At 64.6% G+C, this 112,971-nt stretch carries 103 protein-coding genes and 1 riboswitch (2 of these 104 cut by a window edge); of the genes, 40 read left to right on the forward strand and 63 right to left on the reverse strand.

From position 1 onward, the window contains the following. Positions 1–134: the final stretch of a PEP-CTERM sorting domain-containing protein gene (locus LK540_RS15000; protein ID WP_229438108.1), read on the forward strand. 451 nt of this gene lie to the left of the window's left edge; only the last 134 of its 585 coding nucleotides appear in the window; its start codon lies off the left edge, out of view; the stop codon is at positions 132–134. Positions 135–288: 154 nt separating this feature from the next. Here LK540_RS15000 and polA read toward each other — a convergent pair whose 3' ends face one another. After that, positions 289–3,036, reverse strand: a complete 2,748-nt coding sequence (gene polA / locus LK540_RS15005; RefSeq protein WP_229438109.1) for a DNA polymerase I — start codon at positions 3,034–3,036, stop codon at positions 289–291. A gap of 189 nt (positions 3,037–3,225) precedes the next feature. On the opposite strand from polA, the gene LK540_RS15010 reads away from it, so the two are divergent. The 4 genes from LK540_RS15010 to LK540_RS15025 all read left to right on the forward strand — a co-directional run bounded on the left by LK540_RS15010 (position 3,226) and on the right by LK540_RS15025 (position 5,820). Continuing rightward, the gene (locus tag LK540_RS15010) at positions 3,226–3,756 is read left to right on the forward strand and encodes a hypothetical protein (RefSeq protein WP_229438110.1); all 531 of its coding nucleotides are present in this window, start codon (positions 3,226–3,228) and stop codon (positions 3,754–3,756) included. A 66-nt stretch (positions 3,757–3,822) separates the two neighbouring features. Continuing rightward, positions 3,823–4,782 (forward strand): homoserine kinase, encoded by a 960-nt coding sequence (locus LK540_RS15015; RefSeq protein WP_229438111.1) that lies wholly within the window; start codon positions 3,823–3,825, stop codon positions 4,780–4,782. Between the two features lie 12 nt (positions 4,783–4,794). Beyond that, positions 4,795–5,568, forward strand: a complete 774-nt coding sequence (locus LK540_RS15020) for a BPSS1780 family membrane protein (protein ID WP_229438112.1) — start codon at positions 4,795–4,797, stop codon at positions 5,566–5,568. Positions 5,569–5,610: 42 nt separating this feature from the next. After that, on the forward strand, positions 5,611–5,820 hold the full coding sequence (locus tag LK540_RS15025; RefSeq protein WP_229438113.1) for a hypothetical protein: 210 nt from the start codon (positions 5,611–5,613) through the stop codon (positions 5,818–5,820). A 100-nt stretch (positions 5,821–5,920) separates the two neighbouring features. Here LK540_RS15025 and LK540_RS15030 read toward each other — a convergent pair whose 3' ends face one another. After that, the gene (locus LK540_RS15030; protein WP_229438114.1) at positions 5,921–8,233 is read right to left on the reverse strand and encodes a UvrD-helicase domain-containing protein; all 2,313 of its coding nucleotides are present in this window, start codon (positions 8,231–8,233) and stop codon (positions 5,921–5,923) included. Positions 8,234–8,449: 216 nt separating this feature from the next. Here LK540_RS15030 and LK540_RS15035 point away from each other — a divergent pair, with 216 nt between their 5' ends. Both LK540_RS15035 and LK540_RS15040 read left to right on the forward strand, forming a co-directional pair. After that, positions 8,450–9,058 (forward strand): PEP-CTERM sorting domain-containing protein, encoded by a 609-nt coding sequence (locus LK540_RS15035; RefSeq protein WP_229438115.1) that lies wholly within the window; start codon positions 8,450–8,452, stop codon positions 9,056–9,058. A 197-nt stretch (positions 9,059–9,255) separates the two neighbouring features. Continuing rightward, positions 9,256–9,801: an SRPBCC family protein gene (locus LK540_RS15040; RefSeq protein ID WP_229438116.1), complete on the forward strand. Its 546-nt coding sequence runs from the start codon at positions 9,256–9,258 to the stop codon at positions 9,799–9,801. Positions 9,802–10,101: 300 nt separating this feature from the next. Here LK540_RS15040 and LK540_RS15045 read toward each other — a convergent pair whose 3' ends face one another. Next, a complete protein-coding gene (locus LK540_RS15045; RefSeq protein WP_229438117.1) occupies positions 10,102–12,180 on the reverse strand; it encodes a M13 family metallopeptidase in 2,079 nt (692 codons plus the stop codon). Between the two features lie 177 nt (positions 12,181–12,357). Next, positions 12,358–13,512 carry a UDP-galactopyranose mutase gene (gene glf, locus LK540_RS15050; protein WP_229438118.1) on the reverse strand — a complete coding sequence of 385 codons (1,155 nt, stop codon included), beginning with the start codon at positions 13,510–13,512 and terminating at the stop codon, positions 12,358–12,360. A gap of 351 nt (positions 13,513–13,863) precedes the next feature. Here glf and LK540_RS15055 point away from each other — a divergent pair, with 351 nt between their 5' ends. After that, positions 13,864–15,642, forward strand: coding sequence for a DUF885 domain-containing protein (locus LK540_RS15055; protein ID WP_229438119.1), 1,779 nt, complete (start codon positions 13,864–13,866; stop codon positions 15,640–15,642). A gap of 422 nt (positions 15,643–16,064) precedes the next feature. Here LK540_RS15055 and LK540_RS15060 read toward each other — a convergent pair whose 3' ends face one another. The 13 genes from LK540_RS15060 to thiC all read right to left on the reverse strand — a co-directional run bounded on the left by LK540_RS15060 (position 16,065) and on the right by thiC (position 27,716). Continuing rightward, complete coding sequence (locus tag LK540_RS15060; RefSeq protein WP_229438120.1) at positions 16,065–16,706, reverse strand: hypothetical protein; 642 nt, start codon at positions 16,704–16,706, stop codon at positions 16,065–16,067. Between the two features lie 117 nt (positions 16,707–16,823). Then, positions 16,824–17,930, reverse strand: coding sequence for an S-(hydroxymethyl)glutathione dehydrogenase/class III alcohol dehydrogenase (locus tag LK540_RS15065; protein WP_229438121.1), 1,107 nt, complete (start codon positions 17,928–17,930; stop codon positions 16,824–16,826). Positions 17,931–18,001: 71 nt separating this feature from the next. Beyond that, positions 18,002–18,655 carry an ion channel gene (locus LK540_RS15070; RefSeq protein ID WP_229438122.1) on the reverse strand — a complete coding sequence of 218 codons (654 nt, stop codon included), beginning with the start codon at positions 18,653–18,655 and terminating at the stop codon, positions 18,002–18,004. Between the two features lie 145 nt (positions 18,656–18,800). Continuing rightward, a complete protein-coding gene (locus LK540_RS25350) occupies positions 18,801–20,495 on the reverse strand; it encodes a methyl-accepting chemotaxis protein (protein WP_307729182.1) in 1,695 nt (564 codons plus the stop codon). A 19-nt stretch (positions 20,496–20,514) separates the two neighbouring features. Further along, positions 20,515–20,991 (reverse strand): chemotaxis protein CheW, encoded by a 477-nt coding sequence (locus tag LK540_RS15085; RefSeq protein ID WP_229438123.1) that lies wholly within the window; start codon positions 20,989–20,991, stop codon positions 20,515–20,517. A 123-nt stretch (positions 20,992–21,114) separates the two neighbouring features. Beyond that, positions 21,115–21,582 carry a nuclear transport factor 2 family protein gene (locus LK540_RS15090; RefSeq protein ID WP_229438124.1) on the reverse strand — a complete coding sequence of 156 codons (468 nt, stop codon included), beginning with the start codon at positions 21,580–21,582 and terminating at the stop codon, positions 21,115–21,117. Between the two features lie 108 nt (positions 21,583–21,690). Beyond that, entirely contained in the window at positions 21,691–22,785 is a 1,095-nt protein-coding gene (locus LK540_RS15095; protein ID WP_229438125.1) for a biotin carboxylase, read from the reverse strand. Continuing rightward, on the reverse strand, positions 22,737–23,303 hold the full coding sequence (locus LK540_RS15100; RefSeq protein WP_229438126.1) for a hypothetical protein: 567 nt from the start codon (positions 23,301–23,303) through the stop codon (positions 22,737–22,739). The genes LK540_RS15095 and LK540_RS15100 overlap by 49 nt, the downstream gene beginning before the upstream one ends. Positions 23,304–23,418: 115 nt before the next feature. After that, positions 23,419–24,039 (reverse strand): thiamine phosphate synthase, encoded by a 621-nt coding sequence (gene thiE, locus LK540_RS15105; protein ID WP_229438127.1) that lies wholly within the window; start codon positions 24,037–24,039, stop codon positions 23,419–23,421. An 11-nt stretch (positions 24,040–24,050) separates the two neighbouring features. Further along, positions 24,051–24,809 carry a hydroxymethylpyrimidine/phosphomethylpyrimidine kinase gene (locus LK540_RS15110; RefSeq protein WP_229438128.1) on the reverse strand — a complete coding sequence of 253 codons (759 nt, stop codon included), beginning with the start codon at positions 24,807–24,809 and terminating at the stop codon, positions 24,051–24,053. Continuing rightward, positions 24,806–25,588: a thiazole synthase gene (locus LK540_RS15115; RefSeq protein WP_229438129.1), complete on the reverse strand. Its 783-nt coding sequence runs from the start codon at positions 25,586–25,588 to the stop codon at positions 24,806–24,808. Before LK540_RS15115 ends, LK540_RS15110 begins: the two co-directional genes overlap by 4 nt. A 10-nt stretch (positions 25,589–25,598) precedes the next feature. Beyond that, positions 25,599–25,802 (reverse strand): sulfur carrier protein ThiS, encoded by a 204-nt coding sequence (gene thiS, locus LK540_RS15120; RefSeq protein WP_229438130.1) that lies wholly within the window; start codon positions 25,800–25,802, stop codon positions 25,599–25,601. Continuing rightward, positions 25,803–27,716: a phosphomethylpyrimidine synthase ThiC gene (gene thiC / locus LK540_RS15125; protein ID WP_229438131.1), complete on the reverse strand. Its 1,914-nt coding sequence runs from the start codon at positions 27,714–27,716 to the stop codon at positions 25,803–25,805. 62 nt (positions 27,717–27,778) lie between these two features. Continuing rightward, a riboswitch (TPP riboswitch) is annotated at positions 27,779–27,880 on the reverse strand. A gap of 437 nt (positions 27,881–28,317) precedes the next feature. Here thiC and LK540_RS15130 point away from each other — a divergent pair. Continuing rightward, positions 28,318–31,116, forward strand: a complete 2,799-nt coding sequence (locus LK540_RS15130) for a valine--tRNA ligase (protein WP_229438132.1) — start codon at positions 28,318–28,320, stop codon at positions 31,114–31,116. A gap of 57 nt (positions 31,117–31,173) precedes the next feature. Here the strand turns inward: LK540_RS15130 and LK540_RS15135 are convergent, their stop codons facing one another. Further along, positions 31,174–31,746: a PEP-CTERM sorting domain-containing protein gene (locus LK540_RS15135; RefSeq protein WP_229438133.1), complete on the reverse strand. Its 573-nt coding sequence runs from the start codon at positions 31,744–31,746 to the stop codon at positions 31,174–31,176. 209 nt (positions 31,747–31,955) lie between these two features. On the opposite strand from LK540_RS15135, the gene LK540_RS15140 reads away from it, so the two are divergent. Both LK540_RS15140 and LK540_RS15145 read left to right on the forward strand, forming a co-directional pair. Next, complete coding sequence (locus LK540_RS15140; protein ID WP_229438134.1) at positions 31,956–32,402, forward strand: DUF2147 domain-containing protein; 447 nt, start codon at positions 31,956–31,958, stop codon at positions 32,400–32,402. Positions 32,403–32,460: 58 nt separating this feature from the next. After that, positions 32,461–32,802 carry an SMR family transporter gene (locus LK540_RS15145; RefSeq protein ID WP_229438135.1) on the forward strand — a complete coding sequence of 114 codons (342 nt, stop codon included), beginning with the start codon at positions 32,461–32,463 and terminating at the stop codon, positions 32,800–32,802. Here LK540_RS15145 and LK540_RS15150 read toward each other — a convergent pair. Then, positions 32,771–34,033: an MFS transporter gene (locus LK540_RS15150; RefSeq protein WP_229438136.1), complete on the reverse strand. Its 1,263-nt coding sequence runs from the start codon at positions 34,031–34,033 to the stop codon at positions 32,771–32,773. The genes LK540_RS15145 and LK540_RS15150 overlap by 32 nt on opposite strands. A 92-nt stretch (positions 34,034–34,125) precedes the next feature. Between LK540_RS15150 and LK540_RS15155 the strand changes: the two genes are divergently transcribed. Then, on the forward strand, positions 34,126–34,572 hold the full coding sequence (locus LK540_RS15155; protein ID WP_229438137.1) for a helix-turn-helix domain-containing protein: 447 nt from the start codon (positions 34,126–34,128) through the stop codon (positions 34,570–34,572). Between the two features lie 7 nt (positions 34,573–34,579). Here the strand turns inward: LK540_RS15155 and LK540_RS15160 are convergent, their stop codons facing one another. The 5 genes from LK540_RS15160 to LK540_RS15180 all read right to left on the reverse strand — a co-directional run bounded on the left by LK540_RS15160 (position 34,580) and on the right by LK540_RS15180 (position 39,035). Next, positions 34,580–34,786: a hypothetical protein gene (locus tag LK540_RS15160; RefSeq protein ID WP_229438138.1), complete on the reverse strand. Its 207-nt coding sequence runs from the start codon at positions 34,784–34,786 to the stop codon at positions 34,580–34,582. A gap of 65 nt (positions 34,787–34,851) precedes the next feature. Then, positions 34,852–35,361: an MgtC/SapB family protein gene (locus tag LK540_RS15165; protein ID WP_229438139.1), complete on the reverse strand. Its 510-nt coding sequence runs from the start codon at positions 35,359–35,361 to the stop codon at positions 34,852–34,854. A gap of 111 nt (positions 35,362–35,472) precedes the next feature. Continuing rightward, positions 35,473–36,078 (reverse strand): response regulator transcription factor, encoded by a 606-nt coding sequence (locus LK540_RS15170; RefSeq protein ID WP_229438140.1) that lies wholly within the window; start codon positions 36,076–36,078, stop codon positions 35,473–35,475. After that, on the reverse strand, positions 36,075–37,208 hold the full coding sequence (locus LK540_RS15175; protein ID WP_229438141.1) for a sensor histidine kinase: 1,134 nt from the start codon (positions 37,206–37,208) through the stop codon (positions 36,075–36,077). Before LK540_RS15175 ends, LK540_RS15170 begins: the two co-directional genes overlap by 4 nt. 18 nt (positions 37,209–37,226) lie before the next feature. Beyond that, positions 37,227–39,035: a CIA30 family protein gene (locus tag LK540_RS15180; RefSeq protein WP_229438142.1), complete on the reverse strand. Its 1,809-nt coding sequence runs from the start codon at positions 39,033–39,035 to the stop codon at positions 37,227–37,229. Positions 39,036–39,209: 174 nt separating this feature from the next. On the opposite strand from LK540_RS15180, the gene LK540_RS15185 reads away from it, so the two are divergent. Continuing rightward, positions 39,210–40,706 carry a S41 family peptidase gene (locus LK540_RS15185; RefSeq protein ID WP_229438143.1) on the forward strand — a complete coding sequence of 499 codons (1,497 nt, stop codon included), beginning with the start codon at positions 39,210–39,212 and terminating at the stop codon, positions 40,704–40,706. A gap of 59 nt (positions 40,707–40,765) precedes the next feature. Here LK540_RS15185 and LK540_RS15190 read toward each other — a convergent pair whose 3' ends face one another. The 4 genes from LK540_RS15190 to ruvC are packed head-to-tail and all read right to left on the reverse strand — an operon-like array spanning position 40,766 to position 43,445. Next, positions 40,766–41,224, reverse strand: a complete 459-nt coding sequence (locus tag LK540_RS15190; RefSeq protein WP_229438235.1) for a YaiI/YqxD family protein — start codon at positions 41,222–41,224, stop codon at positions 40,766–40,768. Beyond that, positions 41,224–42,285, reverse strand: a complete 1,062-nt coding sequence (gene ruvB, locus LK540_RS15195) for a Holliday junction branch migration DNA helicase RuvB (RefSeq protein ID WP_229438144.1) — start codon at positions 42,283–42,285, stop codon at positions 41,224–41,226. The genes LK540_RS15190 and ruvB overlap by 1 nt, the downstream gene beginning before the upstream one ends. 9 nt (positions 42,286–42,294) lie before the next feature. Then, a complete protein-coding gene (gene ruvA / locus LK540_RS15200; RefSeq protein ID WP_229438145.1) occupies positions 42,295–42,876 on the reverse strand; it encodes a Holliday junction branch migration protein RuvA in 582 nt (193 codons plus the stop codon). 32 nt (positions 42,877–42,908) lie between these two features. Beyond that, complete coding sequence (gene ruvC / locus LK540_RS15205; protein WP_229438146.1) at positions 42,909–43,445, reverse strand: crossover junction endodeoxyribonuclease RuvC; 537 nt, start codon at positions 43,443–43,445, stop codon at positions 42,909–42,911. Between the two features lie 209 nt (positions 43,446–43,654). Here ruvC and LK540_RS15210 point away from each other — a divergent pair, with 209 nt between their 5' ends. Further along, the gene (locus tag LK540_RS15210) at positions 43,655–47,026 is read left to right on the forward strand and encodes a TIR domain-containing protein (protein WP_229438147.1); all 3,372 of its coding nucleotides are present in this window, start codon (positions 43,655–43,657) and stop codon (positions 47,024–47,026) included. A 133-nt stretch (positions 47,027–47,159) separates the two neighbouring features. On the opposite strand, the gene purH is transcribed toward LK540_RS15210, so the two are convergent. From purH to tyrS, 7 genes are all read right to left on the reverse strand, one after another. After that, positions 47,160–48,746, reverse strand: coding sequence for a bifunctional phosphoribosylaminoimidazolecarboxamide formyltransferase/IMP cyclohydrolase (purH, locus tag LK540_RS15215; RefSeq protein WP_229438148.1), 1,587 nt, complete (start codon positions 48,744–48,746; stop codon positions 47,160–47,162). Positions 48,747–48,836: 90 nt separating this feature from the next. Continuing rightward, complete coding sequence (locus LK540_RS15220) at positions 48,837–49,070, reverse strand: helix-turn-helix domain-containing protein (RefSeq protein ID WP_056338842.1); 234 nt, start codon at positions 49,068–49,070, stop codon at positions 48,837–48,839. 84 nt (positions 49,071–49,154) lie between these two features. Next, on the reverse strand, positions 49,155–50,180 hold the full coding sequence (gene dusB, locus LK540_RS15225; RefSeq protein WP_229438149.1) for a tRNA dihydrouridine synthase DusB: 1,026 nt from the start codon (positions 50,178–50,180) through the stop codon (positions 49,155–49,157). A gap of 150 nt (positions 50,181–50,330) precedes the next feature. Further along, positions 50,331–50,999, reverse strand: coding sequence for a histidine phosphatase family protein (locus LK540_RS15230; RefSeq protein WP_229438150.1), 669 nt, complete (start codon positions 50,997–50,999; stop codon positions 50,331–50,333). A 34-nt stretch (positions 51,000–51,033) separates the two neighbouring features. Continuing rightward, a complete protein-coding gene (locus LK540_RS15235; RefSeq protein ID WP_229438151.1) occupies positions 51,034–51,699 on the reverse strand; it encodes a YbhB/YbcL family Raf kinase inhibitor-like protein in 666 nt (221 codons plus the stop codon). A 55-nt stretch (positions 51,700–51,754) separates the two neighbouring features. Then, complete coding sequence (gene dtd, locus LK540_RS15240; RefSeq protein WP_229438152.1) at positions 51,755–52,213, reverse strand: D-aminoacyl-tRNA deacylase; 459 nt, start codon at positions 52,211–52,213, stop codon at positions 51,755–51,757. Then, a complete protein-coding gene (gene tyrS / locus LK540_RS15245; RefSeq protein ID WP_229438153.1) occupies positions 52,210–53,487 on the reverse strand; it encodes a tyrosine--tRNA ligase in 1,278 nt (425 codons plus the stop codon). The genes dtd and tyrS overlap by 4 nt, the downstream gene beginning before the upstream one ends. Before the next feature lie 150 nt (positions 53,488–53,637). Between tyrS and LK540_RS15250 the strand changes: the two genes are divergently transcribed. Next, the gene (locus LK540_RS15250; RefSeq protein WP_229438154.1) at positions 53,638–55,002 is read left to right on the forward strand and encodes a peptidoglycan DD-metalloendopeptidase family protein; all 1,365 of its coding nucleotides are present in this window, start codon (positions 53,638–53,640) and stop codon (positions 55,000–55,002) included. Positions 55,003–55,087: 85 nt separating this feature from the next. Beyond that, a complete protein-coding gene (locus LK540_RS15255) occupies positions 55,088–56,185 on the forward strand; it encodes an anhydro-N-acetylmuramic acid kinase (protein ID WP_229438155.1) in 1,098 nt (365 codons plus the stop codon). 160 nt (positions 56,186–56,345) lie between these two features. Here LK540_RS15255 and erpA read toward each other — a convergent pair whose 3' ends face one another. The 6 genes from erpA to rplM form a co-directional block, all read right to left on the reverse strand. Continuing rightward, entirely contained in the window at positions 56,346–56,714 is a 369-nt protein-coding gene (gene erpA / locus LK540_RS15260) for an iron-sulfur cluster insertion protein ErpA (protein ID WP_229438156.1), read from the reverse strand. A gap of 55 nt (positions 56,715–56,769) precedes the next feature. Next, on the reverse strand, positions 56,770–57,168 hold the full coding sequence (locus tag LK540_RS15265; protein WP_229438157.1) for a polymer-forming cytoskeletal protein: 399 nt from the start codon (positions 57,166–57,168) through the stop codon (positions 56,770–56,772). Positions 57,169–57,314: 146 nt separating this feature from the next. After that, positions 57,315–58,352: an N-acetyl-gamma-glutamyl-phosphate reductase gene (gene argC / locus LK540_RS15270; RefSeq protein WP_229438158.1), complete on the reverse strand. Its 1,038-nt coding sequence runs from the start codon at positions 58,350–58,352 to the stop codon at positions 57,315–57,317. 160 nt (positions 58,353–58,512) lie between these two features. Beyond that, on the reverse strand, positions 58,513–59,553 hold the full coding sequence (locus LK540_RS15275) for a patatin-like phospholipase family protein (RefSeq protein WP_374041367.1): 1,041 nt from the start codon (positions 59,551–59,553) through the stop codon (positions 58,513–58,515). Between the two features lie 213 nt (positions 59,554–59,766). Beyond that, positions 59,767–60,159 carry a 30S ribosomal protein S9 gene (gene rpsI / locus LK540_RS15280; protein WP_027865814.1) on the reverse strand — a complete coding sequence of 131 codons (393 nt, stop codon included), beginning with the start codon at positions 60,157–60,159 and terminating at the stop codon, positions 59,767–59,769. A gap of 9 nt (positions 60,160–60,168) precedes the next feature. Continuing rightward, entirely contained in the window at positions 60,169–60,597 is a 429-nt protein-coding gene (gene rplM, locus LK540_RS15285; RefSeq protein ID WP_229438160.1) for a 50S ribosomal protein L13, read from the reverse strand. Between the two features lie 322 nt (positions 60,598–60,919). On the opposite strand from rplM, the gene LK540_RS15290 reads away from it, so the two are divergent. The 4 genes from LK540_RS15290 (at position 60,920) to LK540_RS15305 (ending at position 64,805) form a co-directional block, all read left to right on the forward strand. Then, positions 60,920–62,359, forward strand: coding sequence for an alpha/beta fold hydrolase (locus tag LK540_RS15290; RefSeq protein WP_229438161.1), 1,440 nt, complete (start codon positions 60,920–60,922; stop codon positions 62,357–62,359). 12 nt (positions 62,360–62,371) lie between these two features. Continuing rightward, positions 62,372–63,106, forward strand: a complete 735-nt coding sequence (locus tag LK540_RS15295) for an ATP-binding cassette domain-containing protein (protein ID WP_229438162.1) — start codon at positions 62,372–62,374, stop codon at positions 63,104–63,106. Then, the gene (locus LK540_RS15300) at positions 63,103–64,287 is read left to right on the forward strand and encodes an ABC transporter permease (RefSeq protein ID WP_229438163.1); all 1,185 of its coding nucleotides are present in this window, start codon (positions 63,103–63,105) and stop codon (positions 64,285–64,287) included. Before LK540_RS15295 ends, LK540_RS15300 begins: the two co-directional genes overlap by 4 nt. Before the next feature lie 92 nt (positions 64,288–64,379). After that, entirely contained in the window at positions 64,380–64,805 is a 426-nt protein-coding gene (locus LK540_RS15305) for an OsmC family protein (protein ID WP_229438164.1), read from the forward strand. Between the two features lie 173 nt (positions 64,806–64,978). On the opposite strand, the gene coq7 is transcribed toward LK540_RS15305, so the two are convergent. Beyond that, positions 64,979–65,623 (reverse strand): 2-polyprenyl-3-methyl-6-methoxy-1,4-benzoquinone monooxygenase, encoded by a 645-nt coding sequence (gene coq7 / locus LK540_RS15310; RefSeq protein WP_229438165.1) that lies wholly within the window; start codon positions 65,621–65,623, stop codon positions 64,979–64,981. 249 nt (positions 65,624–65,872) lie between these two features. Between coq7 and LK540_RS15315 the strand changes: the two genes are divergently transcribed. The 3 genes from LK540_RS15315 to LK540_RS15325 are packed head-to-tail and all read left to right on the forward strand — an operon-like array spanning position 65,873 to position 70,571. Further along, positions 65,873–66,766, forward strand: a complete 894-nt coding sequence (locus LK540_RS15315) for an ABC transporter ATP-binding protein (RefSeq protein WP_229438166.1) — start codon at positions 65,873–65,875, stop codon at positions 66,764–66,766. 3 nt (positions 66,767–66,769) lie between these two features. After that, positions 66,770–70,321: a hypothetical protein gene (locus LK540_RS15320; protein WP_229438167.1), complete on the forward strand. Its 3,552-nt coding sequence runs from the start codon at positions 66,770–66,772 to the stop codon at positions 70,319–70,321. 52 nt (positions 70,322–70,373) lie between these two features. Beyond that, positions 70,374–70,571, forward strand: a complete 198-nt coding sequence (locus tag LK540_RS15325; RefSeq protein WP_229438168.1) for an addiction module protein — start codon at positions 70,374–70,376, stop codon at positions 70,569–70,571. Between the two features lie 366 nt (positions 70,572–70,937). Here LK540_RS15325 and LK540_RS15330 read toward each other — a convergent pair whose 3' ends face one another. Further along, positions 70,938–73,571 (reverse strand): DNA topoisomerase III, encoded by a 2,634-nt coding sequence (locus tag LK540_RS15330; protein ID WP_229438169.1) that lies wholly within the window; start codon positions 73,569–73,571, stop codon positions 70,938–70,940. 346 nt (positions 73,572–73,917) lie between these two features. On the opposite strand from LK540_RS15330, the gene LK540_RS15335 reads away from it, so the two are divergent. From LK540_RS15335 to LK540_RS15345, 3 genes are all read left to right on the forward strand, one after another. Beyond that, positions 73,918–74,412: a hypothetical protein gene (locus LK540_RS15335; protein ID WP_229438170.1), complete on the forward strand. Its 495-nt coding sequence runs from the start codon at positions 73,918–73,920 to the stop codon at positions 74,410–74,412. A gap of 91 nt (positions 74,413–74,503) precedes the next feature. Next, entirely contained in the window at positions 74,504–74,965 is a 462-nt protein-coding gene (locus tag LK540_RS15340; protein WP_229438171.1) for a MarR family winged helix-turn-helix transcriptional regulator, read from the forward strand. A gap of 139 nt (positions 74,966–75,104) precedes the next feature. Continuing rightward, positions 75,105–75,530, forward strand: coding sequence for an organic hydroperoxide resistance protein (locus LK540_RS15345; RefSeq protein ID WP_229438173.1), 426 nt, complete (start codon positions 75,105–75,107; stop codon positions 75,528–75,530). A gap of 69 nt (positions 75,531–75,599) precedes the next feature. Here the strand turns inward: LK540_RS15345 and LK540_RS15350 are convergent, their stop codons facing one another. The 3 genes from LK540_RS15350 to LK540_RS15360 all read right to left on the reverse strand — a co-directional run bounded on the left by LK540_RS15350 (position 75,600) and on the right by LK540_RS15360 (position 78,484). Next, positions 75,600–76,064: a DUF494 family protein gene (locus LK540_RS15350; RefSeq protein WP_229438174.1), complete on the reverse strand. Its 465-nt coding sequence runs from the start codon at positions 76,062–76,064 to the stop codon at positions 75,600–75,602. A 172-nt stretch (positions 76,065–76,236) separates the two neighbouring features. Then, positions 76,237–77,379 (reverse strand): DNA-processing protein DprA, encoded by a 1,143-nt coding sequence (dprA, locus tag LK540_RS15355; protein ID WP_229438175.1) that lies wholly within the window; start codon positions 77,377–77,379, stop codon positions 76,237–76,239. A 7-nt stretch (positions 77,380–77,386) separates the two neighbouring features. Next, the gene (locus tag LK540_RS15360) at positions 77,387–78,484 is read right to left on the reverse strand and encodes a LysM peptidoglycan-binding domain-containing protein (protein WP_229438176.1); all 1,098 of its coding nucleotides are present in this window, start codon (positions 78,482–78,484) and stop codon (positions 77,387–77,389) included. 314 nt (positions 78,485–78,798) lie between these two features. Here LK540_RS15360 and def point away from each other — a divergent pair, with 314 nt between their 5' ends. Both def and fmt read left to right on the forward strand, forming a co-directional pair. Next, complete coding sequence (def, locus tag LK540_RS15365; protein ID WP_229438177.1) at positions 78,799–79,341, forward strand: peptide deformylase; 543 nt, start codon at positions 78,799–78,801, stop codon at positions 79,339–79,341. A 10-nt stretch (positions 79,342–79,351) separates the two neighbouring features. Beyond that, positions 79,352–80,302, forward strand: coding sequence for a methionyl-tRNA formyltransferase (gene fmt, locus LK540_RS15370; RefSeq protein ID WP_229438178.1), 951 nt, complete (start codon positions 79,352–79,354; stop codon positions 80,300–80,302). A 331-nt stretch (positions 80,303–80,633) separates the two neighbouring features. On the opposite strand, the gene LK540_RS15375 is transcribed toward fmt, so the two are convergent. Further along, complete coding sequence (locus LK540_RS15375; RefSeq protein WP_229438179.1) at positions 80,634–80,852, reverse strand: BrnA antitoxin family protein; 219 nt, start codon at positions 80,850–80,852, stop codon at positions 80,634–80,636. A 249-nt stretch (positions 80,853–81,101) separates the two neighbouring features. On the opposite strand from LK540_RS15375, the gene metH reads away from it, so the two are divergent. Together metH and LK540_RS15385 are read left to right on the forward strand one after the other, a co-directional pair. Continuing rightward, positions 81,102–84,881 carry a methionine synthase gene (gene metH / locus LK540_RS15380; protein ID WP_229438180.1) on the forward strand — a complete coding sequence of 1,260 codons (3,780 nt, stop codon included), beginning with the start codon at positions 81,102–81,104 and terminating at the stop codon, positions 84,879–84,881. Positions 84,882–85,371: 490 nt separating this feature from the next. Then, positions 85,372–85,737: an SPW repeat protein gene (locus LK540_RS15385; protein ID WP_229438181.1), complete on the forward strand. Its 366-nt coding sequence runs from the start codon at positions 85,372–85,374 to the stop codon at positions 85,735–85,737. A gap of 133 nt (positions 85,738–85,870) precedes the next feature. Here LK540_RS15385 and LK540_RS15390 read toward each other — a convergent pair whose 3' ends face one another. From LK540_RS15390 to rsmB, 8 genes are all read right to left on the reverse strand, one after another. Further along, positions 85,871–87,145, reverse strand: coding sequence for an EAL and HDOD domain-containing protein (locus LK540_RS15390; RefSeq protein WP_229438182.1), 1,275 nt, complete (start codon positions 87,143–87,145; stop codon positions 85,871–85,873). Positions 87,146–87,249: 104 nt separating this feature from the next. Beyond that, positions 87,250–88,020 (reverse strand): class II glutamine amidotransferase, encoded by a 771-nt coding sequence (locus LK540_RS15395; protein ID WP_229438183.1) that lies wholly within the window; start codon positions 88,018–88,020, stop codon positions 87,250–87,252. Positions 88,021–88,157: 137 nt separating this feature from the next. Continuing rightward, a complete protein-coding gene (locus LK540_RS15400) occupies positions 88,158–88,415 on the reverse strand; it encodes a DUF3567 domain-containing protein (RefSeq protein WP_027865841.1) in 258 nt (85 codons plus the stop codon). A gap of 97 nt (positions 88,416–88,512) precedes the next feature. After that, entirely contained in the window at positions 88,513–88,908 is a 396-nt protein-coding gene (locus tag LK540_RS15405; RefSeq protein WP_229438184.1) for a GTPase, read from the reverse strand. Continuing rightward, the gene (locus LK540_RS15410) at positions 88,905–89,630 is read right to left on the reverse strand and encodes a response regulator (RefSeq protein WP_229438185.1); all 726 of its coding nucleotides are present in this window, start codon (positions 89,628–89,630) and stop codon (positions 88,905–88,907) included. Before LK540_RS15410 ends, LK540_RS15405 begins: the two co-directional genes overlap by 4 nt. Positions 89,631–89,681: 51 nt before the next feature. Beyond that, positions 89,682–91,967 carry an ATP-binding protein gene (locus tag LK540_RS15415; RefSeq protein WP_229438186.1) on the reverse strand — a complete coding sequence of 762 codons (2,286 nt, stop codon included), beginning with the start codon at positions 91,965–91,967 and terminating at the stop codon, positions 89,682–89,684. Between the two features lie 12 nt (positions 91,968–91,979). Beyond that, positions 91,980–92,543 (reverse strand): DUF4390 domain-containing protein, encoded by a 564-nt coding sequence (locus LK540_RS15420; RefSeq protein WP_229438187.1) that lies wholly within the window; start codon positions 92,541–92,543, stop codon positions 91,980–91,982. Between the two features lie 57 nt (positions 92,544–92,600). After that, positions 92,601–94,166, reverse strand: coding sequence for a 16S rRNA (cytosine(967)-C(5))-methyltransferase RsmB (gene rsmB / locus LK540_RS15425; protein ID WP_229438188.1), 1,566 nt, complete (start codon positions 94,164–94,166; stop codon positions 92,601–92,603). Between the two features lie 176 nt (positions 94,167–94,342). Between rsmB and argS the strand changes: the two genes are divergently transcribed. Genes argS through LK540_RS15460 form a run of 7 tightly spaced genes read left to right on the forward strand, consistent with a single transcriptional unit; the run spans position 94,343 to position 100,611 of the window. Next, on the forward strand, positions 94,343–96,100 hold the full coding sequence (argS, locus tag LK540_RS15430; protein ID WP_229438189.1) for an arginine--tRNA ligase: 1,758 nt from the start codon (positions 94,343–94,345) through the stop codon (positions 96,098–96,100). An 11-nt stretch (positions 96,101–96,111) separates the two neighbouring features. Next, positions 96,112–96,807 carry an SPOR domain-containing protein gene (locus LK540_RS15435; RefSeq protein ID WP_229438190.1) on the forward strand — a complete coding sequence of 232 codons (696 nt, stop codon included), beginning with the start codon at positions 96,112–96,114 and terminating at the stop codon, positions 96,805–96,807. Positions 96,808–96,823: 16 nt separating this feature from the next. After that, complete coding sequence (locus LK540_RS15440) at positions 96,824–97,504, forward strand: thiol:disulfide interchange protein DsbA/DsbL (RefSeq protein WP_229438192.1); 681 nt, start codon at positions 96,824–96,826, stop codon at positions 97,502–97,504. A 19-nt stretch (positions 97,505–97,523) separates the two neighbouring features. Next, positions 97,524–98,315: an SDR family oxidoreductase gene (locus tag LK540_RS15445; RefSeq protein ID WP_229438193.1), complete on the forward strand. Its 792-nt coding sequence runs from the start codon at positions 97,524–97,526 to the stop codon at positions 98,313–98,315. Then, on the forward strand, positions 98,312–99,112 hold the full coding sequence (locus tag LK540_RS15450) for a biotin--[acetyl-CoA-carboxylase] ligase (protein ID WP_229438194.1): 801 nt from the start codon (positions 98,312–98,314) through the stop codon (positions 99,110–99,112). The genes LK540_RS15445 and LK540_RS15450 overlap by 4 nt, the downstream gene beginning before the upstream one ends. After that, positions 99,109–99,873: a type III pantothenate kinase gene (locus tag LK540_RS15455; protein ID WP_229438195.1), complete on the forward strand. Its 765-nt coding sequence runs from the start codon at positions 99,109–99,111 to the stop codon at positions 99,871–99,873. Before LK540_RS15450 ends, LK540_RS15455 begins: the two co-directional genes overlap by 4 nt. 6 nt (positions 99,874–99,879) lie before the next feature. Further along, entirely contained in the window at positions 99,880–100,611 is a 732-nt protein-coding gene (locus LK540_RS15460; protein WP_229438196.1) for an SPOR domain-containing protein, read from the forward strand. A 210-nt stretch (positions 100,612–100,821) separates the two neighbouring features. On the opposite strand, the gene LK540_RS15465 is transcribed toward LK540_RS15460, so the two are convergent. From LK540_RS15465 to LK540_RS15490, 6 genes are all read right to left on the reverse strand, one after another. Next, the gene (locus tag LK540_RS15465) at positions 100,822–101,865 is read right to left on the reverse strand and encodes a septal ring lytic transglycosylase RlpA family protein (RefSeq protein ID WP_229438197.1); all 1,044 of its coding nucleotides are present in this window, start codon (positions 101,863–101,865) and stop codon (positions 100,822–100,824) included. A 14-nt stretch (positions 101,866–101,879) separates the two neighbouring features. Next, positions 101,880–102,995, reverse strand: a complete 1,116-nt coding sequence (gene rodA / locus LK540_RS15470) for a rod shape-determining protein RodA (protein WP_229438198.1) — start codon at positions 102,993–102,995, stop codon at positions 101,880–101,882. Positions 102,996–102,997: 2 nt separating this feature from the next. Beyond that, on the reverse strand, positions 102,998–105,010 hold the full coding sequence (mrdA, locus tag LK540_RS15475; protein ID WP_229438199.1) for a penicillin-binding protein 2: 2,013 nt from the start codon (positions 105,008–105,010) through the stop codon (positions 102,998–103,000). A 10-nt stretch (positions 105,011–105,020) separates the two neighbouring features. Continuing rightward, positions 105,021–105,539, reverse strand: a complete 519-nt coding sequence (gene mreD, locus LK540_RS15480) for a rod shape-determining protein MreD (protein ID WP_229438200.1) — start codon at positions 105,537–105,539, stop codon at positions 105,021–105,023. Then, positions 105,540–106,841: a rod shape-determining protein MreC gene (gene mreC / locus LK540_RS15485; RefSeq protein ID WP_229438201.1), complete on the reverse strand. Its 1,302-nt coding sequence runs from the start codon at positions 106,839–106,841 to the stop codon at positions 105,540–105,542. It lies immediately after the preceding gene. 134 nt (positions 106,842–106,975) lie between these two features. Then, positions 106,976–108,019, reverse strand: coding sequence for a rod shape-determining protein (locus LK540_RS15490; RefSeq protein ID WP_229438202.1), 1,044 nt, complete (start codon positions 108,017–108,019; stop codon positions 106,976–106,978). Positions 108,020–108,340: 321 nt separating this feature from the next. Between LK540_RS15490 and gatC the strand changes: the two genes are divergently transcribed. The 3 genes from gatC (at position 108,341) to gatB (ending at position 111,743) form a co-directional block, all read left to right on the forward strand. Continuing rightward, positions 108,341–108,640, forward strand: coding sequence for an Asp-tRNA(Asn)/Glu-tRNA(Gln) amidotransferase subunit GatC (gatC, locus tag LK540_RS15495; RefSeq protein ID WP_229438203.1), 300 nt, complete (start codon positions 108,341–108,343; stop codon positions 108,638–108,640). Between the two features lie 30 nt (positions 108,641–108,670). Beyond that, positions 108,671–110,146 (forward strand): Asp-tRNA(Asn)/Glu-tRNA(Gln) amidotransferase subunit GatA, encoded by a 1,476-nt coding sequence (gene gatA / locus LK540_RS15500; protein WP_229438204.1) that lies wholly within the window; start codon positions 108,671–108,673, stop codon positions 110,144–110,146. Positions 110,147–110,282: 136 nt separating this feature from the next. Then, complete coding sequence (gene gatB / locus LK540_RS15505) at positions 110,283–111,743, forward strand: Asp-tRNA(Asn)/Glu-tRNA(Gln) amidotransferase subunit GatB (RefSeq protein WP_229438205.1); 1,461 nt, start codon at positions 110,283–110,285, stop codon at positions 111,741–111,743. Positions 111,744–111,907: 164 nt separating this feature from the next. Here the strand turns inward: gatB and LK540_RS15510 are convergent, their stop codons facing one another. Together LK540_RS15510 and pyrE are read right to left on the reverse strand one after the other, a co-directional pair. Beyond that, positions 111,908–112,597, reverse strand: a complete 690-nt coding sequence (locus LK540_RS15510; RefSeq protein ID WP_229438206.1) for a DUF6624 domain-containing protein — start codon at positions 112,595–112,597, stop codon at positions 111,908–111,910. Between the two features lie 16 nt (positions 112,598–112,613). Then, positions 112,614–112,971, reverse strand: the 3' portion of a protein-coding gene (gene pyrE, locus LK540_RS15515) for an orotate phosphoribosyltransferase (protein WP_229438207.1). Its footprint extends 305 nt past the window's final position; only the last 358 of its 663 coding nucleotides appear in the window; its start codon lies off the right edge, out of view; its stop codon occupies positions 112,614–112,616.

Consider the following 112,971-nt stretch of genomic DNA (forward strand, 5'->3'; position numbering starts at 1 on the left):
CAATGCAGGGCTGGGTCGAGATCGCCGCGTCGGGCAACGGCGTGGTGTCGGCGGTGCCGGAGCCGGCAACGTCGGTCATGCTGCTCGGCGGCGCCGCTGTCCTGATGGTCGCGGGACGGCGCCGTCGTTATTGATGCCTGCGCGGAGGCGTGGCGATGGTGGCGGTGTTAGCGGCGAGATTGCCAACACCTAGGGTGGACGGGTCTTCCGTCCACGCGTGCTACGCTCCGCCAGCAAACGGACAAAGGCCCTGGCGGCCTGACAGGCGCAAGCGCAGTGCGCGCAAGCTCAGTGAGCTTCCTCCCAGTTGCTGCCGACACCAGTCTCGGCCACCAGCGGCACCTTCAACTGCGCCACGCCCGCCATCAGCTCCGGCAGCTTCTGCTTGACCAGCTCCAGCTCGCCTTCCGGCACCTCGAGCACCAGTTCATCGTGCACCTGCATGACCATGCGCGTGCCCAATTTCTCGGCTTCCAGCCAGCCCTGCACCGCGATCATCGCCAGCTTGATGAGGTCGGCCGCCGTGCCCTGCATCGGCGCATTGATCGCCGCGCGTTCGGCGCCAGCCCGGCGCGGACCGTTCGGCGAATTAATCTCCGGCAGCCACAAACGGCGGCCGAACACGGTCTCCACGTAGCCGCGCGACTTGGCAGCCAGGCGCGTTTCGTCCATGTACTGCTTCACGCCCGAGAAGCGCGCGAAGTAGCGGTCGATGTAATTGGCCGCCGCCGAGCGCTCGATCTGCAGGTTCGCGGCCAGCCCGAAGGCGCTCATGCCGTAGATCAGGCCGAAGTTGATGACCTTGGCGTAGCGGCGCTGCTCGGACTGCACCTCTTCCGGCGGAATGCCGAAGATCTCGGCCGCCGTGGCGCGGTGGATGTCCTCGCCTTCGGCAAACGCACGCAGCATCGCTTCGTCGCCCGAAATATGGGCCATGATGCGCAGTTCGATCTGCGAATAGTCGGCCGAGACGATCACGCTGCCCGGCGGCGCGACAAACGCCTCGCGGATGCGGCGCCCCTCAGCGGTGCGCACCGGAATGTTCTGCAGATTCGGATCGTTCGAGGCCAGGCGCCCGGTAATCGCCACCGCCTGCGCATAATTCGTATGCACGCGGCCGGTGGACTGGTTGACCATCTTCGGCAGCTTGTCGGTATAGGTCGACTTCAGCTTGGCCATGCCGCGGTGTTCCAGCAGCACCTTCGGCAGCGGGTAATCCTCGGCCAGCTTTTGCAGCACCTCTTCGTCGGTCGACGGCGCGCCGGTGGCGGTCTTCTTGATGACCGGCAGCTGCAGCTTGCCAAAGAAGATTTCGCCGATCTGTTTCGGCGAGCCGAGGTTGAACGGCCCCTCGGCCAATTCATAGGCCTGCTGCTCCAGCTCCATCAGGCGGGCGCCGAGTTCGCGCGACTGTTTATCAAGCTTTTCGACGTCGATCAGCACGCCGTTGCGCTCGATCTTTTGCAGCACGATCTGGGTCGGCAGCTCGATCTTTTCGTAGATATAGGTCAGGCCAGCATTTTCCTGCACGTGCGGCAGCATGGTCTGGTGCAGGCGCAGAGTGATGTCGGAATCCTCGGCCGCGTATTCCTTGGCGCGCTCGAGTTCCACCTGGTCGAAGCAGATCATGTTGGCGCCCTTGCCGCACACGTCCACGAAGGGAATCGTGGTGTAGCCGAGGTGGCGCATCGCCATGGTGTCCATGTCGTGCGGCTTGTGCGATTCGAACACATACGACTGCAGCAGCGTGTCGTGGACGATGCCCTGCAGCGTGATCCCATGGTTATTAAAGATGTGCATGTCGTACTTCAGGTTCTGGCCCAGCTTGGGCTTGGCGGGATTTTCCAGCCAGGAGCGCATGCGTTCCAGCACCTCTTCGCGCGGCAATTGCTCGGGCACGCCGGCATAGCGGTGCGCCAGCGGGATGTAGGCGCCCTTGCCCGCTTCCACCGACAGCGAAATGCCGACCATCTGCGCCGTCATCGGTTCCAGCGAGGTAGTTTCGGTATCGACCGAAGTCAACTCGGCCGCATCCACCAGGGCCAGCCATTTATCGAGCTGCTCCCAGGTGGTGACGAGTTCGTACTCGCCCTTGATGATCGGCATGCCCGGCAGGGTGTCTTGCGCGCCTTCCGGCGAGTTCAGGCCAGGGGCGGCCGGCGCACCCACGCCGGGGCCTTGCGACAGTTCGCGCAGCATGGTCTTGAAGCCATAGCGCTGGAAGAACTCGCGCAGGGCGTCCTTGTCTTCCGGACGGCCGACCAGGCTTTCCTCGATCGACACCACGTGGTTCACCAGGTCGCAGTCGGTTTTGACGGTGATCAGTTCGCGGCCCTTGGGCAGCCATTCCAGTGCGGTGCGCAGGTTTTCGCCCACGGCGCCGCCGATGCTGTGCGCGTTCTCCATCACGCCGTCGAGCGAGCCGTGCAGGGCCAGCCATTTCAGCGCCGTCTTCGGGCCGCACTTGTTCACGCCGGGCACGTTGTCGACGGTGTCGCCGATCAGGGTCAGGTAGTCGATGATGCGGTTCGGCGCCACGCCGAACTTGGCGAGCACGCCGGCTTCGTCGAGCTTTTCGTTGCTCATCGTATTGATGAGCATGACCTTGTCGTTGACCAGTTGCGCCAGGTCCTTGTCGCCGGTGGAAACAATGGTGTTCATGCCCTTGGCGGCGGCCTGCACGGCCAGGGTGCCGATCACATCGTCGGCTTCCACGCCTTCGACCATCAGGATCGGCCAGCCGAGGTGGCGCACCGCTTCGTGAATGGGAGCGATCTGCTTGCCCAGGTCTTCCGGCATCGAGGCGCGCGTCGCTTTGTACTCTGGGTACATGTCGTCGCGGAAGGTCTTGCCTTTGGCATCGAACACGCAGGCAATGTAGGCGGCCGGATAGTCGGCACGCAGGCGGCGCAGCATGTTGACCATGCCGTGCATGGCGCCGGTCGGAAAACCGTCGGGGCTGCGCAGGTCGGGCAAGGCGTGGTAGGCGCGGTAGAGGTAGCTGGAACCGTCAACCAGGAGCAGGGTATTTTGCATAGGAAATTTGGTGAAGCCGGCCGGGGGCCAAAGTGGGAGCCATTATCGCAGAATCCGCCATGAAGAAAGCACAACGCTGCCGTGACTGTTCCTTCTATATGGGGACACATCCGTGGAACACACGGCACACTTTTCACAGGGAACGGTATCTGTTTGTTACAATGGTCCAAACGATACAAGGTGATCATCATGTCGCGCACAATTACCCGCTTTGCCAGTCTGTCCCTCGCCCTGCTTGCCTACACCGGCACCGCCGTGGCGCAACAGGCCGCCGCTGGTCAAACTGCGGGGCAAACGGCACAACCGCCGGTTACCGAACGCATCGAGCCGGGCAGCGATGTGCCGGCCACGACCATCGAACCGCGCCGCGGCACCCAGATTACTGAAAAGCGCGGCAACGACGGCAACGTCACCGAGATCGAAGTGCAAAGCGGCCGCAGCAATTACATCCTGCGTCCGAACACCGCGCCCGGCAATGCCCAGCCCGGCGACGCCCAGAGCAGCGGCTTCCGCGCGCCGCAATGGAAAGTCATGGAATTCGACCTCAACGCCAAGAAAAAGGCGGCTGGCGCGGAGGCTGCCGAGGCCGCCGCGAACGACGCCACCCCGGCAAAGCCGGCCAGCGGCGCACCTGCCGGCAAGGTGCCGGCAGCAACGGTGCCAATGACCAGGCCGGCCGACATTCCGCCGCCGCCACCGCTGCCTGCCAACGGCCGCTGAACCACCCACCGCGGGGCGCATGGCGCCTCGCACCCTCCGCATCGACCTTTTCTTGTTGCTCCCACGATGGCAGTTTTCACCGCGGTCACACTGGATGACCTCACCCAGTGGATCAAGCAGTTTCCCCTTGGCCAGGCTTTGGCGCTCGACGGCATCGCCTCCGGCATTGAAAACAGCAATTTCTTCCTGACGACCGAGCGCGGCGACTACGTGCTCACCGTTTTCGAGAACCTGGATTTCGACCAGCTTCCCTTCTACATCCAGCTGATGCGCCACCTGGCCGAGCGCGGCATTCCGGTGCCGGCGCCGGTGGCGAACGCCGATGGCGAACTGGTGGTGGCCCTGCACGGCAAGCCGGCCGCCATCGTCAGCAAGCTGGCCGGCAGTTCGCAGATGGACCCGCAGCCCGTGCACTGCGCGGAAGTCGGCGCCATGCTGGCGCGCATGCACCTGGCGGCGCAGGACTTTCCGCTGAGCCAGCCCAACCTGCGCGGCCTGGACTGGTGGCGCGCCACCGCGCCGGCCGTGCTGCCGCACCTGTCCGCCGACAACGCCCGTCTCTTGCGCGAAGAAATTGCCCTGCAAGAGGAACATGCCGCCAGCCCGGCCTATGCGCGCCTGCCGCGCGGCCCGGTGCATGCCGACCTGTTCCGCAACAACGTGATGTTCGTCGGCGATAAACTGACCGGCTGCTTCGATTTTTATTTTGCCGGCGTCGACACCTGGCTGTTCGACCTGGCCGTCACCGTCAACGACTGGTGCATCAACCTGGGCAGCGGCCGTCTCGACGACGCGCGCGTGCGCGCCCTGCTCGACGCCTACCGCGCCGTGCGCCCGTTCACCGAAGACGAAGCCGCCGCCTGGCCGCTGCTGCTGCGCGCCGCCGCGCTGCGCTTCTGGCTGTCGCGCCTGTACGATCTGCACGTGCCGCGCGCCGCCGAGCTGCTGACGCCGCACGACCCTACCCATTTCGAACGCATCTTGCGCGAACGTATTGCCACCCCGGCGCCGGGATTGGCAGCCTGAACAATGAATAACATGCCTGCAAATACCGGCTGGATCTGGTTCAAGGAAGGCGTCGGCCTGTTCCGAAAGCAGCCCGCCGCCCTCACCACCCTGCTCTTCGCCAACATCCTGTTCGCCGCCGTGGTCGGCGTCATTCCCGTGCTGAGCGTGGCCACGAACGTGCTGATCCCCTCGCTCTCGATGGCGGTCATGATGGCTTGCCTGATGATCGAGAACGGACAGCGCGTCACGCCCGCCGTGCTGCTGACCGGTTTCCGCCAGCCGGTGCTGCTGCGGCTGTGCAAGGTCGGCCTGATCTACGTGGCCGCCTGGCTGGTACTCGGATTGCTCGAACGCGTGCTCGTCGATCCCGCGATCTACCAGCAGATACCGCAATCGCTCGAGATGAAAGACGCCCAGCAGGCGCAGGTGCCGTTCGGGGCCATGCTGACCCTCATGTTCATCCGCACGATGTACATCGTTACGCTGATCGCCCTGGCCTTTGCCGCACCGCTGGCCTACTGGCAGCAGATGGGGCCCGGCAAGGCCGTGTTCTACAGTTTCTTCGCGGTGTTCAGGAACCTGCGCGTGTTCCTGGTGCTGCTGTTGTCCTGGTTCGGGATCATGTTCGCGGTCTTCATGACCCTGCTGATCCTGCTCGGCGGCGGCAAGGCGGCATTCGTCGCCGTGACCTGGGTGGCCTTCCTGTTCATGCTGCTGCTCCAGTGCGCGCTCTACGCCGCCTACCGCCACATCTTCGGCAAACCGGCAGACAGCGACGCCAAGCCGGTTGACCTGAGCAAATAAGCTTTTTATTCTTGTCGTGACTACTACTGCAAAGGAATGCGCATGCGTTTGCTGAGTTTGCTTCTGGCGTTAGCCCTGACCATCGGCGGCTTCTACCTCGCCATGGTGGGCGGCCACAGCGCACTCGATGCCTTCAGTGCATGGAGCGACAGCCAGCAACGCATGGCAAGCGGCGCCATGGTCGTGTTCACCGTACTCATGCTGGGCATCGGCGGCATCCTCAGGCGCCGCCAGGCTGACAGCGACGCCTGAGCGATCTCCGAGACGCAGCGAAATTAGCCCAGCTTACGAAGCTGCAACAATCGTAAGCCGGGCTAATTCAGGCCGTACATGGCATTCGGTGGCCTTTAGCCTAGCGCGACACCCGCTCCAGCTTGGCCACCGACAAGTCGAGCACCTTCACGCCGGCCGGCCCGAAGTTGATCTGGGCCCGCGCCGCCCCTGCCCCGCCTTCGATATTCACGATCACGCCTTCGCCGAACTTGGCGTGCGCCACGGTTTCGCCGATGCGCCAGCCCGAGCCGCCGCCCGACTTCTGCGTGATCTGCTGGGCGATCTTGTTGTCGCTGCCGTTCCGGAAGGCGGCGTCGTCCCAGGCGGTGGCCGCCTTCTTGTTGGCAAACCAGTGGCCCTGCACGCGCGGCGACAGCCATTTCAGCGATTCTTCCGGCAGTTCGTCGAAGAAGCGCGACTTCATGTTGAAGCGGGTCTGGCCGTGCAGCATGCGCTGCTGGGTAAAGCTCATGTACAGGCGCTTGCGCGCGCGCGTGATCGCCACGTACATCAGGCGCCGCTCTTCGTCCACGCCATCGAGCTCGCGCGAGCTGCTTTCGTGCGGGAACAGGCCTTCTTCCAGGCCGGTGATGAACACGGCGTCGAATTCCAGGCCCTTGGCCGAGTGCACGGTCATGAGTTGCAGCGCGTCCTGGCCGGCCTGGGCCTGGGCGTCGCCGGCTTCCAGCGAGGCGTGGGTGAGGAAGGCGGACAGGGGCGACATCACGGTAGGCAATGGCGCCTCGGCATCGAGCACCTCGATACCGTCCTGGCTGACGATGGCTTCGCCGGCCTGCGGCAGCGCCTGCGGGCCGAGATGGGCTGGCGCCGCCACGCCGAAACCTTCTTCCTGCACGAACTGGGTCGCCGCATTGACCATCTGCTCCAGGTTCTCGATGCGGTCGGCGCCTTCCTTTTCCTTCTTATAGAACTCGATCAGGCCGCTGCGCTCGAGCACCACGCCCACCATTTCCGGCAGCGGCAGTTGCTGGGTTTCGAAGCGCGCGCCCTCGATCAGCCGCACGAAGCCGCCGAGCGAGGTGCCGGCCTTGCCGGTCATGTAGGGCACGGCCGCGTACAGCGAAATGCCGTAGCTGTCGGCCGCCATCTGCAATTGCTCGATCGAACGGGCGCCGATGCCGCGGGTGGGGAAATTCACCACGCGCAAAAAGGCCGAATCGTTGTGCGGATTGTCCATCAGCTGCAGGTAGGCAATCGCATGCTTGACCTCGGCGCGCTGGAAGTAGCGCAGGCCGCCGTACACGGTATACGGCAAGCCGGCCGCGAACAGCGCGTGCTCGATCACCCGGCTTTGCGCGTTCGAGCGGTACAGGATCGCCACTTCCCTGCGCGGCATGCCGTCGGCCACCAGGCTCTTGGTTTCCTCGATGATCCACTGCGCTTCTTCCAGGTCGGACGAAGCTTCGTACACACGTACCTGCTCGCCCTGCCCCATGTCGGTACGCAGGTTCTTGCCCAAGCGCTTGGCATTGTTGGCAATCAGGAAGTTGGCGCTGTCGAGGATGTGGCCGTAGGAGCGGTAGTTCTGCTCCAGCTTGATCAGGTTCTGGACGCGGAAATCGCGCTCGAAGGCCTGCATGTTGCCGACATTCGCGCCGCGGAAGGCATAGATGCTCTGGTCGTCGTCGCCGACGGCAAAGATGGCGCCGCCGCCTTCTTCGGAGTGGCCGGCCAGCAGCTTCAACAGGTTGTACTGCAAATCGTTCGTATCCTGGAACTCGTCGACCAGGATGTGGCGGAAACGCATCTGGTAGTGGTGGCGCAGCGGCCCGTTGCGCGACAGCAGTTCGTAGGCGCGCAGCAGCAGCTCGGCGAAGTCGACCACGCCTTCCTTGTGGCATTGCTGGTCGTAGAGTTCGTAGAGCTCGATCATGCGCCGCTCGATCGGATCGTTCGGCTCGAGCTGGCCGGCGCGCAGGCCCTGGTCCTTGGCGTTGTTGATGTAGTACATCAGCGCCTTGGCCGGGTATTTTTCGTCGTCGACGTTGTGTGCCTTGAGCATGCGCTTGATCAACGACAGCTGGTCTTGCGAGTCGAGGATCTGGAACGACTGGGGCAGCGCCGCATCCTTGTAATGGGTGCGCAGCAGGCGGTTGCACAGGCCGTGGAAAGTGCCGATCCACATACCGCGCGTATTGATCGGCAACATGGTCGACAGACGCGTCAGCATCTCCTTCGCCGCCTTGTTCGTGAACGTCACCGCGATGATGCCGGCCGGCGATACCTGCCCGGTCTGGATCAGCCAGGCGATGCGCGTGGTCAGCACACGGGTCTTGCCCGAGCCGGCCCCCGCCAGGATCAGCGCGCTCTGCGAAGGCAGGGTCACGGCCGCGAGTTGTTCGGGATTGAGGTTGTGAAGGAGGTTCTGCATGCGGCCATTATACCGTTGGGATGTACTGTATGCCCATCCAGCTGCAGCGAAAAGCGCGCCCGGCATTATCAAAATATTACTGTCGGATAATTTTACATTCCACGAGGACCGGAGTAACCGCCAGTAAATAAACCGTTGATCGAAAAGGTAAATTTATTTGTGGCACTGATATTGCTTGCCTGACGCAGATAATTATTCCAGTACCGGATTCCTGAAATGCAGATCAAATCTTTCCTCGCAGGCGCAGCCCTTGCCCTGCTGTCCCTGAACGCCGCCCAGGCCGCCGTGATCACGATCGGAGCAGACCGGGACGCTTCCGTCGGTGACGGCGCCAGCAATGAATGGAACGTCTGGTACCGCTGGGTCGGCACCAACATGATGGGCACCTATTCCTCGCTGTTCGGTTTCGACCTGGGCAGCCTGCAGGGCAAGAAGATCAGTTCGGTCGAGTTCTCGGCCTTCCACAACTTCACCGATGCCGACGGCACCATCGGCGCCGCATTCGGCCTCGACAATACCTGGGAGTCCTCGAGCGTCGTCCGCTACACCGACATCGGTCCCGTACTGGCCAGCAATACCGCTTCGCAGGCAACGTTGAACAGCTACCAGACCTGGAAGCTGGGCAAGCCGGTCATGAGCGACGGTCGCCTGACTGTGGTGTTGAGCGGCGACGGCTGGAACGACTACGAGCCGGTCTTGCGCGGCTCCGGCCACGCCGCCTACCTGACCGTGACCTACGCCGAGGTGCCGGAGCCGGTGTCGATCGGCCTGCTGGGCCTGGGCCTGGCCGGCATGGCCGCCGCGCGGCGCCGCAAGCCGGCCTGAGCCGATTACGCTTTCCCGAAACGGCAGCCGAGGCTGCCGTTTTTATTTTCCCCAGGAAAATCAAAGGTTTCCGATAGCTCAGCCGTATCGGCATGCGCCCCTCCCGCGCGCCCCTTGTTCCGGATTTGGCTTAACTTAAGTGCAAATACGCGAAGGGATCGCGTGGACCACTACGACCCAACTTCAAGGAGGATCACATGCTGAATCGAGTTGTTACCGTTGCCGCACTGGCTGTCGGCGGGATGTTGCTGTCGAAAAAAATCAAAGGAAAACAGGATTCGAGCGGCAGTTCGGCCATTATCGAAGCCATCGAAGTGAACGTGCCGGATAGCGTTGCCTATAACCAGTTCACCCAGTTCGAAGACTTCCCGCAGTTCATGAAGAGCGTCAAGGAAATCCGCCAGCTCGACGACAAGCGCCTGCACTGGAAAGCCAACGTTGCCGGCGAAGACAAGGAATGGGATGCCGAGATCACCGAGCAAATCCCGGACAAGCGCATCGCCTGGCGCAGCATCGGCGGCGTGCGCAATGGCGGCGTGGTCACCTTCCACAAGATTTCCGACAACGTCACCCGCGTGACCCTGCAGATGGATTACGAACCGGAAGGCGTGCTCGAGCAGATTGGCGACGCACTGGGCGCCGTGCGCATGGAAGCGCGCAGCAACCTGTCGAACTTCAAGGAATTGCTGGAAAAGCGTGGCTCGGAAACGGGGGCGTGGCGTGGGAAGATCAACCAGCATTGATTTGCCAGGTTGAAAATGAAACGCCACCTGAACGGTGGCGTTTTTTATGTCGGCTTCGTCTCCCGTACGGTGGGCACCCCGTGCCCACGCGGTTACGTGCGCATCCTTGCACCGCTGGCTGCGGCATATCGCTCGAATCATCGAACGAAAACCGGAACGTGTCGCCGTTGACGTTCAATGCATATTTTTGCGAGCGATAGATTTCGGCCAACACAACAAGCACGGGCACGTAACCGCGTGGGCACAGAGTGCCCACCCTACGGTTGAGGCCACTAGCCGGAGTTCAGGCTGACGGCCCTATCACCACACCCGGCACCGCTTCACCGCCGCCATCGGCTGGCCCGGCTTGCAATTGAAGGCCTTTTCGAACTCCGGCATGTTGATCACGACACCATTCACCCGGTACTTGCCCGGCGAGTGAGGATCGGTTGCGGCCGACACGCGCAAGTTTTCCGGCCGGTCGTTTTCGCAAGCCCATTGTGCGAAGCCGACGAAGAAACGCTGCTCTGGCGACAGGCCATCGCGTGGAGGCTGGGCCTGCTGCGGCATGCTCGCCATCTGTGTCTTCCACGCCATCCAGCCTAGGATCAGGCCGCCGAGGTCGGCCACGTCTTCACCCAGGGTCAGCTTGCTGTTGATCTTGATGTCGTCGACCACCGTGTACTGGGCGTACTGGTCGACGATGCACTGGGCGCGCTCCTCGAAGGCCTTGCCGTCCTTCTTCGTCCACCAGTCCTTCAGATTCCCCTTCGAATCAAACTGGCGTCCTTCGTCGTCAAAGGCGTGGGTCAGTTCGTGGCCGATGGTGCCGCCGGTGTTGCCGTAGTTCGGCGCGTCATCCATCTTCGGGTCGAACAGCGGCGGTTGCAGCACGCCGGCCGGGAAGTTGATGTCGTTCATCTGCGGGTTGAAGTAGGCGTTCACCGTCGGCGGCGTCATCAGCCATTCGGCGCGGTCGAGCGGCTTGCCGATCTTGGCCAGCTGGCGCCGGTTCTCGAAGGTCGTGCCGCGCACCACGTTGCCGGCGAAATCATCGGCCTTGACCTCGAAGGCCGAGTAATCGCGCCAGGTGTCCGGGTAGCCGATCTTGTTGACGATGGTGTCGAGCTTTTCGCGGGCGCGCTGCTTGGTTTCCGCGCTCATCCATTCCAGCGAGTCGATGTCCTTCGCCATCGCTTCTTCTACCTGGCGCGTCATGTGCAGCGACTTCGCCTTCAGTTCCGGAGAGAACGCGCGGCTGACGAACTCCTGGCCCAGCGCTTCGCCGAGCTGGTGGTCGACCAGCTGCACACAGCGCTTCCAGCGCGGCTGCTGCTTTTCCACGCCGCGCAGGGTTTGCATGAAGAAGGCGAAATGCGGCTCGTCGAACTGCGGCGACAGGGCCGGCGCCATGTCTTGCAGCACGTGCCAGCGCAGGTAGGTCTTGATGGCGGCCAGGTCCTGGCTCTTCAATTGCTTCGCGAATTCCTTGAAGAATTTAGGTTCGGTGACATTAAAGTCGTTCACATCGGACTGGCCGACGGCAGCCAGGTAAGCCTTCCAGTCGAAGCCCGGCGTCATCGCCTGCACCTGCTTCAGGCTGGCCTTGTGAAAGAGATTGTAGGGATCGCGCTGCTCGACGCGGGTCAGCGATGCTTTCGCCAGCGCGGTTTCGATGCGCATCACGGTGGCGGCCGAGCGTTTCGCCGCTGCCTCGCTCTCGCCGGCCAGGCCGAACATGGTGGCGATGTGGGCTTCGTACTTGCTGCGCAGGGTTTTGGAGTGGGCGTCGGTCTTCACGTAGTAGTCGCGGTCCGGCAGGCCCAGGCCGCCGGCGCCGGCAAAGGCGATCACGCGGGTCGAGTCGCCGAAGTCCTGGTTCGAGCTGAAGCCGAAGAAGAAGTCGTCGCTCGACAGGCCCAGGTGCAGCGCGGCCAGCACCTGCGACAAGTCGCGCGTCGACTTCATGGCGTCGATGCGTTCCATCCAGGGCGCCAGTGGCGCGGCGCCGCGCTTGGCGATCGCGGCTTCGTCCATGCAGGCGCCGAAGTAGTCGCCGATCTTTTGCTGGGTGACGCTGCGGCCTTCCTTCTGTTTCGCCAGGCCGTCGAGGATGCCCCACAGGTAGCGCTGGTTGTCCTGCGCCAGCTTGCTGTACACCGACCAGCGCGCCTGGTCGCTCGGGACCGGATTGTTCTTCATCCAGCCGCCGCAGGCGTACTGGTAGAAGTCGACGCAGGGGTCGGCGCTCTTGTCCATCGAGCGCACGTCGAGGCCGGGCGTGTAGGGGAAGGTGGTGGCCGGCTGCTCAGCCTGGGTGGGTTGGGAGGTTTGGGCGGAGGCGAACGCGGCGGAGCCGGCGAGCGAGATGCCCAGGGCGATACGAGTGAGGTGACGCATGGGAAGGTTTTCCGAAAAATTGACTACGCATGCTGACACATAAATATTGCCTAAGCAATATCAAACACGGGGCTGACCTCGCGTTTTGCCGGCGCCCATGAAAAAAGCCGCTGCCCATGCAGGCAGCGGCTTCATCGATGCGTTTCCAGCCGGCGACAAGGCCGGCTGTTACTCTTATCAGGCCAGCGGATCGATCACGAAGGCCGGCATCTTGCCGTTGCCGTTCGCCGTTTCCAGGAACTTGTCGGACGTAATCAGCGCTTCGTTGATGGTGACGTCCATGTCGAGGTAGCGGTAGGTGCCCAGGCGGCCGACGAAGGTGACGTTCGGCTCGTTCTGCGCCAGCTTGACGTAGCGTTCGAGCTGTTCCTTGTCGCGCGCCATGCGGATCGGATAGTAGGGAATGTCGTCTTCGCCGCACTGGCGGCTGAATTCCTTGTACAGGACCGTGCCTTCGTGCTGTTCCCACGGCGAGAAGTGCTTGTGCTCGGTGATGCGGGTGTAAGGCTGTTCGTCGTCGCAGTAGTTGACGACGGCATTGCCCTGGTAGTCGCCGGTGTCGCGGAACATTTCGAAGTCCAGGGTGCGGTAAGGCAGGCGGCCTTCCACGTGGCCGAACCAGGCGTCGATCGGGCCGCTGTAGAACACGTGGTCGTATTCCGATTTCTGGGCCGGGTCGAAGCGGGTGTTCAGGTGCACGGTGACGTTATCGACCTTCAGGATGTTTTCCACCAGTGCGGTGTAGCCTTCGGCCGGCATGCCCTGGTACTTGTGGTTGAAGTAGTTGTCGTCGTAGTTGAAACGCACCGGCAGGCGCTTCAGGATGCTGGCCGGGAGTTCCGACGGCTGCAGGCCCCATTGCTTGACGGTATAGGTCTTGAAGAAGGCTTCGTACAGCTCGCGGCCGACGAAGCGCAGGGCCTGGTCTTCGAAGGTTTGCGGGTCTTCAATGGTCTTGTCGCCCAGCTCGGCCAGGAATTCCTGGGCTTCCTTCGGACGCAAGGTCTTGCCGAAGAACTGGTTGATGGTCAGCAGGTTGATCGGCAGGGTGAACACCTGCTTGTTGGTGATGGCCTTGACGCGGTTCACGTAGGGCTTGAACTCGGCGTAGCGGTTCACGAATTCCCAGGCGCGTTCGTTATCGGTATGGAAGATGTGGGGGCCGTACACGTGCACCATGACGCCGGTTTCGGCATCGCGTTCCGAGTGGCAGTTGCCCGCGATATGGGGACGCGATTCGAAGATGGTGACCTTGTGACCGGCTGCAGCGAGCTGGTTGGCGATGACAGCTCCGGAGAACCCAGCGCCGACAATGGCGATATTCTTTGTCATTTGATTTCCTAAATGTTTATGTGCCATCTCTTACGGCGGTATTGACCCGGCGTCCGCATGTTGTTATTTGCCTGGCTTGCCGCTCGACAAGGAAAACTAGCGGCCCCAGCTGTTGGACGCGGCTGCCAGCGGCAGGCCGTGATCAGGACGATTATACGGAGTTGTGCATTTTTGCTATGTTCGATTGAGCACACGACGTATTTGTGCAACAGACAACATTTTGTTTTTTTGCACATGCATATGAGCAATGAAATGGTGTATGCAGGCATACTGGCGGGCATGGCATGCGCATGCCGCCGCCTGGTGCACTGTGCAATGCATTTCGAGTCAAACCGTCAAAAGGAGTGAACGTTGTCTACCCGCCCACTGGTCCGTACCGTCCTGAGCAGCCTGGTCGCTGCCGCCCTCGCCTTCCCTGCCGCCGCCTTCGCTGCGGAACCGGCATGGGTTACCAAGAGCAACGACAACGCCAAGGTCTTGTTGAACGTGCTGGCCAAGTATTCGCCGGAAGGCGCCAGCAACCTGGGCGTGGAAGGCTACGATGAACAGATCACCGACATGTCGCGCGACCAGTTCGAGGCCACCAACAAGGACCTGCGTGCCGCGATTGCCGAATACCAGAAGCGCCTGAAAGCCGAGTCCGATCCGAAGGTGAAGCAGGACCTGGAAATCCTGATCGGCAAGGCCAACGACCAGATCCGCACCGCCGCCCTCGACCGCAAGTACTTCATGCCCTTCATCGACCTGACCGGCATGATGTTCGGCGTGATGCGCGCCACGCTCGACCCGCGCATCCCGAAAGACCGCCAGCAGACCCTGCTCGTGCGCCTGGAGAAGTACGCCGGCCTGGCCAAGGGTTACCGCCCGGTTACCGACCTGGCGCACGAGCGCCTGCAGGAGCGCCTGAAGGCCAACAAGAATCTGCTCGGCCCGTACAAAGGCGAAATCGAGCAATCGCTGAACGACGCCCCGACCCTGATCAAGGGCATGCGCGACCTGCTGGCCAAGAGCGGCCTGCAAGGCTGGGAAAAGAGCTTCGGTACGCTGGAACAACAGCTCACCGCTTATAACGCGCGCCTGAAGGCCGAGCTGCTGCCGCGCGCGCGTACGGATCACCGCCTGCCGGCCGAGGTGTACGCGAACAACCTGCGCGAGTTCGGCGTCGACATCAGCCCGCAGGAACTGATCGCCAAGTCGCTGACCTCGTTCGCCGAGATCCGCAACCAGATGCAGATCACCGCCGGCCTGATCGCCAAGGAACGCGGCTTCAAGGATGCCGACTACCGCGCCGTGATGCTGCAGTTGAAGAAAGACCAGATTCCGCTGGATAAAGTGATGCCGATCTATGCCCAGCGCCTGGCATCGCTGGAAGCCGCCGCGCGCGAGCAGCACATCGTCACCCTGCCCCAGCGCAAGGCCGTGATCCGCCTGGCCACTGCCGCCGAGAACGCCCAGCAGCCGGCGCCGCACATGAGCCCGCCTCGCCTGATCGGCAACACCGGCGAATACGGCGAATTCGTGCTGACCACGGGCATGCCGCCGGATGCTTCCGGCAAGACGATGGTGTTCGACGACTTCACCCACGAAGCCGGCACCTGGTCGATCACGGCGCACGAAGCGCGCCCGGGCCATGAACTGCAATTTGCCAAGATGATCGAGACCGGCGTCTCGACGGCGCGCGCGGTGTTCGCCTTCAACAGCGTCAACGTGGAGGGCTGGGCCTTGTATGCGGAAGCGGAAATGCAGCCTTACGAACCGCTCGACGGCCAGCTGTTCGCCCTGCAAGCCCGCGCCATGCGCGCCGCCCGCGCCTTCCTCGATCCGATGGTGAACCTGGGTGAAATCACGCCTGAGGGCGTGAAGGCCTTCCTGATGTCGGATGTCGGCTTGTCGGAGGGTATGGCCACCCAGGAAATGCAGCGCTACACCTTCCGCGCGCCGGGGCAGGCGACGTCTTACTTCTACGGCTACCAGCGTTTGATGGAAACGCGCCAGGCGGCCGAAGTGACGCTGGGCAACAAGTTCGACCGCCAGAAATTCAACGACTTCGTGCTGGCCCAGGGGCTGGTGCCGCCTGCGCTGCTGCGCAAGGCGGTGATGGAGGAATTTGTGCCGGCGATGCGCAAGTAAGCGGCATCGATGCAAGAGAATGGCCGGGGTGCTCGCGCATCCCGGCCATTGTTATTTGCGGCGGCATTGACCGTACGGTGGGGTGTTTGAGGCTGGGGGCCTCAAACACGAAGTGCCCACGCGGTTACGTGCGCGTGATTACACCCATGGCCGTAAATTCTCGCTCGCGAATTCAGCCACGGACGGCACGACATGCATGCGTTTCGTCCGTCTCATGTTTCGCGAGCGAGTCGGAGCCGCCGGCGGTGCAAGGAAATGCACGTAACCGCGTGGGCACGGGGTGCCCACCGTACGGTTGAAGCTGCAAGCCAAAAAAATGATCGGCATGCGCAAGCATCCACGAACACATCGAACGAAGCCGCAGGCCGAAAAAAATGGCCGGCAATGCGCAAGCATCCCGGCCTTTTCATTCAGCAGACAAATCAGCCGCGCGTCGTTACCGGCTTCGCCGTCCCATTACGCAGCGACTCGGCAATCACGCCACGCGCCGTGCGTTCGGCCTCCTTCTGCACCCCTTCCATCTTCTTCCCGACCGCTTCCATCTTCTTGCCGGTCGCTTCCATCGGCTTGCCCGCGTCTTCCATCTGCTTGCCGATCGCTTCCATCTTGTCGGCATTGAAGGTCACTGCAGCCAGCGCCATCTTCGCGCCGAGCGAACCCATCGAACCGCCCTGGCGGCCCATCTCGGCGCCATGCTGGCCCATCTGGGCGCCCAGTTCCTTCATCGGCGCCCATGCCGCGTCCATGCGCTGCAGGGCGGCTGGGTCCTGCACGATGTATTCCTTGCCGCCGTCGCGGAACCAGAGGAAGTCGCCCTTCACGCTGCGCTTCAGTTCCTTAACGCGTTTCTGGTCGGCGTCATTGCCCGTGATGACGTTGCCGCCGTCGCGTACCAGCGCGAACGGTTCGCCGCCGTCGCGGACGGTCATGGTGCGGCTGATCGTCACGTCGTTGTCGCCGCCCAGCGCATGGGCCGGCAGCAGGGGCAGCGCGCAAGCGCCGGCCAGCACGGCCAGCAGCAGTGGACGGGTCAGGGAACGGGAAGCGAAACGAGAGGTGGGCATGTCTTTCTCCATGAATGGATTGTCGATGGAGAAAGAGTAGAACAGGCGGCTGGCGCCTGCCCGCATTCTGCGACGAACGGTCGCTTTCGCGGAACAGGCGACAGATTGACAGCGGAATCAGTACACCACGACCGAGCGGATCGACTCGCCCGACTTCATCAAATCGAAGCCTTCGTTGATGCGGTCCAGCGGCAGGTGGTGGGTGATCAAATCGTCGATGTTGATCTTGTTTTCCATGTACCAGTCGACGATCTTCGGCACGTCGGTACGGCCGCGGGCGCCGCCGAAGGCCGAACCCTTCCATTCGCGGCCGGTCACCAGCTGGAATGGACGGGTCGAGATCTCGGCGCCGGCTTCGGCCACGCCGATGATGATCGACTGGCCCCAGCCCTTGTGGCAGCACTCCAGCGCCTGGCGCATGGTGTTGACGTTACCGATGCATTCAAAACTGTAATCCGCGCCGCCGTCGGTCAGCTGGACGATGGCGTCGACCACGTTCTCCACCTGGGTCGGGTTGATGAAGTGGGTCATGCCGAACTTGCGCGCCATCTCTTCGCGCGCCGGGTTCAAATCGACACCGATGATCTTGTCCGCGCCCACCATCTTGGCCGCCTGGATCACGTTCAAACCGATGCCGCCCAGGCCGAACACGACCACGTTGGCGCCCGCTTCCACTTTCGCCGTGAAGATCACGGCGCCGATGCCGGTGGTCACGCCGCAGCCGATGTAGCAGATCTTGTCGAACGGCGCGTCCGAGCGCACCTTGGCCAGCGCGATTTCCGGAACCACGATGTAGTTCGAGAAGGTCGAGGTACCCATGTAGTGGTAGATCGGCTTACCGTCGAGCGAGAAGCGCGAGGTGGCGTCGGGCATCAGGCCACGGCCTTGCGTGGAGCGGATCGCCTGGCACAGGTTGGTCTTCTGCGACAGGCAGAACTTGCACTGGCGGCATTCCGGCGTGTACAGCGGAATGACGTGATCGTCCTTCTTGACGCTGGTGACGCCCGGGCCGACGTCGACCACGACGCCCGCGCCTTCATGGCCGAGAATCGCAGGGAACAGGCCTTCCGGATCGGCGCCCGACAGCGTGTAGTAGTCGGTGTGGCAGATGCCGGTGGCCTTGACTTCGACCAGTACCTCGCCCGCGCGCGGGCCGTCGAGTTCGACTTCCTCGATCGTCAGCGGCTGACCCGCTTTCCATGCAATCGCTGCCTTGGTTTTCATGCGTGCTTCCTATGTAAGAAAAAGAATTTTGCCATCATACCAAGCCGGGGCGAAGCTTGCCGCGCCCTCTCCTATTTGGACGAAGGCTGCATCGTCAGCCCGATCAGGCGCGCGACCACCGAGGCCAGGTACATCACGCCGACGAACATTTCGATGCTCGTGATTGCGCGCGCATGCACGGTAATCGGAATCACGTCGCCGATGCCGGTGCTCGACAGCAGCGCGAAGCTCAGGTAATTCAGCTCGGTCCAGGTGCGCGGCAAATCGCCGTTCACCGCCGAGGCAAACGAGCCCGGCACCAGCGCCTGCACCACGATGTACAGGTGGGTAAAGCCCCAGGCCAGCAAGGTAAAGGTGGCCCCGGCGGCGAACAGCTCGTCGCGCGTGACCTTGCGGTCTTCCAGCATGTAGGCGATCAGGCTGCCGGCCGCGTAGAAATAGAAAAACGCTTCCAGGCCCGATGACCAGGGCTGCAGGTAGGCGAGACCGAACAGCATCTGGGCCGACAGCAGCGCGATGATCGGAACCGCGAGTGTGGCGCTGATCCAGGTGTGGCCCGGCGTGCGGCGCACCATGTTGGTGGTGAAGGTGAGGATGACGATGCCGAAGGCATTGAAGGCGAAGTGGCCGAACTGGGTGCGTTCGAGGAAGGGATACAGCGCCATGCCCAGCAGCTGCGCCATCAGCAGGATGGCGGACGGGTGGCGCCGGGTATGGGCAAGCATGCGGAGCAGGCGCATCGTTCTTGTTCGGTCAGGGTCGAAGTGCGCCTATTGTAAGCAAAGCGCGGCAAGATGCTGGCACGATCCGATGGCGATGCCCACAAAAAACCCGCCTCGCGGGCGGGTCTGGCATGTTGCACGGATGGGGTCAGAACTCTTCCCAGTCGCTGCCGCTCACTACCGGCTCCTTGCGCACAGGCGCTTGCGGCCGGGCGGCGGGTGGGCGTTTGGCTGGCGCCGGGGCCGGCAGCTTCGATACGGCCGGGCGCACCGGCACGGCAGCCACGCCTTGCCCTTCGGCCAGGCGGAACACGGCTACCAGCTCGGCCAGCCTTGCGGCCTGGTCCTGCATCGACTCGGCAGCCGCCGCCGCTTCTTCGACCAGGGCCGAATTCTGCTGGGTTACTTCGTCCATCTGGGCGATGGCGCCGTTCACCTGCTCGATGCCCTGGCTCTGCTCGGACGTGGCTGCGCTGATCTCGGACACCACGTCGCTCACGCGGCGCACGCTCTCGACCACTTCCTGCATCGTCGATCCGGCCTGCGCCACCAGCGCGCTGCCGGCGTCGACCCGCTCGACCGAGGCGCCGATGAGTTCCTTGATCTCTTTCGCGGCGCCGGCCGAACGCTGGGCCAGGTTGCGCACCTCGGAGGCCACGACCGCGAAGCCGCGTCCCTGCTCGCCGGCGCGCGCCGCTTCCACCGCCGCGTTCAGGGCCAGGATGTTGGTCTGGAAGGCGATGCTGTCGATGACGCCGATGATGTCGACCACCTTGCGCGAGGACTCGTTGATCGCGCCCATGGTCTCGACCACCTGCGCCACGACGTCGCCGCCGCGCACGGCCACGCTCGAGGCAGCGGCGCTCAGGCCGTTCGCCTGGCGCGCGTTGTCGGCGTTCTGGCGCACGGTCGAGGTCAGCTCTTCCATCGAGGACGCGGTTTCCTCGAGCGAGGACGCCTGCTGTTCGGTGCGGCTTGACAGGTCCTGGTTGCCGGCATTGATCTGGGCCGAGGCGGTGGCAATCGTCTCGGTGCTGCTGCGCACCTGGCTGACGATGCCAGCCAGGCTGTCGCGCATGGTCTTGATCGCATACAGCAGGCTCGTACGGTCCCTGGCGCCGGTGTGGATGTCGACGGCGAGATTGCCGGCCGCGATCTGGCCCGCGACCTCGGCCGCGTAGGCCGGTTCGCCGCCGAGCTGCTTCAGCAGGCGGCGCGTGATCATGGTGGCGGCCACGATGCCGGCCACCAGCGCCAGCGCGCCCAGGGCCAGCATCGCGTTGCGGCCAGTGACATAGGTCTGCTCGGCCGCGTCATAGGTGGTCTGCATGGTGCCGCCCTGGTGCTCGATCACCTCGTTCGAGGCGATGAAGACCGCGCTTTGCAGCTTGCGTGCGGGCCCCATCAGGTAGGCGGTGGCGGCATCGCGGTCGCCGCCGGCGTGCAGCTTGAGCACCTCGTCCATCGCGGCGATGTACTCGGCATAGGCGGCCTTATAGATCTGCAGGTTCTGGACGCCCTTTTCCGACTTGATCAGCGTGCCCAGCTTGCCGAACATCTCGTCGGATTCCTTGCGCGCGGTGGCCAGGGCCGTGAAGTTCTTCTTGTTCGCTTCCGGATCGTTCACCAGCAGCACGTCGCGCACGGTGCGCGCGGTGCGGTTGATGCGGTCGGCCAGGCTCTGCGCCAGCACCACCTTCGGGTACGCATCGGTTGCCATCAGCCGGGTGCCATCGTTGAGCGCGCCGAGCTTGCTGATGCCGAGGACGATCACGGCCACCAGCATGGCCAGCACCAGCGCGAAACCCAGCGCCAGGCGGGTTCCCACCTTCATCTGTTTCATCGTCTGCTCCGGCGCCGCGTCAGGACGCGATACTATCGATGACGCCCATTTCCTCGGACGACATCAGGCGGTCGATGTCGACCAGGATGATCATGCGCTCGTCGACCGTGCCCAGGCCGATCAGGTAATCGGTATTCAGTGCGCCGCCCATGTCCGGGGCCGGCTTGATCTGGTCGGCGGTCAGCGAAATCACGTCCGACACCGAATCGACCACCATGCCGACCACGCGGTCCTGGATGTTCAGGATGATGACGACGGTGAACTGGTTGTAGGTCGGCGTGCCCAAGTTGAACTTGATGCGCATGTCGACGATCGGCACGATGGTGCCGCGCAGGTTGACCACGCCCTTCACGTGCTCGGGCGCGCTGGCAATGCGGGTCACGGATTCGTAGCCGCGGATCTCCTGCACTTTCAGGATCTTGATGCCGTATTCTTCGTTGCCAAGCTTGAAAGCCAGGGCTTCGAGCACGCCATCGTTCATCAAGGTATTGTCCATTTGCGGTCCAGAGAAGTAAGAAAAGTCCGGGCCATTATATATTTTTGCTTTGCAGCAATAAACAAGGAATGCGCGGCCAGCTGTATTGCTGTCTCGCTGGTGCAACTAAGAGTGATATGAATGTTAATGGTCGTAGCTCAGCACGCGCAGCAGTTTCCACTGGCCGTCCTCGCGTTCCCACACCATGGAAAAGCGGTAGATGCTGCACTCCTCTTTCTCCGCCGGCGACGGCTGGTTGCAGAAGCGATGCTGGCCGATATGCATGGCGTGGTTCGGGCCGGCCGGGAAGACCTCGACCGTCTCAGGCATGGCGTCGCGCCGGATCCGGTTCGGCGCCCGGAAATTCTGCTCGAAGGCGGCGATGTTCTCGGCGTAGCCGGTGAGGCCGGTGCGGTCGTGATAGAACTCGAGGCGGGTGCTGAACCCGGCTTTCATCGGCGCGATGTCGCGCTGGTTCAGCCCCGCGAACAGGTGCGCATCGGCGGCCGCGATCTCGGCTTCGAGCTGACGCTGTGCCGGCGCCTTGTCGGCAGCCCATGCGCCGCTGCCGGCCGCCAGCAGGCAGGCCGCCATCATCCATGTCGTGTTCATGTCGGGTTTCCTTTCTTGAAAACCCGACAATGCCGCAGCGCTGCGCCGCTCGCATCCGCTATCCGACGAAGCGCCGGCCTGCGATGACGAATGGGGCGCCAGCCGGGATCAGCGGTTGCGCCAGGCGCCCGCCAGCATGTGTGCGAGCAGGTCGGCATACGACCAGCCGAGCGCACGCGCGGCAATGGCCGACAGGCTGTCCTGGTCGTCGCGGCCGGGCCGCCCGGCGCCGGTCATGTTCGGCTTCATGTTGACGTCGAAGATCAGGTAGTCGCCCTGTTCGTTGGCGCGGCAATCGATGCGGATCGCGGCCCGCGCGCCGATCCGGACGAAGGTGTCCGCACAGGCCTGCATCAGGCGCCGGACCGGCTGCGCCGCGCACTCATCAGGCGTCAAGGCGGCGCTGTTGGCGGTAACGGCCACCGTGCCGTTGTAGGGCGCAATGCCGTCGGCGTGGTTGAAGCGCCGCACCGGCGGCAGCACCAGCGGCTGGCCGCCCTCGCCTGCCTGTGCCGGCAATACCGTCAGGGTCAGTTCTTCGCCTGCCAGGTACTGCTCGACGATCGCGCGGTCGCCGAACAGCGCATCCTCGAACAAAGCCGCCAAGGCGTCGGCCAGCGCCGGCCAATCCGCCACACGCGACACGCCCTGGCTGCCTCGGCCGCGCACCGGCTTGACCACCAGCGGAAACGCCAGGCCTTGTTCGCCCAGGACCGCCGGCGACAGCGCGGACAGCGCGGTCGCATCGGCGCTCTCCGCTTGCGCCACCAGGAGCGAGCGCGCTACCGGCAAGCCCGCCGCGTGCAGAAGCGCATTGGTGGCGAACTTGTCGTCGACCGCCTGTTGGCGTTCGGGCGGCTGGCCGACGATGAAGTGGCTGGCCAGGAAGGCTTCGATCGGATGGCCCGCGAACAGGACGGTGTTGGCCCAGATGATATCGGCACCTGCTTCGGTGGCGGCCAGCAGGCCTTCCCGCGTGTCGGGGAAGACCCAGGCAAAGGCGTCGGCCGGATCGGGATCGGCTTGCGGCGTCACGATGTCGTAGCCGGCCTGGCGCAGGGCAAAGGCGATGTCGGCGCCGCTGTCGGAATAGCCGCCGGGTTTCGGGTCCTTGCGCAAGCCGTCGATGACGGGTGGCGGCAATGCCTGGTAAATCAACGCGATACGTTGGGAACTGTCCTGTTTGATGGCTTCAATGCGCATGCTTCCCTTCCTGCTTCGTCTGATGCGGGGATGGTAGGCTTTAATCCTTCGGCCTGGCAACGCAGTTGGAAGACGCGCAGGACCAGCGGATGCTCACCTGCCGCATCGAAGACGGCGAGGCGGCGCTTGCCGAAGCGTTTGTCAGCCAAGGCCAATGCACGGATCACCGGGTTGGCATGCCCGAACATGTCCTCGACCGCCATGCTGAGACTGGCCAGCAAGTCCTTGTTGATTTTCTCGAGGAGCATGTGGCCGCTCGCTTCCATGATCGGCCAGACCTGGTCGTACGCCGCTGCCCAACTTGCGCCACGATCGTTTGCCGCGCGCGCTGTTGTTGCCAACATGGACAAATAGGTCATGGAACCTGCGCTGAAGATTCTTTCCTTGTCAAAGCTCATCCAGAACTCGCCTTCCTGGTCGTGGGAATGGCGGTAGCGGGTCTGGTTCAAGTCGAGCCTGTTGCCCAGGCCAGGGGCAAGGCGATCCCCGAGTTGCTTTCTCAATTGTGACCATTGCATTTGGGGCGCCCTTTCCTGGCACGTACTGCGACACGATCGGCAGTTTCCTGAACAGCCAGGCCTCTTCAAACCTGGGTGACACAAGTATAGATGCTTGGTCGACCTGACAATCCGCTTATTCTGCCCTTCCTGCGAACAGCATGGAAAAGCGCCGCGCCGCGCTTTCCGGATCGGCCTCGCCGTAGACGCCCGTAATCGCCGCCACCATATCCGCCCCGCGTGCCACCAGCGGTGCTGCATTCTGTGGCGTCATGCCGCCGATGACGACGAGCGGCAGCGCCAGCTCCGCGCGCGCCTCGGTCAGCAGCGCCGGCGCGGTGACGAACGTGTATTTTTTCACCGGCGACGGATAGAAGCCGCCAAAGGCCGCATAACTGGCGCCGGCCGCCTGCGCCGCGCGCGCCAGCGCCAGCTCGCCGTAGCAGGAGGCGCCGACGATCTTGTCCGCGCCGAGCAGGCGCCGCGCATGGTCGACCGCGATGTCGGTGCCGCCTACATGCACGCCGTCGGCATCGAGGTGCATGCACAGGTCGACGTGGTCGTTGATGACCAGCGGCGTGCCATGGCGGCGGCACAGCGCCAGCAGCGCCGTCGCCTGTTCGATCCGCAGCACCGCATCGGCATCCTTGTGGCGGTACTGCACCAGCGCCGCACCGCCGCGCAAGGCCGCTTCGGTGGCGGCCAGCAGGCGGTCGGTGTCGTTCCAGTTGGGAGTAACGAGATACAGGCCTCGCATGTGGCTATCCTTTAGACGATGGGTAGAAGAAAACGGCGCGGAATGCGCTGGCCCGGGGCGATGGCGAAAGCGCGCGCGAGCGCGTCGTGGCAGTAGGCCTGGGCCGCGCCAAGGGCAGCCGCCATGGTTTCGCCATGCGCCAGGCGGCCGGCCAGGCTTGCCGCCAGCGTGCAGCCGCTGCCGTGGAATGCGCCGGGCAGGCGCGCCCAGCGCCAGCGCCGCACTAGCTGACCGTGCGTGTACCAGCGGTTCTCGACCACGCTTCCTTCGCCGTGGCCGCCGGTGAGCAGCAGGTGCGCGCAAGGGAAGTTGCCCACCGCGCATGCCTCCGGCTCATTCGGCAGCGCGATCGTGGCCAGCGGCAGCAGTTCGTTCACGATCGCGACCGGATCGTCTTCGGCCAGCGCATCGCCGTGGCCGCTGGCGAGCACCGGATCGAGCACGATTGGCAGTTGCGGATCGCGTGCCCGCAATGCGCGCAGCAGGCCGGCAATCGCGCGGGCATTCGCGCGGCTGCCCGGTATGCCGAGTTTCACGGCGTGGATTTCGACGGTGTCGATCAGCGCTTGCGCCTGGGCTAGTACGAAGCCGGCGTCGACCGCCTGCACGGCATGCACGCGGTTGTTGTCCTGCACGGTGAGCGCAGTGGCCACCGGCAGCGCGTGCGCGCCCTGCGCGGCAATCGCCAGCACGTCGGCCGCCAGGCCGGCGCCGCCGCTGGGGTCGAGCCCGGCGAAGACCAGCACGGCCGGCACGGCCCCAGGGCTCACGTGATGCGCCCTTCGCGCGGCGAGGACGGCGAGGCGGCGAAGCGCTTCGGCATGCGGCCGGCCAGGTACGCTTCGCGCCCGGCCTGCACCGCCAGCTTCATCGCACGCGCCATGCGCACCGGTTCGCGCGCGGCGGCAATCGCCGTGTTCATCAGCACGCCGTCGCAGCCGAGTTCCATGGCGATGGCCGCGTCCGATGCCGTGCCGACGCCGGCGTCGACCAGCACCGGGACCGTCGCCTGCTCGATGATCAGCGACAGGTTCCAGGGATTCAGGATGCCCATGCCCGAACCGATCAGCGACGCCAGCGGCATCACCGCCACGCAGCCGATCTCCTGCAGGATACGGGCCTGGATCGGATCGTCGCTGCAGTAGACCATCACGTCGAAACCGTCGCGCACCAGCGTCTCCGCCGCCCTCAGCGTTTCCGGCATGTGCGGGAACAGGGTCTTCTCGTCCCCCAGCACTTCGAGCTTGACCAGTTTGTGCCCGTCCAGCAGTTCGCGCGCCATCTGCAGCGTGTAGACGGCATCCTGCGCGGTGTAGCAGCCGGCCGTATTCGGCAGGATGGTGAAGTCTTTCGGCGGCAGCACGTCGAGCAGGCTGGGCGCGTTCGGGTCCTGGCCGATGTTCACGCGGCGGATCGCCACGGTCACGATCTCGGCTTCGGCCGCGAAGGTCGCTTCGCGGGTCTCGTTCAAATCGCGGTACTTGCCGCTGCCGACCAGCAGGCGCGAACGGTAGCGCTTGCCCGCGATGGTGAGGAAATCATTGTTCATGTGTGTCCTTTCAGCCGCCACCGATGGCGCGCACGATGTCTACCCGGTCCTGCTGCACGAGCAGGCGTTCGTTCCACTGCTGGCGCGGCACCACTTGCCGGTTCACGGCCAGCGCCACGGCCTGGCTGCCCACGTTCAGGGCCAGCACCAGGTCGGCCAGCGTCTGGCCAGCCGGCAGGCGGTAAGCTTCGCCATTGAGTTCGATGTCCAGCATTCAGACCTCGCGGTACAGCTTGGCGCCGCCGCGCACGAACTCGATCGCCTTTTCCTGCATGCCCTGGGCCAGCGCCTTGTCTTCATTCACACCATGGGTGGCGGCGTACTCGCGCACTTCCTGCGTGATCTTCATCGAGCAGAAATGCGGGCCGCACATTGAGCAGAAGTGGGCGACCTTGGCGGAATCCTTGGGCAGGGTCTCGTCGTGGAAGGAGCGCGCCTTGTCGGGGTCGAGGCCGAGGTTGAACTGGTCTTCCCAGCGGAATTCGAAGCGCGCCTTCGACAGCGCGTTGTCGCGGATCTGGGCGCCGGGGTGGCCCTTCGCCAAATCGGCCGCGTGCGCGGCGATCTTGTAGGTGATGATGCCGTCCTTGACGTCGTTCTTGTCGGGCAGGCCGAGGTGCTCCTTGGGCGTGACGTAGCACAGCATAGCGGTGCCGTACCAGCCGATGTGGGCCGCGCCGATGCCGGAGGTGATGTGGTCGTAGCCGGGCGCGATGTCGGTGGTCAGCGGCCCGAGCGTGTAGAACGGCGCCTCGTCGCACTGCTCCAGCTGCAGGGTCATGTTCTCGCGGATCAGGTGCAACGGTACGTGGCCAGGGCCTTCGATCATCACCTGCACGTCGTGCTTCCAGGCGATCTGCGTGAGTTCTCCGAGGGTTTTCAGTTCGGCCAGCTGGGCTTCGTCGTTGGCGTCGTAGATCGAGCCGGGGCGCAGGCCGTCGCCGAGACTGAAGGCGACGTCGTACTGTTTCATAATGGCGCAGATGTCCTCGAAGTGGGTGTACAGGAAGGACTCGCGGTGATGCGCCAGGCACCACTTGGCCATGATCGAGCCGCCGCGCGAAACGATGCCGGTCAGGCGCTTGGCCGTCATCGGCACGTAGGCCAGGCGCACGCCGGCGTGGATGGTGAAGTAGTCGACGCCCTGCTCGGCCTGTTCGATCAGGGTGTCGCGGTAGATTTCCCAGGTGAGGTCCTCGGCCTTGCCGTTCACCTTTTCCAGCGCCTGGTACAGGGGCACGGTGCCGATCGGGACCGGGCTGTTCCGGATGATCCATTCGCGCGTTTCGTGGATATGCTTTCCGGTCGAGAGGTCCATCACGTTGTCGGCGCCCCAGCGGATCGCCCAGGTCATCTTTTCCACTTCCTCGCCGATCGACGAGGTCACGGCGGAGTTGCCGATGTTCGCGTTGATCTTCACCAGGAAGTTGCGGCCGATGATCATCGGTTCGCTTTCGGGGTGGTTGATGTTGCAGGGGATGATGGCGCGGCCGCGTGCGACTTCCTCGCGCACGAATTCGGGCGTGATCTCATGCGGGATGGCGGCGCCGAAGGACTGGCCGGGGTGCTGGCGGCCCAGCAGTTCGGCGGTGCGCTTGCCCATGGGGCCACTCTCTTCCAGCGCGGCGATGTATTCCTTGCGGCGCAGGTTTTCGCGCAGGGCGATGAATTCCATTTCGGGAGTAATGATGCCGCGGCGCGCGTAATGCATTTGCGTGACGTTTGCGCCGTCTTTCGCGCGGCGCGGCTTGCGGGTCAGCTCGAAGCGCAGGGCGTCGAGATCCTTGTCGGCAAGGCGTTGCTGGCCATAGGTTGACGTTGGGCCGGGGAGTTCTTCGGTGTCGGCGCGTTCATCGATCCAGCTGCGGCGCAATGCGGGCAGACCGCGGCGGATGTCGATTTGCGCGCTGGGGTCGGTGTAGGGGCCGGAGGTATCGTAGACATAGACCGGCGGATTCGGTTCGCCGCCGAAGCTGGCGGGGGTGTCGCTTTGCGCGACGGCGCGCATCGGTACGCGGATATCGGGGCGGCTGCCTTCGATGAAGACCTTGGTCGAATTCGGGAAGGGGGCGATGGCGGCGCTGTCTACCTGGGCGGTGGCGGCGTCGAATTGCAGGCGGGCGTTCATGTGGCTCCTTTGCGTGAGGAGCCAGCAAAGGAGGCGGAAGATGGGCGCGTGCAGGCGCACGACCGGTATCTCGGAAGCTTCCCTTCGCTGGCATTATCCAGATCAGGTTCAGAGGGTATTTCTCACCCGCGCGTCATTGACGCGCAGGACCCCTAGCGGTTGCTGCCTTGTGGCAGCGGGCGGATTATAGCCCTGTGGATTGGGCGTTGGCAAAGAAATATTGAGCGGGGTGTGAAGCAACTACTCGGGGTGGGTAGGCTGGCGTTCGTGGCGCTGTTGCGTGGGGCGTTCGTGGTGGGTCGAATCCGCGTGGGCACGAGTGCCCACCCTACGGTCACCGTTATCAGCGAGTTCATACAAAACCCGGATACGTAACGTGTCGCGACGGAGCGCGCAGGTGGCATCGCGGGCTTTTACACCGATAACCTCTCCCGTAAGGTGGGCACCCCGTGCCCACGCGGATGATGAAAACCGATACAGGCACACGCAACAGCGCCACGTACCGCCGCATTCCGGTCTCGAAAATCCCCACCGCCCGCGACCGCACCGCCGCCCTCCTCCTCTATAATGACCCTTTTCGCCAAACACACCGCCACACATCATGGAATTAGCCAAGTCTTTCGAGCCCGCCGACATCGAACAATACTGGCGCGCCGAGTGGGAACAGCGCGGGTACTTCGCCGCCACCCTCGACGCCGACAAACCATCGTTCAGCATCCAGCTGCCGCCGCCGAACGTGACGGGCACGCTGCACATGGGCCATGCGTTCAACCAGACCGTGATGGATGGCCTGACGCGCTACTACCGCATGCGCGGCTATAACACCGCCTGGGTCCCGGGCACCGACCACGCCGGCATCGCCACCCAGATCGTCGTCGAGCGCCAGCTCGACGCCCAGAAGATCTCGCGCCACGACCTCGGCCGCGAGGAATTCATCAAGAAGGTCTGGGAGTGGAAGGAAAAGTCGGGCAACACCATTACCGGCCAGATGCGCCGCCTGGGCGCCTCGCCGGACTGGCAGCGCGAATACTTCACGATGGACGAGACGCGCTCGAAAGTCGTCTCCGAAGTCTTCGTGCGCCTGTACGAACAGGGCCTGATCTACCGCGGCAAGCGCCTGGTCAACTGGGACCCGGTGCTGGGCACCGCCGTCTCCGACCTGGAAGTCGATTCGGTCGAGGAAGACGGCTCGATGTGGTACATCCAGTACCCGCTGGCCGACGGTTCCGGCACGCTGACGGTGGCCACCACCCGGCCTGAAACCATGCTCGGCGACGTCGCCGTGGCGGTCGACCCGACCGACGAGCGCTACCTGCACCTGCACGGCAAGATGCTCAAATTGCCGCTGACGGACCGCGAAATCCCGATCATCGCCGACTCCTACGTCGACAAGGAATTCGGCACCGGCTGCGTGAAGATCACCCCGGCGCACGACTTCAACGACTACGCCGTCGGCCAGCGCGCGGGTCTCGCGCCGATCACGATCATGACGCTCGACGCCAAGATCAACGAGAATGCCCCGGCCCAGTACCAGGGCCTGGACCGCTTCAAGGCGCGCAAGCAGATCGTCGCCGACCTCGAAGCGCTCGGCCTGCTGGAACAAGTCAAGCCGCACAAGCTGATGGTCCCGCGCGGCGACCGCACCGGTGTCGTCATCGAGCCGATGCTGACCGACCAGTGGTTCGTGGCCATGACCAAGCCGGCGCCGGAAGGCACCTTCAATCCCGGTAAATCGATCACCGAAGTGGCGCTGGAAAAGGTCGCCAGCGGCGAAATCAAGTTCGTGCCCGAGAACTGGAGCACGACCTACAACCAGTGGCTGGGCAACATCCAGGACTGGTGCATCTCGCGCCAGCTGTGGTGGGGCCACCGCATTCCGGCCTGGTTCGACGAAGCCGGGAACATCATCGTCGCGCGCGACGAAGACGAAGCGAAAGCCAAGGCCGCCGCGCAGGGCATCACGGGCGAACTGCGCCGTGACGACGACGTGCTCGACACCTGGTTCTCGTCGGCCCTGGTGCCGTTCTCGACCATGGGCTGGCCGGAAGAAACCCCGGACATGAAGATGTTCCTGCCATCGTCGGTCCTGGTCACCGGCTTCGACATCATCTTCTTCTGGGTGGCGCGCATGGTCATGATGACCGCGCACTTCACCGGCAAGGTGCCGTTCGAGACCGTCTACGTGCACGGCCTGGTGCGCGATTCGCAGGGCCAGAAGATGTCGAAGTCGAAGGGCAACACCCTCGACCCGATCGACCTGATCGACGGCATCGACGTCGAGTCGCTGGTTGCCAAGCGTACGCAAGGCCTGATGGACCCGCGCGCCGCCGAGAAAATCGCCAAGGCCACGCGCAAGGAATTCCCGACCGGGATTCCGTCGTTCGGCACCGACGCCGTGCGCTTCACCATGGCCAGCTACGCCTCGCTGGGCCGCAACATCAACTTCGACCTCGGCCGCGCCGAAGGCTACCGCAACTTCTGCAACAAGCTGTGGAACGCGACGCGCTTCGTGATGATGAACACCGAAGGCAAGGACTGCGGCCAGCCCGATCCGGCCGATCTGTCGCAGGCCGACAAGTGGATCATCTCGCTGATGAACCGCGCTGAGCTTGAAGTGGCGAAGGGCTTCGAGGACTACCGCTTCGACAACATCGCCTCCGCCATCTACAAGTTCGTCTGGGACGAGTACTGCGACTGGTACCTGGAAGTGGCCAAGGTCACGGTCCAGCAAGGCACCGAAGCGCAACAGCGCGCCACCCGCCACACGCTGCTGCGCGTGCTGGAAGTGATCCTGCGCCTGGCGCATCCGGTGATCCCGTTCGTGACCGAAGCGCTGTGGCAGGCGATCGCGCCGCTGGCCGGCAAGACCGGCGACAGCATCATGCTGCAGCCCTACCCGATCGCCAACGAAGCGCTGATCGACGAGGCCGCCGAAGGCTGGATGGCCCAGCTGAAGGACTTGACCAATGCCACCCGCAACCTGCGTGGCGAGATGAAGCTGTCGCCGTCGGTGCGCGTGCCGCTGATCGTCGAACCGGGTAACGCGGATGACCGCGCCAACATGGCCGGCTTTGCGCCCTTCATCCAGTCGCTCGGCAAACTCGCCGAAGTGCAGATCGTCGACGCCCTGCCGGAATCGCCGGCTGCCGTGTCGATCGTCGGCACCACCAAGCTGATGCTGAAGGTCGAGATCGACGTCGCCGCCGAGCGCGAGCGCCTGTCGAAGGAGATCGGACGCCTGGAAGGCGAGATCGCTAAGGCCAGCGGCAAGCTGGCTAGCGAAAGCTTCGTCGCCCGCGCACCGGCAGCAGTCGTCGCGCAGGAAAAGGAACGCCTCGCAAACTTCTCGGCAACGGTCGAGAAGATGCGCGAACAGCTGGCCAAGCTGCAGGCAGCTTGAGAGCGTGAATGAGGGAGCGGCATGGCGCACAAGCGTCATGCCGCTTTTTTTTCGCCCTCAGGTTTTACGTGCGCGCCGCGCCGCCAGCAGCGCGGCCAATCCCAGCCCCAGCATTCCCGCATGCGCCGGTTCCGGCACCGGCGGCACCCGCGTCACGATGTTGTCGATGCGCGCCCAGTCTTCGCCATAGATATCGTCCGGATCGGGCGTGGTCATGTACCAGTTGATGTAGTTAACGTTCTGGAAGCTGGCCGGCAGCTCGACGTAGGTCAGCGGCACCTCGCCCACGATATCGAAGGTTGCTCCGTTATCGGCAACGAAGGTCGAGGTTCCGCCCAGGTACTCGAAGCCGAGCACGTCGAAGTTCAGGCCATCGTCGCGCCGGATCTGGTAGGGCGAAGACCCGTACTGGCTGTGCAGCCACAGATTGCCGCTGCCGGGATGCAGGTGCCCGCCGCCGACACCGGTTTCGAGCGAGGTGATGGTGTAGCCGGACTCGCTGTACGAGTCGATGTAGATGCCCTCGATCTCGTCGAAATCGATCACGACGATGGCGGCCGAGGCGGCGCCGGCGCCAAGCATGAACAGGGCTGCAGCGGCCAGCCGTCTCAGGAATGTGAGCGGGTGCATGGGATGTCCTCAATGTGGGGTTGAGAATACGCAACAATGTGTGTTTCAGCTTCCAGCATATGGACGAGCAGCACCCGTATATTGATGTGTTTCAAAGTGCGCGTTTGCGATAGCGGCTGCTTGAAACATCCGGCAACGTTTTTGTCGCCAGTTCGCGCGCACAGTTTGCTACACTGCGCCCAACGACACCAAAACAACGGAGACCCCACATGCGTACCCTGATCAAAGCCGGCCTGCTGGCCACCATGCTGTGCACGTCCGCCGCCTGGGCACAAGCCCCTTCCGCGGTCGGCCTGTGGAAAACCATCGACGACGAAACCGGCAAGCCGAAAGCCCTGGTGCGCATCACCGAGGAAAACGGCGCCCTGCAAGGCAAGATCGAAAAGCTGTTCCTGGAACCGAACGTCGACCAGAACCCGAAATGCGTGGCCTGCGAAGACTCGCGCAAGAACCAGCCCATCGTCGGCATGACCATCGTCTCGGGCCTGAAAAAGGACGGCAACGAATACACCGGCGGCGAAATCCTGGACCCGAAAAAGGGCAAGGTCTACAAGAGCAAGGCCACGCTGCGCGAAGGCGGCAAGCAGCTGGAAGTGCGCGGCTACATCGGCGCCCCGATGTTCGGCCGCTCGCAGGTTTGGCAGCGCGAACAGTAAGCTGGTATTGTTTTCATCCGAAGCGGCCTGCGGGCCGCTTTTTTATTCTTAAAATACGATGACCCTCACCCAAAGCTACCTCTTCCTTGCCCTCGCCATCGTGGTCGAGGTGATCGGCACCACGGCATTAAAGGCCACAGACAACTTCACGCGGCTGTGGCCGAGCATGCTGACCATCGTGTGCTATGCGGCCTCGTTCTACCTGCTCACCTTTTCATTGAAAGTGCTGCCGACCGGGATCGCGTACGCCATCTGGTCGGGCGTCGGCATCGTGCTGATTTCGATCGTCAGCTGGGTCGTCTATAAACAGAGCCTGGACCTGCCGGCGCTGATCGGCTTGGGGCTGATCATTGCGGGCGTATTGGTGATCAACCTGTTTTCGAAGAGCGTCGGGCACTAGGCAGCCCGGCGGACGGCGTGCCCGTCATTCGCCGCACGGTAGCGGCCCAGAACGCCAGCGCCAGCGCGCTCACGCCGGCGCCGAGCAGGCAGACACCCGCCCAGCCGGCGGCCGCATACATGGCGGTAGTTGCTATGGCGCCGGCGCCGCTGCCGACGGCATAGAAAAGCATGTAAGCAGCGACCATGCGGCTATGCTGGTCCGGGTGCGAGCGGAAGATCATGCCCTGGTTCGTCACATGGATAGCCTGCCCGCCGAGATCGAGCAGCAGGATGCCGATGCAGAGCGCCCAGAGCGAATTGTCCAGCCAGGACAGGGGCAGCCAGGCAAGCAGGAGCAGCAACAGCGCGCCAAACGTGGTGGCTTGCCCGTAGCCTTGGTCGGCCCAGCGCCCGGCGCGGGCGGCGGCCAGCGCACCGGCTGCACCCACCAGGCCGAAGGCGCCGATCGCCGTGTGCGACAACAAATGCGGCGCTGCACTCAGCGGCAATACCATCGCACTCCAGAAGATATTCAAGGCGGCGAACATCAGCAGCGCCAGCACGCCACGCACCTGGAGCACGCGGTCCTGGCGCAGCAGCAGGAAGGTCGAGCCGATCAGGCGCAGATACGGCATGCGCCGTGGCGGCGGCGCAAGACGCGGCAGCTTCGCGCCCAGCAGCACGGCCAGCACCAGCATGGCCGCCGCCGCGCTCACATACACGCTGCGCCAGCCGCCGATATCACCGATGGCGCCCGCCAGCACGCGGGCCAGCAGCAGGCCGAGAAAGACGCCGCCTTGCGCCGCGCCGACTACCCTCCCCCGTTCATGCCCGGAAGCGGCACTGGCGGCATACGCGATCAGGCCCTGGGTCATTGCCGTTCCGAGCGCCCCGGTGAGCAGCATGGACAGCAGCAAGGCCGCAGGCGACCAGGCCAGGCCGGCGAAAGCCAGGACCGCCGCCAGCAGCAGTGCCTGCACCAGCATCAGCCGCCGCCGCTCGAGCAAGTCGCCAAGGGGCACGAGCAGCACCAGGGCCAGGGCGCAGCCGACCTGGGTGGCCGTCACCACGGCGCCGACCGCGGCCTGCGGGATGGCGAACTCCCCGGCCACGGCATCGAGCAGCGGCTGCACGTAATACACATTCGCGACACTCATCCCGCTCGCGCAGGCAAACAGCAGGACGGTGCTGCGCGGCAGCGTCGGCGACGCGGCCTGCCGGGCGGTGGACGTGATTTCTTCGGCTTGCATGGCGCCTCCAAAGTGGTTTCAAAACACAACCAGTTGGAGCGTAGCCAGATTGGTTTTAAAATGCAACCAATTTATTCAGCCTGGTAAGGAAGATGAACAGCCGCACAATGAAGGATGCGCAGCCCTGCCCGGTTGCCCGCTCGGTAGACGTGGTCGGCGACCGCTGGAGCCTGCTGATCGTGCGCGACGCCTTCGATGGGGTAGGCCGCTTCAGCGACTTCCAGCGCAGCCTTGGGGTGGCGCGCAACATCCTGTCCGACCGGCTGCGCCGGCTGGTGGATGCGGGCATCCTGGCAACCCGGCCCGCCGCAAGGGGCAGCGCCTACCAGGAATATGTGTTGACCGAGCAGGGCAAGTCCCTGTTCCCGGTGGTCGTGGCGCTGCGCCAGTGGGGCGAACGGCATTTGTTCGCGGACGGCGAGCGCCATTCCGAACTGGTGGACAAGCGCACGGGCCAGCCCCTGCATGCCATGGCGCCCCGGGCGATGGATGGGCAGGTGGTGTCGCCGGAAGACACCGAGGTAAGAAAACGCTCGTAACGGCGGCTTATCTCGGCGCCCGCCGCCGGTCCGCCTGGCGATGCCGTTCGGGCGAACACAGCAGCCGCATCGCCACGTGCCTGGGCACGCCGGCCAGTTGCATGAAGACAAACGCCGGATAGGGTCCGTCAAGGCGCAGGATGCGCAAGGCATCGTCGACCCGGGCCGCCGTGCGCGTGTTGGTCCGGGGGTCCGCTCGTTTGGTGTCTGGCATGCGAGCCTCCATCGTTCCACGAGCAGACCATCCTAGCAAACTTGCGGGCATGCCGCGCCCGCTTGCTACCTATCACTTTTGCTGGGGACGCTCCCGGACAGGCCAGGCCGGCGCCTGGGCGCGCGCAGGATGGCCAGGATGACCAGCGCAAACAAGGCGCTCAGCACGGCCGTGGCTTCGCGCCCCATGCCGGCGGCGATGCCGACGGCGGCCGTCAGCCACACGCTGGCGGCGGTGGTCAGGCCGCGGATGTCGTTCTTGTCGCGCTGCTTCAGGATAGCGCCGGCGCCGAGGAAGCCGATGCCGGCGGTGACGCCCTGCAGCACGCGCGACAGGTCCTCGACCTTCATCCCGGCCTGCAGCGGAATCAGCACGAACAGGGCCGACCCGAGCGACACCAGCATGTGGGTGCGCAGGCCGGCCGAGGCGCCGGCCGATTCGCGTTCGTAGCCCAGCAGTCCGCCAAGGATGATCGCCACCAGCATGCGCACCACGATGCGCGTGATGTCCTCCACCTCGCCCAGATCCGAAAATTCTTCCTGTACCGCCAGCCAGCTTTGCTCATACCACGCCATGCGACTCCTCCCTGCCATCGAGGGGAAATGATGCCACCTCAGCGGGATGCATGGCGCATGGCTGCGCCCGACTCGGAGAAACGGTTTAGGTCCTTACGGCCAGCCGCGCATTTACAGCCAGCCCGCGTCGCGCGCCAGGCGGTAGGCCTCGACGCGGTTGCCGGCACCGAGCTTGCTGATCGCCTCCGACAGGTAGTTGCGCACGGTGCCCTCGGACAGGTGGATCTGGCGCGCGATGTCGGCGCTGCTGGCGCCCTCGCCGGCCAGGCGCAGCACCTGCCGTTCGCGTTCGGTCAGCGGGTCCTGGGCGCCGCTCCAGCTTTCCAAGGCCAGTTCCGGGGCGATGGCGCGCCCGCCCGCATGCACGGTGCGGATCGCCGCGGCCAGCGCGTCGGCCGGCGCATCCTTCAGCAGGAAGCCGCGCACGCCGGCAGACAGTGCGCGGCGCAGGTAGCCGCTGCGGCCAAAGGTGGTGACGATCATCACGCGGCTGGCTGCACCGCGCGTTGCCAGTTGCGCAGCGAGTTCCAGCCCGGTCATGCGCGGCATCTCGATATCGGTCAGCACGATGTCGGGCGCATGCTGCTCGCACAGGGCCAACGCCTCGGCGCCGTCGGCGGCGGTGGCGACCACCTCGATGTCCGGTTCCAGTCCAAGCAAGGCGGCCAGGGCGCCGCGCACCATGGCCTGGTCTTCGGCGATCAGGATGCGGATCATGCGGCCGCTCCGGCCGGCACGCGCAGCTCCAGCGCCAGGCCGCTGCTGGCCGCGACGGCCAGCGCCAGCTTGCCGCCAATCGCCGCGGCCCGCTCCTGCATGCCGCTCAGGCCATTCCCCTGGCGCAGGTCGCGCGCGTCGCGCAGGCGCGCGCCGTCGTCCATCACGCGCAGCACGGCATTCGCCCCTTCCTGCGCCAGCGACAGCGTGCAGCGGCGCGCGCCGGCATGGCGCACGACGTTGGTAATGGCCTCGCGCAGGGCCAGCGCCAGCACGTGTTCGGCCGCCGGCGCCAGCGTCACGCGCTCGACCCGTTCATCGAGTTCGACGTCCGCCGCGGCCAGGCTGGCGCGGGCGCTTGCCAATGCATGCGCCAGCCCGCTCTCGCGGTAGCCGCTGACGGCGCTGCGCACTTCGCCCAGCGCCTGGCGCGCGGTGGCTTCGATGTCGGCGATCTCGCGCCGGCACGCGTCAGGATTGCGCTCGGCCAGCTTGCCCGCCAGTTCGGCCTTCAGCGCGATCAGCGACAGCGAGTGGCCAAGCAGGTCGTGCAGGTCGCGCGAGATGCGTTCGCGCTCGGCGATGGTGGCCATGTGCTCGACTTCTTCCTGCTTGCGCAGCAGTTCCTGGCGCGAGCGGCGCAGGCGCGCATCCATGATCGAGCCGATCGTCACCGGCAGGCCGGCGGTGAGCAGGGGCAGCAGGAACAAAAAGCGCATCTGTGCCGAGGCGGCCAGCAGCGAGGCCAGCATGGCCAGCGCCAGCACGGCGCCGGCGGCCAGGATGGCGCGCCGCAGGTCCGTGAAGCCGGCCGCCATGGTGCAGGCGAAGATGAAGAAGGTGGCGGCGCCGGCGTTCCAGTGCACCCAGGCGGCGCCGAGCAGGCAGCTGCCCAGCATGCAGGCGCCGATCTGCCAGCCGCGCGCCCAGAAGCTGGCGCAATACAGCCAGACGAAGAACACGATGGTGGCGGCCAGCAGCACCGCCTCCAGCGCGCCCGGCGGCACGTAGGCGTATTTCCAGAACATGTAGCCGAGGCTGAGCAGCCAGAGGTAAGGCAGCCTGCCATACTCGGCCGGAATCCATGGCCTCGCCCACCACGCCGCCAATGCCTGCCTGATCGTGTTCATCGTTGTTGTCGCTTATCGTTATTGGGTCAGCAGGCGCACGTCGACGATCTCGAAGCGATAGTCGCCCGGCTGCGGACCGGCGTTGAATCCTAACATGGTCAAGGTGGCCGGATCGATGCCTTTCAGCTCACGCAGCGGCACCGTCACCTCGGTCCATTCGGGGCCTGCCGTAAAGGCCTTCGCACCCGGGATCTGCACGCCCTGCGACATGGCGATCATCTGGTAAGCCTTGCCGTCGCCGCGCACCTTGAAGCGCACCGCTTTCACGGTGCTGAAGTCGACGGACTGCATCGGCTGCGTGCCCGGCATGAAGGCCAGCCCAGCCCAGGCGAAGGGCAGGCCCGGCGCCACTTTCGCATCGATCGCCAGCGGCACCTGGCCGTCGGCCAGCGCCTGGCCCGGGGTCAGCGTCACGGTCGATTTGCCGCCCGCAAAACTGTCGGTGGACGCGCTCCAGCCCATGCCGATCGGGCTGGCCAGGCGCTGCGTGCTGAACTGGCTGATGCGGCCATCCGGCGGCAACGCCAGCGCCTTGCCGCCACCGCCCGGCCGGGTCTCCTGCGCCGCCTTGGCTACGCGCTGGCGCTGGCTGTCGCGCAGGCCGTTGGCGCTGTCGCCATCTTTCCAGACCTCGACGATGCGGCGCGTGGCCAGGATGTCGGCCGCCGGGTTGCCCTCGACCAGCAGCAGGTCGGCCTTGTAGCCCTGCTCGATACGCCCGCGCTTGCCCAGCTTGAACACCTGGGCCGGCACGCTGGTGGCCGCCGCCAGCGCCTGCGCCGGCGTGAGGCCGGCGTCCACCAGCGCCTTCAGTTCGCGGTGCATGCTCACGCCGTACTGGGTGCCGGGGTTGCCGGCATCGGTCCCGGCCAGCACCGGCACGCCGGCCCTGACCAGGGCCGCGGTGACGGCCTTCGGCGCGGCCAGCAGCTCGGCGCGCTCCTTGTTGCCGTAGCGCGCCTTCAGGGGCGCCTGCGCATCCTTGCCGAGCAGGCCGGCCAGGCTGGCGTTCGCCAGCAGGTCGTCGCCGCGCCAGCCCGCCATGCTTTCCAGGACCGTGAAGGTCGGGATCACGAAGGCGCCCTTGCTGCGCGCCAGCCGCGCCAGGCCCTCCGCGTCGGCGGAGGATGCAGGGAACAGGTGCACCAGGCCGTCGGCACCGGCTTCCAGCACGGCGCGCGCATCCCCCTCGTTGCCGATGTGGACCACGGCCAGCTTGCCGCGCAGGTGGGCCGCATCGATCACCGCCCTGGCCGTGACCAGGCTGATCGACTGCATGCCGTAGCCGCCGCCCATCACGATCTTGATGAAGTCCGATCCCTCGGCGATGCGGGCGTCGACAAAGGCCTGGGCCTGCTCCGGCCCGGTAATCGTGGGGATGGGCACGCCGAACTGGGTGCCGTGGCCGTTCGGCGCGGTAACCAGGGTGCCGGCCGAGAACAAATCGGCGTGGTCGTGGCGGCTGCCCTGCGCCATCTCCTGCTTGGCCTGTTTCATCAGGCGCACGTCGGTGAACATGTCGACCTGGGTCGTCACGCCGAACAGCACCGGCAGCTCCTGCCAGCGGAAGGTGTGGGTGTGGGCGTCGATCAGGCCGGGCAGCAGGGTGCGGCCGGCGCCGCTCACGATGCGCGCGCCCTGCGGCGGCGTACCGCGGAAATCGGCATCGAGGATGGTGGCGCCGTCGAACAGCACGGAACGGCGCTCGTGCACGGCCTTGCCGTCGAAGACGCGCACGTCCTGCACCAGGGTGGCGGCGGCCAGGGCAAAGGAGCTGGTGGCCAGGCCGGCGCACAGCAGCAGGGTTTTCAGGGCGGTGGGTTTCATCGGTCTCTCCGGTGGGTGGGTGTGAGACCAGTATGCGAAAACCGGCACTGGCGCGACAGAAGCAGCTGCCACCAGTTTTACCTGACAAATGTCATAGGGTCGGACGCCGGCATGACAATGGTATCGTGGCTATCCCATCCATTTCCGGCGCGCTCCATGGCCTACCCTCGTCCCATGCCATCCCTGCTCCAGCGCGTTTGCATGCCGATCATGGCTGCGCTGGCCGCGGCTGCACCCATGGCGGCGGCCGAGCTGCCCGCCACGCCCGCCGCATGGCGCGCCGCCGCCGGCGCCGACATCGAGGCCGCCGTGCAGGTCACGCGCACCAACCATCCGGGCATGCACGATCCGCGCAACCCGGCCTTCGCGGCCCATCTCGATGCCGCGCACCGCCATGGCCTGCAGCTCGCCGGCCAGGTGAAGGACATGGCCGGCTACGTGGCCGCGGTGGATGGCTTCAATACCCGCATCGGCGATGGCCATGCCGGGCTGGCGGTACGCATCGACAAGGCGCTGTTGCCGAAGCCGCGCTGGCCCGGCTTCGTTACCGTGTGGCGCGGCGATGGCCTTTACGTGCACACGGCCACGGCCGCGCAGCCCGCGCCGGGGAGCAAGCTGCTGGCCTGCGACGGCAAGCCGGCCGAGGACCTGATCCGGACAAACGTGTTCGCTTTCCAGGGCCGGGTGGCCGAGGCCGGGCAATGGTGGTCGGATGCGCGCAACCTGTTCATCGATACGCACAACCCTTTTGTCGTGCGGCCGCGGCACTGCAGCTTCGCGCTTGACGGCAAGCTGACGCAGCACGCGCTGGCCTGGCGCGACATCGGCGCCGAGGCCGAGCGCCTGCTTGCCGCAAGCAGCGACGGCGACGCCCGCGGCGTCGGCATGAGCGAGCCAAGGAAGAACCTGTACTGGATGTCGATGCCGACGTTTCATCCGGACGAAGCCGAACGCAATGCCTACCGGGCCGTGAACCGCAGGATCGTCGCGGACCGTGCCCGCTACCTGGCTGCCGATGCCGTCGTGGTCGACCTGCGCAAGAACGGCGGCGGCTCGTCGAGCTGGGCCAGGGAGTTCGCGCGGGCGCTGTGGGGCGCAGCGCGTGTCGACGCCGCGATGGCGGCCTTTTCGGCGAATACCGAGGTCTGGTGGCGCGCCTCGCTCGGAAATACCGACTACGTGGCCTGGATGGCCGGGGAACTGGACCGGCAGGGGCAGGCGGAAGGCGCCGCCTGGGCCCGGACGCAGGCCGAAGGCATGCGCGCGGCACTCGGGCGCGGCGCGCCCTTCCACGTCGAGCGGCGCGCAGCGGATGCTGGCGCCGCGCCGGCGGCGGGCGCGGAACCGCCGTTCAGTCAGCCCCTGTATGTCGTGGTGCCCGGCGACTGCGCCAGCGCCTGCCTCGATGCCCTCGATGTCTTCACCCGTTTCCCGAACACGCGCCTGGTCGGCGCCCCGAGTTCGGCCGACTCGCGCTACATGGAAGTGCGCCGCGAGAACCTGGCCTCGGGGCTGGCGGCCGTGCGGGTGCCGAACAAGATGTACGTGAACCGTGGCCGCACCGATGGCAAGGTCTACCAGCCGGACATCCCGGTGACCGCGGTGGCGTGGACGATGCAGTCCTTGTTGAAAGTGATCGAGCGCGACCTGGCTGCGCGCCAGGCGCGCTGAGAGGCTGTCAGGTGCGCGGACGCTGGCGCGCCAAATGGCGGTCGAGGGCGTTGGCGCGCTTAGCGCTCGATCGGACGCTGGCGCGCCAGGTGCCGATCGAGTGCATTGGCAAACCTCTGGCGGTCGGCCTGGCTGAAGGCCGCCGGCCCGCCGGTGTCGACGCCGCCGCTGCGCAGTTCTTCCATGAAGGCGCGCATGGTCAGTTGCTGGGCGATGGTGTCTTTCGTGTAGAAGTCGCCGCGCGGGTTCAGCGCGAAGCCGCCCTTCTCCAGCACCTGCGCCGCCAGCGGAATGTCGCCGGTAACGACCAGGTCGCCGGCAGCCAGGCGTTCGACGATCTCGGCATCGGCCACGTCCGCCCCGCTCGGCACCTGCAGCGCACGGATGAACTTCGAGCCGGGTACGCGCATCAACTGGTTCGCCACCAGCGTGACCTGGATCTGCGTGCGCTCGGCCACCCGGTACAGGATGTCCTTGATCACGCCGGGGCAGGCGTCGGCGTCGACCCAGATCTGCATCACTGGAGATTATCCCAGAGGTCGCCGGTGGGGCTGATGCGCGGCGCGGCCACGCCGAAGTGCTGGTAGGCGGCCGGGGTGGCGATGCGTCCGCGCGGGGTGCGCTGCAGGTAACCCTGCTGGATCAGGTAGGGTTCGAGCACGTCCTCGATGGTGTCGGCCGCTTCGCCGATGGCGGCGGCCAGGTTGCCGATGCCCACCGGCCCGCCGCTGAACTTGAACAATACCGCTTCCAGGAGCTTACGGTCCATGACGTCGAAGCCGACCGAGTCGACGTCGAGCATCTTCAGGGCGCGGTCGGCGATGTCCTTGGTGATCTCGCCGTTGCCCTTCACTTCCGCGTAGTCGCGCACGCGGCGCAGCAGGCGGTTGGCGATACGCGGCGTGCCGCGTGCGCGCATCGCCACTTCGCGCGCGCCCTCTTCGTTGATCGGCGCTTCCAGCAGATGCGCGCTGCGGGTGACGATCTTGGTCAGCTCCTCGACGTTGTAGAACTCGAGGCGGGCGACGATGCCGAAGCGGTCGCGCAGCGGGTTGGTCAGCATGCCGGCGCGCGTGGTGGCGCCGACCAGCGTGAACGGCTGCAGGTCGAGTTTCACCGAACGCGCGGCAGGACCCTCGCCGATCAGGATGTCGATCTGGTAGTCTTCCAGCGCCGGATACAGGATTTCCTCGACCACCGGCGACAGGCGGTGGATCTCGTCGATGAACAGCACGTCGTTCGGTTCGAGGTTGGTGAGGATGGCGGCCAGGTCGCCCGGGCGCTCCAGCACCGGGCCGGAAGTCTGGCGCAAATTCACGCCCATCTCGCGCGCGATGATGTGGGCCAGCGTGGTTTTACCGAGGCCCGGGGGGCCGAACAGCAGCGTGTGGTCGAGCGCTTCGCGGCGCTTGCGCGCGGCGGAGATGAAGATTTCGAGCTGGTCGCGGATCTTGGCCTGGCCGACGTATTCGTCCAGCTGTTTCGGGCGCAAGGCGCGTTCGATCGCCTCCTCGTTGGGCGAGGCCGGCGCCGCGTCGATGACCCGCTGCTCGGTGAAATTGTCGGTCTGGATGCTCATTGCTCGTCTTTATGCTTTGGACAACGCCTTCAGGGCGAACTTGATGCCGTCGGAAACGCTCGCGCCTTCGGGCAGGTTCTTGGTGGCGACCAGCGCTTCCTTGTCAGAATACCCCAAAGCGATCAGGGCGTTCATCACGTCGGCTTGCGTGTCGTCGCGCGGCGCGCCGCCGCCGACGATGCCGATGTCGGCGCCCAGCTTGCCCTTCAGTTCCAGCAGCAGGCGCTCGGCGGTCTTCTTGCCGATGCCGGGGATCTTCACCAGGCGGCCGGCTTCCTGCAGGGTCACGGCCTGGGCTAGGTCGGCCACCGACATGCCCGACAGGATGCCCAGCGCGGTGCGTGCGCCGACGCCGGTGATCTTGATCAACTGGCGGAACAGGGCGCGCTCGCTGGCGGTGCCGAAGCCGAACAGCAGGTGGGCATCCTCGCGGATCGCCTGGTGCGTGAACAGCACCACGCGCTCGCCGGTGTGCGGCAGGTTGTAATAGGTGCTCATCGGCACGTCGACTTCGTAGCCGACGCCATTGCAGTCCACCAGCAGTTGCGGCGGCACTTTTTCGAGCAGGATTCCGGAGATGCGACCAATCATGTCGGGCCTTGTGTATTGTAGGGATGCGTGCGTTAGACGAGGCGGCCGCGTTTCATGCGCAGGCCGGTCAGCTGCGGACCGATCGAGCCGATCAGCGCCAGCGTATCGTGGGTGTTCGCATGGCAGATGGCCACGCCCAGCGCATCGGCGGCGTCGGAGCCGGGCAAGCCGGGCAGCGTGAGCAGGCGCGAGACCATGTCCTGCACCTGCGGCTTGGCCGCCTTGCCGGTGCCGACCACGGCCTGCTTGATCTGGGTCGGCGAATACTCCGCCACGTCGAGATCCGCGCTGACCAGGGCGCTGATGGCGGCGCCGCGCGCCTGCCCCAGCAGCAGCGTTGACTGCGGATTGACGTTGACGAACACCTTTTCGATGGCCGCGCAGGCCGGCTGGTAGGTCGCGACGATCTCGCGCACGCCATCGAGGATGATCTTCAGGCGCGGCGGCAATGCCCCTTCCAGACCGGTCTTGATGGTGCCCGAGGCGATGTAGCGCAGTTTGCTGCCGTGCTTTTCAATGACGCCAAAGCCGGTCGTGCGCAAGCCAGGGTCGATGCCGAGAATAATCATTATCGAATGTTATACCGGACGCTAAAGTTTGTGGCAAAAATACTGTAGATAAACACAGTTCAAGGTAGATTTGTTGCCATTTTGAAACCTCAACCATTACATTGTTGCTTTTATTGCACTAAAAATACATAAGTTATGTACGCCTACCCAGCATCTTGCCAATAAGAAAAAACCGTAGCAGAATTACAATCAAACAACTATGAGGTGAGATGGTGAGTAGGAATTTTCTGTATGACGTTTTTATTAGTTACGCATCTGAAGATCGAGATGTTGTTCGGAGTTTAGCCGACAAACTTAAAGCCGACGGCCTTAAAGTTTGGTTTGATTTATGGGAGTTACGAAGCATTTCCTCAAATGCGCACTTTCAAAGGCTTGCAATAAGCAATGGTCTAAAAAATTCCCGTACGTTACTTCTTTGTTTGTCAAAATCTCTATTCAAAAATGGTTCTGTACAGGCGGAGCAGTCTGCAATAATTTTTCGAGATCCTTTAAATGAAGGCCGACGATTAATCCCAATATTATTAGAAGAAGCTTCAGTTCCACCATGGCTAAGTGATTTGCTTCATGTTGATTGGCGCTATAGGTCAGAGCAGGCATACTTACAAATCCGCGATGCCAGCTTGCCTCCGCGCAAAACCGTTATTGCTACCGCAGGAAGTGTTCCCCGGCTAAATCCATCGATCCCTGCACCAGTTGCTGTGCTATCGGGCAAGACAATAAGAACATTTTCAATCAGTGATGAGGATCTTCTGTTTGCTACATTCGGGGGCGAGGTTTGGCGAATTGACAAATCATTAACAAGACTACCGGAATTGGTATGGAATCCTGGGGGCAGAATTACTTCAGTGACCGGAAAATTCAGCAATAATAACATTGCCGCCTGCCGAAACGGCAGTCTAATGTTGGCTTCCAAGTATTCTAGTGAAGGACGGAATTTAGTTGGACATGACGGCCCTGTATTAACTGTTGCATCACTCGATGAAAATGTTTTCTATTCCGGTGGAGCAGACGGTACGGTACGAGCATGGAATTTTAAATCAGGCGCTCTGACTGAAGTATTTAGGGGCCATACGGGTGCGGTACGCGTAATTAACGTAAGTCAGAGACTTATCGTTTCTGGTGCTCACGACTCTACAGTTAGATTATGGAATCACGCCGGACAGTGCTTACGTGTTCTCGAGGGCCATACAGGCGAAGTTTCATCGCTGACATTAGCAAACGACGATAAGTTTCTAATAAGCGGAAGCAGAGACAACTCGATCAGAACCTGGGATGCAAGCACCGGTCTTTGTTATCAAGTACTAGAAGGCCATACAGACTACATTGCAACGATCGCCCTTCATACTAATCAGCGACATGCATTAAGTGGTTCTGGCGACCGAACGTTAAGGTTGTGGGATCTAGCTACCGGACATTGCTTAAGGGTATTAGATGGGCATCGTGGAGATATTGCTTATGTACGCTGGACTGGAGAAAATACAGCGATCTCTGGAGATGAGTTTGGCTTTCTAAGCTGGACGTTTAAAGGGATTGATTTTGCTTCTCTTCCTATTGGCGCCAATTCCAAAGAGGAGAACTCTGGTGAAGCTCAAATCCAGTACACGAACGCTAAAGTATTGTTAGTCGGTGAAAGTGGAGCGGGCAAATCTTCGCTATCAATAAGGCTGGCATCTAATCAGTGGGATCCGAATACAGATTCGACGATGGGCGCTTGGGCGACCCAATGGAAGCTTCCTGTAATATCGGAGCAAAACATAGAAAAAGAAATTTGGCTATGGGATTTCGGGGGGCAATCAGATCAGCGCCTGATTCATCAATTGTATATGGCCGATGCAGCACTTGCCGTCTTAGTATTCAATGGACAAAAAGATGACTTGTTCGACTCCCTAGGGCAGTGGGATCGAGATGTTTGCCGTGCCTCACCGAACGGTTTAGCAAAAATTTTGGTAGCTGCGCGATCAGACGCTGGCGGGTTAAAATTTAGCCAAACACAGATTGATGATTTCGTAACTGAGCGTGGATTCAGTGCATATTTACAAACAAGCGCAAAAACTGGAGTAGGTTGCTCTGAACTTCGGCACGCTATTATTGAAAAAATCGATTGGGATCGCATTCCGTGGCGCTCCTCCCCAATATTATTTAAGCGTCTTAAAGATAAGATCGTACATCTCAAAGAAGCTGGACAAATTCTTATGCGCTTCAATGATCTTTCAAGCAGACTTAGGCTAGAACTAGATCATTCAGAAAGGAATTTCACGGACGAGCAACTTAGAGCAGTATTAAATCTTCTGTCGGGACCTGGAGTAGTTTCCGAACTTGAATTTGGCGGATGGGTGTTGTTTAGACCAGAACTATTAAATGCTTATGGACAAGCACTAATCCGTACAATTCGCGATGATCCGAGTGAACTTGGAACAATTGCAGAAGATCGCTTACTCAATGGCGATCTAAATCCAGATACCTTACCTGCAATACCAAAAGATGACGAACAATATATCCTGCTGGACTTACACAAACAATTAATTGCCAAAGGCCTATGTCTCCGGCAACCTACTACACAAGGAAATATCCTTGTATTGCCTGCGTTCTATCGTCGTCGCCGGCCGAATACTGCATCTCTGCCCGCTGTATTAGTAACCTATGACTTTGATGGCTACTCAGACGAAATCCATGCAACATTAGTTGTGCATTTAGTACACACGAATCATTTCCGCCAAGAGAATCTGTGGCATGACGGTGCAGACTTTGTTACCCGAACTGCTCGTAAGAGAATCGGGATTAAATTTACTCCTCTAAGAGAGGGAAAAGGTCGTATTGAGGTCTATGCAAATTTGGATATCGGCAATGGCCAACTTATTCAATTTATCGGCTATGTCCATGAGCATTTAAAACAGAAGGCAACAAATGTAAAGAGAACACGACACTATGTTTGCACTGGGTGCGGGACGCCTGTCGAGAGCCATATTGCAGTAGCAAAACGACTTGAGATGGGAAAGGACTATATTCTTTGCGGAGTATGCGAAGAAAAAGTACTACTTTGGGACGAACTAGAAGAGATATATAACAGCCCAAGCTCAAATGAAGAAGTCCGGAAGCTTGAGCAAAAAATCAGTATCGCCCTCGACAATGAGAGTAAGGAGCGAATTTTAGTGGGAGAGGTAATCTCTACTGTTGCCCTTGCCAACCAGCTTTCACGAGAAAAAACCGTAAGCGATCACGGAATAGATATGGAAATTGAATTCAAAGACTCTAAGGGTCAAGCCTCAGGAAAAATAATCTATTTGCAACTTAAATCTGGCGATTCCCACCTACGCACAAGACAAAAGGACGGCGCGCTTATATTTGACATAAAAGATTCGCGCCATACTGAATACTGGATGAATCAAACCAATCCTGTTTATCTTGTGATTCGCAACTCTAAAGGTGATATATCGTGGATGGAAATTCGAGATCATCTTAAGGAATTAACAGAAGCACGTGAGCGCGACTATGAGCGAGGACGAATTACGCAAATAGAGTTCAAAGGCGAGCAATTCAATGCCCAGAACATTTTGCGAATCCGTAACCATTTACTAAGATAGGGATAGGTTAACAACCAGCTTAGAAGCAGCGACACATCCTGCAATAATTTAATGACGAATATTGAGGAGTGATTTAGCAGACTAATTAGCAGTGTCAAATAATTAGCTATTTGACACTGCTAGTAATTAAATATCAATGACGGAAGTGGCGGGTACCGGTGTACAGCATCACCACGCCACGCTCATCCGCCGCATCGATCACTTCCTGGTCGCGCATCGAGCCGCCCGGGTGGATCACGCAGGTCGCGCCCGCATCGACCACCACGTCCAGCCCGTCGCGGAACGGGAAGAAGGCATCCGACGCCACCGCCGAACCGCTAAGGGACAAGCCGGCATTCTGCGCCTTGATCGAGGCGATGCGCGCCGAGTCGATGCGGCTCATCTGCCCTGCCCCCACGCCCAGGGTCATGCCGTTACCGCAGAACACGATGGCATTCGACTTGACGAACTTGGCCACGCGCCAGGCGAACATCAAATCCTGCAGTTGCTGCTGGGTCGGCTGCTTCTTGGTGACCACGCGCAGTTCGCCCAGGCCCACGTTCTTGGCATCCGGCGACTGCACCAGCAGCCCGCCGCCGACGCGTTTCACGTCGTAGGCGTTCTGGCCCAGGCCCAGCGGGATTTCCAGCAGGCGCACGTTCTGCTTGGCCGCCATGATCTGGCGCGCTTCGGCGGTGAACGACGGTGCGATCAGCACTTCGACGAACAACTTGGCCAGCGCCTCGGCCGCACGGCCGTCGACTTCCACGTTGAAAGCGATGATGCCGCCGAAGGCCGAGGTCGGGTCGGTCTGCAGTGCGCGCGAGTAGGCGTCCAGCGCATCCACGCCGATCGCCACACCACACGGATTGGCGTGCTTGACGATCACGCAGCCGGCTGCCTGCTCGAAGCCGCCCAACGACTTCACGCATTCCCAGGCCGCATCGGCGTCGGCGATGTTGTTGTACGACAGTTCCTTGCCCTGCAGCTGGCGGTAATTGGCCAGCGCGCCGTCGACGGCCGTGATGTCGCGGTAGAACGCCGCGCCCTGGTGTGGGTTTTCGCCGTAGCGCATGTCCTGCACTTTTTCAAACGACATGTTGATCGTCTGCGGGTAGCTCGAACGGGTGGCGTGCTGCTTGTCCTCGCCCAGGCTGGTGAGGTAATTGGTGATGGCGCCGTCATATTGCGCAGTGTGCGCGAAGACTTTCTTGGCCAGGCGGAACTTGGTGTCGTAGCCTACCGCACCGGCGGTCGTGCCCGTGCCCTTCATTTCCGCCAGCACCACGCCGTAGTCGGCCGGGTCGACGATCACGACCACGTCCTTATGATTCTTGGCCGCCGAACGCAGCATGGTCGGGCCGCCGATGTCGATGTTCTCGATCGCGTCTTCCAGCGAGCACTGTTCCTTGGCCACGGTCTGCTGGAACGGATACAGGTTGACCACGACCATGTCGATCTGCGGAATGCCGTGCTCTTCCAGCTTGGACACGTGCTCAGGGAAATCGCGGCGCGCGAGGATGCCGCCATGGACCTTCGGATGCAGGGTCTTCACGCGGCCGTCGAGCATTTCCGGGAAGCCGGTGTAATCGGCAACTTCCGTCACCGGCACGCCATTGTCCTGCAGCAGTTTGGCGGTGCCGCCGGTCGACAGGATGTTGACGCCGAGCGCAGACAGGGCGCGCGCAAAATCGAGCACGCCGGTCTTGTCGGAGACGGAAATGAGAGCTTGTTTGATCATGGGAGTGGCCACGGTTGATGAAAATTCTGTGCGGGTTCAAGGCACGCCATACTGGCCGCGCCCGCGCACGGCCACTCGTGCCGGCAAGCCTTAGAGCAGTCCGTGCTCTTGCAGTTTCTTGCGCAAGGTATTGCGGTTGATGCCCAGCATCTGGGCGGCGTGCGACTGGTTGCCGTCGGCGCGCGTCATCACCACTTCGAGGATAGGCTTCTCGACGGTCATGACCATCATGTCGTAGATATTCGTCGGCTTCTGCTCGCCCAGGTCATTGAAATAGTCCTCGAGGCTCTTCTGGACAACTTCCTGGATACTCTCTTTGCTCATGTCTGCTGCTTCATCCTGGTTAGTGTTTGCTTCGCCGCGCATGACGGCGACGTCCCCATCGTTCTTATTCTTGTTTGACTACTTTTATGCTGCAATGGCCTCAACGTCAGGCTGCGCGGGCCGGTATTGTAACCGCTCGCCGAACGCCAGTTGGGATTGGAAGAATTTATCCACCGCATCCAGCTGTTCGCTTGTCGATTCCATCCGGTTCATGCGCTGGCGGAATTCTTCGCCGCCCGGCAAATCCTCGACGTACCAGCCGATGTGCTTGCGCGCCGTCCGTACGCCGACGTACTCGCCATAAAAGGCGTAATGGGCCGGCAGGTGCTCGTTCATCAGGTGCCGCACTTCTTCCACCAGCGGCGCCGGCAACAGTTCGCCGGTGCGCAAATAATGGTCGATTTCGCGGCAGATCCAGGGCCGGCCCTGGGCCGCGCGGCCGATCATCACCGCGTCGGCACCGGTGTAGTCCAGCACAAATTTCGCCTTTTCCGGCGTCGTGATGTCGCCGTTCGCCACCACCGGAATCCCGACCGCCGCCTTCACGGCGCGGATGGTGTCGTACTCGGCCTCGCCCTTGTAGCCGTCGGCACGGGTGCGGCCGTGCAGGGTCAGCATCTGGATGCCGGCCTGCTCGGCCATGCGCGCGATGCGCAGCGCGTTCCTGTTTTGGCGGTCCCAGCCGGTACGGAACTTCAACGTCACCGGCACGTCCACCGCCTCGACCACGGCATTCAAGATGCGCTCGACCAGGTCTTCGTGCTGCAGCAAGGCCGAACCGCACCAGCTGTTGCACACCTTTTTCACCGGGCAGCCCATGTTGATGTCGATGATCTGGGCGCCGCGCTCGACGTTGTGGCGAGCGCAATCGGCCAGGTCTTGCGGATCGGCGCCGGCGATCTGCACCGCCTTGGGTTCCATCTCGCCTTCGTGGTCGGTGCGGCGGCTGGTCTTTTCGCTGGCCCACAAACGTGGGTTCGATGCCGCCATTTCCGACACCGCATAGCCCGCGCCGAGCTGCTTGCACAGCTGGCGGAACGGACGGTCGGTCACACCCGCCATGGGTGCGACAAAGACATTATTGCGAAGTAAATACGGACCGATTTGCACAGCGGGAATGGGGAAAGAATTTGCGGGAACCTGCTATTTTACCCGAACCCCTGCTCAAATTATCAGCAAAATTTGTCGCGAACTGTCGCGAACGGCACAATCCGTTGTAGACAGCAGGAAAATTTTTGGCTACAGCGGTCTTGGCGCAGCTTAGCCGAGCTCATCCATTACAGCCGGACGCAGGTGCGCCACCTCGCCCCAGCTCACCAGCTCCAGCTTGCCGTCGCGTACGATGAAGCGGTTGATGCTGGCATTTAAGACCTTGAAATCGCGCGGGGTTTCCAGTGGCAGGCCGAGCGCGGCCCGGTAGGCGCATTCGAGCACGCCGCCGTGGGCCACCAGGGCCAGCGACTTGCCGGGATTGTCTTCGGCCCAGCCAAGAATGGCCGGCACCACGCGGTCGTAGAACTGGCGGAAGGTTTCGCCCTGGTTTTGCCCAGGCGGCAACTCAGCGTCCACGTCGCGCGCCTGCCAGGCGGCAAACTCCTTTGGAAAATGTGCCTCGATCTCGGAATACAGCAGGCCCTCGAAGCCGCCATAGCAGCGCTCGCGCAGGCGGCCGTCGATGTACAGTGGCTGGTCGCGCGATTCGCCCAGGGCTTTCGCGGTCTGGGCGGCGCGCGCCAGGTCGCTCGAAACCAGCACGTCGAAGTGCTCGCCGGCGAGTGCCCCGGCCAGTGCCTGCGCCTGGCGCCGGCCTTCATCGTTCAGGTCGATATCGAGGTGGCCTTGCAGGCGGCGTTCGGCGTTCCAGGCGGTTTCGCCATGACGGATCAGCACGATGCGGGTGGGAGTGTCGTTGGGGGTGTCGTTTTGCATGAACTAAAAAAGCCCCGGAGACCGGGGCCCTGGGTTACCTGGACAGCGTGGGCGCGATCTGGGGATTGAGCGAGTACACGCCGAAGATCTGGGCCTCGTCGAGGATGTGGCCGCGCATGGCAAGGCGTGCTTCCGGGCCGGTGAACGTGCCTTCCAGCGGCAGCTGGGCGATGTCGAGCGCGTAGATTGTAAACACGTAGGTATGCACGCGCTCGTCGTTCCATGGCGGGCAAGGACCGTCGTAGCCGAAGTATTCGCCGGCCATGTCGGGGTCGGCCGCGAACCAGCCGGTGTAGTCGTTGGTGCCCTGGCGCAGCTGGTGTTCGGTGCCGTTTTTCACCAGGAAAGGCAGGTTCGGTCCCTGCTTGCCGCCCGGGGTCACCATGTCGGAGAACTGTCCTTCTTCCAGTTTTTTCAGGCTGGGCGGAATGTCGACCAGGGTCCAGTGATAGAAATCGGCGCGCTTCAGGTCTTCGGGAACGGTCTTGCCTTCCTTGTTGACGTTCGTGCCGTCGGTCGGCGCATCGCCGTCGTGGCAGAGCAATACCAGCGACTGGGTGCCGGCCGGTACGTCGTCCCAGGCCAGGTGGGGATTGCGGTTGCTCGACAGGCGCACATGGGTGGCCGGGTCGATGACGGCAAAGGCGCATTCCGGCGGAATCAGGCCGCCCTCGGTAAACGAATCACTCCAGATTTTCATCGCAATCTCCCTAGTGGGACTCCTTTCTATTGACCGCCATGAGGCGGTGCGGGTTTCAGCGCTTGACGTCGACCGGATCAACACGCAGCCAGATCGTCACCGGTCCGTCATTGGTCAACGATACTTTCATGTCCGCGCCAAATTGACCGGTTTCAACTTTGCCATGCCGTGTGCATGCCTGGCGCACGAAATAATCGAACAGGCGCCGCCCGTCTTCGGGACTAGCCGCCGGCGAGAACGAGGGACGGGTGCCGGAACGGGTGTCGGCCGCCAGCGTGAACTGGGGCACCAGCAGCAGGGCGCCGCCGATGTCCGTCACGCTGCGGTTCATCTTGCCGGCTTCGTCGGAGAAAACGCGGTAGCCGAGCAGCTTGGTCAATAAGGCGTCGGCCTCGCGCTCGGTGTCGCCCTTCTCTGCGCAGACCAGCACCATCAGGCCGGCTTCGATGGCGCCCACGGTCGCGCCGTCCACCACCACGCTGGCGTGGCTGACGCGTTGCAGCAGGCCGATCATGCCGGATCGCCGGACCGGGAGAAGTTAACGCGGGCGAATTTGCGCTTGCCGACTTGCATGACGAAGTTGCCGGCCTCGACTTGCAGGCCCTTGTCGCTGACCACGGCGCCGTCGATGCGCACGCCGCCCTGGTCGATCATGCGCATGGCTTCCGAAGTCGAGGCGCACAGGCCGGCTGCCTTGAGCAGCTGGGCCACGCCCAGCGGCGCGCCCGCCACCGCCACTTCCGGCACGTCGTCCGGAATACCGCCCTTCGAGCGGTTCACGAAATCAGCCAGCGCATCGTCGGCCGCCTGGGACGAATGGAAGCGGGTGACGATTTCCTTGGCCAGGGCCACTTTCGCGTCGCGCGGGTTGGCGCCGCCTTCGGTGGCCGTCTTCAGCGCGGCGATGTCGGCCAAGGGGCGGAAGGACAGCAGCTCGAAATATTTCCACATCATGGTGTCGGAAATACTCATCAGCTTGCCGAACATCATGTTGGGCGCCTCGGTAATGCCGATGTAATTGTTTTTGGACTTGGACATCTTGTCGACGCCGTCCAGGCCTTCGAGCAACGGCATGGTGAGGATGCACTGCGGCTCCTGGCCGTAGTCTTTTTGCAACTCACGGCCGACCAGCAGGTTAAATTTCTGGTCCGTTCCACCTAGCTCAAGGTCTGATTTCAAAGCGACTGAATCGTAGCCCTGCATCAACGGATAGAGGAACTCATGAACAGCGATTGGAGTCCCACTCTTGTAGCGTTTGGTGAAGTCGTCGCGTTCCATCATGCGCGCCACGGTGTAGCGCGAGGCCAGCTGGATCATGCCGCGCGCGCCCAGCGGGTCGCACCACTCGGAGTTGTAACGCATCTTGGTGCGCTCCGGGTCCAGGATCAGGCCCACCTGGCGGAAATAGGTTTGCGCGTTTTCCTCGATCTGCTCGCGGGTCAGCGGCGGGCGCGTGGCATTGCGGCCCGATGGGTCGCCAATCATCGAGGTGAAGTCGCCGATCAGGAATGTCACCTCATGGCCGAGGTCTTGCAGCTGGCGCAGCTTGTTCAGCACCACGGTGTGGCCGAGGTGCAGGTCCGGGGCGGTCGGGTCGGCGCCGAGCTTGATGCGCAGCGGTTCGCCGCTTTTCTCGGAGCGGGCCAGCTTTTGTGCAAATTCGCTTTCGATCAGCAGTTCGTCGACACCGCGCTTGGTGATCGCAAGCGCTTCCTGCACCTTGTCCGACAAGGGAAGGACGGCATTACTTGCAAAATTGCTATTACCTGAAGTCGCGGAGGAAGTCATAAAAATCTTGTAGGAGTTTGGCTAAAACGGTTGTAGGAGCACGTAGTTTGGTATAATGCTCGATCCCATCAATCTTGCCTGCAGAAAACTTTTCAAAACAACAAGAATAAAGATGGTCGGAAGTTCAAGCGGCAAATTTTAACTGATTGCATGAACCCTATACATAAAATCACCGGCAAACGCTGGTTCGGCCTGGCCGACACGAGTCGCAAGACCCGCATCGTCGGCGCCGGCGCGGTCGCCCTGGCACTGTGCGCATTCGGCGCAGTTGCAGTGGCCCCAGTCGCTCCCGACCCGGCAGACATGCCGGTCACCTCGGTTGCCGAGAACCTGGCCCTGCCGAACCTGGCTGACCAGATCGCCGCGCTGCAGGAAGACGAGCAGCAATTCATCCACCAGGAAAGTGTCCGCTCCGGCGACTCGATCGGTTCCACCTTGAGCCGCATGGGCGTTGACGACGCCGACGCACAAAAGTTCATCCGCACCGACAAACTCGCCCGCCGCGTCCTGTCCGTGAAAAACGGCAAGCGCCTGCAAGCCGAGACCGACGAAAACGGCCTGCTCCTCTCCCTGCGCGCCACCATCCCTGGCAAAGCTAACGTTCCCACGATCCTGACTATCGCACGCAAGGGCGAAGGCTTCGTTGCCAGCGAGGCGCCTGCCAAGCTCGAGCGCCGCGTGGAAATGCGTTCGCGCCAGATCAATTCCTCGTCGCTGTATTCGGCCACCGACGCGAATGTCGACGGCGGTTCGATTCCGGATTCCGTCGTCAGCGAAATCGTCCAGATGTTCTCGACCAACATCGACTTCCGCAACGACATCAAGCGCGGCGACCGTTTCAACGTCGTGTACGAAACCTTCTGGCTCGACGGCGAAATGGTGAAAACCGGCCGCATCCTGGCTGGCGAGTTCATCAACCGCGGCACCAGCTACCAGGCCGTCTGGTTCGAAGACCCGGTCAGCAAGCAGGGCGGCTACTACAGCCTGGACGGCAAGTCGCTGAAAAAAGCCTTCCTCAAGTCGCCGATCGCCTTCTCGCGCGTGTCCTCGGGCTTCTCGAACCGCATCCACCCGATCTCGGGCAAATGGAAAGCGCACAAGGGCATCGACTATGCCGCACCAACCGGCACCCCGATCCGCGCCGCCGGCGACGGCACCGTCGACTTCGCCGGTGTGGGCAATGGCTACGGCAACATGGTTGTCCTGAAGCACTGGAACAACTACAGCACCGCCTATGCCCATATGAGCCGTATCGGCACCGGCATGCGCAAGGGCGCCAAGGTCAGCCAGGGCCAGGTGATCGGCTACGTCGGCTCGACCGGCTGGTCGACCGGCGCCCACCTGCACTACGAGTTCCGCGTGGCGAATGTCGCACGTGACCCGAGCGCATTGAAGGGCCTGACCCAGGCACCGCTGACCTCGGCAGAACTGGCACGCTTCAAGATGGCCGCCGCCGAAATGAACCACCGCTTCTCGCTGCTGACCCCAGGCGGCAACGCCATGGCCGCACGCTAAGCCTTCGGCACCTCCCCTTCGAAACGCCTTCCGCTGCATAGCACGGAAGGCGTTTTTACTTGGGGCTTTGGTTTATGATGGGCAAATGATGACTTCCACTCTTTATATAGGTCTGATGTCCGGCACCAGCATGGATGGTGTCGACGGCGTGCTGGCCGACTTCCGCAACGGCGCCATTCATACGCTGGAGGCGGCTTTCGTGCCGTTTCCGCCGGCGCTGCGGGCAGAACTGATGGCGCTGCAAGCGAACGGCGACAACGAAATCGAACGCGAAGCCCTGGCCGCGAATGGCCTGGCGCGCTGCTATGCCGAGTGCGTGCAACAACTGATGCCAGCCGCACCGGGTCCGGTGGCGGCAGTAGCCGTGCATGGGCAGACCGTGCGCCACCGGCCTGAGCTCGGCTTCACGCGCCAGACCAACAACCCTGCCCTGCTGGCCGAGCTGACCGGTCTCGATGTGATCGCCGACTTCCGCAGCCGCGACATCGCCGCCGGCGGCCAGGGTGCGCCGCTGGTGCCTGCCTTTCATGCGGCGGCATTCGGGAAATCGGGCACGGCGCGCGTGGTGGTGAATATCGGCGGGATCGGCAACATCAGCGTGTTGCATGCGGATGGACGGGTCGGTGGTTTCGATACCGGACCCGGGAATGTGCTGCTCGATGGGTGGATCGCGCGGCATCAGGACAAGGAATACGACGCCGACGGTGCCTGGGGTGCGAGCGGGGCCGTGCATGTGGACTTGCTGGCCATGCTGCTGGAAGAGTCCTACTTCCGGCAGCCGGCGCCGAAGAGCACCGGACGCGACTTGTTCCATATGGCGTGGCTGGATGCGCAGTTGGCCGGGTTTGCGGACCTGGCGCCGGAAGACGTGCAAGCCACGCTGGTCGAACTGACGGCACGCTCGATCGCGGACGCGATCCGGCAGGAAAGCGCGGAAGTGGATGCCGTGTACGTCTGTGGCGGCGGCGCCTACAACGGCGCCCTGCTGCGGGCGCTGGCTGCTGCGCTGGGCGGGAATGTGGCAGTGGAATCGACAGCGGCACTCGGCGTGGCGCCGAACCGGGTCGAGGCGCTGGCGTTTGCCTGGCTGGGTTACCGCTTCCTCGAGCGCCAACCGGGCAATATGCCAGCGGTAACCGGCGCCAAAGGGTCGCGCATTCTCGGTGCGCTGTATCCAGCGTAACGTAGGGTGGGTTCTCGAACCCACCAACTGAACGCATGCGCCAAGGCGGCGCGCCAAGGCGGTGCGCCGAGGCGGCGCGCCAAGGCAGCACCCCAAAAAACAAATCCGGGCATTGCCCGGATCTGCTACGACGCCCTTACTGCCGGGCTGTCAAACCAGCTTACGCCGAGAACGACGAGCCGCAGCCGCAGGTGCTGGTGGCGTTCGGGTTCTTGATGACGAACTGGGCGCCTTCGAGGTCGTCCTTGTAGTCGATTTCCGCGCCGACCAGGTACTGGTAGCTCATCGAGTCGATCAACAATTGCACGCCGTTCTTTTCCATCGTGGTGTCGTCTTCGTTGACGATTTCATCGAAGGTAAAGCCGTACTGGAAGCCCGAGCAGCCGCCGCCCTGCACGAAGACGCGCAGTTTCAGGTCTGGGTTGCCCTCTTCTTCGATCAGTTGTGCCACTTTATCAGCGGCGCTGTCGGTGAAGACGATCGGGGTCGGGATGGTGTCAAAGTCTTGCACTTCGGCCACTGCAGTCATGGGATAAACTCCTGATTGGATTCAATTTATGCCCATTATAGACGGTTCGCGCCGGTCATGCTTCGGCCCTCGCCGCTTCTGCCAGATGGAACACCGGCTCGCCCGCCGGCTGGTGCGTGAGCTTGCCGGTCACCAGGGCGCCGCCGTGCATTTCGAGCAGCTTGTAATGGACATCCCCATGTATGCGGCCTTTCGGCTGCAATTCAAGTAGCTCGGTGGAATGAACGGAGCCGGCGATGTAGCCGTTCACCACCAGGTTGGCGCAGCGCACCTCGCCCTCGATGCGGGCATGTTCCGACACGATCAGCACGCTGTCGGGTCCCTCGCTTGCCAGCACGTTGCCATGGACCTCGCCATCGATGCGCAGGCCGCCGGAGAAACAGAGGTCGCCTTCGATGCGGGCGGCTATGCCGATCAGGCTGTCAATTTCGCTTTTCGCGTTGCGACCAAACATGGTGGCACCCCTGTAGGTTAGTAAAAGTTGCGGCGAGTAAATCAACCAGTGCATCGGCCAATTTACCGCCCTCAACAGTTACCACCTTGATCTAGCTCTTGTCGGGCAATGCCTGTAGGAATCACCCGACAGGGGTGCAGCGATGCTTACGGCAACAGGGCGATCTGCTGCAGACCGGTGGTCTCGTCCAGGCCGAACATCAGGTTCATGCACTGCACGGCCTGGCCCGAGGCGCCCTTCACCAGGTTGTCCTGCACCACCAGGATCACGACGGTGTTGGTGCCTTCCGGACGGTGCAGTGCCAGGCGCAACATGTTCGAGCCGCGGGTCGAGCGGGTTTCCGGGTGCGAGCCGAACGGCATGACGTCGACGAAAGCCGAATCCTTGTACTCGGCTTCGAACAGTCCCTGCAGCGCGGCGTTGTCGATGTCCTTCGTCAGGCGCGCGTACAGGGTGGCGTGCATGCCGCGGATCATCGGCACCAGGTGCGGGGTGAAGATCAGGCCGACTTTCTGGTCGGTGTAGCGCTGCAGCTGGGCCGAGGTTTCCGGGGTGTGGCGGTGGCCGGCCACGCCGTAGGCCTTGAAGTTGTCGCTGGACTCCGAGAACAGGGTGCCGATCTCGGCTTTACGGCCGGCGCCCGAGACGCCAGATTTGGCATCGGCGATCAGGCTGTCTGCCTCGATCAGGCCGGCTTTCAACAGCGGCACGAAGCCGATCTGCATGGTGGTCGGGTAGCAGCCCGGATTGGCGATCAGGCGCGCCTTCTTGATGTCTTCGCGGTTCAGTTCCGGCAGGCCGTACACGGCTTCCTCGATCAGCTCGGGCGCGGTGTGCTCGATCTTGTACCATTTTTCAAAGGCGGCGCGGTCCTTCAGGCGGAAGTCGGCGGCCAGGTCGATGACCTTCACGCCGGCGGCCAGCAGGGCCGGCGCCTGCGCCATGGCCACGCCGTGCGGGGTGGCGAAGAAGACCACGTCGCACTGGGTCAGGTCGGCCTTGTCCGGCGCCGAGAAGGCCAGGTTCACGCGGCCGCGCAGCGACGGGAACATGTCGGCCACCGGCAGGCCGTCTTCCTTGCGCGAGGTGATCGCGGTCAGCTCCACGTCGGGATGCGCGGCCAACAGCCGCAGCAATTCCACGCCCGTGTATCCGGTTCCGCCAACGATGCCAACTTTGATCATGTTCTATCCTCTGTAAAATAAGCGCCCAGCCGGGCCGAGGCTGCAATTTTAACAGCCTCACCGCATCGGCGCGGCGCGCGGTATGTCCGGCCCCTGGTGCTGGCATGCAAAGAATATTTGCATCCCGAGCCAATCTTGCAAATATTGCATGGCCGCTCCATCAGGTGCCGGTCAGGCGCTCCGCGTCGTGGACCGGCACCGGATCCATGGTCGACATCTTGCCGACGTAGTCGGCATGCTCGTCCAGCCAGCGCTCCGCGGTGGCCACGCCCAGGTCGTGCAGGTGCAGCAGGAAAGGCCATTCGGTATTGAACTTGCTCGACAAATCGAGCTGCTGGAGTTCCTCGTTGCCGCTGATCAGGTGCAGGCGCACACCGGCCGCGTGTACCACATTGCTTTCCTCGGCATCGACCAGGGCGCCCAGATGGCGGATGGCGCTCACCTCGCGCACGAAGCTGATGTTGAAAGCGATCTCGCTGGTGCGGCTCTGGATGTCGCTCATGGTCATCGGCAGGCCGGGCCGGGCAATCGGGTTGTTCTGGATGATGACGATGTCGGCCGGGCCATTGTCCACCAAGGGGGACAAGGAAGGATTGCCGACGAAGCTGCCGTCCCAGTAGGCCTCGCCGTCGATCACGACTGGCGCAAACACGTAGGGCAGGCAGGCCGAGGCGGCGATCATGCGCGCATCGAGCTCTTCGCGCCGGAACACCCTGCCCTTGCCGCTGCGGATGTTCGTCGCAGGAATGAAGAGGTCGATTTCCTCGCAACTGCGCACGCGCTCGAAATCGATCAGCGTGGCCAGCAGCGGCTGCATCGGGTTCATGGACAGCGGCGACGCCGGCGGCGCCAGCACGCCGGCCAGCAATTGCATCAGCTGGTAGCCAGGCGAGGTCGCGAGCGTGCCGCCGCCGGTGGCCCAGTCGAAGGGCGAAGGCCGCACCGGACTGACCATCGACGCGGCCGCGCTCAAACCGCGCCAGAAACGCTGCAGCGCAGCACGCGCGCCCTCGCGCCCGCCACCCCGGGCGTAACCGTCGGCCAGGACCGCCGCGTTGACGGCGCCGGCGCTGGTGCCGCTGATGGCGCCGATCTCCAGCCGCTCTTCCTGCAACAGGCGGTCCAGTACACCCCAGCCAAAGGCGCCGAAGGCGCCGCCGCCCTGGATGCCAAGGCTGATCCGTTTTACTCCTGTCGTCACAATCATGCTCCTGCAATATTAACACCGTCCAGCCTAGCTTGCGAAAACAGACGTGGCCGTGCGTTGCCGAACATTCGTGCCGAAACCAACAGTAAAAATTTTGCGGCGCACAAAAGGAGTGCGTAGCGTTTGAAAAGCAAGCAGAAATAAAAAAAGCCACCCGAAGGTGGCTTTTTTGTCCAGCAGTAAAGCAGCACGAAGGCCGCCCAGCGATTAACGCTTCGAGAACTGCTTGGCGCGACGTGCTTTACGCAGGCCGACTTTCTTACGCTCGACTTCACGGGCGTCACGGGTGACGAAACCGGCACGTGCCAGGTCGCCCTTGAGGCCTGCATCGTAGTCGATCAGAGCGCGGGTGATGCCGTGACGAACGGCGCCAGCCTGGCCCGACTCACCGCCGCCATGGACGTTGACCTTGATGTCGAAACGCTCGACGTTGCCGGTCAGTTCCAGCGGTTGACGGATGACCATCAGGCCGGTTTCGCGCGAGAAGTATTCGTTCGCAGGCTTGCCGTTCACGACGATCAGGCCGGTGCCGGCTTTGATGAACACGCGAGCGACTGCACTCTTGCGACGGCCGGTGCCGTAGTTGTAGTTACCGATCATGTCAGTTCCTTAGAGGGTCAGTGCTTGTGGTTGCTGTGCGGCGTGCGGGTGGGTGCCTTCCGCGTACACTTTCAGCTTCTTGATCATGGCGTAGCCCAGCGGGCCCTTCGGCAGCATGCCTTTGACAGCCTTTTCCAGGGCACGGCCCGGGAAGCGCTGTTGCATTTTCAGGAAGTTGGTTTCGTAGATACCGCCCGGGTAGCCCGAGTGACGGTAGTAGGTCTTGGCGGTAGCCTTGGTGCCGGTCACGCGCAGTTTGCCTGCGTTGACGACGACAATGTAGTCACCGGTATCGACGTGCGGAGTGAATTCCGGTTTGTGTTTGCCGCGCAGTCGGAGTGCCACTTCGCTGGCAACACGTCCGAGGACCAAGTCCGTCGCGTCAATCACGAACCAGTCGCGCTGGACTTCATGGCCCTTAGCGGAAAAAGTTTTCATGTTGACTTCCTAAATAGGTAAATTGCTCAAATGGTGGTTCCGCAAGGGTTACTGCGGACTCTGCCTTATTGTCTTTTCCAGAGCAAATGGAAAGCCGACGATCATACCGCGCTTTCCACACTAGCGTCAAGGCGGCAAGGTTCCGCTGTCGCATCCGCGCCCATCAAGCCTCGTGCCTGGTGAGCTTGCGCAAAGTCATGTTCCCTATGACAACTAGACTTGGCCAGGACATATGTATCCAAAAGTGTTCTTTAATGAAACTTTTGGGTTGACCGGCGAAACGATGCCAAATTAGTATGGATCAATTGTTAGAGGAGTTTTCGTGAAAATTCGATCCATCCTGCTTCCCCTCGCTGCACTGCTGTTGTCGGGCGCGGCCCAGGCTGCGCCGCCCGCATCGCCTGCAGCCAAGGCGGCCACGCGCAACTGCCACCTGCCCGGCACCGAAGATACGCTGCGCTGCCTGGCCGTCCAGGTGCCCCTCGATTACGCCAGGCCAGGCGGCCCCGGCATCAAGATCCACGTGACGGTGGCGCCGGCCTTCCGCGAAGCCGCGCGCACCGATCCGCTGTTCGTGCTCGCCGGCGGCCCCGGCCAGGCCGGCAGCGAAGTCCTGCCCCTGCTCTCGGCCGCTTTCCGGCGCGTGCGCGCCACGCGCGACATCGTCTTCATCGACCAGCGCGGCACCGGCCTGTCGGGCAAGCTCGATTGCGAAAGCCGCCCCGAACACGAGACCATGAGCGACGCCGAGCTCGAAGCCGAGGTGCGCGCCTGCATCGCGAAGAGCCGCGCGCCCTTCGGCGCCTACACCACCGCCGCCGCCGCGCGCGACCTGGAAGAAGTACGCAAGACGCTCGGCTACGGCAAGGTGAACGTCTGGGGCGGTTCCTACGGCACCCGCCTCGGCCAGGCTTATGCGCGCGCCTTCCCCGACAGCGTGCGTACCCTGGTGCTCGACGGCGTGGCCGCGCCCGACCAGGTGATCCCGGCGGGCGGGCGCGACGGCACCGCCGCGCTCGATAAACTGTTTGCCCAGTGCGCCGCGAATGCCGCCTGCAAGGGAGCCTATCCGAACCTGCGCGCCGAATTCGACGCCCTGGTGAAACGCACCGAGGCCGGCATCAAGCTCTCGATCGCCGACCCGCGCACCGCCGCGCCGGTCACCTTCACCATGACCGGCCAGCGCTTCCTCGGCACCGTCCACAACATCCTGTATTCGCCGGCCGACGCGCGGCGCCTGCCCTTCCTGCTGCACAGCGCCTACAACGGCCGCTGGGAACCCTTCATCGCGCGCCACAACATCGCCGGCGACTTCGCCAGCGACGGCTCCAGCGCCATGCTGCTGCACCTGGCCGTGGTCTGCGCCGAAGACGTGCCGCGCATGACGCCGGAACTGATCAAGGAAGACAACGCCCTGCTCACGCGTCCGCTTGCCGAGCGCATCCCGAGCCTGTGCAAGGACATGAAGGTGCCGGCCGTGCCCTATGCCGCGCCGGCGAAGATCGCCGCGCCGGCCCTGCTGCTCTCGGGCGCGCTCGATCCGGTCACGCCGCCGCGCCGCGCCGAACGCGCCGCCGAGTTCATGAGCAACGCGCGCCACCTGGTGGTGGCGAATGCCGGCCACGGCGTCTCGCAGCTCGGCTGCGCGCCGCGCCTGCTGCGCGAATTCCTCGACAAGCCGACCGAGAACCTGAACGCCAAGTGCCTGGCCGAGATCCCGGCCCCGACCTTCCAGCTCGGCAGCGCCGGGCCGCAACCCTGAATCGAGTTCCCCATGATCGAAGTACAAGACGTACGCAAACAGTTCGGCGAGGTCAAGGCCCTCGGCGGCGTGAGCTTCTCCGCGCGCGACGGCCAGATCACCGCCCTCCTCGGCCCCAACGGCGCCGGCAAGACCACCCTGCTGCGCACCCTGATCGGTCTCCTGAAGCGCGACCACGGCACCATTTCCATCGACGGCGTCGATCCGGAGCAGGACCCGCTCGCGGTACGCCGCAACATCGGCTTCCTGACCGACCAGTTCGGGCTCTACGAGCGCCTCTCCACGCGCGAATACCTGGCCTATTTCGGTGAGCTGAACGGCATGGGCGGCGCCGCGCTGGACACCCGCATCGACGAAGTCTCGGAGCTGCTGGGGATGGACGACATCCTCGAACGGCGCGCCAAGGGCTTCTCGCAGGGCCAGCGCATCAAGGTGGCCCTCGCCCGCACCCTGCTGCACCGCCCGCGCCACCTGCTGCTCGACGAACCGAGCCGCGGCCTGGACGTGATGGCCACGCGCGCCCTGCGCCACGCGCTCACCGCGCTGCGCGCCGATGGCTGCTGCGTGATCATGGCCACCCACGTGATGCAGGAAGTGACCCATTTGTGCGACGACGTGATCGTCATCGCCAAGGGCCATACCGTGGCCCAGGGCTCGCCCCAGGAACTGTGCCGCCGCACCGGCATCGCCAGCCTGGAAGACGCGTTCGTCAGCCTGGTCGGCACCGAGGAAGGAATCGCCGCATGAAGCCCAAGTTTTTAGTCGTCCTGATCAAGGAGTTGCGCGAGACCCTGCGCGACAAGCGCACCCTGGGCCTGCTGGCCCTGTTCACCTTCATGTACCCGCTGATGCTGGGCTTCCTGCTGAACAAGACCATCGACCGCGCCACCAAGCCCGAGCGCGACGGCATCGAGGTGGCCGTGATCGGCGTGGCCAAGGCGCCGACCCTGATGGCCCAGCTCAAGCAGCGCAACGTCACCATCATCGATACCGGCCCGCTCGACGAGGAAGGCATCGGCGAACTGCTGCGCTCGAAGAAGTATCCCGTGGTGCTGCGCCTGTCCGACAAGTTCACCGAGAACTACACGGCGATGCGCCCGGCGCGCGTGGAGCTGTGGTTCGACTCGGCCGACGAAAACTACACGCAGCGGCGCGAGGTCGAGGACGTGCTGCAGGCCTACGGCGCCAACGTGGCCAGCGCGCGCCTGCTGGCGCACGGCGTGTCGCCGGCGACGCTGGCGCCGATCCAGGTGCAGCGCTTCGACACCGGCACCAACGCCTCGCGCTCGGCCGGCTTCATCGGCAGCATCCTCGGCATCCTGTTCCTGCCGGCCTTTATCTGCGGGATGTCGACCGCGGTCGACATCACCGCCGGCGAGCGCGAACGGCGTTCGATGGAAGTGCTGATGGCGCAGCCGGCGCGGGCCTGGGAGCTGGTGGCCGGCAAGTGGCTGACGGCCGGCGTGCTGGCCATCCTCGGCGTCACGCTGGAACTGGCGCTGGCGCATGCGATCCTGTCCTGGATGCCGCTCGAGGAAATCGGCATGTCCTGGGCCCTGGCCTGGCCCGACCTGGCGCTGGTGTGCGTGGCCTCGATTCCGCTGTGCCTGTTCGCGGCCGGCCTGCAGATCGCGCTGGCGATGAACGCCAAGTCGTTCAAGGAAGCCCAGAGCCTGCTGAGCATTGCGATGCTGGTGCCGCTGGTGCCGGGCGTGGTGATCTCGATGATGGAACTGAAGACGGCCGACTGGATGTACATGGTGCCGATGCTCTCGAACCAGACGCTGCTGCGCGAGATGGCCAAGGGGGGCGAGGTCGGCCTGTGGCCGGTGGCGATGACCTTCCTGTCGTCGGCGCTCGCGGCGGCGGTGGCGGTGGCCTTTGCCAGTTGGCGCATGAAGAGCGAGCGTTACGTGCTGTCGGTCTGACGGGCCGCTTCCTCCTGCAAAACCAGGCCACCCCGGCATGCCGCGGTGGCCTGTTCTACAATGTGGGCAGACAAAACAGCGGAGAAACGCACATGGAAGTCAAAGTCAGCTGGAACGGCCCGTCGGGCATGAGTTTTCGCGCCGAGACCGGGTCGGGCCACACGCTCGCGATGGATGGCGCACCGGAAGCGGGCGGCCACAACACGGCGGCGCGCCCGATGGAACTGGTATTGGCCGGCACCGGCGGCTGCACCGCCTTCGACGTGGTGCTGATCCTGAAGCGCAGCCGCGAAGAGGTGCTGGGCTGCGACGTGACGCTGCAGGCCGAACGCGCCGAAACCGATCCGAAGGTGTTCACCCGGATTAACTTCCACTTCACGGTGAGCGGGAAGAACCTGAAGCCGGCGGCGGTGGAGCGCGCGGTGAAGCTGTCGCACGAGAAGTACTGCTCGGCGTCGATCATGCTGGCCAAGACGGCCGAGATCACGCATTCGTTCGAGATCGTCGAAACGGCGTAGTCCCGTAGGGTGGGCACTTGTGCCCACGCGGTACGGCAGATGCAAGTGTTTCAGTGTCCGGTAAGCCAGCGACGCTAGCAAGATCACATTGTCAGGTATTTACAGGCACGACTGCGTGGGCACGAGTGCCCACCCTACGGTCAGCGCCAACATGCAAACGGCGCCGCGGTACATCACACGTAATACGCGGTGGTGGTCATCACCTTCGCAAACGCCTTCATCGCCAGCTTGACCGGCACCGGCATCTCCGCTGCGCCGAGCGCCTGGGCCGCGGCGCCGTGGGCGATTTCATCGACGCGCATCTGTTCGACGATGGCGCGCGACTTGGCGTCCTGCACGGGCAGCAGGTCGAGGTGGCTGTTCAAATGCGCTTCGACCTGGCGCTCGGTCTCGACCACGAAACCGAGGCTGTTGGCGTCGCCCAGCTTGGCCGCCACCGTGCCCATCGCATAGGCGCCGGCATACCAGAGCGGATTCAATACGCTCGGCTGCGAACCCAGTTCCGACAGGCGCTGCGCGGTCCAGGCCAGGTGGTCTTCTTCCTCGCGCCCGGCTTCTTCGAACTGCTTGCGCATCTCCGGACTCATGGCGTGGCGCGCCTGCGAGTCGTACAGCGCCTGGGCGCACACTTCGCCGACGTGGTTCACGCGCATCAGGCCGGCGCTGTGGCGCGACTCGCGCTCGTCGAGCTCGCAATCGACGGCATGCGCCGCCGGGTTCAGGCGCGACGACGAGGCCACGCCGCCGACCACGCGCAGCGCCTTGTCGACGCCGACGATCAGCTGGTCGAGGGGACTGATAAAACGGTTCGCTAACATAATCATCCATTTATCGCGGCAAAACGCCATTATATGCCCGCCGCCGCCGCGCCTGCCGCGCCGCATACGCCCCCGCCCGCTCCAGCGGCGCACCCGCCCTGTCCCGCGTTTTTGCAATCCAGTCCGCCCAGTGCGCCGTGCGTCGCATCGCCCGCCCGACTCGGCCGTTATTGACTACAATGCAGGCGTCAAGAAGGCTTGGCGGAAATGCACATGTCCGTCACGCAAAAGCCCACCCCTGGAGTCCGCATGGAATTACGCATCCGCAATCTGTCCAAGACCTACGCCAATGGCGTGGTGGCCCTGGACAAGGTCACGCTGAACATCCCGCAAGGCATGTTCGGCCTGCTGGGGCCGAACGGCGCCGGCAAGTCGACCCTGATGCGCATCCTGGCCACGCTGCAGGAGTGCGATGCCGGTTCGGTCTTCCTCGACGACATCGACGTGCTCGACGAAAAAGACGAAGTACGGCGCATGCTCGGCTACCTGCCGCAGGACTTCGGCGTCTACCCGAAGGTCACGGCCTATGAATTGCTCGATCATTTCGCCCAGCTGAAAGGCCTGTCCCATAAACACCGCCGCCGCGAAGTGGTCGACGGCCTGCTCCAGCAAACCAATCTGTTCGAGGTGCGCCACCAGAAGCTGGGCACCTTCTCGGGCGGCATGCGCCAGCGCTTCGGCGTGGCCCAGGCCCTGATCGGCGACCCGCAGCTGATCATTGTCGACGAGCCCACCGCCGGCCTCGACCCGCAGGAGCGGGTACGCTTCCACAACCTGCTGTCGGACATCGGCGCCGACAAGACCGTGCTGCTCTCGACCCACATCGTGTCCGACGTGGCCGATCTGTGCGCGAACATGGCCATCATCCACAAGGGCCGTGTGCTGCTGTGCGGCGAGCCGCTGCGCCTGATCGAAGGCATCGAGGACTGCATCTGGTCGCGCTACGTCGACAAGGCCGACCTGCCGCTGTTCCAGAAGCAGCATGCGGTGATCTCGACGCGCCTGCGCGCCGGCCGCACCCTGGTCCACGTGTACGACGAGAACGATCCGGGCATGGGCTTCGAGCCGGCCCACGCCAGCCTGGAAGACGTGTACTTCGCCACCATCGCGGGCCGCTACGACGGCGCAGCCGGGAAGACCTGAACCATGGCCGCGCTGTACGCGATCGCCCGCTTCGAATTCCGGCAGCGCCTGCGCCAGCTGCCGACCTGGGTCTACTTCGGCGTCTTCGTGGCGCTGGCCATGCTGTGGACGGCCGCCGCCGGCGGCGCCTTCAAGGAGACCGTGGTCGCCTTCGGCGCGCGCGTGCTGATCGACGCGCCGCGCCAGGTGGCGCTGTCGAGCGCCTTCCTCGGCTGCATCGGCGTGGTCGTGATCGCCGCCGTGATGGGGCGCGCGGTGCAGCAGGACTTCGAGCACGAGATGCACCCCTTCTTCTTCAGCGCGCCGATCGGCAAGCATGCCTACGTGTTCGGGCGCTTCCTCGGGGCCTGGGCGGTGCTGGCCTTTGTCTTCGGCGGCATCGTGCTCGGCGCCTGGCTGGGCCGGCTGCTGCCCGGGATCGACCCCGACCGCCTGGGCGGCGCCAGCCTGGCGGCCTACCTCCTGCCCTGGCTGTTCACGCTGCTGCCGAACATCTTCATCTTCGGCGCGATCTTCTTCGTGCTGGCGGCGCTCACGCGGCGCATGCTGCCGGTCTATGTGGCCAGCATCGTGCTGCTGGTCGGCTACACGGTAGCGCCCTCGCTGGCGCGCGACTTCGACTTCAAGCTGCTCGGCTCCCTGATCGACCCCTTCGGCACCACGGCCCTGGTCACCCTCACCGAATACTGGCCCACCGCCGAACGCAATGCCCACCCGGTGCTGCTGGAAGGCGTGTACCTGGCGAACCGCCTGGCCTGGTGCGGCTTCGGCCTGGCGGTGCTGCTGCTCGGCTACTGGCGCCTGCACCTCACCGGCCCGCTGGAAAACCGCCGCAGCGAGCCGCGTGCGGACAGCCTCGCCACGGCCACCGATCCCGCAGCCGGCCCGGCGCAGGCCGCCGCCACGCGCGAGCGGCCCGACTTCGCGCGGCGCAGCCTGGCCCTGCTGCTGGCGAAGCAGACCTGGCTGCAGCTGCGCCAGTCGGTCGCCACCCTGCCCTTCGTGCTGATCACCCTGGCCGGCCTGGCGATGCTGGTGGCCGGCAGCTTCGGCATCGGCACCCTGCACGGCGCCAGCACCTATCCGGTCACTGGCCAGATGGTGGAGCTGGTGCGCGACGGCTTCGCCCTGTTCCTGCTGATCGTCACCACCCTGTATGCCGGGCAGCTGGTCTGGCGCGAGCGCGACGCCCGCAGCGCCCAGCTGTTCGACGCCCTGCCCCTGCCGGGCTGGCTGGCGCCGCTCTCGAAGACCCTGGCCCTGGTCGGCATGCAGGCCCTGCTGCTGGCGCTGGCGATGCTGACCGCGATGCTGTGCCAGGTTCTGCGCGGCTACTTCGCGCTCGAATTCGGCCTGTACCTGCGCACCTTCTCGATCCTGCTGCCGCAATGGGCGGTGCTGGCGGTGCTGTCGGTAACGGTGATGGCGTTGTGCAGCCGCAAATACGTCGGCTACGCGCTGCTGGTGGCGCTGCACGTGGCGGGCATGGTGACCGCGGGAATGGGGCTGGACCACGTGCTGTTGTCCGGCGCCTTCCCGCCGCTGTCCTGGTCTGGCATGAACGGCTATGGCCACCAGCTGCAGCGCGAGCGCATGCTCGAGCTGTACTGGGGCAGCCTGGCGCTGCTGCTGCTGGTGCTGGCCGTGGTGCTGTGGCCGCGCGGCGTGAACGCCGAATTCGGCAGCCGCCTGCGCCTGGCGCGCCAGAACCTGAGCCGCGGCGTGCTGGCCGCATTCGGCCTCGGTGTGCTGCTGTTCGGCGCCAGCGGCGCGCTGCTGTGGTACGAACTCGACGTGGCCGGGAACTACACGACCACGCGCGCCCAGGATGCGCGCCGCGCCGAATACGAAACGCGCTACCGGCGCTTCGCCGCCCTGGCCCAGCCGCGCCTGGCGGACGTGGCGCTGCGCGTCGACCTGCACCCGCGCACGCGCATGCTGGCGGTAGCCGGCAGCTACCAGCTGGAAAACGCCGGCACCGCGCCGCTGTCGGAACTGGTGGTCTACCAGCGCCCCGGCGCCGACCTGGCCGCGCGCCTGTCGCAGCCGGCGCGCCTGCTCGACGCCGACCGCGCGCGCGGCTTCTACCGCTACCGCCTGGACACGCCGCTGGCGCCGGGCGCGCGCCTGGCCTATGCGTTCCAGCTGAGCGCCGCGCCGGCCGGGCCGCTCGGCTTCGGCACCGACACGCCGGTGGCCGCGAACGGCAGCTGGCTCACCGACGACGACCTGCCGCGCATCGGCTACCAGGCCGCGGTGGAACTGAGCGACGAACGCGACCGCCGCCGCCATGGCCTGGGCCCGCGCGCCCGGCCCGCGGCTGCGGCGGGCGGGCAGCGCATCCGTTTCGAGGCACTGGTCACGACGAGCGTCGACCAGATCGCGGTGGCGCCCGGCGCGCTGGAACGCGAGTGGATCGCCGGCGAGCGCCGCCACTTCCGCTACCGCGCCGAACTGCCCATCCTGGCGCGCTACGCGATTGCCTCGGCGCGCTATGCGGTGCGCCACGAGCGCTGGCAGGACGTGGCCATCGACGCCTTCTACCAACCCGGCCAGGAAGCGAACGTCGAGCGCCTGGTGCGCGGCGCCAGCGCGGCGCTCGACTACGGCACGCGCGCCTTCGGCTCCTACCGCCTGCACGACCTGCGCCTGGTGGAAACGCCGCGCAGCGCCGGCCCGGCGCGCGCCTTCCCCGGCATGATCGCCCTGCCCGAGAACGGCGCCTTCATCGCACGCGCCGACGGCGCCGAGCGCGGCGAGATCGACTATCCCTTCTACATGGGCGCGTACAACACGGCGCGCCAGTGGTGGGGCCAGCAATTGACGTCGCCGAATGCGCTGCTGACCGATGGCCTGGCCGAATACACGGCCCTGATGACGCTGCGCCGCAGCCTGGGCTCGACCGCGATGCGGCGCTACCTGCGCCAGGACCTGCAAGCCTACCTGCTGGGCCGCGCCACCGCCACCGGGCGCGAGGCGCCGCTGGCGCAGGCCGGCACCGAGCCCTGGCTGGCGCAGCGCAAGGGCGGGCTGGCGCTATACCTGCTGCAGGACCAGCTGGGCGAAGACAGGGTGAATGCGGTGCTGCGCGATTTCCTGGCGCAGTATGGCGCAGAGGCGGGCGCGGATGCGGGTGCGGGCACAGGCACGGCCGCCGACCTGGTGGCGGACCTGCGTGCGGCGGCGCCGGCCGACAAGGCTTACCTGGTGCACGATCTGTTCGAGGCGGTGGTGTTGTACGAGAACCGCGCCGACAGCGCCAGCGCACGGCGCCGTCCGGACGGCAAGTACGAAGTGACCCTACACGCCAGCGCGGCCAAGCTGCGCACCGGCGGCGCGCTCGAGCAGCAGCTGCCGCTGGCCGACTACATCGAATTCGGCGTGGACGACCGCGACGGCAATCCGCTGGTACGCGACAGGAGGCTGGTGCGCGACCGTACGCTGGTGCTATCCTTTATCGTCGACGCGCAACCGGGACGTGCCGGCATCGATCCCGACCATAAACTCATCGACAAGAAACCGACAGATAATATGGTTCCTGTCGACAACGAATGATTCTCGATATATCATCCAAACCACTATTCACAGTGAGGTTATGATGTCGCCCATGGTCGCCGAAATTAGCGAAAAAATTCAACTGCTGAGCGCTGAAGAAAAGAACGAGCTGTTGCGCGTGCTATTGAAGGACGTCGACGGCGCCGACGAGGATGCCGACGAAGCCTGGCGCAATGAAGTGGTACGCCGCGTCAAGGCGATCCGGAATGGCGAAGCGGCGATCAAGGCGCTGCAGGATTGGCAGGAATAAGCGCTGTCGAAGATATTCGGATAATAAAAAACCGCGATGTAAAGATCGCGGTTTTTTTTCGTCTCGAGAATATGAATTGGTCGATATGGCGGAATATCCGGCGGCGCTGACCGTAGGGTGGGCACTCTGTGCCCAAGCGGAACGATGATTATCGGCGACGTCTCAATTCATCGAAAATAAGGCATACCGGCGGCGTGTCCAAAAGCGCATCGTTAGCGTTTCCATCCAATTCATGCGCCGCGGAGCGAGTCATGTCGGCCGCAGGCTCCGGACAAGCACGTAACCGCGTGGGCACGGAGTGCCCACCGTACGTTGATGTCAACAGTGACCGCATGGGTCACCGGATATCAACGATCGGACGCGAAACTACTTCTTCGCCGCGGTCGCGCGCTTGGCCGCCGGCTTTTTCGCCGCGACGGTTTTCGCCGCCGCCTTGGCCGCCGGCTTCTTCGTCACCTTGGTCTCGACCGCCGCGCCATCGACACCGGCCGCGTCGTCGTTGGCCGCCTTGCCCTTGGCCGCCGGCTTGGCCTTGCGCTCCTCGAACTCGAAGCTGATCTTGCCGTCCTTGCCGCGCGTCAGGTAAGCCTTGAATGGACGGCGGGTGCGCTGCGATACGAAGCCCGGCAGCAAATCGGTCTTGCCGTCGTTCAGCAGCTTGGCCATCTGCTCGGGCAGGATTTCCTGCTGCAGGATGATGCGGCCGCTGCGGAAGTCGCAGGTCTTGGGCTTGGCGACCTGGTGTTCGCACACGTAGGCCAGGCCCATCTCGTACACGCCGCCGGCGCACTTCGGGCAAGGTCCGAGCGGAGTCTGGCCGGTGAAGTCGACGCCCTCGCCTTCTTCGCCTTCGGCCGCGTCCTGGCCGAAATCGAATTCCAGCTTGAAGTTGTTGATGTCCTCGTCGCGCACGATGCGCAGGATCGCCGCGAACGGACGGCCCATCTTCGAGCGGAAGCCCTGCAGCGGACCGATGGTGCGGTTGGCCAGCAGTTCCTCGACCTCGTTGATCTCGAACTGGCGGCTGCCCGGGGTCTTGCTCATCGAGAAGTCGCACTTGGTGCAGGCGAAGCGGCGGTAGTTTTCCTTGACCACGCCGGCGCAGTTCGGGCACGGCGTCTGCAGCGTCGCGTACTCGCCGGGAATCGTGTCGTTGTCGTATTCCTTGGCGCGCTTGACGATGATCTGGGTCATCTGGGCGATTTCGCGCATGAATTCTTCACGCGAGATCTTGCCCTTCTCCATCTGCGACAGCTTGTATTCCCATTCGCCGGTCAGTTCCGGGGCCGTGAGTTCGTTCACGCCCAGGCCGCGCAGCAGGGTCATCAGCTGCGACGCCTTGGCGGTCGGGATCAGCTCGCGGCCTTCGCGGATCAGGTATTTCTCGGTCAGCAGGCCCTCGATGATGGCGGCGCGCGTCGCCGGCGTGCCCAGGCCCTTGCCGGCCATGGCGTCGCGCAGCTCATCCGAGTCGACCAGCTTGCCGGCGCCTTCCATTGCCGACAGCAGGGTCGCTTCCGAATAGCGCGCAGGCGGTTTCGTGACCAGGCCGTTCGCCGTGACCTTCTCGGTCAGCACCTTCTCGCCCTTGGCCACAGGGACCAGGGTGGCGCCGTCCTTGTCGTCGCCGGTCGTGTCCTTGCCGTAGATGGCCAGCCAGCCGGGATTGGTCATGACCTTGCCTTCGGTCTTGAACTGGTGGCCCGACACTTCGGTGAAGCGGGTCGTGACCAGGAACTCGGCCGGCGGGAAGAATACGGCCATGAAGCGGCGCGTGACCAGGTCGTACAGCTTCTGTTCCGGCTCGGACAAATTCTTCGGCGCCACGCCGGTCGGGATGATGGCGAAGTGGTCCGAGATCTTGGTGTTATCAAAAATGCGCTTGTTCGGCTTGACCCAGCCGTTCTTGCTGATCTGCTTGGCGAACTGGTGGTAATTGTTGTTCTCCGCCAGCGACTCCATGGTCGACTTGACGGTGCCGACATAGTCTTCCGGCAGATGGCGCGAATCGGTACGCGGGTAGGTCAGCACCTTGTGCTTTTCGTACAGCGCCTGGGCCAGGCCCAGGGTGTTCTTGGCCGAGAAGCCGAAGCGGCCGTTGGCCTCGCGCTGCAGGCTGGTCAGGTCGAACAGGGCCGGCGCCATCGAGGTGGTCGGCTTCGATTCCTCGGTGACCGTGCCCTGCTTGCCGCGGCAGGCGGCGGCGATGGAATCGGCGGCGGCCTTGCTCCACAGGCGCTCGGCGCGCTTTTCCGGATCGTTCTCGTCCTTCTTGAATTTCTGGTCGAGCCAGCGCCCTTCGTAGATGCCGGCGGCGCACACGAACTCGGCGCGCACTTCCCAGTAATCGCGCGGGACGAACTTCTTGATCTTTTCTTCGCGCTCGACCACGATCGACAGGGTCGGCGTCTGCACGCGGCCCACGGTTGTCAGGTAGAACCCACCCTCCTTCGAGTTGAAGGCGGTCATGGCGCGGGTGCCATTGATGCCGATCAGCCAGTCGGCTTCCGAGCGGCAGCGCGCGGCGTCGGCCAGCGGCAGCATTTCCTGGTCGCTGCGCAATTGCTTGAAGCCTTCGCGGATCGCGGTCGGCGTCATCGACTGCAGCCACAGGCGCTTGACCGGCTGCTTGGCTTTCGCATGCTGCGCGATCAGGCGGAAGATCAGTTCCCCTTCGCGCCCGGCGTCACATGCGTTGATGAGGGTGGTGACGTCCTTGCGCTTGATCAGCTTGTTCAGCACTTTCAGGCGCGACTCGGTCTTGGCAATCGGATTCAGCGCGAAGTGCGGTGGAATCATCGGCAGGTGGGTGAAGCTCCATTTGCCGCGCTTGACATCGTATTCTTCCGGCACCGCGATTTCCAGCAGGTGGCCGACAGCCGACGACAGGACGTATTCGTCGTTTTCGAAATACTCATCGTGCTTGGTGAAGCCGCCCAGCGTCTTGGCGATGTCATTCGCGACGGAGGGCTTCTCGGCGATGATGAGGGTTTTGGTCATAGGGTTTCTCGTCGTACTTATATTAGAGGTCGGGCCTGCGCATCATACATGCTCGAAAGCGGAACCTAGTGTCTTGATGGTAACAGTCTGGAATAAGCGGCCAATGATAAGCGCGTTATCGCGCAGTTCGCAAGTGGACTCTGCACCTCTGTTGTGCAGCGCAAGCAGATGCCGCGCCGAAACCGGGCGTACCGGCAACGGCCTGGCCGGGCCCGATGCACGAATGAAAGTGGGCGCTTTCCTACATGGGATCGGACACCATTCCGATAGAAGCGGCGCGGCCGTGCGCGCATGATCGCCCTGTTGGCGGATCGACCAGCCGCCGTTTTGATGGGAGGAAATGACCATGAGCCACAAACACAAAGGCATGGTGAACGAACACGGGCGCAGCGTCTCGCGCGAAAAAATGGTGCCGGTGGCCGAAGGCAGCCAGCAGGGCAAGGCGCCGGGCGCGGTTGCCGCATCGGCGCCGAACTCGCAGTCGTGGACGCCGAACTCGGAGCAGGGTACGGCCAGTAATTCGCAATCGGGCTCGCTCGGCGCCCAGCAACAGACCGTGGGCGGCGACCCCGACCGCGGGCGCGGCGTGGCATCCCAGGGCGGCGGCTGGAGCGCACGCCAGAAGGGCCAGCGCATGCAGGCGCGCGCCGAGGAAGAACGGCTGGGCATGTCGCAGCAGTCCGGCTATGGCGGGCTTGAGCAGGACCAGCGCGCCGGCTCGCAGGAGTCGGCCGGCGGACCGGCAGCCTCGAAGCAGACGAGCGTGAGCGGGTCGCAGAGCGGAGGACAGCCGAACCAGCCGTCGTCGGACTACAGCAAGGACAAGGGCAAGGGCAAATAAGCGCCTCGGCCATGGGCGGCCATGCCGCCCTTTTCTCTGCCTCACAATTAAATCGCTTGCTATCTAATTTTGCGCGATGTATATTGGACACATGACGAACAAGAACGCCACTGCCAAGGACGCTTTCCTCCGGCTCGACAACCAGCTGTGCTTCGCCCTGTACTCGGCCAACCTGGCGATGAACAAGGTCTACCGCAAGCACCTGGCCGAGCTTGGCCTGACCTATCCGCAATACCTGGTCATGCTGGTGCTGTGGGAAGACGATGGCCTCACGGTGTCCGAACTGGGCGAGCGCCTGTTCCTCGATTCGGCCACGCTCACGCCCCTGCTCAAGCGGCTGCAGGCGGCCGGGCTGGTGAGCCGCGAACGCGGCGTCGAGGACGAGCGGCAAGTGCTGGTGCGTCTCACGGCGGAGGGCCGGGCGCTGCGCAAGGAGGCGAAGTCCGTGCCGGAAAATGTGTTCTGCGCCACGGGTTGCCAGCCAGAACAGCTGCAGGCCATCCGGCGCGATCTCGAACAATTGCGCGCGAGCTTGTCCGAACATACGGAATAACACCCTGCCCTGCACCCGGAGCGACAGCCAGGGTGCGGCAGCAAGCGTGTGGCTAATTAGATAGCGCACGATTTAATCGACAGCGATACGGTTACGTGGTCCGCCGCTGCATCTTGTCCACCACGCTTTGGAGAAAAACATGTCCGTCGAAAAAGTTCTTTACCGTGCCACCGCCACTGCCACCGGAGGCCGCGATGGCCGCGCCGTCTCGTCCGACCAGCAGCTCGACATCGCCTTGGCCACCCCGCGCGAACTCGGCGGCGCGGGCGGCGCCGGCACCAATCCCGAGCAATTGTTCGCCGCGGGCTATGCGGCCTGCTTCATGGGCGCGATGAAGTTTGTCGCCGCCAAAGACAAGCTGGCGCTCCCGGGCGACACCACGGTCCAGGGCCATGTCGGCATCGGCCCCATCCCTACCGGTTTCGGCATCGAAGTGACACTCGATATCTCGGTTCCGGGCCTGCCGCGCGAGGCCGTGCAAGCGCTGGTGGAAAAGGCCCACGTCGTCTGCCCTTACTCGAACGCGACCCGCGGCAACATCGACGTGACCCTGAACGTCTTGTAAGCACCAAAGAAAACGGCCTGCTGGAAAGCAGGCCGTTCAGGATACGGTAGCGAGACAGGCTGTATCGGTTCAGTGCAGCAGGCGCGGCGCCTGTTCGTCGTCGGAACCGAACCAGTCGTCGAACATCAATGCGTCGGGCTCCTTGCCCTGGCTCCACATCAGCATCAGGACGATGATCTTCAGCTTGCTCAGCGTGACCGGCGATTCGTCGACCGCGAGTGCGCGCTCGATGATGATTTCGCGCTGCACCGGGCTGATGAGACGGGCGCTTTCCAGGAACTGGATGAAGCCGATCGCTTCGCTGCCGAGTTCGAGGTATTCCTCGTCCACGTAGTAGCGGGTGCCGGTGGAGGCGACCACGTCGGCCAATTCCTCGGCCGCCATTTCGTTAAGACCCGTGAGCCAATCGATGGCCTCGCAGATCTCGAAGTCGTCGAAGCCGACGGCGGAGAGTTTGCGTGCCAGTGCAGCCGGCTCGGGGCAGGCTTCGGGACGATAGTACGTCTCGTAGAGGTAGACCAGGATGTCGAACATAGTGACGCTACTGTAGCAGCTAAGCTCGCAAGGGCACAAGCTTGCCGCGCGCGCAGGCATCGCGTGCGCGAAATTCGTCGTTTTTCGGCCTTATCGGTTCGTATAGCTGTCTGACCAATTGTCGAGTTTGCGTTCCTATCGGACATGCCAATGCGCATATTCAAGAACGCATTCATGCCACCACGCGTTGCACCTTTCCGCCCGGCAGGCGCTCGAGCAAACCGGCCATTTCCAGCGCCAGCAATTCCAGGCTGAGGGCGCCGACCGTGCTGCCCGAACGCAGCAGCAGCGTGTCGATGTCGACCGGCCCGTGACCCAGGTGGCCGAGCAGACCGAGACAGCTTGTCTCGGTCGGCATGGGAGCGGCCAGCTCGGGCGCCAGTGGCGAGATCCGCAAGGATTCGAGAATGTCGTTCGCCGAGTCCACCAGGCGCGCACCTTCGCGTATCAGCTTGTGGCAACCCTTGGCGAGCGGCGCGTGGATCGACCCGGGCAAGGCAAACACCTCGCGCCCCTGTTCGCCTGCCACGCGCGCCGTGATCAGGGAGCCGGATTTTTCCGCCGCTTCGACCACCAGCACGCCGGCCGACAGCCCGCTGATGATGCGGTTGCGTCTTGGGAAGTTACCCGGATTGGGTGGCGTGCCGAGTGCGAATTCGCTGACCATGCAGCCGTCGCGCGCAATGCGTTCCGCCAGTGCGCGGTGGCGCGTGGGATAGGATAAATCGGCGCCGGTGCCGACCACGGCGATCGTCGAACCGCTGCCTTGCAGCGCGCCTTCGTGCGCGGCGCCGTCGATGCCCAGCGCCAGCCCCGACACGATGCAGACGCCCGCGCGCGACAGGCTCGCCGCGAAACTGCCGGCGTTGGCCTTGCCCTGGCTCGTGGCATTGCGGGCGCCGACAATCGCCAGCGCCGGCCGCGCCAGCAATTCGCGGCGCCCTCTAATATAGAGGAGTAAGGGTGGGTCGGGAATGTGGGCGAGTCCGTCCGGGTAGTCCGGTTCGCCCAGGACGACCAGCGCATGCGCGGGGTGGTCGAGCCAGGCCAGCGTGGCATCGCGCAATTCCATGAATGCGGCGGATGGCGGTTCGCACAAGGCGCGTGCGGCGGACGCCGGTACATGCGCAGCCAGCGCCGCATACCCGGCAGCGAAAATGGCGCGCGGCGAACCGAAGGCGCGCAGCAGGATGTGCGCGCCGCGGATCCCGACCCCGTTCGCCTGTTCGAGGCGCAGCCAGTCGGAGAGGTGCGCAATGCGTTCGGCGCTGCGATGGTCGCTGCGGCTGGCGGTGGTGGGGTCCGTGTCCTGCACGGTGGATTTACTCCGGTGATTTCGCCACGTCGCCGACTTCCACCGGCGCCGTTACTTGCATGATCAGGCCGTAGGAAACGCGCCCGAACACTCGGAAGATGAACAGGCTGCCATACTGCTCATCGGGAAGCTTGATCTTCGACCTGCCGATTCCGAGGAAGCCCCTGCGGCCTTCCGGGTCCGGCACCGTCTTCCCGAAATGATAGAGCTGCAAAACGGCGCCGACGTCGAGTCCATCAATCGAACCACGATTGACAGTCACGACCTGGCTCTGTCCGGCGTGGGTCACGCCCGAATAGATCGACATCACGCGCGCATCGACCGGGCGCTGCGGCGCATGCGGCACGTAGTTGCGCACGGCCGGCGGCGGCGCCGGCACCAGGCGGTCGCCGACACCCATTTCGCTGACCGAGCTCGATACCGTGAAGGTGTGCACGTCGACACCGGGCGTGGCCGCCTTGACCAGCGACACGGTGCCGACGTAGGTGGCCTCGTGCGCCAGCACGGCGCCGGTCTGCGGGTCGCGCAAGGCGCCGCCCGGGCGGAACACCTGGAAACTGGTGGCGCCGTTCAGTTCCCCGCGCACATACAGGCGGTCGCCGGCGCCGAGGTAGACACGGTTTTCTTCCGACGCCGCAATGCGCGGCGCGCTTGCCAGCTGGTTTTTCTCGATGATCAGGGGCTGGGTCAGGTAAGGCTCGATGACGCCGGCCGGGATCGACTGGATCGCGTCGTTTTCCAGGCCCGCGCTGCGCACCTGCGGCGACAGGCGCAGCACCGGCGGCTCGCCGCGGCCGTCGCCCTCGCCCGGTTTGTTCAGCGACAGGCGCCCGGTCTTGCGGTCGAAGTAGACGATCTGGCCCGGATAGATCCAGTGCGGATTGCGGATCTCGTCGCGGTTCATGCCCCAGACCTGGGGCCAGCACCAGGGGTGTTCGAGGAAGGTGCCGGAAATATCCCACAGGGTATCGCCCTTGACGACGCGATGCTGGTCGGGGGCATTCGGCTTGAAGGCGCATTCGGCTGCCTGGACGGGGCCCGCCACGACACACGCGACGAGCACCGCCGCTGCAGCGCGGGTCACGACTGTGCTAAAATTTTTCATTGAAGACGTCCGTAAAGTGCGGCATTGAGACGGAATTTGACACTGGCTGCGCCCGTCAACCCGGACAGCCGCGGCGCAAGAGACAACACGGCTGATCCCTCCCCGACCGCCAGGCGGATTGCGAAGAGTTGCCGAACTGAATCAAATTCTGCCCATAAATCCTTGAACTAGCAAGATAAACCGCGTGCCGTGCCGGCGTGCTTCCGGGGGACCGTGTTGCATTCCTGCCCGTGCGCCGCTTATTTTTGCCGGTGCGTCGTGCTTTGCCGCCCGCATCCCTTAATCCTTATTCAACTGTTACCCCTTACCCTCTTATGGCCCTCCTGACTATCCTGCGCTATCCCGACCCACGCCTGCATAAGATTGCCCAGCCGGTGAGCGAATTCGGCGAGCGTCTTGCCACGCTGGTGGCCGACATGGCCGAAACCATGTACGACGCGCCGGGTGTCGGCCTGGCCGCGACCCAGATCGACGTGCACGAGCGCGTGGTCGTGATCGACGTCTCGGAAACCCACGACCAGCTGCTGGTCTTCGTCAACCCGGAAATCACCTGGGCCAGCGAAGAAAAGCAGGTCTACGACGAAGGCTGCCTGTCGGTGCCGGGCATCTACGACGGCGTCGAGCGTCCGGCGCGCGTGAAGGTGCGCGCCCAGGATGCGAAAGGCGCATTTTTCGAGATGGAATGCGAAGGCTTGCTGGCAGTCTGCATCCAGCACGAAATGGATCACCTGATGGGCAAGGTCTTCGTGGAATACCTGTCGCCGCTGAAGCGCAACCGCATCAAGGCCAAGCTGCAGAAGGAAGAGCGCGGCATGGAACGCGAAGCTTCGCTGCGCGCCGCCGGCCGCCGCCACTGAGGCGCCGCGCATGAAAGTCGTTTTCGCCGGCACGCCGGAGTTTGCCGCTGTCGGCCTGCGTCAATTGATCGCTGCCGGCTTCGAGATTCCCCTGGTGCTGACCCAGCCCGACCGCCCGGCCGGGCGCGGCATGCAGCTGCAGGCGTCCGCCGTAAAGCAAGTGGCGCTCGAGCACGGCATCGCGGTGGCGCAGCCGCTGTCGCTGCGCATGGACAGCAAGGACCCGCAGCGCGCGCTGGAGGCGTCCGAAGCCCACGCTCGCTTGAGCTCGCTCGATTATGACGTGATGGTGGTGGCAGCCTATGGGCTGATCCTGCCGCGCAGCACGCTCGACATCGCGCCTTGCATCAATATCCACGGCTCCCTGCTGCCACGCTGGCGCGGCGCCGCGCCGATCCACCGCGCGATCGAAAGCGGCGACCTGGAAACCGGCGTGACCATCATGGGCATGGAAGAAGGACTCGATACCGGGCCGATGATGCTGATCGAGCGCGTGGCCATCGAGGATGCGGACACCACCGGCAGCTTGCACGACAAGCTGGCGGCGCTGGGCGGCACGATGATCGTCGAGGCGCTGCGCCGCATGGAACGCGGCGAACTGGCCTCGACGCCGCAGCCGGAAGCGGGCGTGACCTATGCTGCCAAGATCGCCAAGGAAGAAGCGAAACTGGACTTTGCGCTGCCGGCGCTGGACTTGTGGCGCAAGGTGCGGGCTTTCAATCCCTTCCCTGCGGCGCAAGGCACGGTGAATGGGACGGTGATCAAGATCTGGAACGCGCAGCTGGCCGAGGGTTCCGGGCCGGCGGGCAAGGTGCTGTCGGCAAGTGCGCAGGATGGCATCGTGGTTGCCTGCGGCGAAGGTGCGCTTCGTCTGTTGGAGTTGCAAAAGCCGGGCGGCAAGCGTTTGCCGGCGGCGGAGTTCCTGAAGAGCTTTTCGCTTGAAGGGCAGATGTTCGTTTGATGCGCATCGTGCGTATCGTGCGGATGTGATGCCGACGTAGGGTGGGCACTCCGTGCCCACGCGGAAGCTTGCGTCATATTTGCCGATGAGCGCGGCGACAACACATTCATCCCATCTCACGCGTTCGCGGCATGCCCGGGACGCCGTTAGCACGACACAAACAATCGGGTTTTTACGGCGCCAACACGGTGTCGGCTTCCGCGTGGGCACGGAGTGCCCACCTTACGGCCATCGCTAGCGCCAACCATACCGCTCACCGCTGCGGCTGAGTCGACCGCCAAAATCTTTACCACCAAATGAAAAACGCGCCCTCGGGCGCGTTCGATGACAATTAATTGCCTGCTTGCGCAGCGCGCTGCGCATCCATGTGCTCGCGCAAAACTTGATTGATGCGGGTCTGGTAACCTGGACCGGCCGCCTTGAACCATTCCAGCATGTCGACGTCAAGGCGGATCGTCACGATCTGCTTCACGCCCACCGGCTGCTTCTGTGCTGCAACATGGTTTTGCACCACTGACTGATCCCAATCGGGTTCGTACTCTTTGTTCATGCAATCATCCCGTCTCTTTAAAACGTGCCACATTCCTTATGGCATTTATTTATTGTCGTCGCTGTATGTATCCGCAAAATTGCTAAATGGCCGGGTTTTGTAACGTCGTGTAACAATCGTCGGCATAAACACATAACGATACAATCTGCTGCCGCCAGCCCCGGCCGCGGGAAGCCGTGGCGCCGATGACGTATAATTTCAGACCGCCCGAACCGTGCCGCCCTTGCGCACGTCTATTGAAAGCCCACCATGACTGCCCCGAAACACGCCCCCTCCCCGATCGAACGCCAGCTGCGCAATATCCTGTCGCGCCGCATCATGATCCTGGATGGCGCGATGGGCACCATCATCCAGCAATACAAGCTCGACGAAGCGGCCTACCGCGGCGGACCAGGCGGCCGCTTTGCCGATTTCGCGGCGCCGGCAGGCGCGGGCAACCGCGAGCTCTTCGTGAAGGGCAACAATGAATTGCTCACGCTGACCCAGCCGCAGGTGATCCAGGAAATCCACGAGCGCTACCTCGCGGCTGGCGCCGACCTGATCGAGACGAACACCTTCGGCGCCACCAGCGTGGCCCAGGACGACTACCACATGGGCCACCTGGCCTATGAGATGAACGTCGAAGCCGCGAAACTCGCGCGCGCCGCCTGCGACAAGTACAGCAGTGCCGACAAGCCGCGCTTCGTCGCCGGCGCCCTCGGCCCGACCCCGAAGACGGCCTCGATCTCGCCTGACGTCAACGACCCGGCGGCACGTAACATCACTTTCGATCAATTGGTCACGAGCTACCACGAGCAGGTACGCGGCCTGGTCGACGGCGGGGTCGATGTGCTGCTGGTCGAAACCATTTTCGACACCTTGAACTGCAAGGCCGCGCTGTTCGCCATCGACCTGTATTTCGACGAGCACCCGGAGACGCCACGCAAACCCATCATGATCTCGGGCACGGTCACCGATGCATCGGGCCGCATCCTGTCGGGCCAGACCGTGGAAGCCTTCTGGAATTCGGTGCGCCACGCCAAGCCGCTGACCGTGGGCCTGAACTGCGCCCTGGGCGCGGCCCTGATGCGTCCGTATGCCGAGGAGTTGTCGCGCATCGCCGACACCTTTGTCTGCATCTACCCGAACGCCGGCCTGCCCAACCCGATGAACGACACCGGCTTCGACGAACTGCCGGCCGATACCTCGGCCCTGCTGCGCGAATTCGCCGATGCCGGTTTCGTCAACATCGCCGGCGGCTGCTGCGGCACCACGCCGGAACACATCGCGGCCATCGGCGAACTGCTGTCGACCGCCACGCCGCGTGCGATTCCCGACGTGCCGGTGGCGATGCGCCTGTCGGGCCTGGAGCCGTTCACGGTCGACGACGCTTCGCTGTTCGTGAACGTCGGCGAGCGCACCAACGTCACCGGCTCGAAAGCGTTCGCGCGCATGATCCTGAACGAGCAGTTCGACGAAGCCTTGTCGGTGGCGCGCCAGCAGGTGGAAAACGGCGCCCAGGTCATCGACATCAACATGGACGAGGCGATGCTCGATTCGCAGGCGGCCATGACGCGCTTCCTGAACCTGATCGCGTCGGAACCGGACATCTCACGCGTGCCGATCATGATCGACTCGTCGAAATGGAGCGTGATCGAGGCCGGCCTGAAGTGCGTGCAGGGCAAGGCCATCGTCAACTCGATTTCCATGAAAGAAGGCGAGGAAGAATTCCTGCGCCAGGCCGTCTTGTGCCGCCGCTACGGCGCCGCCGTGATCGTCATGGCTTTCGACGAAATGGGCCAGGCCGATACCTTCGAGCGCAAGATCGAGATCTGCAAGCGCGCGTATGAGGTGCTGACGCAGAAGGTCGGCTTCCCGCCGGAAGACATCATCTTCGACCCGAACATCTTTGCCATTGCCACCGGCATCGAAGAGCACAACAACTACGCCAACGACTTCATCAACGCCACACGCTGGATTCGCGAGCACCTGCCGCACGCGAAAGTGTCGGGCGGCGTGTCGAACGTGTCGTTCTCGTTCCGCGGCAACGACCCGGCGCGCGAAGCCATCCACACCGTCTTCCTGTACCACGCGATCCAGGCCGGCATGACCATGGGCATCGTGAATGCCGGCATGGTCGGCGTCTACGACGATTTGCCTGCGGAGTTGCGCGAGCGCGTGGAAGACGTGGTGCTGAACCGCCGCGACGATGCCACCGAGCGCATGATCGAATTCGCCGGCACCCTGAAGGCCGGCGGCGGCAAGCAGGAGCAGAACCTGGAGTGGCGTAATGCCCCCGTGGAAAAGCGCCTGGCGCACGCGCTGGTGCACGGGATCACGCAATGGATCGTGGAAGACACCGAGGAAGCGCGCCAGGCCGTGCTCGCTGCCAACGGCCGCCCGATCAACGTCATCGAAGGCCCGCTGATGGCCGGCATGGACATCGTCGGCGACCTCTTCGGCCAAGGGAAGATGTTCCTGCCGCAGGTGGTGAAATCGGCGCGCGTCATGAAACAGGCTGTGGCCCACCTGGTGCCGTTCATCGAAGAAGAAAAAGCCGCCGAGGAAGCACGCACCGGCATCGTGGCCAAGCCGAAGGGCAAGATCGTGATCGCCACCGTGAAGGGCGACGTCCACGACATCGGCAAGAACATCGTCTCGGTGGTCCTGCAGTGCAATAACTTCGAGATCGTGAACATGGGCGTGATGGTGCCCTGCTCGGACATCCTGGCCAAAGCGAAGGAAGAGAACGCCGACATCGTCGGCCTGTCCGGCCTGATCACGCCGTCGCTGGAAGAAATGGCCCACGTGGCACGCGAGATGCAACGCGACCCGTGGTTCCGCGAGCGCCAGATTCCGCTGCTGATCGGCGGCGCCACCACCAGCCGCGCCCACACCGCCGTGAAGATCGCGCCGCACTACGATGGCCCGGTGGTCTACGTGCCGGATGCCTCGCGTTCGGTGTCGGTCGGCCAGTCGCTGCTGACCGAAGACACGCGCGCCCAGTACATGGCCGAGATCAAGGCCGACTACGAGCGCATCCGCGTGCAGCACGCCAGCAAGAAGGCGCTGCCGACCGTCACGCTGGCCCAGGCGCGCGCGAACAAGGCCAAACTGGACTTCGCGCCGGTCAAGCCGAAGTTCATCGGGCGCCGCCTGTTCAAGAACGTCGACCTCGGCACCCTGGCGCGCTACATCGACTGGGGTCCCTTCTTCCAGACCTGGGACCTGGCCGGCCCCTACCCTGCCATCCTCACCGACGAAGTCGTGGGCGAAGCGGCGACCAAGGTGTTTGCCGAAGGCCAGGCCATGCTGAAGAAAATCATCGAAGGCCGCTGGCTGACGGCGAACGGCGCGATTGCCCTGCTGCCGGCCAACAGCGTGCGCGACGACGACATCGAGATCTATACCGACGAATCGCGTGCGCAGGTGGCCTTCACCTGGCACGGCTTGCGCCAGCAGGGCGTGAAACCGGTGGTCGATGGCGTGCAGCGCCCGAACCAGTGCCTGGCCGACTTCATCGCGCCCAAGGAATCGGGCGTGGCAGACTACATTGGCATGTTCGCCGTGACCGCGGGCCTGGGCATTGAGAAGCACGAGCAGCGCTTCGAGGATGCGCACGACGATTACTCGTCGATCATGCTCAAGGCCCTGGCCGACCGCCTGGCCGAAGCCTTTGCCGAATGGCTGCACGAGCGCGTGCGTACCGACCTCTGGGGCTATGCGACGGGCGAAGACCTGGACAACGTCGAACTGATCGCCGAGGAATATGTCGGCATCCGTCCGGCGCCGGGCTACCCGGCTTGCCCCGAGCACACGGTCAAGAAAGAATTGTTCGAGACCCTGCAGGCGGAAGAAATCGGCATGCAGCTGACCGAGTCGTACGCCATGTATCCGGGCGCGGCGGTGTCGGGCTTCTACTTCTCGCACCCCGAGTCGAAGTATTTCGTGGTCGGCAAGATCAACGACGACCAGGTCGCGGACATGGCGGGGCGCCGCGGCATGGACAAGCTTGAAGTGGAGCGCCACCTGGCGCCGAACCTGTCCTGAGCCTCGCAGCGGCCCTGCGGCAAGCTGTCTCGTTTGGCCTGTAAAAGCAGCCTCTTTTTGTCTTTTTTGTCGAGTTTTTTTTCGCGACAAAACGAGACAAGAATAGCCAGGATGCGCAGGTCAAACGAGACACGATTTCACAGGGTCCTCAAAGCACCTCCTCCTCCCTACCCCGTTAGCGCATTGGTTCGAAACAATTGCTCCCGCTTGAGGCTCGCGCTTGAGGCTCCCGCTTGAGGCTCGCGCTCGGTGCCAAGCTAGTGTCCCTTACCTCCGAAGAATTGCTCCTGCCGCGCCTGCCGTACACACCCGCTGCCTCGAAACAATTGCCCCAGCCCGCACGCCCGTCCAGCAGCCAAGCCTCCTCCTTGCCAAACCGCCTTGTGCTGGCATAACCCTGGCACCAGCAAACTGCCACGTCCAGGACACAGAACTTTCTGGCTTTTCGATTGCCTAACCTGAGGGACCTCGGTCCCGCAAGGAGAACATCATGGCAATGCATCTTTCCACCAGGCGCTGGCAGGACCAGGCAATCCTGCTGCTGGGCGTCTGGCTGTTCGTCTCGCCCTGGGTGCTGGGCTACCCGAGCGAATCGCCGCCGGCGGTGAACGCCTTCATCGCAGGCGCCATCATCGTCGCCCTCGCCGCTTTCGATCTCTACAAGACCTACGTCTGGGCCGTGCTCGTCAACATCGTGGTGGGTGCCTGGGTGGCGGTGTCGCCGTGGCTGGTCGACGTCATTTCCGACCGTGCCATGAGCGCCAGCATGCTAATCGTGGGGCTGGCCACCATCGTGCTGGGTTTGTGGGAAATGCGCACCGATCCGGACCTGCACCAGCAGTGGATCGGTACTTAAGCTTTTGATGCGGCCTCTGATACGACCTCTGATGCGGCCTCAACCGTAGCGTGGGCACGCCGTGCCCACGCTGTTACGTGTGTCTCCGCAGTCGGCAGGGGTAGCGTATCTCTCGCAAACCCGACACCAGCCACTACAGCGCGTAGCGCACCACCTTGTCGCTCCATTCGAAAGCGGCCATTTCGAGTTCGACGAGTTCATCCCCGCTGTCGGCCAGTTCGCCCAGCACCGGCAGCATCTCGTCGCCCTCTTCCATGCGCTCGAGCGATTCGGCCAGGCGCAGCAGTTCGCCAAAGAAGCCGCTTCGCTTGACCAGCGCGGCGGCCACTTCCTCGCTTACCGGGATCTGCTCGACCAGGTCAGCCATCGGCACCGAGAACAGCGCATCCATCAGCGACATGATGCCGACCGTAAAGGCGACGTCGGCCACCTGCCGCTGCCCCGGGCGCAGGCGCTGGGCCAGCAGCTCCATCAGGCGCGCGCGGGTGCTGGCCAGCATCAGCAGCGGCGTTTGCGTGTGCCCGCGCGTGCCCGGCTCGGCATACAGCATGATCTGCAGCCAGCGCTGCAACTGGCGCCGGCCCAGCACGATCAGGGCCTGGCTCAGCGAATCGATGCGCTGGCGCAGGCCGGCGGCCGGCGTGTTCACGATGCGCAGCAAATTCACGGCCAGCGAGACGTCGCGCTTGATGGCGCGCTCGATCTCGATGTTGTCGGCGTCCGAGGTCACCAGGTTCATCAGCTCCATCAGCGCCAGCTGCGACGGCGACAGCTTGCGCCCGGCGAGCACCGACGGTTTGGCGAAGTAATAGCCCTGGAAGTAATCGAAACCGAGATCGAGGCAGGTGCGGTATTCGGCCTGGCTTTCCACCTTTTCCGCGATCAGGCGTTTGCCGGTGCCGCGCAGGCGCGGCACGATGGCCAGCATGCTTACTACCGGCGTCGCGCGCAAATCGACCTTCACGAAGTCGAGCAGCGGCAGCAGGCGGCCCAGGCGGCTGCCGTGGCTGGAGGCCTCGGCGGCGAAGCGGAAGCCGTGCCCGGACAGCTCGGCCAGGCGCCACAGCACGGCGTCGGTGGCTTCCACCGAACCCGTCAGTTCGAGCACCGTGCGCTCGCGCGGCAGGAAGGCGAAGATGTCGCTCATCAACACCTCGGTGTCGACGTTCAGGAAGGCGCAGGCATCGCCCACCGCGCGCGGCAGGCCGAGCTGGGCCGCATGGGCCAGCACGCCGGCGCTCGCGGCCAGGCCGGAATCGATCTCGGCGTTGCCATCGGCGCGGTTGCGGAACAGCAGTTCATAGCCGAACAGGGCCTGGTTGCGGTCGAGCAGCGGCTGGCGCGCCAGGTAGAAGTTGCGTAGTTGCAGAGGCTGGGATGCCTGGTCGAGGCTGGCGGTATCGGTCATCGCGTTCCCGGGAGAGGTTCAAGCCGTCCACTCTACCCGATTCTCAACAATTAGTGAATTTTTGGCATCGCCATACGGCAAAAAAAGATGCCGTAATGCCAAATTTAAAGCGCAAGGGGCGCGCCATCGACGAACACCTTGAGTTCGCCGGCCTCGAAATGCGTCCAGCTTTCGTTGTTGGTCAGCGGTTCCGTCACGATGATGGCGACCCGGTCGTTCGGCGTCGTCACCTGGGAAAAGTCAACCGACAGGTCTTCGTCGGAGAGGCAGGCGGCGGTGAACGGGTACTGGCGCACGATGTAGCAGAGCTTGGTCGAGCAATGCGCGAACAGGGCCGTGCCGTCGGACAGCATCATGTTGAAGGTGCCGTAGGCGGCGATCTCGCGCACGAGTTCCTGCAGGGCCGCATGCAGCGCGTCGCGCCCGGGCAGGCTGTCGCCGAAGCGGCGCCGCAGTTCCTGCAGCAGGTAGCAGAAGGCGAGTTCGCTGTCGGTGTTACCCACCGGACGGAAGGCGCCGTCGAGTGCCGGTGCGAATTCTTTCAGGTCGCCGTTGTGGGCGAAGACCCAGTAGCGGCCCCAGAGTTCGCGCACGAACGGATGGCAATTCTCGAGCGCCACCTGGCCTTGCGTGGCCTTGCGGATGTGGGCGATGACGTTGGTCGACTTGATCGGGTAACGCTTGATGAGCTCGGCAATCGGCGAGGCGATCGCGGCCTGGTGGTCGACGAAATGGCGTACGCCGGCGCCTTCGAAAAAGGCGATGCCCCAGCCATCGTGGTGGGTGTCGGTGCGGCCGCCGCGGTGGGCGAAGCCGGTGAAGGAGAACACAATGTCGGTCGGGACATTGCAGTTCATTGCAAGAAGTTGGCACATGGCAGGCAGCTTACCATGGGGCCTTGCGGGCAGGAGCGGCATCGGGCACTTGTGCCGGGCCGCTCCTTGGGTGTGCCGCCATCACGGGCGGCGCGTTGTGCTGGATGGACTCGCCTGAAAACGCTTTGTCGCGGGGCTTAATGCAGCACCACCGGTTGGCTCATCAGGGTGTCGTAGGAACCGAGGAAATCGTCGATTTCTTCCATGGTGGGTTCGCTGGCGATGAGGTTGTTGACGTCGCGCCGGAACGATTGTGCCAGTTTGCCGCCGATGAACGCTTCGCGACGGCCAGCCTTGTCGACGATTTCGTAACCGCCGAAGCGCAGGGCTTCGAGGTCGCGATCGACGCCAAATTCGACCACGCTGTACTGTTCGCTGTTGTAGATCATGTTCATGATGACTCCTTCTCTCGGTCAGAGTGTTGGACCAGCCACGCGGCGGCGGGCGGCTGGCTTCGACTTCAGTGAAGAGGTGGGGCTGCGCGAACCGATTTCAAGTGTACCGGTCCGGCGTCAGTGATAACAATTGATCGTATGGTGAGCTACTTAACCATGATCGCAACTGACCCAGGTGTTCGCCGCTGGCCAGGCCGATGAACAGGCGTTTCGGCCGCTGGCGCAAGAGACGGTTCAATGTAACACGCATCACGAGATTTCCCGCGCAGCACAGGCAACCGGGCGCGATGCGTGCGAGCAGCAGCGTGGGAGAAGGTTCCAGCAGGAGTGTGCCGTCGGGCAGGCCTTCGAGGATGACGGCGGTTGCGCCCTCATCAAGGGCTGGATCGAACAGGGCGGCAATCGCCGCCTCGCGCCGGCCGGCGCTGGCACCCGTGACGATGGTGGCCGGGATGGGAAGCGAAGCGCCGGCGCGGGCGCCGGCAGCCGTCACCCGCCGCGCTTGCCGAGCTTGCCCGGCTCGACGCCCAGTTGCTTGAGCTTGCGGTACAGGTGGGTACGCTCGAGGCCGGTCTTTTCGGCCACGCGCGTCATGCTGCCGCCTTCGCGCCCCAGGTGGTGCTCGAAGTACATGCGCTCGAAGGCGTCGCGCGCTTCGCGCAGCGGCAAGTCGAACGACAGCGTATAGCCTTGCGTTTCGCCGTGGCCGACCACGCCCACGCGCGCGCCGTTCATCGGCGCCGGCATCGGCGGCGGTGCGTACATCGGGCTGCTTGCCACCGGCATGGCTTCCACCACCGGCGGCGGCATCACCGGGCGCGGCGGCGGGCTCGGCGCGCGCGCCACTTCCTGGGCGCGGGTCAGGCCCTGCTGCACGGCCTTCAGCAGCTTTTGCAGCGCAATCGGCTTTTCCAGGAAATTCAGGGCGCCGATGCGGGTGGCTTCCACCGCCGTATCGATCGTCGCGTGGCCCGACATCATGATGACCGGCATGGTCAGCAAGCCGTCGCGCTGCCACTCCTTGAGCAGGGTGACGCCGTCGGTATCGGGCATCCAGATATCGAGCAGGACCAGGTCGGGTGCGCCGGCCGCGCGCGCTTCGCGTGCCTGCTGCGCGTTTTCCGCCAGCGTGATTGCGTGGCCTTCGTCTCCCAGAATTTCCGAGAGCAGCTCGCGGATGCCCATTTCATCATCAACTACGAGTATGTTCGCCATCTTTTGCCTTCCGTCTCCGCCCGTTTTAACGTTCGTGATTTTATGCCTGATTTACACTTCGGCCAAGTTCGCCTCTTGTGCTAACTTTAACAGCAAAATGAATACCGACGCGCCACTTCCGTCCGGACGGTTCTGGATATCGATGCGGCCGCCGTGTTCGTCGACGATCTTCTTCACCATCGGCAGGCCGAGACCGGTGCCGCGCGCCTTCGATGTGACGTAGGGTTCAAAGGCGCGCGCCAGGATTTTCGGCGCGAAGCCGGGGCCGTTGTCCATGATCGCCAGGCGCACCGCGGTGCCGGCCGCGCCGTCGGCGCCGGTGTAGTGGATGATCTCGGTGGCGACGTCGATGCGCGGGGCCGGTGCCGCCGTGGATGGATTCTGTCCGCGGTCGACCAGCGCATCCTGGGCATTCTGCAGCAGGTTGTGGATCACCTGGCGCAACTGGGTGGCGTCGCCCATCACCTGCGGCAGGTCCGGCGCCAGCGCGGCGTGGATGATGTCGGACGCATCCTCGGCCAGGTAAAGATTCAGGATCTGCTCGATCAGCCCGTTCAGATCGAGCGGTTCGAGCACCGCCGGCGGCGTGCGCGCGTAGTCGCGGAAGTCGTCGACCATGCGCTTCATGGCGTCGACCTGGTTCACGATGGTGGAGGTGGCGCGCGCCAGCAGCGCGGCATCGCCGGCTTCCAGCTTGTCTTCCAGCTTCATCTGCAGGCGTTCGGCCGACAGCTGGATCGGCGTGAGCGGGTTCTTGATCTCGTGCGCCAGGCGGCGCGCCACCTCGCCCCAGGCCACCGAGCGCTGGGCCGAGATCACGTCGGAGATATCGTCGAACACCACGATGAAGCCGCTGCCCGCCCCCACCGGCAGGCGCGAGCCGCGCGCCAGCAGGGTGGTGTCGTGGTCTTCGCCCGGACGCGGGATCTCGATCTGCTGCTGCCAGTGGGTGCGCTGGCGCGCGCCGGCGGCCGACTGCGCGCTCTGCGCCGAAAAGGCGCGCGTCACGCAGTTGGCGAACACTTCCAGGCCGCCGATCTTGTGCAGCGGGCCGGCCAGGTTGCAGTGCTCCATCTGCAGGATGCGGCAGGCGGCGTCGTTCGAGTTCACCACCGTGCCTTCGGCGTCAAGCACCAGCACGCCGGCCGACATGTTGGCCAGCACCGACTCCAGGTGGGCCTTGGCGCTTTGCAGGGCCGAGCGGTTGCGCTCGACGGCGCTCCTGGCCTCGAACAGCTGGCCGGTCATGGCATTGAAGGACTGCGTCAGCGTGCCCAGTTCGTCGCTGGTTTCGACGATCGGGCGCGGCGACAGGTCGCCCTCGGCCACCGCCTGCGTGCCCTCGGCCAGGACCAGCAGCGGCTGGGCCAGGTTCCCGGCGATCAGCACCGCGCTGCCGATGGCGCCGAAGATCGCCAGCAGCAGGGTCAAGGTCAGGGTGCGGATGTACATCTGCTGCAGGCCTTCGCGCGCCACCGAGCGCTGGCGGTATTCGCTGAAGGCGCTGCGCAGGACCTCGGCATTCGTGGCCAGGTTCACCGGCACCGCCTGCATCATCTGCAGGTAGCGCGGCGCCATGCCGGGCGGCTCGGGCACGGCCAGCACCACGCGCAGGCGCAGGCCGGTGGCGGCGTCGAGCGCATTCGGGGTGTCGTTGCCGGCCTCGCGGAAGTCGAGTTCGATGCCGCCCTCGGGCCGCGCGTAACCGCCCGGCATGGCAGCCTGGCGCAGCATCTGCGGGCTCGGCAAGTCGGGAGTGAGATCGGCGCGCCGGTCTTCGCTGGCGCTGGCCACGAGCTTGCCGTCGGCGTCGAGCAGCATCGCGCTCTGCATGCCGTCGATGCCGTGGATCGCCTGCGACAGCGCCAGCTGGGCGCCGAAGTCGCTCTGCCCCGACAGCGTTGCCGACACGGTCTGGGCGCCCGCCACCAGGTCGGCCTGCGCTTCGTCGAGCGCGGCGCGGCCCAGGTTCAGGCCCGAGGACAGCGCCGCCTCGATCTTGACGTCGAACCAGGATTCGATCGAATGCGAGACGAACTGCACCGACACCATGAAGATCACCAGGCCGGGCAGGATGCCGATGCAGGCGAACAGCAGCACCAGGCGCGCCATCAGGCGCGAGCCGAAGCGCTTGGCCTTGTAGCGCGAATACAGGCGGCCGAGGGCCACCACCACCAGGATCAGCAGCAGGAAGGCGATGGTGGCGTTCAGCCCCAGCAGCCAGGAGTAGTAGCGGTCGAAGAAGCCGGAGTTGTCGGAAGCCGAGGCGAGCAGGAACAGCAGGATCGAGACGACCGCCCCGCCGACCACCAGCGCGTAGCGCAGGGCCTGGTTCACGCCTGCCTCCCTTTACTCCGCACGGTAATTGAACGTCTTCCTGTTCGAGGCAAGGCGCCAGTCGGCATTCGAAAAGGCGCTCACCTGCAGGGGTTTCTGCAGGTAGTCGCGGTCCATGAACATGCGCAGGCTGACTTCATAGGTCTCGCCATGCTTCAGGGCGCCCTTGGGGGCGATCGACCAGCGGCCCGGGCGGCGGATCTGGAACATCGCCTCGTCCAGGGTCTGGAAGGTTTGCTGGACGCTGCCCACCGCCGCCACGTAGTACTGGCGCAGCAGGACGTCGTAGGAAATGCTGACCGTGCGCTTGGCGAACACGGCGCGCTCGTCGCGCCAGTACCAGCGCGGGCGCACGAGTTCGATTTCGGTGGTGAAGTAGAGCTTGACGCCGTGCTGCAGGGCGTCCTCGAGTTCGCGGCTGAGATCGAACGAGTAGTTGGCGGCCAGGCGGTAGCCATCGTCGCCGGCCTCGATTTTCGCCATCGTGATGTCGATCCCGTCGGCCGCCTGCGCCGTTGCGCACGCGAAGACCAGCAGCAGCTGGCAGGCGAGGAGGCGGAAAAATCGTAAAGTCACAGGTGGCCGGAACCTAAATTAATCGAGCGTGTTATCGAGCATTACTGCGGGAGCTTCCTACGCCCCCTTCTTGTGGAAGAGCGCATAGAACAGACCGTCATGATCGAGCCCGGCGCCACTCACGGGAAGCAGCTGGCCTGGCGCATCGAGGCGGGTGGCGTCGTTGTGGCGCGCCGCGAACGCGGCCGCCTGCGCCTCCGATTCCTGGGGCCAGAGCGAACATGTCACAAACAGCAATTTACCATCGGGCCGCAACATCTGCCAAAGATTGTCGAGTATCTCCGCGGAAAGTGTTGTAAGTTGGCGCGTGTCGGTCTTGCGGCGCAGCCAGCGGATATCCGGGTGGCGGCGCACGATGCCCGAAGCGGTGCACGGCACGTCGGCCAGGATGCGGTCGTACTGACGGCCATCCCACCAGTCCCGGGCCTGGGCTTCGGCCGCCACCAGCGTGGCTTCCAGGCCCAGGCGGCCGAGGTTGTCCCCCACCCGTTTCAGGCGCTGCGGGTCGGCGTCGACCGCGGTCAGCTCGACGTCCGCCAGCTCGAGGATGTGGCCGCTCTTGCCGCCCGGCGCGGCGCAGGCATCGAGCACGCGCATGCCGCGCTCCAGGCCGAGCAGCGGCGCGGCCAGCTGGGCGCCGGCATCCTGCACCGACACCAGGCCGTCGTGGAAGCCGGGAATCTGGGCCACGTTCACGGCCTGCTTCAGGCGCAGGGCCTGCGGGCCGACCTGGTCGAAAGCCACGCCCTCTTCCCGCAGCCGCTGGCCATAGTCCTCGACAGAGGTCTTGCGCGTATTCACGCGCAGGGTCAGCGGCGGATGGGTGTTGCCGGCCGCGAGAATGGCTTCCCAGTCCTTTGGATAGGCGGCGCGGGTGGCGTCGATCCACCACTGTGGGTAGTTCCATTGCGCGAACGGATCGGCCAGCGCCTGCTTCACCAGTTGTTCGCGCTCGCGCAGGAAGCGGCGCAGCACGGCGTTCACCATCGCCTTGGCGTGGGCGAAGTCCGGGTGGCTGGCGGCGGCCGTGACGGCCTGGTCGACCACGGTAAAGGCTTCATAAGGCGCCTCGCCCTCGGCCGGGTCGAGCAGCGCCAGGGCGCAGCACAGCAGGCCGGAAAGCTGCGGCGCGTCCGGCGCCTTGGTCGTCATCAGGCCGAGCAGGGTTTCGCTGCGGCCCATCTGGCGCATGCTGCGGTAGGCCAGGTCCTGAATCGCGCCGCGCGCCTGGGGCGTGACGCCGAAGACCGCAAACACGTGCGCCAGCGCCTGCGGCAGCGCGGTGCCGGCGCCGACCTGGGCGATGGCGTTCGACGCGCCCAGCAGGGCCAGGGCCAGCGAATCGGCCGGCAGGTCCGGCACGTAGTCGGGCTGGAACTGCTGCTTCACTTCGTAGCTGGGTTTGGGCCTGTCCTGCGGCTGTTCGCGCGGCGGGCGCGGCGGCGCGGCACGCTTGACCTCGGACGCCCTGCCCTGTCCTGCACCTGGCTTCGTGCCCTGCGCGCCCGGTTTGCCGGCGGGCTTGGCATACTGGGCCGCGGGATTGGCCGGCTTGCGCGGCGCCGGCTTGGCGGCACTGCCGGACTTGGGTTTGATGGTGAGCGTAGGGCGCTTGTCGGTCATGGTGACGGGTCAATACGGAAAGGCGACATTGTAACGGCACAGCCTTTGGCTGCGCTTAAAGCTCGCTTGCAGCCGGGCCGCCGGGCGTATTCGGCGTTGCAGCAAACCAGTATAATGAACCTTGATTGCCGTGGCCGCGCGCCACCGCTCCATTCGAACTCACCGCACACCACACTATGCTCGCCCAACAAAAACAAGCGATCGTTGCCCTGTTCCAGGCCGCCCTGGCGCCGATCGTCGCCGGCACCGACCTTACCCCCAACGTCGTGCTGGAACGCCCGCGCGATCCCTCGCACGGCGACGTCGCCTGCAACATCGCCATGCAACTGGCCAAGCCCCTGAAGACCAACCCGCGCGAACTGGCCACGCGCCTGGTCGCCGCCCTGCTGGCCGACCCGCAGGCCGCCGGCCTGGTCGAAGCGGCCGAGGTGGCCGGTCCCGGCTTCATCAACCTGCGCGTGGCCGCCGGCGCCAAGCAGGCCGTGGTGCGCAGCATCCTCGAGCAGGGCCAGGCTTTCGGCCGCGGCACGGCCGGTGAAGGCCACCACGCCATCATCGAATTCGTCTCGGCCAACCCGACCGGCCCGCTGCACGTCGGCCACGGCCGCCAGGCAGCGCTGGGCGACGCCCTGTCCTCGCTGTTCGAGGCGCAAGGCCACCAGGTGACGCGCGAGTTCTACTACAACGACGCCGGCGTCCAGATCGCCACCCTGGCCACCTCGGTCCAGGCGCGCGCACGCGGCGTCAAGCCGGGCGACGCCGCGTGGCCCGAGTCCGCCTACAACGGCGACTACATCCAGGACATCGCCGATGACTTCCTCGCCAAAAAGACGGTTTCGGCCAGCGACGGCGAACCGGCCACCGCCAGCGGCGACGTCGAAGACATCGAATCGATCCGCCGCTTCGCCGTGACCTACCTGCGCAACGAGCAGGACATCGACTTGCAGGCCTTCGGCGTCAAGTTCGACAACTACTACCTCGAGTCCTCGCTGTACGCCGACGGCAAAGTGGACGAAGCTGTCCAGGCCCTGGTCGACGCCGGCGTCACCTACGAGCAGGACGGCGCCCTGTGGCTGAAGACCACGGATTACGGCGACGACAAGGACCGCGTGATGCGCAAGTCCGAAGGCGGCTACACCTACTTCGTGCCGGACGTGGCTTACCACATGCAGAAGTTCCGCCGCGGCTTCGACCAGGCCATCAACATCCAGGGCAGCGACCACCACGGCACCATTGCCCGCGTGCGCGCCGGCCTGCAGGCCGTGAACATCGGCATCCCGCAGGGCTACCCCGACTACGTGCTGCACAAGATGGTCACCGTCATGAAGAACGGCGAAGAGGTCAAGATCTCGAAGCGCGCCGGCTCCTACGTGACCGTGCGCGACCTGATCGAATGGTCGGGCAACGGCGACATCACGCGCGGCCGCGACGCCGTGCGCTTCTTCCTCATCTCGCGCAAGGCCGATACCGAATTCGTGTTCGACGTCGACGTCGCTTTGAAAACCTCGGACGAGAACCCGGTGTATTACGTGCAGTACGCCCACGCGCGCATCTGCTCGGCACTCGGCAACTGGGGCGGCGACGAGGCCACGCTGGCGAACGCCGATTTGTCGCTGCTCACCACGCCGCACGAAGCGAGCCTGCTGTCGAAGCTGGCCGCCTACCCGGAAATGCTGGCGCGCGCCCAGGCCGAACTCGGCCCGCACCAGGTGGCCTTCTACCTGCGCGAACTGGCCGGCGAACTGCACAGCTACTACTTCGCCCACAAGTGGCTGCTCGACGACGACGAGCCGCTCAAGCTGGCGCGCCTGGCCCTGGCCACCGCCACCCGCCAGGTGCTGCGCAACGGCCTGGCCCTGATCGGCGTGTCCGCGCCGAACAAGATGGAACGCGCGCCCGCCGACGATACGCCGGCAGCCGATCAACCAGCATAAGCATAGCGACCATGACCGCCACTATTCGTTTCCCTTCCCGCCAGCGCGGCAGCACCCTGACCGGCATCATCATTGGCCTGATCATCGGCCTGGGTATCGCGGTGGCGGTTGCGCTGATGATCACCAAGGGCGCCTCGCCCTTCACCGACCGCTCGAACAAGATGGGCCGCCCGGCCGATCTCGACCCGAGCCAGGCCAACGATCCGAACAAGCCGCTGTACGGCAGCCGCGACGCCGCGCGCCAGGCCAACAAGCAGCTGGCCGAACGCGAGGCCGCCAGGGCCGCCGCGCCCGCTCCGGCCCCGGCGCCGGCGACCGAAGCCGATCCCCTCGGCGAAGCCATTGCCGGCATGAGCGAGGCCGCCGAGCGCAAGCCGGCCGCACCTGCCGCCGCTCCGGCGCCGGCCCCCGCGCCAGCCGCCGCCGCGGCCGCACCGAATGCGGCAGGCGCCGCAACGGGCGGCGAAGACCGCTACGTGTACTTCCTGCAGGCCGGCGCCTTCCGCGAAATGTCGGACGCCGAGAACACCCGCGCCAAGCTGGCCCTGCTCGGCTTCGAGGCCGCGATCAGCGACCGCACCAGCGACAGCGGCGTGCTGCACCGCGTGCGCGTGGGCCCGTTCAACCAGGTCGAAACCGTCAACAAGGCGCGCGCCAAGCTGCTCGACAGCGGCATCGACGTCGCCATCGTCCGCAACCAGAAATAACCCTCAGGAGAATTCGATGCACATGCTTCGCCGCCTGCTCTGCAGCGCCCTCGTCCTCGGCTTTGCCGGCAGCGCACTTGCCGCCCCGGGCCCGCAAGCCGCCCCGAAAGAAGGCGTGCAATACCAGGTGCTGCCGCAGAAACAGGAAACCCAGGCCGGCAAGGCGGTCGAAGTCACCGAGTTCTTCGCTTACTACTGCCCGCACTGCGACGCCTTCGAGCCGAAGCTGGCGGAGTGGATCAAGAAGCAGGGCAACAACATCGTCTTCAAGCGCGTGCACGTGCCCGCCGGCCCGCGCGTGGTGCCGCAGCAGCGCCTGTTCTACACGCTCGAAGCCATGGGCCTGCTGGAGCAGTACCACCAGAAGGCCTTTGCCGCGATCCACCAGGGCCGCATGCGCTTTGCCGACGACAACGAAGTGATCGAGTGGGCGGCGAAGTCCGGCATCGACCGCGCGCGCTTCACCGACACCTACCGCTCGATGGGCGTGAGCGGCAAGCTGCGCCACGCCAGCGCGATGATGGAAGCCTACCGCGTCGACCACTGGCCGTTCGTGGCGATCGACGGCCGCTTCGTCACCTCGCCCTCGATGGCGAACCAGGGCGGTTCCGACGCCCAGACCGAAGCCGAGCAGCAGGAGGTGGCGCTGGGGGTGATGGACGCACTGGTCGCAAAAGCCCGCGCGGACAAGAAATGACCCTGGCGGCGGACAAGACATGACCCTCGCGGGTCGGACGGAGCGCGTCTTCATCACCGGCGCCTCGAGCGGCATCGGCGCCGCACTGGCGCGCGAGTACGCCGCGCGCGGCGCCACGCTGGGCCTGGTGGCGCGCCGCGGCGAACTGCTGCGCGACCTGGTCGCCTCGCTGCCCAACCCCGAACGCCACCGCAGCTACGCGCTCGACGTGCTCGACCACGCCGCCCTGGCCGCGGCGGCCGCGGACTTCATCGACGCCTGCGGCGGCGCCGACATCGTCGTCGCCAGCGCCGGCATCTCGCACGGCACCCTCACCGAGCGGCCGGAGGATTTGCCGGTCTTCGCTTCGGTGTTCGCCACCAACGTCAACGCCACCGTCGCCACCTTCGCCCCCTTCATTTTCCAGATGAAGGTGCAGGGCACGCCCTGCCGCCTGGTGGCGGTCGGCAGCGTGGCCGGCGTGCGCGGCATGCGCGGCGCCGGCGCCTATTGCGCCTCGAAGGCCGCCGTGCACGCCTACTGCGAATCGCTGCGGCTGGAACTGAAGCGCTCGGCAATCCGCGTTGTCACCATCGTGCCCGGCTATATCGATACCCCCATGACCCGCAACAATCCGTTTCCCATGCCTTTCCTGATGCCGGCCGGGCGCTTCGCCGCCAGGGCCGTGGACGCCATCGCGCGCGGCGACAGCTACCGCGTGCTGCCCTGGCAGATGGGCGTCGTCGCCAAGCTGCTGCGCGCCCTGCCGAATCCCCTGTTCGACCTGCTGTTCTCGCGCGCGCCGCAAAAGCGCCGCAAGGGGGCCGCATGACGGCCTCCACGATCGCATCCATGCATGCAGCCGACATCGCCGCCCGCTCGCAGGCCGGCGTGGCCGTCGAGGTGGTCGAGGAGACCGGCTCGACGAATGCCGACCTGCTGGCGCGCGCCGCGTCGCTGGACGCGCCGCTGCTGCTGGTGGCGCGCAACCAGACCGCCGGCCGTGGCCGCGCCGGACGCAGCTGGCTGTCCTCCAGCGCGGGCTCGCTGACATTTTCGCTGGCCTGGCGTTTCGAGGGCGGCGTGGGGCGCCTCGCCGGCCTGCCGCTGGCAATCGGCGTGGCGCTGGCCGAAACCCTGGATAAACTCGGCGTGCAGGTCGGCCTGAAGTGGCCGAACGACGTGCTGCGCGACGGCGACAAGCTCGCCGGCATCCTGATCGAAACCCAGAACGCGCCTGGCGGCGGGGTCTGGACCGTGATCGGCATCGGCCTGAATCTGCTGATGCCCGACGAAACCGAGGCCCTGCTCGGCCGCAGCATCGCTTCCCTGCCCTGGCTGGCGCGCATGGACCGCAACGAATTGATGGCGGCCCTGCTCGACGGCCTGGCCGGCGCGCTGCGCGAATTCGAGCGCGCCGGCTTCGCCGCCTTCTCGGCGCGCTGGAACCGGCGCCACGCCTGGCAGGGCCAGACCGTGGTCATCCTCGACGCCGGCAAGACCCTGCACGAAGGCGCCGCCGCCGGTGTCGACGACACCGGACGCCTGCTGCTCGACACGCGCGAAGGCCGCATCACAGTGCTGGCCGGCGACGTGTCGCTGCGCGTGAAAGGCGCGCTCCAGGGATGAACGGCCCCCTGCTCCTGGTCGATGCCGGCAACACGCGCGTGAAGTGGGCGCTGGCCGATGCGCAGGCGCAGCCGGGCGACTGGGCCGCCAGTGGCGCGGCCCTGCACGACGGGCTGGATGTCCTGGCCGAAGAATGGCGCACCCGGCAGGTGGCGCGGGCGATCGTCTCGAACGTCGCCGGCCAGGCGCTGCGCGAACGGCTGGCCGCCCTGCTCGGCCCCATCGAGGTCGAGTGGTTCGCCTCAAGCGCCGAACGTGCCGGCCTGGTCAACGGCTACCGCGAACCGGCGCGCCTGGGCTGCGACCGCTTTGCCGCCGCCATCGGCGCGCGTGCGCTGGCGCCGGAGCAAGCGCTGGTGGTGGCCACCTGCGGCACCGCGACCACGGTCGATGCGGTAACGGGCGACGGCCGTTTCCTGGGCGGGATGATCCTGCCCGGTCTGGCGCTGATGGCCGGCGCCTTGGCGCGCAACACGGCCCAGCTACCGCAAGCGGCGCCGGGCGCGGCACTTCCTCCCCTGTTTGCCGACAATACCAACGATGCGATCGTCTCGGGCTGCCTGTCGGCCCAGGCCGGCGCCATCGCGCGTGCGGTGGCGGGCCATGGCGGCGCCCTGTGCATCCTGTCGGGCGGCGCGGCGCCGATCATCGCACCCGCGCTGGAGGTGACGCACAAGCTGGTCGATAATATCGTGCTGGTCGGCCTGCATGCGGTGGCGCGGGCGGAGGCGGCGCATCGAGGAGCGATGGATGGGAGCTGAAGCGTGGTGAAATTCGTATTTTGGGCTCTGCTGGCGGCGAACGCGCTGCTGTTCGCCTACGGGCGCGGCATGCTGGGCAGCGCCGACGGCGAACTGCGCGAGCCGGCGCGCCTGACGAAACAGCTGGCGGCCGACAAGCTGGTGCTGCTGTCGGGCGAACAGGCGCAGGCGCTGGCGGCCGCCGCCAAGGCCGAGGACGGCCCAGCGGAGGAAGAAGCCGAGGCGGAGGAAGCGCCAGCGCCAGCGCCGGCGCCGCCAGCACCGGCCACGCCCGCCTACGCCTGCCTCGAAACCGAAGCCTTTGCCCCGCCCGATGCGCGCCGCTTCGAAACCCGCCTGGCGCGCCTGGAACTCGGCGCGCGCCAGATGCGCCTGGCCGTGCCCTACCAGGAAGTGACCAGCCACCTGGTCTACCTGCCGCCGAACGGCGGCAAGGAAGGGGCCGAGCGCCGCGTGGCCGAGCTGCGCGAGCGCGGCATCAGCGATTACTTCATCATGCAGGGCGATTCGCCGATGCGCTGGGCAGTGTCGCTGGGCGCGTTCAAGACCGAAGCTTCGGCGCGCACGCTGGCGGCCGAGCTGGCGAAAAAAGGCGTGCAGGGTGTGCGCGTGCTGCCGCGTGGGCCGCAGTCGAACCGGTTTGCCTACCGCTTCCGCGATATCGACGGGCCGATGCGGGCGCGCATCCTCGAGGCCGGGCGGGGGATGGAGGCGACGATTTTGCACATTTGCAAGTGATGTAGGGCCGTCGGTTTGCAGATAGCGATGTGGTGGGTTCGAGAACCCACCCTACGTGGCTTCTCGATTGGCATGGGTGCCATACCGCGTGGACTCGGGAGTCCACCCTACAGAACCGGGTAGGGTGGGTTCTCGAACCCACCAACCGTGCTCATGCACACCACCACGGCAACCGGCACGCCACGTACCCCCGGCGTGCCGAAAAGCCGATTATCGCTTCACCACGATCGGCTTGATCCCCAACCCCGCCGGCAAGCCGCGCGCCGCTTCCTGCGCCGCGGCGCGGCTCTCGAACGGCCCGCCATACAAACGGTTCACCGCCCCGCTCGGCACCACTTCGATCTCGCCCACCGCCAGGCCGGCATCGGCCAGCAGACGGCCCATTTCCTGGGCCTTGTCGGCGCGGCTGTAGGAGCCGAGCTGCAGGTAGAACTGGCCGGAAGCCTTGCCCGCGGCCGTGGCGGCGGCCACGGCCGGCAGCGCCTGGGTCACGGCGGCGCTGTCGGACTGCATGCGGTCTTCCAGCATCAGGGCCGCGATTTCCGGCGGCGCATCGAGTACCGGCGCCACCCGCGCCGGCGCCGCCTGCGCGGCCGAGGTGGCGGCGCGGCGCTCCGCGGCCAGCCGTACTTCGTCGCCCGGGAACAGGCGCTCCAGCTCGACTTCGTGGCTGCCCTTGCCCAGCAGGCCCAGTTTCAGCGCGGCGGTGTACGACACGTCGACCACGCGGCTGGCGTGGAAAGGGCCACGGTCGTTGATGCGCACCACCACCGAGCGCCCGGTGGCCACGTGGGTGATGCGCGCATACGAAGGAATCGGCAGCGTCGGGTGCGCGGCCGTCATCTTGTACATGTCGTAGGGTTCGCCCGAGGAGGTCTTCTGGCCGTGGAACTTCACGCCGTACCAGCTGGCCACGCCCTTCTGGACAAAGGGTTCCTCGTGCAGGATCGGGGTATAGGTCTGGCCGAACACGGAATACGGCCGGTTCGCCCACTTGGCATAGGGCTCGGCCCTGACCACGGCGTCGGGCGTGAATTCCAGCCCTTCCGGGATGTCGGTGCCGGGGCCGTCGTCCTTGTAGTAGCCGCCGCGGCCGGAGTTGGCCGGCGGCAGCTTCGGGTTGATCGACCCGGGCTTGCCGGCCTTGTGCTTCCACGGCAGCGAACCCAGGCTCTTGTTGTCGCCCGTGGTGCCGCAGCCGGTCATCAACGCCGCCAACGCGATGACCACCGGGAGAATTCTCGAAGCGGTCATGCGCGCTTCCTTTCCTAGGTCTGCACCAGCTTGCGGTGCCTTTGTATGCTCATCAATATACCAGCGCCGAGCCCCAGGGTAATGAACGCCGTCCCGCCATAGCTCATGAAAGGCAGCGGAACGCCGACCACGGGAAGGATGCCGCTCACCATGCCCATGTTAACAAAGGCATACGTAAAGAAGATCATCGTGATCGCGCCGGCCAGCAGCCGGGAGAACAGATTCGGGGCGTTGGCCGCAATCATCATGCCGCGGCCGATCAGCAGCAGGTAAATTACCAAAAGAAATAGGTTGCCGACAAGCCCAAATTCTTCCGAATAGACCGAGAACAGGAAATCGGTGGTTTGCTCGGGCACGAATTCCAGCTGGCCTTGCGTGCCCTGGTGGTAGCCCTTGCCGGTCATGCCGCCCGAGCCGATCGCGATCACCGACTGGATGATGTGGAAACCCTTGCCGAGCGGGTCCGAGGTCGGGTCGATCAGCGTCATCACCCGCTCGCGCTGGTAATCGTGCAGCATCGACCAGGCCACCGGCAAACTGGCGGCGCCGGCCACGGCCAGGCCGGCCAGCATCTTCCAGGACAGGCCGGCCAGGAAGATCACGTAGAAGCCCGAGGCGCCGACCAGCAGGGCCGTGCCCAGGTCGGGCTGGCGCGCGATCAGCGTGAACGGGATGATCAGCAAAATCGCCGCCACCACGAAGGACTTCCAGTCGTCCAGCCGCGCCTTTTGCTGGAAGTACCAGGCGATCATCAGCGGCGTGGCGATCTTCATGATCTCCGAGGGCTGGATGTCGACGCCCACGTGCAGCCAGCGGCGCGAGCCCTTCTTGATGATGCCGAACACCGCCACGGCAATCAGTAGCGCAACGCCAAAGGTGTACACCGGCACGGCGAGGCGCATCAGCGTCTGCGGCGGCACCAGGGCCGCCATCCACATGATGAAGAAGGCCAGGATGAAGTTGCGCATCTGCGCCTCGACCCGGCCCGGGAATTCGTGGCCGGCCGAGGACATGGTGATCATGCTGGTGGTGAGCAGCATGAACAGCACCATCGCCAATGGCCAGTCGAACACGGTGAAATACGGTTTCAGGCGGCGGCTCAGCGAGCGCCGCTCGGGATAATAGGCCATCGTTATTCCTTGGTGGTGGCGGCCGGCGCCGTGGCGATCACGCCGGGAGGCGTGGCCGCGGCGGCGGCCGGTGCCGCGGCGGGCGCAGCCCCAGGTGCAGAGGCACGCACCGGCGCCGGCCTGGCGCCGGCTGTCACGGTCGGCGCGGCCGGCGGCGCCGGGCGCTTGCCGAGCAGGTAGTAGTCGAGCGCCTTGCGCGCGATCGGCGCCGCCTCGCCCGCGCCGAAGCCGGCGTTCTCGACCACGAGGGCGATGGCGATCTTCGGCTTGTCGGCCGGCGCGAACGCCGTGTACAGCGCATTGTCGCGGTGGCGCTCGTCGATCGCGTGGGCGTTGTACTTCTGGCCCTTCAGGCCGATCACCTGCGCCGTGCCTGTCTTGCCTGCCGAAATATAGCCGGCATTCGCAAAGGCGCGGCGGCCGGTGCCGTAGGCTTCCTGGGTCACGCCGACCATGGCGCGCTTGATGAAGTCGATGTTTTCCTGCTTCAGCGGGATGCGCCGGCTTTCCTTCGGCGTGGTCAGCGTGCGCTCGCGCGTGGCGCCGTCCTCGATCAGCTTCACCAGGTGCGGCTTCATCACCACGCCGTTATTCGCCAGGTTGGCCACCGCGTGCGCCAGCTGGATCATGGTGTAGTTGTTGAAGCCCTGGCCGATCGAGATCGAGATGGTGTCGCCGCCCACCCACTTCTGGGCCGCGCGGTTGCGCTTGAAGCGGTTCGCCTTCCATTCCTTCGAGGGCAGCACGCCGGTCTTCTCGTGCTCGAGGTCGATGCCGGTGGGCGAGCCGAAGCCGAACGGCGCCATGAACTTGGCGATGTTATCGATGCCCATCTCGTTGCCGAGCTGGTAGTAATAGGTATCGCAGGACTCGGCGATCGAGCGGTACATGTCCACGTAGCCGTGGCCGCCCGGCTTGTCGTCGTTGAAGCGGTGCCCGCCGAGCATGAAGAAGCCGGCGTCGCGGATGCCCTGCTCAGGACGGCGGAATCCCAGTTCCAGCGCGGCCAGCGACATGAAAGGCTTGAAGGTCGAGCCGGGCGGATAGGTGCCCGACAGCGGCCGGTTCATCAGCGGCCGGTCGAGCGAGGTATTCAGCTCGTTCCAGCTCTGGGTGTCGATGCCGTCGACGAACAGGTTGGGGTCGAAGCCCGGGCGCGACACATAGGCCAGCACGTCGCCGGTTTCCGGCTCGATGGCGACGAATGCGCCGCGCCGGTTGCCGAATGCCTCTTCGACCACCTTCTGCAGCTCGATGTCGATCGACAGGATCAGGTTCGAGCCCGGCACCGGCGCGCGGCGCGACAGCGTACGGATCGCGCGCCCGCCGGCCGAACGCTCGACTTCCTCGTAGCCGGTGGTGCCGTGCAGGTAGCGCTCGTACTTCTTTTCCAGGCCTTCCTTGCCGATGTGGTCGGTGCCGTTGTAGTTGGCGGCGTCGTCGCTTTCTTCCAGCGCCGCCGCTTCCTTGGCATTGATGCGGCCGATGTAGCCGACCACGTGCGAGGCGACTTCGCCCAGCGGATACTGGCGGAACAGGCGCGCCTGCACCTCGACGCCCGGGAAGCGGAAGCGCTGGGCCGTGAAGCGCGCCACCTCGTCGTCGGTGAGGCGGGTGCGCAGCGGCACGCTGGCGAAGCTGCGCGACTCTTCCATCAGGCGCTTGAAGCGCTTGCGGTCCTTGGGCTCGACGCTGACGATCTTGGCCAGCTCGTCGATCACCGATTCCAGGTTGGCCTGCAGCTTCGAGGGCGTGATCTCGAGCGTGTAGGCCGAGTAGTTCTGGGCCAGCACCACGCCGTTGCGGTCGACGATCAGGCCGCGGTTCGGCATGATCGGCACCAGCGCGATGCGGTTGTCCTCGGCCTGCGCCATGTACTGGTCGTGGTGGATCACCTGCAGCCAGACCAGGCGCGCCGTAAGGATGCCGAAGCAGACGAACACCAGCACCGCCAGCGCGGTCATGCGCAGGCGGAACTGGTGGATCTCGCGGTCGCTGTCTTTGATTTCAGTCATCTAGCCAAACTCAGATCGGACGGGTATGGTCCCGGTCGACGGCGCGGCGCTGCGGCGCCAGCAGCAGCCAGGAAATCACCGGCCACAGGGCCACGGCCACGGCGCTTTCGACGAAGTGCAGCCAGCCGGCGAAGCGGCCGGTGGCGAACACGTGCACCAGCGACTGGATCGCCTGGGCCAGCAGCAGCAGCGGGAACACGTGCAGGGCTTGCGTCAGCACCGGGAACCACAGCACGCGGCGGTGGATCATGATCGACGCATACGACAGCAGCGTATAGGCCAGGGCGTTCTCGCCCAGCAAGGTAGCGTCGTGCACGTCCATCAGGAGGCCCATGCAGAAGGCGACGCCGATGCCGACCTTGCGCGGCTGGTGGATGCCCCAAAAGACCAGCACCAGCGCCACGAAGTCGGGCGCGCCGATCCAGCGGCCCCAGGGCAGCAGATTGAGCATGAAGGCGCAGGTCAGGCTGAACGCGATGAACAGCGGGCTGACCGGCAGCAGGATGTAATGGGGACGGTTGGCGGGCATTTACGCACCCTCCTTGCGGACGGCCGGCTGGTTCGGTTGGACGGCGGCGGTGGGCGCGGCGCCGGGGCGGGCCGCGCCTTGCGCAGCCGGTGCGGGCGTGGTCGCAGGGGCGGTTGCAGGCGCAGCCGGGGATGCGCCTGCAGGCGTCCGTGCCGCGCCGCTTGCGGGACGCTGGCCGGCGGCGTTGGCGGGCGCGGTGGCCGGCGCAGCCGCCGGTGTGGCTGGACGCTGCCCGGCGCCCTGCGCGGCAGCGCCCGCCGGCGTGTTACCCGGCGCGGCGGCGCCCGGCGTGCCGACGCCCGGCAGCGCCGGCACGCCCGCGGTGCCGTTCGGATTCGCCGCCGGCGCCTGGGCCGGCAGCGGCGTGGCGGGCAGCGGCGGCAACGGCACCGGGTCCATCTTCGGCAGGTTGCGGCGCGCCCCGGACTGGGCCGGCAGGTGCGGCACATCGGCGGGACGCGGCTCGCGCGCCGCCTGCGACATCACGATCAGGAGCTGGCGATTGCGGTCGATGCCGGCCAGCGGCTGGCACACCACGCGGCCAAAGGCGCCGGCGGCCACGCTTTCCACCTGCACCACCCTGGCCACGGCCAGGCCGGCCGGATAGATGCCGTCCAGGCCCGAGGTGATCAACACGTCGCCGACCTGGATGTCGGCGTTCGGCGCCACGAAGCGCAGGTCGAGCACGCCCGAGTGGCCGCGGCCATAGGCCACGCTGCGCAGGCCCGAGCGCAGCACCTGCACCGGAATGGCCTGGTCCTTGTCGGTCAGGAGCGTGACTTCGGAGGTGAACGGGAAGACGCGGGTGATCTGGCCGACCACCCCGAGGTTGTCGATCACGGGCAGGCCGAGCTGCACGCCGTTGCGCGTGCCGCGGTCGAGCACGATGCGGCGCGTCGACGGGTCGCGCGTGTCGTACAGGATCTCGCCCATGATGGCCTGCACCGGCAGGTGCTCCCTGGCGTCGAGCAGGCGCCGCAGGTGGGCGTTCTCGGCCATCTGGAGCTGGGCCTGCTGCATGGCCTGGGCCTGGGTCACCTGCTGGTTCTTGAGCGCGACCACTTCCTTCTGCAGGCTGGCGATCGAGGAGAAATAATCGCCCATGCCGTACACGGCGTCGCGCGGCATCAGCGCGGCCATCTGCAGCGGATAGAGCACGGTGGCGGCCACCTGGCGTGCGGCGCCGAGCAGGTGCATGCGCGCATCGACCACCAGCAGCACGATCGACACCAGCGCGAACACCGTCACCTTCACCCGCGCGGGGGCGCCCTGTTTGAAAAGCGGCGGAGGACTGTATTCCATGACTTTCGATTAAGACCGGGCGAACCCGATAACGGAATAGGCGAATGGGCAGGGGCACGGCGACGCCGTTCCACTGCCCACGCTTTTTTCTCGACAACCGGCCGGTGCGGCCGCTGCAGGGCGCGCTTCCCGGCTTACTCGTACGAGAAGATCGAGCCCAGCTTGTCGTTGTGATCGAGCGCCATGCCCGAGCCGCGCACCACGCAGGTCAGCGGGTCTTCGGCCACCAGCACCGGCAGGCCGGTCTCTTCCATCAGCAGGCGGTCGAGGTCGCGCAGCAGTGCGCCGCCGCCGGTCAGCATCATGCCCTTCTCGGCGATGTCGGCGCCCAGTTCCGGCGGGGTCTGTTCGAGCGCGTTCTTGACGGCCGAGACGATGTTGTTCAGCGGGTCGGTCAGCGCTTCCAGGATCTCGTTACTCGAAATCGTGAAGGCACGCGGGATGCCTTCGGACAAATTGCGGCCCTTGACTTCCATTTCCTTGACTTCCGAACCCGGGAAGGCCGAACCGATGGCCTTCTTGATCGCCTCGGCGGTCTGTTCGCCGATCAGCATGCCGTAGTTGCGGCGGATGTAATTGACGATGGCTTCGTCGAACTTGTCGCCGCCCACGCGCACCGAGCCCTTGTAGACCATGCCGCCCAGCGAGATGATGCCCACTTCGGTGGTGCCGCCGCCGATGTCGACCACCATCGAGCCGGTGGCGTCCGAGACCGGCAGGCCGGCGCCGAGGGCGGCGGCCATCGGCTCTTCGATCAGGAACACCTGCGAAGCGCCGGCGCCGAGCGCCGATTCGCGGATCGCGCGGCGCTCGACCTGGGTCGAACCGCAAGGCACGCAAATGATGATGCGCGGCGACGGGCGGAAGAACTTCGAATCGTGCACCATGCGGATGAACTGCTTGAGCATTTCTTCGGTGACGGTGAAGTCGGCGATCACGCCGTCCTTCATCGGGCGGATCGCCTCGATGTTGCCCGGCACCTTGCCCAGCATCTGCTTGGCCTTCTGGCCGACCGCCTGGATCGTTTTCTTGCCGTTCGGGCCGCCTTGCTGGCGGATCGCCACGACCGACGGTTCGTCCAGCACGATGCCCTGGCCGCGCACGTAGATCAGCGTATTGGCGGTACCCAGGTCGATGGCCAGGTCGTTCGAGAAGTAGCTGCGTAAAGAACCAAACATGTGTGTCCTGATGCGCGTTAGCCGCGCCTAACAATTAATCGGGAGTGTTCTTGCCGCGTCGGCCCTGCCAGCGCCCGGCGGTCTTCGTATAGCTGATTGGCCGCGCTCATTCGGCGCCGACCACGCATTAGCCCGCCATTCTACCTTATAATTTACCGATTAAACGCTGAAAACAGGTGGTTTTACCCCCTAGTTCTTGAAGCGAGATCGACGGTATTAGCAAGGTTTTATCGACCGTAGCACGCTGTTCAACATCGTGTGCCGCCATATCGTTATTCGCCCAACCACACTTTGAACGCGGCCCCGGCCGCGCCCTTTGCCATGTCCCTGACTCTTTCAGACGTAAAACGGATCGCCAACCTGGCCCAGCTCGATATGGACGACGCCCACGCCGAAACCGCGCTGTCCGAGCTGAACGGCATTTTCGCCCTGGCCGAACAGATGCAGGCGGTCGACACCACCGGCGTCGCGCCGCTGGCGCATCCGCTGGCCGCGATCCTGGCCCTGCCGCTGCGCCTGCGCGAAGACGAGGTCACGGAAGACAACCGCCGCGACGCCTACCAGGCGCCGGCCCCGAAGGCCCAGGACGGCTTGTACCTGGTGCCGAAGGTGATCGAGTAATCCTGCCGCTTCTACGAACAGAACACGCATATGCATAACAAGACTATCAAAGAGCTGTCGGCGCTGCTGCACGCGAAGCAGATCTCCAGCACCGAGCTGACCCGCCACTACCTGGGCCGCATCGAGGCCAGCGGACACAACGCCTTCCTGCACGTCGACCCGGAACTGACGCTGGCCCAGGCCGCCGCCGCCGATGCGCGCATCGCCGAAGGCACCGCCGGTCCCCTCACCGGCGTCCCGATCGCCCACAAGGATATCTTCGTCACGCGCGGCTGGCGCACGACTGCCGGCTCGAAGATGCTGGCCAACTACGTCAGCCCCTTCGACGCCACCGTGGTTGAGCGCTTCAACAGCGCCGGCATGGTCACGCTGGGCAAGGTGAACCTCGACGAATTCGCGATGGGCTCGTCGAACGAGAACTCGGCCTTCGCGCCGGTGCACAATCCCTGGGATGCGCAAGCGGTCCCGGGCGGCTCCTCGGGCGGTTCGGCCGCCGCGATCGCCGCGCGCCTGGCGCCGGCCGCCACCGCCACCGACACCGGCGGCTCGATCCGCCAGCCGGCCGCCTTCTGCGGCGTTACCGGCATCAAGCCGACCTACGGCCGCGTGTCGCGCTTCGGCATGATCGCGTTCGCTTCCTCGCTCGACCAGGGCGGCCCGATCGCCCAGACCGCCGAAGACTGCGCCCTGCTGCTGAACGACATGGTCGGCCACGACGTGCGCGATTCGACCAGCCTGACGCCGGAACAGGGCAACCTGCAGGAAGACTTCACGCGCGAGTTGAACCAGCCGCTCACCGGCCTGCGCATCGGCGTGCCGAGCGAATACTTCGGCGAAGGCCTGGCTTCCGATGTGGAAGCCGCAGTGCGCGCCGCGCTGGAACAGTTCGTCAAGCTGGGCGCGACCCTGGTCGACATCTCGCTGCCGAAGACTTCGCTGTCGATCCCGACCTACTACATCATCGCCCCGGCCGAGGCCTCGTCGAACCTGTCGCGCTTCGACGGCGTGCGCTACGGCCACCGCGCCAGCGAGTACAAGGATCTGCAGGACATGTACAAGAAGACGCGCGCCGAAGGCTTCGGCCGCGAAGTCCAGCGCCGCATCATGGTCGGCACCTATGTGCTCTGCCACGGCTACTACGACGCCTACTACGTGCAGGCGCAAAAGATCCGCCGCCTGATCGCCGACGACTTCCAGGCCGCGTTCGCCGACAAATGCGACGTGATCATGGGACCGGTCGCCCCGACGGTGGCCTGGGACTTGGGCGACAAGGCCAACGACCCGGTCGCCAACTACCTGGCCGACATCTACACCCTGTCGACCAGCCTGGCCGGCCTGCCCGGCATGTCGATCCCTTGCGGCTTCGGCCAAGGAGAAAAGAACGCCAAGCGTCCGGTCGGCCTGCAAATCATCGGCAATTACTTTGCCGAAGCCAAGCTGCTGAACATCGCGCACCAGTACCAGCAAGTCACCGACTGGCACCAACGCGCACCGGATGGCGTCTAACGGACAACGACACGTACGGTTACGGGTTTGAATTTGTAGGGTGGGCACCTGTGCCCACGCGGTAGAGCGGCTCCGCAGCCGCACCGCAAACAAGGCACTGCAAACAGACGCGAACCGACAGAAAAGAGAGAATATTATGCAATGGGAAGTCGTCATCGGTCTTGAGAACCACGTCCAGCTCACGACCAACTCGAAAATCTTCAGCGGCAGCTCGATCCAGTTCGGCGCCGAGCCGAACACGCAGGCCAGCCCCGTGGACCTGGCCCTGCCGGGCGTGCTGCCCGTGATGAACAAGGGCGCCGTCGAACGCGCCATCCGCTTCGGCCTGGCAGTGGGCGCAAAGATCGCGCCGCACTCGGTCTTCGCGCGCAAGAACTACTTCTACCCCGACCTGCCGAAGGGCTACCAGATCAGCCAGTTCGAGGAACCGGTGGTCCAGGGCGGCACACTCACCTTCGCCTTCGAAAAAGACGGCAAGCTGGAGACGAAGACCGTCAACCTGACCCGGGCCCACCTGGAAGAAGACGCCGGTAAATCGCTGCACGAAGACTACGCCGGCATGACCGGCATCGACCTGAACCGCGCCGGCACGCCGCTGCTCGAAATCGTGTCGGAACCGGAGATGCGCAGTGCCGCCGAAGCCGTGGCCTACGCCAAGGCCCTGCACGGCCTGGTGATGTGGCTCGGCGTCTGCGACGGCAACATGCAGGAAGGTTCCTTCCGCTGCGACGTCAACGTCTCGGTGCGCCCGATGGGCCAGCAGGAATTCGGCACCCGCTGCGAGATCAAGAACCTGAACTCCTTCCGCTTCATGGAAGAAGCGATCCACTACGAGGTGCGGCGCCAGATCGAGCTGATCGAAGACGGCGGCAAGGTCCAGCAAGCTACCCGCCTGTGGGACCCGGACCGTAAGGAAACCCGCGCCATGCGCTCGAAGGAAGACGCGCAGGATTACCGCTACTTCCCCGACCCGGACCTGCCGCCGCTGGCGATTTCGCAGGAATGGATCGAGCGCGTGAAGGCCAGCATGCCGGAACTGCCGGCCGCGATGCGCGCCCGCTTCACCGGCGACTACGGCCTGCCGGAATACGACGCCCTGATCCTGACCTCGTCGCAGGGCATGGCCAACTACTACGAAGCCGTGGTGGCGAAAGCCGGCAAGGAGAACGCCAAGGTCATCGCCAACTGGATGATGGGCGATGTCTCCTCCACCCTGAACCGCGAGGGCGTCGAGATTACCGCCTCGCCGGTGGAAGCCTCGCAGCTGGCCCTGCTGGTCAAGCGCATCGCCGACGGCACGATTTCGAACAAGGCGGCCAAGGAAGTGTTCGCGGCGATGTGGGAAGCCAAGTCCACCGACGAAAACCTGGCCGACACCGTCATCGAACAGAAGGGCCTGAAGCAGATCTCGGACACGGGCGCGCTGGAAGCCATCGTCGATGAGGTGCTGGCCGCGAACGCCAAGTCGGTCGAGCAGTACCGCGCCGGCAAGGAAGCGGCGATCAATGCGCTGATTGGCCAGACCATGAAGGCCTCGAAAGGCAAGGCGAACCCAGCCCAGGTGACCGAGCTGTTGAAGCAGAAACTGGCGGGTTGAACCTGTTGGTTTCGCAAGCACAAAAAAACCGGAGCATGCTCCGGTTTTTTTATTGCCGATGACAAGGCTTGTTTCGGAATTCCAGAAAGTCAGCCCGTCATCAGCACTTTTTCGCCAATGTTTCGGAGTATCAGAAAAAACATGCGAAAACTCAGATATATCCTTCAGTTGCGCGGTTTTCTCGCCTCGCTCATCATGCAGACATAATCGGCGAGCGGCATGATGCCCAGTTCCTGGCGGTGCGCTTCCACTTCGCGCACGCTGGCTGCGTCGGGCAGGCCGAAATGCGGCGTGGCCCATTCCTCGGGCCGGAACTGGGTGCCGTAGTACTGCGGCCGGCCATGGCCTTTCAGGACCCGGTCGGTGAACTTGGCGAAGTCGCTCAGGCCCAGCTCGCCGTCGATGGCGCGCTGGCGCAGCACCGGCAGCAGCGCCGCCTGGAAATCGCGGTTGTGGTCGGCATGGTGCACCAGCAGCCAGGCATGCGTCACGCCCTGCTCGCCCACCTGGGCCGCGGTGGGAAAGCCCCTGGTGCCGACCAGTTCCTTCAGCCACTTGAAGTTGCTTTCGTCGGCCAGGGTGACCTCGCGCCAGGCGCGCGCGTTGTCCGGCCTGGCGACCGCCGCCGTGCGCGCCTTCTGGTCCCTGGCGACGCGTTTCGCCAGCTCGGCGCGCAGTTGCGGGTCGGTGAGGCTGCGCGCGGCATCGCGCCGGGCCACGGCCTCGTCCGATTCCTCAGGGTGCGCCGCCGCCCAGGCCGCCGCGCCGGGGCAGACTGTGGCGGGCGCGGCCGTCTCGCCGGCCAGCGCACAGGCGGGCAGCGTCACGCACAGCGCCGCCCAGCCGGCTTGCATCAGGCGCCGCATCGCCTCAGACCCCGTAGCGGGTGCGGTAGGCCGCCACCGCCTCCTTGTGCGCACCGAGGTCCGCCCCCGCCGCTTCGTTCGACAGGTAGCTGAACAGGTCGTCGAGGTTGGCGATCGAGATCACCGGAATGCCGAACTCCTGCGCCACCTGCTGCACCGCCGAATGTTCCGACAGCGCGCCGTCCTTGCCCGAGCGCTCCATGCGGTCGAGCGCGATCAGCACGGCGGCCGGCTCGGCGCCGGCGGCGCGGATCATGTCGACCGATTCGCGCACCGAAGTACCGGCCGAGATCACGTCGTCGACGATCACGACCTTGCCGGCCAGTTTGGCGCCGACGATGGTGCCGCCTTCGCCGTGGTCC

This window comes from Massilia sp. IC2-278, from assembly GCF_020708045.1.
In the GTDB taxonomy this organism is placed as follows: domain Bacteria; phylum Pseudomonadota; class Gammaproteobacteria; order Burkholderiales; family Burkholderiaceae_D; genus Telluria.

What these genes read in the sequence shown, in the direction of transcription:
- polA (WP_229438109.1), bottom strand. Translation starts at nt 3,036, where the DNA reads ATGCAAAATACCCTGCTCCTGGTTGACGGTTCCAGCTACCTCTACCGC.
- LK540_RS15010 (WP_229438110.1), top strand. Translation starts at nt 3,226, where the DNA reads ATGTCGCGCACAATTACCCGCTTTGCCAGTCTGTCCCTCGCCCTGCTT.
- LK540_RS15015 (WP_229438111.1), top strand. Translation starts at nt 3,823, where the DNA reads ATGGCAGTTTTCACCGCGGTCACACTGGATGACCTCACCCAGTGGATC.
- LK540_RS15020 (WP_229438112.1), top strand. Translation starts at nt 4,795, where the DNA reads ATGCCTGCAAATACCGGCTGGATCTGGTTCAAGGAAGGCGTCGGCCTG.
- LK540_RS15025 (WP_229438113.1), top strand. Translation starts at nt 5,611, where the DNA reads ATGCGTTTGCTGAGTTTGCTTCTGGCGTTAGCCCTGACCATCGGCGGC.
- LK540_RS15030 (WP_229438114.1), bottom strand. Translation starts at nt 8,233, where the DNA reads ATGCAGAACCTCCTTCACAACCTCAATCCCGAACAACTCGCGGCCGTG.
- LK540_RS15035 (WP_229438115.1), top strand. Translation starts at nt 8,450, where the DNA reads ATGCAGATCAAATCTTTCCTCGCAGGCGCAGCCCTTGCCCTGCTGTCC.
- LK540_RS15040 (WP_229438116.1), top strand. Translation starts at nt 9,256, where the DNA reads ATGCTGAATCGAGTTGTTACCGTTGCCGCACTGGCTGTCGGCGGGATG.
- LK540_RS15045 (WP_229438117.1), bottom strand. Translation starts at nt 12,180, where the DNA reads ATGCGTCACCTCACTCGTATCGCCCTGGGCATCTCGCTCGCCGGCTCC.
- glf (WP_229438118.1), bottom strand. Translation starts at nt 13,512, where the DNA reads ATGACAAAGAATATCGCCATTGTCGGCGCTGGGTTCTCCGGAGCTGTC.
- LK540_RS15060 (WP_229438120.1), bottom strand. Translation starts at nt 16,706, where the DNA reads ATGCCCACCTCTCGTTTCGCTTCCCGTTCCCTGACCCGTCCACTGCTG.
- LK540_RS15065 (WP_229438121.1), bottom strand. Translation starts at nt 17,930, where the DNA reads ATGAAAACCAAGGCAGCGATTGCATGGAAAGCGGGTCAGCCGCTGACG.
- LK540_RS15070 (WP_229438122.1), bottom strand. Translation starts at nt 18,655, where the DNA reads ATGCTTGCCCATACCCGGCGCCACCCGTCCGCCATCCTGCTGATGGCG.
- LK540_RS25350 (WP_307729182.1), bottom strand. Translation starts at nt 20,495, where the DNA reads ATGAAACAGATGAAGGTGGGAACCCGCCTGGCGCTGGGTTTCGCGCTG.
- LK540_RS15085 (WP_229438123.1), bottom strand. Translation starts at nt 20,991, where the DNA reads ATGGACAATACCTTGATGAACGATGGCGTGCTCGAAGCCCTGGCTTTC.
- LK540_RS15090 (WP_229438124.1), bottom strand. Translation starts at nt 21,582, where the DNA reads ATGAACACGACATGGATGATGGCGGCCTGCCTGCTGGCGGCCGGCAGC.
- LK540_RS15095 (WP_229438125.1), bottom strand. Translation starts at nt 22,785, where the DNA reads ATGCGCATTGAAGCCATCAAACAGGACAGTTCCCAACGTATCGCGTTG.
- LK540_RS15100 (WP_229438126.1), bottom strand. Translation starts at nt 23,303, where the DNA reads ATGCAATGGTCACAATTGAGAAAGCAACTCGGGGATCGCCTTGCCCCT.
- thiE (WP_229438127.1), bottom strand. Translation starts at nt 24,039, where the DNA reads ATGCGAGGCCTGTATCTCGTTACTCCCAACTGGAACGACACCGACCGC.
- LK540_RS15115 (WP_229438129.1), bottom strand. Translation starts at nt 25,588, where the DNA reads ATGAACAATGATTTCCTCACCATCGCGGGCAAGCGCTACCGTTCGCGC.
- thiS (WP_229438130.1), bottom strand. Translation starts at nt 25,802, where the DNA reads ATGCTGGACATCGAACTCAATGGCGAAGCTTACCGCCTGCCGGCTGGC.
- thiC (WP_229438131.1), bottom strand. Translation starts at nt 27,716, where the DNA reads ATGAACGCCCGCCTGCAATTCGACGCCGCCACCGCCCAGGTAGACAGC.
- LK540_RS15130 (WP_229438132.1), top strand. Translation starts at nt 28,318, where the DNA reads ATGGAATTAGCCAAGTCTTTCGAGCCCGCCGACATCGAACAATACTGG.
- LK540_RS15135 (WP_229438133.1), bottom strand. Translation starts at nt 31,746, where the DNA reads ATGCACCCGCTCACATTCCTGAGACGGCTGGCCGCTGCAGCCCTGTTC.
- LK540_RS15140 (WP_229438134.1), top strand. Translation starts at nt 31,956, where the DNA reads ATGCGTACCCTGATCAAAGCCGGCCTGCTGGCCACCATGCTGTGCACG.
- LK540_RS15145 (WP_229438135.1), top strand. Translation starts at nt 32,461, where the DNA reads ATGACCCTCACCCAAAGCTACCTCTTCCTTGCCCTCGCCATCGTGGTC.
- LK540_RS15150 (WP_229438136.1), bottom strand. Translation starts at nt 34,033, where the DNA reads ATGCAAGCCGAAGAAATCACGTCCACCGCCCGGCAGGCCGCGTCGCCG.
- LK540_RS15155 (WP_229438137.1), top strand. Translation starts at nt 34,126, where the DNA reads ATGAACAGCCGCACAATGAAGGATGCGCAGCCCTGCCCGGTTGCCCGC.
- LK540_RS15160 (WP_229438138.1), bottom strand. Translation starts at nt 34,786, where the DNA reads ATGCCAGACACCAAACGAGCGGACCCCCGGACCAACACGCGCACGGCG.
- LK540_RS15165 (WP_229438139.1), bottom strand. Translation starts at nt 35,361, where the DNA reads ATGGCGTGGTATGAGCAAAGCTGGCTGGCGGTACAGGAAGAATTTTCG.
- LK540_RS15170 (WP_229438140.1), bottom strand. Translation starts at nt 36,078, where the DNA reads ATGATCCGCATCCTGATCGCCGAAGACCAGGCCATGGTGCGCGGCGCC.
- LK540_RS15175 (WP_229438141.1), bottom strand. Translation starts at nt 37,208, where the DNA reads ATGAACACGATCAGGCAGGCATTGGCGGCGTGGTGGGCGAGGCCATGG.
- LK540_RS15180 (WP_229438142.1), bottom strand. Translation starts at nt 39,035, where the DNA reads ATGAAACCCACCGCCCTGAAAACCCTGCTGCTGTGCGCCGGCCTGGCC.
- LK540_RS15185 (WP_229438143.1), top strand. Translation starts at nt 39,210, where the DNA reads ATGCCATCCCTGCTCCAGCGCGTTTGCATGCCGATCATGGCTGCGCTG.
- LK540_RS15190 (WP_229438235.1), bottom strand. Translation starts at nt 41,224, where the DNA reads ATGCAGATCTGGGTCGACGCCGACGCCTGCCCCGGCGTGATCAAGGAC.
- ruvB (WP_229438144.1), bottom strand. Translation starts at nt 42,285, where the DNA reads ATGAGCATCCAGACCGACAATTTCACCGAGCAGCGGGTCATCGACGCG.
- ruvA (WP_229438145.1), bottom strand. Translation starts at nt 42,876, where the DNA reads ATGATTGGTCGCATCTCCGGAATCCTGCTCGAAAAAGTGCCGCCGCAA.
- ruvC (WP_229438146.1), bottom strand. Translation starts at nt 43,445, where the DNA reads ATGATTATTCTCGGCATCGACCCTGGCTTGCGCACGACCGGCTTTGGC.
- LK540_RS15210 (WP_229438147.1), top strand. Translation starts at nt 43,655, where the DNA reads ATGGTGAGTAGGAATTTTCTGTATGACGTTTTTATTAGTTACGCATCT.
- purH (WP_229438148.1), bottom strand. Translation starts at nt 48,746, where the DNA reads ATGATCAAACAAGCTCTCATTTCCGTCTCCGACAAGACCGGCGTGCTC.
- LK540_RS15220 (WP_056338842.1), bottom strand. Translation starts at nt 49,070, where the DNA reads ATGAGCAAAGAGAGTATCCAGGAAGTTGTCCAGAAGAGCCTCGAGGAC.
- LK540_RS15230 (WP_229438150.1), bottom strand. Translation starts at nt 50,999, where the DNA reads ATGCAAAACGACACCCCCAACGACACTCCCACCCGCATCGTGCTGATC.
- LK540_RS15235 (WP_229438151.1), bottom strand. Translation starts at nt 51,699, where the DNA reads ATGAAAATCTGGAGTGATTCGTTTACCGAGGGCGGCCTGATTCCGCCG.
- dtd (WP_229438152.1), bottom strand. Translation starts at nt 52,213, where the DNA reads ATGATCGGCCTGCTGCAACGCGTCAGCCACGCCAGCGTGGTGGTGGAC.
- tyrS (WP_229438153.1), bottom strand. Translation starts at nt 53,487, where the DNA reads ATGACTTCCTCCGCGACTTCAGGTAATAGCAATTTTGCAAGTAATGCC.
- LK540_RS15250 (WP_229438154.1), top strand. Translation starts at nt 53,638, where the DNA reads ATGAACCCTATACATAAAATCACCGGCAAACGCTGGTTCGGCCTGGCC.
- LK540_RS15255 (WP_229438155.1), top strand. Translation starts at nt 55,088, where the DNA reads ATGATGACTTCCACTCTTTATATAGGTCTGATGTCCGGCACCAGCATG.
- erpA (WP_229438156.1), bottom strand. Translation starts at nt 56,714, where the DNA reads ATGACTGCAGTGGCCGAAGTGCAAGACTTTGACACCATCCCGACCCCG.
- LK540_RS15265 (WP_229438157.1), bottom strand. Translation starts at nt 57,168, where the DNA reads ATGTTTGGTCGCAACGCGAAAAGCGAAATTGACAGCCTGATCGGCATA.
- argC (WP_229438158.1), bottom strand. Translation starts at nt 58,352, where the DNA reads ATGATCAAAGTTGGCATCGTTGGCGGAACCGGATACACGGGCGTGGAA.
- rpsI (WP_027865814.1), bottom strand. Translation starts at nt 60,159, where the DNA reads ATGATCGGTAACTACAACTACGGCACCGGCCGTCGCAAGAGTGCAGTC.
- rplM (WP_229438160.1), bottom strand. Translation starts at nt 60,597, where the DNA reads ATGAAAACTTTTTCCGCTAAGGGCCATGAAGTCCAGCGCGACTGGTTC.
- LK540_RS15295 (WP_229438162.1), top strand. Translation starts at nt 62,372, where the DNA reads ATGATCGAAGTACAAGACGTACGCAAACAGTTCGGCGAGGTCAAGGCC.
- LK540_RS15300 (WP_229438163.1), top strand. Translation starts at nt 63,103, where the DNA reads ATGAAGCCCAAGTTTTTAGTCGTCCTGATCAAGGAGTTGCGCGAGACC.
- LK540_RS15305 (WP_229438164.1), top strand. Translation starts at nt 64,380, where the DNA reads ATGGAAGTCAAAGTCAGCTGGAACGGCCCGTCGGGCATGAGTTTTCGC.
- coq7 (WP_229438165.1), bottom strand. Translation starts at nt 65,623, where the DNA reads ATGTTAGCGAACCGTTTTATCAGTCCCCTCGACCAGCTGATCGTCGGC.
- LK540_RS15315 (WP_229438166.1), top strand. Translation starts at nt 65,873, where the DNA reads ATGGAATTACGCATCCGCAATCTGTCCAAGACCTACGCCAATGGCGTG.
- LK540_RS15320 (WP_229438167.1), top strand. Translation starts at nt 66,770, where the DNA reads ATGGCCGCGCTGTACGCGATCGCCCGCTTCGAATTCCGGCAGCGCCTG.
- LK540_RS15325 (WP_229438168.1), top strand. Translation starts at nt 70,374, where the DNA reads ATGGTCGCCGAAATTAGCGAAAAAATTCAACTGCTGAGCGCTGAAGAA.
- LK540_RS15330 (WP_229438169.1), bottom strand. Translation starts at nt 73,571, where the DNA reads ATGACCAAAACCCTCATCATCGCCGAGAAGCCCTCCGTCGCGAATGAC.
- LK540_RS15335 (WP_229438170.1), top strand. Translation starts at nt 73,918, where the DNA reads ATGAGCCACAAACACAAAGGCATGGTGAACGAACACGGGCGCAGCGTC.
- LK540_RS15340 (WP_229438171.1), top strand. Translation starts at nt 74,504, where the DNA reads ATGACGAACAAGAACGCCACTGCCAAGGACGCTTTCCTCCGGCTCGAC.
- LK540_RS15345 (WP_229438173.1), top strand. Translation starts at nt 75,105, where the DNA reads ATGTCCGTCGAAAAAGTTCTTTACCGTGCCACCGCCACTGCCACCGGA.
- LK540_RS15350 (WP_229438174.1), bottom strand. Translation starts at nt 76,064, where the DNA reads ATGTTCGACATCCTGGTCTACCTCTACGAGACGTACTATCGTCCCGAA.
- LK540_RS15360 (WP_229438176.1), bottom strand. Translation starts at nt 78,484, where the DNA reads ATGAAAAATTTTAGCACAGTCGTGACCCGCGCTGCAGCGGCGGTGCTC.
- def (WP_229438177.1), top strand. Translation starts at nt 78,799, where the DNA reads ATGGCCCTCCTGACTATCCTGCGCTATCCCGACCCACGCCTGCATAAG.
- fmt (WP_229438178.1), top strand. Translation starts at nt 79,352, where the DNA reads ATGAAAGTCGTTTTCGCCGGCACGCCGGAGTTTGCCGCTGTCGGCCTG.
- LK540_RS15375 (WP_229438179.1), bottom strand. Translation starts at nt 80,852, where the DNA reads ATGAACAAAGAGTACGAACCCGATTGGGATCAGTCAGTGGTGCAAAAC.
- metH (WP_229438180.1), top strand. Translation starts at nt 81,102, where the DNA reads ATGACTGCCCCGAAACACGCCCCCTCCCCGATCGAACGCCAGCTGCGC.
- LK540_RS15385 (WP_229438181.1), top strand. Translation starts at nt 85,372, where the DNA reads ATGGCAATGCATCTTTCCACCAGGCGCTGGCAGGACCAGGCAATCCTG.
- LK540_RS15390 (WP_229438182.1), bottom strand. Translation starts at nt 87,145, where the DNA reads ATGACCGATACCGCCAGCCTCGACCAGGCATCCCAGCCTCTGCAACTA.
- LK540_RS15395 (WP_229438183.1), bottom strand. Translation starts at nt 88,020, where the DNA reads ATGTGCCAACTTCTTGCAATGAACTGCAATGTCCCGACCGACATTGTG.
- LK540_RS15400 (WP_027865841.1), bottom strand. Translation starts at nt 88,415, where the DNA reads ATGAACATGATCTACAACAGCGAACAGTACAGCGTGGTCGAATTTGGC.
- LK540_RS15410 (WP_229438185.1), bottom strand. Translation starts at nt 89,630, where the DNA reads ATGGCGAACATACTCGTAGTTGATGATGAAATGGGCATCCGCGAGCTG.
- rsmB (WP_229438188.1), bottom strand. Translation starts at nt 94,166, where the DNA reads ATGACCGACAAGCGCCCTACGCTCACCATCAAACCCAAGTCCGGCAGT.
- argS (WP_229438189.1), top strand. Translation starts at nt 94,343, where the DNA reads ATGCTCGCCCAACAAAAACAAGCGATCGTTGCCCTGTTCCAGGCCGCC.
- LK540_RS15435 (WP_229438190.1), top strand. Translation starts at nt 96,112, where the DNA reads ATGACCGCCACTATTCGTTTCCCTTCCCGCCAGCGCGGCAGCACCCTG.
- LK540_RS15440 (WP_229438192.1), top strand. Translation starts at nt 96,824, where the DNA reads ATGCACATGCTTCGCCGCCTGCTCTGCAGCGCCCTCGTCCTCGGCTTT.
- LK540_RS15445 (WP_229438193.1), top strand. Translation starts at nt 97,524, where the DNA reads ATGACCCTCGCGGGTCGGACGGAGCGCGTCTTCATCACCGGCGCCTCG.
- LK540_RS15450 (WP_229438194.1), top strand. Translation starts at nt 98,312, where the DNA reads ATGACGGCCTCCACGATCGCATCCATGCATGCAGCCGACATCGCCGCC.
- LK540_RS15455 (WP_229438195.1), top strand. Translation starts at nt 99,109, where the DNA reads ATGAACGGCCCCCTGCTCCTGGTCGATGCCGGCAACACGCGCGTGAAG.
- LK540_RS15465 (WP_229438197.1), bottom strand. Translation starts at nt 101,865, where the DNA reads ATGACCGCTTCGAGAATTCTCCCGGTGGTCATCGCGTTGGCGGCGTTG.
- rodA (WP_229438198.1), bottom strand. Translation starts at nt 102,995, where the DNA reads ATGGCCTATTATCCCGAGCGGCGCTCGCTGAGCCGCCGCCTGAAACCG.
- mrdA (WP_229438199.1), bottom strand. Translation starts at nt 105,010, where the DNA reads ATGACTGAAATCAAAGACAGCGACCGCGAGATCCACCAGTTCCGCCTG.
- mreD (WP_229438200.1), bottom strand. Translation starts at nt 105,539, where the DNA reads ATGCCCGCCAACCGTCCCCATTACATCCTGCTGCCGGTCAGCCCGCTG.
- mreC (WP_229438201.1), bottom strand. Translation starts at nt 106,841, where the DNA reads ATGGAATACAGTCCTCCGCCGCTTTTCAAACAGGGCGCCCCCGCGCGG.
- LK540_RS15490 (WP_229438202.1), bottom strand. Translation starts at nt 108,019, where the DNA reads ATGTTTGGTTCTTTACGCAGCTACTTCTCGAACGACCTGGCCATCGAC.
- gatC (WP_229438203.1), top strand. Translation starts at nt 108,341, where the DNA reads ATGTCCCTGACTCTTTCAGACGTAAAACGGATCGCCAACCTGGCCCAG.
- gatA (WP_229438204.1), top strand. Translation starts at nt 108,671, where the DNA reads ATGCATAACAAGACTATCAAAGAGCTGTCGGCGCTGCTGCACGCGAAG.
- gatB (WP_229438205.1), top strand. Translation starts at nt 110,283, where the DNA reads ATGCAATGGGAAGTCGTCATCGGTCTTGAGAACCACGTCCAGCTCACG.
- LK540_RS15510 (WP_229438206.1), bottom strand. Translation starts at nt 112,597, where the DNA reads ATGCAAGCCGGCTGGGCGGCGCTGTGCGTGACGCTGCCCGCCTGTGCG.